Source organism: Bryocella sp. (assembly GCF_058498515.1).
On the sequence record NZ_JBMHYI010000047.1, the window covers coordinates 113912 to 229254 of the forward strand.

At 63.5% G+C, this 115343-nt stretch carries 105 protein-coding genes and 1 other RNA gene; 64 read left to right on the forward strand and 42 right to left on the reverse strand.

What is annotated here, in order from left to right; translation table 11 throughout:
• Nucleotides 1-53 precede the first annotated feature (53 nt).
• Nucleotides 54-839, forward strand: coding sequence for a DUF4097 family beta strand repeat-containing protein (locus tag AC5E6W_RS13850; protein ID WP_491752903.1), 786 nt, complete (start codon nucleotides 54-56; stop codon nucleotides 837-839).
• Between the two features lie 126 nt (nucleotides 840-965).
• Here the strand turns inward: AC5E6W_RS13850 and AC5E6W_RS13855 are convergent, their stop codons facing one another.
• From AC5E6W_RS13855 to rpmI, 3 genes are all read right to left on the reverse strand, one after another.
• Complete coding sequence (locus AC5E6W_RS13855) at nucleotides 966-1532, reverse strand: hypothetical protein (RefSeq protein ID WP_491752904.1); 567 nt, start codon at nucleotides 1530-1532, stop codon at nucleotides 966-968.
• Nucleotides 1533-2098: 566 nt separating this feature from the next.
• Nucleotides 2099-2461, reverse strand: a complete 363-nt coding sequence (rplT, locus tag AC5E6W_RS13860; protein WP_491752905.1) for a 50S ribosomal protein L20 — start codon at nucleotides 2459-2461, stop codon at nucleotides 2099-2101.
• A 230-nt stretch (nucleotides 2462-2691) separates the two neighbouring features.
• A complete protein-coding gene (gene rpmI / locus AC5E6W_RS13865) occupies nucleotides 2692-2889 on the reverse strand; it encodes a 50S ribosomal protein L35 (RefSeq protein WP_491752906.1) in 198 nt (65 codons plus the stop codon).
• Between the two features lie 249 nt (nucleotides 2890-3138).
• Here rpmI and AC5E6W_RS13870 point away from each other — a divergent pair, with 249 nt between their 5' ends.
• The 8 genes from AC5E6W_RS13870 to AC5E6W_RS13905 all read left to right on the forward strand — a co-directional run bounded on the left by AC5E6W_RS13870 (nucleotide 3139) and on the right by AC5E6W_RS13905 (nucleotide 17540).
• Nucleotides 3139-5232 (forward strand): M13 family metallopeptidase, encoded by a 2094-nt coding sequence (locus AC5E6W_RS13870; protein ID WP_491752907.1) that lies wholly within the window; start codon nucleotides 3139-3141, stop codon nucleotides 5230-5232.
• 54 nt (nucleotides 5233-5286) lie between these two features.
• Nucleotides 5287-6651 carry a hypothetical protein gene (locus AC5E6W_RS13875; RefSeq protein ID WP_491752908.1) on the forward strand — a complete coding sequence of 455 codons (1365 nt, stop codon included), beginning with the start codon at nucleotides 5287-5289 and terminating at the stop codon, nucleotides 6649-6651.
• A gap of 173 nt (nucleotides 6652-6824) precedes the next feature.
• Nucleotides 6825-9488, forward strand: coding sequence for a DNA topoisomerase (ATP-hydrolyzing) subunit B (gene gyrB / locus AC5E6W_RS13880; RefSeq protein ID WP_491752909.1), 2664 nt, complete (start codon nucleotides 6825-6827; stop codon nucleotides 9486-9488).
• Between the two features lie 346 nt (nucleotides 9489-9834).
• Entirely contained in the window at nucleotides 9835-11454 is a 1620-nt protein-coding gene (locus AC5E6W_RS13885; RefSeq protein WP_491753264.1) for a formate--tetrahydrofolate ligase, read from the forward strand.
• Between the two features lie 102 nt (nucleotides 11455-11556).
• Complete coding sequence (locus tag AC5E6W_RS13890) at nucleotides 11557-12921, forward strand: metal-dependent hydrolase family protein (RefSeq protein WP_491752910.1); 1365 nt, start codon at nucleotides 11557-11559, stop codon at nucleotides 12919-12921.
• A gap of 385 nt (nucleotides 12922-13306) precedes the next feature.
• Nucleotides 13307-13855 (forward strand): sigma-70 family RNA polymerase sigma factor, encoded by a 549-nt coding sequence (locus AC5E6W_RS13895; RefSeq protein ID WP_491752911.1) that lies wholly within the window; start codon nucleotides 13307-13309, stop codon nucleotides 13853-13855.
• 64 nt (nucleotides 13856-13919) lie between these two features.
• Nucleotides 13920-15881, forward strand: coding sequence for an amidase (locus AC5E6W_RS13900; protein ID WP_491752912.1), 1962 nt, complete (start codon nucleotides 13920-13922; stop codon nucleotides 15879-15881).
• A gap of 105 nt (nucleotides 15882-15986) precedes the next feature.
• Entirely contained in the window at nucleotides 15987-17540 is a 1554-nt protein-coding gene (locus AC5E6W_RS13905; RefSeq protein ID WP_491752913.1) for a hypothetical protein, read from the forward strand.
• Nucleotides 17541-17543: 3 nt separating this feature from the next.
• Here the strand turns inward: AC5E6W_RS13905 and AC5E6W_RS13910 are convergent, their stop codons facing one another.
• Both AC5E6W_RS13910 and AC5E6W_RS13915 read right to left on the reverse strand, forming a co-directional pair.
• A complete protein-coding gene (locus AC5E6W_RS13910) occupies nucleotides 17544-18194 on the reverse strand; it encodes a YqaA family protein (RefSeq protein ID WP_491752914.1) in 651 nt (216 codons plus the stop codon).
• A 76-nt stretch (nucleotides 18195-18270) separates the two neighbouring features.
• The gene (locus AC5E6W_RS13915) at nucleotides 18271-18828 is read right to left on the reverse strand and encodes a MogA/MoaB family molybdenum cofactor biosynthesis protein (protein WP_491752915.1); all 558 of its coding nucleotides are present in this window, start codon (nucleotides 18826-18828) and stop codon (nucleotides 18271-18273) included.
• A 217-nt stretch (nucleotides 18829-19045) separates the two neighbouring features.
• On the opposite strand from AC5E6W_RS13915, the gene AC5E6W_RS13920 reads away from it, so the two are divergent.
• From AC5E6W_RS13920 to AC5E6W_RS13935, 4 genes are all read left to right on the forward strand, one after another.
• Nucleotides 19046-20197: a TonB C-terminal domain-containing protein gene (locus AC5E6W_RS13920; protein ID WP_491752916.1), complete on the forward strand. Its 1152-nt coding sequence runs from the start codon at nucleotides 19046-19048 to the stop codon at nucleotides 20195-20197.
• 1 nt (nucleotide 20198) lies between these two features.
• The gene (locus AC5E6W_RS13925) at nucleotides 20199-20441 is read left to right on the forward strand and encodes a hypothetical protein (protein ID WP_491752917.1); all 243 of its coding nucleotides are present in this window, start codon (nucleotides 20199-20201) and stop codon (nucleotides 20439-20441) included.
• A gap of 120 nt (nucleotides 20442-20561) precedes the next feature.
• The gene (miaA, locus tag AC5E6W_RS13930) at nucleotides 20562-21551 is read left to right on the forward strand and encodes a tRNA (adenosine(37)-N6)-dimethylallyltransferase MiaA (RefSeq protein ID WP_491752918.1); all 990 of its coding nucleotides are present in this window, start codon (nucleotides 20562-20564) and stop codon (nucleotides 21549-21551) included.
• A gap of 88 nt (nucleotides 21552-21639) precedes the next feature.
• Entirely contained in the window at nucleotides 21640-22341 is a 702-nt protein-coding gene (locus tag AC5E6W_RS13935) for a hypothetical protein (RefSeq protein WP_491752919.1), read from the forward strand.
• Nucleotides 22342-22404: 63 nt separating this feature from the next.
• On the opposite strand, the gene AC5E6W_RS13940 is transcribed toward AC5E6W_RS13935, so the two are convergent.
• From AC5E6W_RS13940 to AC5E6W_RS13950, 3 genes are all read right to left on the reverse strand, one after another.
• A complete protein-coding gene (locus AC5E6W_RS13940; RefSeq protein WP_491752920.1) occupies nucleotides 22405-23616 on the reverse strand; it encodes a VWA domain-containing protein in 1212 nt (403 codons plus the stop codon).
• A 107-nt stretch (nucleotides 23617-23723) separates the two neighbouring features.
• Nucleotides 23724-24755 (reverse strand): carboxypeptidase-like regulatory domain-containing protein, encoded by a 1032-nt coding sequence (locus AC5E6W_RS13945; protein ID WP_491752921.1) that lies wholly within the window; start codon nucleotides 24753-24755, stop codon nucleotides 23724-23726.
• Nucleotides 24756-24993: 238 nt separating this feature from the next.
• Nucleotides 24994-25974, reverse strand: a complete 981-nt coding sequence (locus tag AC5E6W_RS13950) for a hypothetical protein (RefSeq protein WP_491752922.1) — start codon at nucleotides 25972-25974, stop codon at nucleotides 24994-24996.
• Between the two features lie 279 nt (nucleotides 25975-26253).
• Here AC5E6W_RS13950 and AC5E6W_RS13955 point away from each other — a divergent pair, with 279 nt between their 5' ends.
• Both AC5E6W_RS13955 and AC5E6W_RS13960 read left to right on the forward strand, forming a co-directional pair.
• Nucleotides 26254-27495, forward strand: coding sequence for a glycine C-acetyltransferase (locus AC5E6W_RS13955; RefSeq protein WP_491752923.1), 1242 nt, complete (start codon nucleotides 26254-26256; stop codon nucleotides 27493-27495).
• An 84-nt stretch (nucleotides 27496-27579) separates the two neighbouring features.
• Nucleotides 27580-28011, forward strand: coding sequence for an OsmC family protein (locus tag AC5E6W_RS13960; RefSeq protein ID WP_491752924.1), 432 nt, complete (start codon nucleotides 27580-27582; stop codon nucleotides 28009-28011).
• Between the two features lie 46 nt (nucleotides 28012-28057).
• On the opposite strand, the gene AC5E6W_RS13965 is transcribed toward AC5E6W_RS13960, so the two are convergent.
• Together AC5E6W_RS13965 and AC5E6W_RS13970 are read right to left on the reverse strand one after the other, a co-directional pair.
• Nucleotides 28058-28486 carry a type II toxin-antitoxin system VapC family toxin gene (locus AC5E6W_RS13965; RefSeq protein ID WP_491752925.1) on the reverse strand — a complete coding sequence of 143 codons (429 nt, stop codon included), beginning with the start codon at nucleotides 28484-28486 and terminating at the stop codon, nucleotides 28058-28060.
• The gene (locus AC5E6W_RS13970; protein ID WP_491752926.1) at nucleotides 28486-28755 is read right to left on the reverse strand and encodes an antitoxin; all 270 of its coding nucleotides are present in this window, start codon (nucleotides 28753-28755) and stop codon (nucleotides 28486-28488) included. The genes AC5E6W_RS13965 and AC5E6W_RS13970 overlap by 1 nt, the downstream gene beginning before the upstream one ends.
• A 146-nt stretch (nucleotides 28756-28901) precedes the next feature.
• Here AC5E6W_RS13970 and AC5E6W_RS13975 point away from each other — a divergent pair, with 146 nt between their 5' ends.
• The 7 genes from AC5E6W_RS13975 to AC5E6W_RS14005 all read left to right on the forward strand — a co-directional run bounded on the left by AC5E6W_RS13975 (nucleotide 28902) and on the right by AC5E6W_RS14005 (nucleotide 38769).
• On the forward strand, nucleotides 28902-31571 hold the full coding sequence (locus tag AC5E6W_RS13975) for a M16 family metallopeptidase (protein WP_491752927.1): 2670 nt from the start codon (nucleotides 28902-28904) through the stop codon (nucleotides 31569-31571).
• A 138-nt stretch (nucleotides 31572-31709) separates the two neighbouring features.
• Nucleotides 31710-32168: a BlaI/MecI/CopY family transcriptional regulator gene (locus tag AC5E6W_RS13980; RefSeq protein WP_491752928.1), complete on the forward strand. Its 459-nt coding sequence runs from the start codon at nucleotides 31710-31712 to the stop codon at nucleotides 32166-32168.
• Nucleotides 32165-33835, forward strand: coding sequence for a M56 family metallopeptidase (locus AC5E6W_RS13985; protein ID WP_491752929.1), 1671 nt, complete (start codon nucleotides 32165-32167; stop codon nucleotides 33833-33835). Before AC5E6W_RS13980 ends, AC5E6W_RS13985 begins: the two co-directional genes overlap by 4 nt.
• Before the next feature lie 95 nt (nucleotides 33836-33930).
• Nucleotides 33931-35556, forward strand: coding sequence for a Do family serine endopeptidase (locus AC5E6W_RS13990; protein ID WP_491752930.1), 1626 nt, complete (start codon nucleotides 33931-33933; stop codon nucleotides 35554-35556).
• 226 nt (nucleotides 35557-35782) lie between these two features.
• Nucleotides 35783-37417, forward strand: a complete 1635-nt coding sequence (locus tag AC5E6W_RS13995; protein WP_491752931.1) for a hypothetical protein — start codon at nucleotides 35783-35785, stop codon at nucleotides 37415-37417.
• A 36-nt stretch (nucleotides 37418-37453) separates the two neighbouring features.
• The gene (gene pyrH, locus AC5E6W_RS14000; RefSeq protein WP_491752932.1) at nucleotides 37454-38158 is read left to right on the forward strand and encodes a UMP kinase; all 705 of its coding nucleotides are present in this window, start codon (nucleotides 37454-37456) and stop codon (nucleotides 38156-38158) included.
• Nucleotides 38159-38367: 209 nt separating this feature from the next.
• Nucleotides 38368-38769 carry a hypothetical protein gene (locus tag AC5E6W_RS14005; protein WP_491752933.1) on the forward strand — a complete coding sequence of 134 codons (402 nt, stop codon included), beginning with the start codon at nucleotides 38368-38370 and terminating at the stop codon, nucleotides 38767-38769.
• Between the two features lie 217 nt (nucleotides 38770-38986).
• On the opposite strand, the gene AC5E6W_RS14010 is transcribed toward AC5E6W_RS14005, so the two are convergent.
• Both AC5E6W_RS14010 and AC5E6W_RS14015 read right to left on the reverse strand, forming a co-directional pair.
• A complete protein-coding gene (locus tag AC5E6W_RS14010) occupies nucleotides 38987-39814 on the reverse strand; it encodes a hypothetical protein (protein WP_491752934.1) in 828 nt (275 codons plus the stop codon).
• A gap of 313 nt (nucleotides 39815-40127) precedes the next feature.
• The gene (locus AC5E6W_RS14015; RefSeq protein WP_491752935.1) at nucleotides 40128-40595 is read right to left on the reverse strand and encodes a hypothetical protein; all 468 of its coding nucleotides are present in this window, start codon (nucleotides 40593-40595) and stop codon (nucleotides 40128-40130) included.
• 156 nt (nucleotides 40596-40751) lie between these two features.
• Here AC5E6W_RS14015 and AC5E6W_RS14020 point away from each other — a divergent pair, with 156 nt between their 5' ends.
• From AC5E6W_RS14020 to AC5E6W_RS14035, 4 genes are all read left to right on the forward strand, one after another.
• Entirely contained in the window at nucleotides 40752-41561 is an 810-nt protein-coding gene (locus tag AC5E6W_RS14020) for a DUF3050 domain-containing protein (RefSeq protein ID WP_491752936.1), read from the forward strand.
• A 591-nt stretch (nucleotides 41562-42152) separates the two neighbouring features.
• Complete coding sequence (locus AC5E6W_RS14025) at nucleotides 42153-42434, forward strand: hypothetical protein (RefSeq protein ID WP_491752937.1); 282 nt, start codon at nucleotides 42153-42155, stop codon at nucleotides 42432-42434.
• A complete protein-coding gene (locus tag AC5E6W_RS14030; protein ID WP_491752938.1) occupies nucleotides 42424-42780 on the forward strand; it encodes a hypothetical protein in 357 nt (118 codons plus the stop codon). Before AC5E6W_RS14025 ends, AC5E6W_RS14030 begins: the two co-directional genes overlap by 11 nt.
• Before the next feature lie 93 nt (nucleotides 42781-42873).
• Nucleotides 42874-43314, forward strand: a complete 441-nt coding sequence (locus tag AC5E6W_RS14035) for an ester cyclase (RefSeq protein ID WP_491752939.1) — start codon at nucleotides 42874-42876, stop codon at nucleotides 43312-43314.
• A 21-nt stretch (nucleotides 43315-43335) separates the two neighbouring features.
• Here the strand turns inward: AC5E6W_RS14035 and AC5E6W_RS14040 are convergent, their stop codons facing one another.
• Complete coding sequence (locus tag AC5E6W_RS14040) at nucleotides 43336-43794, reverse strand: NIPSNAP family protein (protein ID WP_491752940.1); 459 nt, start codon at nucleotides 43792-43794, stop codon at nucleotides 43336-43338.
• A gap of 375 nt (nucleotides 43795-44169) precedes the next feature.
• Between AC5E6W_RS14040 and AC5E6W_RS14045 the strand changes: the two genes are divergently transcribed.
• The 7 genes from AC5E6W_RS14045 (at nucleotide 44170) to gluQRS (ending at nucleotide 50040) form a co-directional block, all read left to right on the forward strand.
• On the forward strand, nucleotides 44170-44463 hold the full coding sequence (locus tag AC5E6W_RS14045; RefSeq protein ID WP_491752941.1) for a YXWGXW repeat-containing protein: 294 nt from the start codon (nucleotides 44170-44172) through the stop codon (nucleotides 44461-44463).
• Nucleotides 44464-44603: 140 nt separating this feature from the next.
• Nucleotides 44604-45191, forward strand: coding sequence for a KdsC family phosphatase (locus tag AC5E6W_RS14050; RefSeq protein ID WP_491752942.1), 588 nt, complete (start codon nucleotides 44604-44606; stop codon nucleotides 45189-45191).
• 189 nt (nucleotides 45192-45380) lie between these two features.
• Nucleotides 45381-46361, forward strand: coding sequence for an ABC transporter ATP-binding protein (locus AC5E6W_RS14055; RefSeq protein WP_491752943.1), 981 nt, complete (start codon nucleotides 45381-45383; stop codon nucleotides 46359-46361).
• A 40-nt stretch (nucleotides 46362-46401) separates the two neighbouring features.
• A complete protein-coding gene (locus tag AC5E6W_RS14060; RefSeq protein WP_491752944.1) occupies nucleotides 46402-47208 on the forward strand; it encodes an ABC transporter permease in 807 nt (268 codons plus the stop codon).
• A gap of 113 nt (nucleotides 47209-47321) precedes the next feature.
• Entirely contained in the window at nucleotides 47322-48389 is a 1068-nt protein-coding gene (locus AC5E6W_RS14065) for a sensor histidine kinase (RefSeq protein ID WP_491752945.1), read from the forward strand.
• Nucleotides 48386-49042, forward strand: coding sequence for a response regulator transcription factor (locus AC5E6W_RS14070; protein WP_491752946.1), 657 nt, complete (start codon nucleotides 48386-48388; stop codon nucleotides 49040-49042). The genes AC5E6W_RS14065 and AC5E6W_RS14070 overlap by 4 nt, the downstream gene beginning before the upstream one ends.
• Before the next feature lie 89 nt (nucleotides 49043-49131).
• On the forward strand, nucleotides 49132-50040 hold the full coding sequence (gluQRS, locus tag AC5E6W_RS14075) for a tRNA glutamyl-Q(34) synthetase GluQRS (protein WP_491752947.1): 909 nt from the start codon (nucleotides 49132-49134) through the stop codon (nucleotides 50038-50040).
• A gap of 79 nt (nucleotides 50041-50119) precedes the next feature.
• Here gluQRS and AC5E6W_RS14080 read toward each other — a convergent pair whose 3' ends face one another.
• The 3 genes from AC5E6W_RS14080 to dnaG form a co-directional block, all read right to left on the reverse strand.
• On the reverse strand, nucleotides 50120-52594 hold the full coding sequence (locus AC5E6W_RS14080) for a S9 family peptidase (RefSeq protein ID WP_491752948.1): 2475 nt from the start codon (nucleotides 52592-52594) through the stop codon (nucleotides 50120-50122).
• 71 nt (nucleotides 52595-52665) lie between these two features.
• Nucleotides 52666-54042, reverse strand: a complete 1377-nt coding sequence (locus AC5E6W_RS14085; protein WP_491752949.1) for a lipopolysaccharide biosynthesis protein — start codon at nucleotides 54040-54042, stop codon at nucleotides 52666-52668.
• A 122-nt stretch (nucleotides 54043-54164) separates the two neighbouring features.
• Nucleotides 54165-55940, reverse strand: coding sequence for a DNA primase (gene dnaG, locus AC5E6W_RS14090; protein ID WP_491752950.1), 1776 nt, complete (start codon nucleotides 55938-55940; stop codon nucleotides 54165-54167).
• A 133-nt stretch (nucleotides 55941-56073) separates the two neighbouring features.
• Here dnaG and AC5E6W_RS14095 point away from each other — a divergent pair, with 133 nt between their 5' ends.
• The 3 genes from AC5E6W_RS14095 to AC5E6W_RS14105 all read left to right on the forward strand — a co-directional run bounded on the left by AC5E6W_RS14095 (nucleotide 56074) and on the right by AC5E6W_RS14105 (nucleotide 59522).
• Entirely contained in the window at nucleotides 56074-57150 is a 1077-nt protein-coding gene (locus tag AC5E6W_RS14095; RefSeq protein WP_491752951.1) for a DUF5808 domain-containing protein, read from the forward strand.
• 269 nt (nucleotides 57151-57419) lie between these two features.
• Nucleotides 57420-58484, forward strand: a complete 1065-nt coding sequence (locus AC5E6W_RS14100) for a YXWGXW repeat-containing protein (protein ID WP_491752952.1) — start codon at nucleotides 57420-57422, stop codon at nucleotides 58482-58484.
• A 135-nt stretch (nucleotides 58485-58619) separates the two neighbouring features.
• A complete protein-coding gene (locus AC5E6W_RS14105) occupies nucleotides 58620-59522 on the forward strand; it encodes an RNA methyltransferase (RefSeq protein ID WP_491752953.1) in 903 nt (300 codons plus the stop codon).
• 154 nt (nucleotides 59523-59676) lie between these two features.
• On the opposite strand, the gene AC5E6W_RS14110 is transcribed toward AC5E6W_RS14105, so the two are convergent.
• Complete coding sequence (locus tag AC5E6W_RS14110; RefSeq protein WP_491752954.1) at nucleotides 59677-60015, reverse strand: hypothetical protein; 339 nt, start codon at nucleotides 60013-60015, stop codon at nucleotides 59677-59679.
• 267 nt (nucleotides 60016-60282) lie between these two features.
• On the opposite strand from AC5E6W_RS14110, the gene AC5E6W_RS14115 reads away from it, so the two are divergent.
• The 3 genes from AC5E6W_RS14115 (at nucleotide 60283) to AC5E6W_RS14125 (ending at nucleotide 64223) form a co-directional block, all read left to right on the forward strand.
• Nucleotides 60283-63186, forward strand: coding sequence for an ATP-dependent helicase (locus tag AC5E6W_RS14115; protein WP_491753265.1), 2904 nt, complete (start codon nucleotides 60283-60285; stop codon nucleotides 63184-63186).
• A gap of 164 nt (nucleotides 63187-63350) precedes the next feature.
• Nucleotides 63351-63503, forward strand: a complete 153-nt coding sequence (locus tag AC5E6W_RS14120) for a hypothetical protein (RefSeq protein ID WP_491752955.1) — start codon at nucleotides 63351-63353, stop codon at nucleotides 63501-63503.
• 108 nt (nucleotides 63504-63611) lie between these two features.
• On the forward strand, nucleotides 63612-64223 hold the full coding sequence (locus AC5E6W_RS14125) for a hypothetical protein (RefSeq protein WP_491752956.1): 612 nt from the start codon (nucleotides 63612-63614) through the stop codon (nucleotides 64221-64223).
• A gap of 114 nt (nucleotides 64224-64337) precedes the next feature.
• On the opposite strand, the gene AC5E6W_RS14130 is transcribed toward AC5E6W_RS14125, so the two are convergent.
• Nucleotides 64338-64604: a hypothetical protein gene (locus AC5E6W_RS14130; RefSeq protein WP_491752957.1), complete on the reverse strand. Its 267-nt coding sequence runs from the start codon at nucleotides 64602-64604 to the stop codon at nucleotides 64338-64340.
• Here AC5E6W_RS14130 and AC5E6W_RS14135 point away from each other — a divergent pair.
• Both AC5E6W_RS14135 and AC5E6W_RS14140 read left to right on the forward strand, forming a co-directional pair.
• Entirely contained in the window at nucleotides 64494-65930 is a 1437-nt protein-coding gene (locus tag AC5E6W_RS14135) for an amino acid permease (protein ID WP_491753266.1), read from the forward strand. The two genes, AC5E6W_RS14130 and AC5E6W_RS14135, sit on opposite strands and share 111 nt — an antisense overlap.
• A gap of 30 nt (nucleotides 65931-65960) precedes the next feature.
• A complete protein-coding gene (locus AC5E6W_RS14140; protein WP_491752958.1) occupies nucleotides 65961-66347 on the forward strand; it encodes a ribonuclease E inhibitor RraB in 387 nt (128 codons plus the stop codon).
• A gap of 102 nt (nucleotides 66348-66449) precedes the next feature.
• On the opposite strand, the gene AC5E6W_RS14145 is transcribed toward AC5E6W_RS14140, so the two are convergent.
• Both AC5E6W_RS14145 and AC5E6W_RS14150 read right to left on the reverse strand, forming a co-directional pair.
• Nucleotides 66450-66923 carry an RES family NAD+ phosphorylase gene (locus tag AC5E6W_RS14145; RefSeq protein ID WP_491752959.1) on the reverse strand — a complete coding sequence of 158 codons (474 nt, stop codon included), beginning with the start codon at nucleotides 66921-66923 and terminating at the stop codon, nucleotides 66450-66452.
• A gap of 16 nt (nucleotides 66924-66939) precedes the next feature.
• A complete protein-coding gene (locus AC5E6W_RS14150; RefSeq protein WP_491752960.1) occupies nucleotides 66940-67374 on the reverse strand; it encodes an Xre family toxin-antitoxin system antitoxin in 435 nt (144 codons plus the stop codon).
• 63 nt (nucleotides 67375-67437) lie between these two features.
• On the opposite strand from AC5E6W_RS14150, the gene AC5E6W_RS14155 reads away from it, so the two are divergent.
• The 7 genes from AC5E6W_RS14155 to AC5E6W_RS14185 all read left to right on the forward strand — a co-directional run bounded on the left by AC5E6W_RS14155 (nucleotide 67438) and on the right by AC5E6W_RS14185 (nucleotide 72161).
• Nucleotides 67438-68199 carry a YqjF family protein gene (locus AC5E6W_RS14155; protein WP_491752961.1) on the forward strand — a complete coding sequence of 254 codons (762 nt, stop codon included), beginning with the start codon at nucleotides 67438-67440 and terminating at the stop codon, nucleotides 68197-68199.
• A gap of 104 nt (nucleotides 68200-68303) precedes the next feature.
• On the forward strand, nucleotides 68304-68990 hold the full coding sequence (locus AC5E6W_RS14160; protein ID WP_491752962.1) for a Bax inhibitor-1/YccA family protein: 687 nt from the start codon (nucleotides 68304-68306) through the stop codon (nucleotides 68988-68990).
• Nucleotides 68991-69124: 134 nt separating this feature from the next.
• Entirely contained in the window at nucleotides 69125-69457 is a 333-nt protein-coding gene (locus tag AC5E6W_RS14165; protein WP_491752963.1) for a type II toxin-antitoxin system RelE/ParE family toxin, read from the forward strand.
• Nucleotides 69457-69780 (forward strand): helix-turn-helix domain-containing transcriptional regulator, encoded by a 324-nt coding sequence (locus AC5E6W_RS14170; RefSeq protein WP_491752964.1) that lies wholly within the window; start codon nucleotides 69457-69459, stop codon nucleotides 69778-69780. The genes AC5E6W_RS14165 and AC5E6W_RS14170 overlap by 1 nt, the downstream gene beginning before the upstream one ends.
• 43 nt (nucleotides 69781-69823) lie before the next feature.
• Complete coding sequence (gene add / locus AC5E6W_RS14175) at nucleotides 69824-70891, forward strand: adenosine deaminase (protein ID WP_491752965.1); 1068 nt, start codon at nucleotides 69824-69826, stop codon at nucleotides 70889-70891.
• Between the two features lie 30 nt (nucleotides 70892-70921).
• Nucleotides 70922-71236 carry an EthD family reductase gene (locus AC5E6W_RS14180; RefSeq protein WP_491752966.1) on the forward strand — a complete coding sequence of 105 codons (315 nt, stop codon included), beginning with the start codon at nucleotides 70922-70924 and terminating at the stop codon, nucleotides 71234-71236.
• A 106-nt stretch (nucleotides 71237-71342) separates the two neighbouring features.
• Complete coding sequence (locus AC5E6W_RS14185; RefSeq protein WP_491752967.1) at nucleotides 71343-72161, forward strand: PEGA domain-containing protein; 819 nt, start codon at nucleotides 71343-71345, stop codon at nucleotides 72159-72161.
• 173 nt (nucleotides 72162-72334) lie between these two features.
• Here AC5E6W_RS14185 and AC5E6W_RS14190 read toward each other — a convergent pair whose 3' ends face one another.
• The 8 genes from AC5E6W_RS14190 to AC5E6W_RS14225 all read right to left on the reverse strand — a co-directional run bounded on the left by AC5E6W_RS14190 (nucleotide 72335) and on the right by AC5E6W_RS14225 (nucleotide 79621).
• Nucleotides 72335-72886 (reverse strand): hypothetical protein, encoded by a 552-nt coding sequence (locus tag AC5E6W_RS14190; RefSeq protein ID WP_491752968.1) that lies wholly within the window; start codon nucleotides 72884-72886, stop codon nucleotides 72335-72337.
• Nucleotides 72887-73147: 261 nt separating this feature from the next.
• On the reverse strand, nucleotides 73148-74215 hold the full coding sequence (locus tag AC5E6W_RS14195; protein WP_491752969.1) for a VWA domain-containing protein: 1068 nt from the start codon (nucleotides 74213-74215) through the stop codon (nucleotides 73148-73150).
• A gap of 115 nt (nucleotides 74216-74330) precedes the next feature.
• Nucleotides 74331-75893 carry an RluA family pseudouridine synthase gene (locus tag AC5E6W_RS14200; RefSeq protein WP_491752970.1) on the reverse strand — a complete coding sequence of 521 codons (1563 nt, stop codon included), beginning with the start codon at nucleotides 75891-75893 and terminating at the stop codon, nucleotides 74331-74333.
• Entirely contained in the window at nucleotides 75893-76729 is an 837-nt protein-coding gene (locus AC5E6W_RS14205; protein WP_491752971.1) for a prolipoprotein diacylglyceryl transferase family protein, read from the reverse strand. Before AC5E6W_RS14205 ends, AC5E6W_RS14200 begins: the two co-directional genes overlap by 1 nt.
• Nucleotides 76730-76793: 64 nt before the next feature.
• Nucleotides 76794-76983: non-coding RNA, 6S RNA (gene ssrS, locus AC5E6W_RS14210), on the reverse strand.
• Between the two features lie 91 nt (nucleotides 76984-77074).
• On the reverse strand, nucleotides 77075-78799 hold the full coding sequence (locus AC5E6W_RS14215; RefSeq protein WP_491752972.1) for a redoxin family protein: 1725 nt from the start codon (nucleotides 78797-78799) through the stop codon (nucleotides 77075-77077).
• A gap of 85 nt (nucleotides 78800-78884) precedes the next feature.
• Nucleotides 78885-79220, reverse strand: a complete 336-nt coding sequence (locus AC5E6W_RS14220) for a cell division protein ZapA (RefSeq protein WP_491753267.1) — start codon at nucleotides 79218-79220, stop codon at nucleotides 78885-78887.
• 92 nt (nucleotides 79221-79312) lie between these two features.
• The gene (locus AC5E6W_RS14225) at nucleotides 79313-79621 is read right to left on the reverse strand and encodes a hypothetical protein (RefSeq protein WP_491752973.1); all 309 of its coding nucleotides are present in this window, start codon (nucleotides 79619-79621) and stop codon (nucleotides 79313-79315) included.
• 227 nt (nucleotides 79622-79848) lie between these two features.
• Here AC5E6W_RS14225 and AC5E6W_RS14230 point away from each other — a divergent pair, with 227 nt between their 5' ends.
• Nucleotides 79849-80448: a flavodoxin family protein gene (locus AC5E6W_RS14230; protein ID WP_491752974.1), complete on the forward strand. Its 600-nt coding sequence runs from the start codon at nucleotides 79849-79851 to the stop codon at nucleotides 80446-80448.
• Between the two features lie 244 nt (nucleotides 80449-80692).
• Here AC5E6W_RS14230 and pheT read toward each other — a convergent pair whose 3' ends face one another.
• The 3 genes from pheT to AC5E6W_RS14245 all read right to left on the reverse strand — a co-directional run bounded on the left by pheT (nucleotide 80693) and on the right by AC5E6W_RS14245 (nucleotide 85682).
• A complete protein-coding gene (gene pheT, locus AC5E6W_RS14235) occupies nucleotides 80693-82837 on the reverse strand; it encodes a phenylalanine--tRNA ligase subunit beta (protein ID WP_491752975.1) in 2145 nt (714 codons plus the stop codon).
• Nucleotides 82838-82847: 10 nt separating this feature from the next.
• Nucleotides 82848-84041: an ATP-binding protein gene (locus AC5E6W_RS14240; RefSeq protein WP_491752976.1), complete on the reverse strand. Its 1194-nt coding sequence runs from the start codon at nucleotides 84039-84041 to the stop codon at nucleotides 82848-82850.
• Between the two features lie 66 nt (nucleotides 84042-84107).
• Entirely contained in the window at nucleotides 84108-85682 is a 1575-nt protein-coding gene (locus AC5E6W_RS14245) for a M28 family metallopeptidase (RefSeq protein WP_491752977.1), read from the reverse strand.
• 278 nt (nucleotides 85683-85960) lie between these two features.
• On the opposite strand from AC5E6W_RS14245, the gene AC5E6W_RS14250 reads away from it, so the two are divergent.
• Nucleotides 85961-86533 carry a YceI family protein gene (locus AC5E6W_RS14250; RefSeq protein ID WP_491752978.1) on the forward strand — a complete coding sequence of 191 codons (573 nt, stop codon included), beginning with the start codon at nucleotides 85961-85963 and terminating at the stop codon, nucleotides 86531-86533.
• 100 nt (nucleotides 86534-86633) lie between these two features.
• On the opposite strand, the gene AC5E6W_RS14255 is transcribed toward AC5E6W_RS14250, so the two are convergent.
• The 5 genes from AC5E6W_RS14255 to AC5E6W_RS14275 form a co-directional block, all read right to left on the reverse strand.
• A complete protein-coding gene (locus tag AC5E6W_RS14255) occupies nucleotides 86634-86996 on the reverse strand; it encodes a four helix bundle protein (RefSeq protein ID WP_491752979.1) in 363 nt (120 codons plus the stop codon).
• Between the two features lie 108 nt (nucleotides 86997-87104).
• Nucleotides 87105-88205: a phenylalanine--tRNA ligase subunit alpha gene (gene pheS, locus AC5E6W_RS14260; RefSeq protein WP_491752980.1), complete on the reverse strand. Its 1101-nt coding sequence runs from the start codon at nucleotides 88203-88205 to the stop codon at nucleotides 87105-87107.
• Nucleotides 88206-88217: 12 nt separating this feature from the next.
• Entirely contained in the window at nucleotides 88218-88469 is a 252-nt protein-coding gene (locus AC5E6W_RS14265; RefSeq protein ID WP_491752981.1) for a type II toxin-antitoxin system HicB family antitoxin, read from the reverse strand.
• Nucleotides 88466-88660 carry a type II toxin-antitoxin system HicA family toxin gene (locus AC5E6W_RS14270; protein ID WP_491752982.1) on the reverse strand — a complete coding sequence of 65 codons (195 nt, stop codon included), beginning with the start codon at nucleotides 88658-88660 and terminating at the stop codon, nucleotides 88466-88468. Before AC5E6W_RS14270 ends, AC5E6W_RS14265 begins: the two co-directional genes overlap by 4 nt.
• A gap of 18 nt (nucleotides 88661-88678) precedes the next feature.
• Nucleotides 88679-90214 carry a UbiA family prenyltransferase gene (locus AC5E6W_RS14275; protein ID WP_491752983.1) on the reverse strand — a complete coding sequence of 512 codons (1536 nt, stop codon included), beginning with the start codon at nucleotides 90212-90214 and terminating at the stop codon, nucleotides 88679-88681.
• Between the two features lie 164 nt (nucleotides 90215-90378).
• Between AC5E6W_RS14275 and AC5E6W_RS14280 the strand changes: the two genes are divergently transcribed.
• The 4 genes from AC5E6W_RS14280 (at nucleotide 90379) to AC5E6W_RS14295 (ending at nucleotide 95434) form a co-directional block, all read left to right on the forward strand.
• Nucleotides 90379-90897 carry an energy transducer TonB gene (locus tag AC5E6W_RS14280; protein ID WP_491752984.1) on the forward strand — a complete coding sequence of 173 codons (519 nt, stop codon included), beginning with the start codon at nucleotides 90379-90381 and terminating at the stop codon, nucleotides 90895-90897.
• 642 nt (nucleotides 90898-91539) lie between these two features.
• Nucleotides 91540-93258 (forward strand): hypothetical protein, encoded by a 1719-nt coding sequence (locus tag AC5E6W_RS14285; protein WP_491752985.1) that lies wholly within the window; start codon nucleotides 91540-91542, stop codon nucleotides 93256-93258.
• A 147-nt stretch (nucleotides 93259-93405) separates the two neighbouring features.
• On the forward strand, nucleotides 93406-94494 hold the full coding sequence (locus tag AC5E6W_RS14290; protein WP_491752986.1) for an ACP S-malonyltransferase: 1089 nt from the start codon (nucleotides 93406-93408) through the stop codon (nucleotides 94492-94494).
• A 361-nt stretch (nucleotides 94495-94855) separates the two neighbouring features.
• Nucleotides 94856-95434, forward strand: coding sequence for a DUF4304 domain-containing protein (locus AC5E6W_RS14295; protein WP_491752987.1), 579 nt, complete (start codon nucleotides 94856-94858; stop codon nucleotides 95432-95434).
• A 37-nt stretch (nucleotides 95435-95471) separates the two neighbouring features.
• Here the strand turns inward: AC5E6W_RS14295 and AC5E6W_RS14300 are convergent, their stop codons facing one another.
• Both AC5E6W_RS14300 and AC5E6W_RS14305 read right to left on the reverse strand, forming a co-directional pair.
• Nucleotides 95472-96197: a hypothetical protein gene (locus tag AC5E6W_RS14300; protein ID WP_491752988.1), complete on the reverse strand. Its 726-nt coding sequence runs from the start codon at nucleotides 96195-96197 to the stop codon at nucleotides 95472-95474.
• Nucleotides 96198-96369: 172 nt separating this feature from the next.
• Entirely contained in the window at nucleotides 96370-97860 is a 1491-nt protein-coding gene (locus AC5E6W_RS14305) for a deoxyribodipyrimidine photo-lyase (protein ID WP_491752989.1), read from the reverse strand.
• 166 nt (nucleotides 97861-98026) lie between these two features.
• On the opposite strand from AC5E6W_RS14305, the gene AC5E6W_RS14310 reads away from it, so the two are divergent.
• From AC5E6W_RS14310 to AC5E6W_RS14345, 8 genes are all read left to right on the forward strand, one after another.
• Nucleotides 98027-98647: a GNAT family N-acetyltransferase gene (locus AC5E6W_RS14310; RefSeq protein ID WP_491752990.1), complete on the forward strand. Its 621-nt coding sequence runs from the start codon at nucleotides 98027-98029 to the stop codon at nucleotides 98645-98647.
• Between the two features lie 375 nt (nucleotides 98648-99022).
• Nucleotides 99023-100735 (forward strand): RNA polymerase sigma factor RpoD, encoded by a 1713-nt coding sequence (gene rpoD / locus AC5E6W_RS14315; protein ID WP_491752991.1) that lies wholly within the window; start codon nucleotides 99023-99025, stop codon nucleotides 100733-100735.
• Nucleotides 100736-100903: 168 nt separating this feature from the next.
• Nucleotides 100904-102208, forward strand: coding sequence for a glycosyltransferase 87 family protein (locus AC5E6W_RS14320; RefSeq protein ID WP_491752992.1), 1305 nt, complete (start codon nucleotides 100904-100906; stop codon nucleotides 102206-102208).
• Nucleotides 102205-104010: a glycosyltransferase family protein gene (locus AC5E6W_RS14325; protein WP_491752993.1), complete on the forward strand. Its 1806-nt coding sequence runs from the start codon at nucleotides 102205-102207 to the stop codon at nucleotides 104008-104010. The genes AC5E6W_RS14320 and AC5E6W_RS14325 overlap by 4 nt, the downstream gene beginning before the upstream one ends.
• 132 nt (nucleotides 104011-104142) lie before the next feature.
• Nucleotides 104143-104316 (forward strand): hypothetical protein, encoded by a 174-nt coding sequence (locus tag AC5E6W_RS14330; protein WP_491752994.1) that lies wholly within the window; start codon nucleotides 104143-104145, stop codon nucleotides 104314-104316.
• 275 nt (nucleotides 104317-104591) lie between these two features.
• On the forward strand, nucleotides 104592-105185 hold the full coding sequence (locus tag AC5E6W_RS14335; RefSeq protein WP_491752995.1) for a dTDP-4-dehydrorhamnose 3,5-epimerase family protein: 594 nt from the start codon (nucleotides 104592-104594) through the stop codon (nucleotides 105183-105185).
• A gap of 63 nt (nucleotides 105186-105248) precedes the next feature.
• Nucleotides 105249-106190, forward strand: a complete 942-nt coding sequence (locus tag AC5E6W_RS14340) for a glycosyltransferase family 2 protein (RefSeq protein WP_491752996.1) — start codon at nucleotides 105249-105251, stop codon at nucleotides 106188-106190.
• The gene (locus AC5E6W_RS14345) at nucleotides 106180-107454 is read left to right on the forward strand and encodes a glycosyltransferase family 87 protein (RefSeq protein ID WP_491752997.1); all 1275 of its coding nucleotides are present in this window, start codon (nucleotides 106180-106182) and stop codon (nucleotides 107452-107454) included. Before AC5E6W_RS14340 ends, AC5E6W_RS14345 begins: the two co-directional genes overlap by 11 nt.
• A gap of 60 nt (nucleotides 107455-107514) precedes the next feature.
• Here AC5E6W_RS14345 and AC5E6W_RS14350 read toward each other — a convergent pair whose 3' ends face one another.
• The 4 genes from AC5E6W_RS14350 to AC5E6W_RS14365 all read right to left on the reverse strand — a co-directional run bounded on the left by AC5E6W_RS14350 (nucleotide 107515) and on the right by AC5E6W_RS14365 (nucleotide 111385).
• Nucleotides 107515-108360: an SDR family oxidoreductase gene (locus tag AC5E6W_RS14350; RefSeq protein WP_491752998.1), complete on the reverse strand. Its 846-nt coding sequence runs from the start codon at nucleotides 108358-108360 to the stop codon at nucleotides 107515-107517.
• A 208-nt stretch (nucleotides 108361-108568) separates the two neighbouring features.
• Nucleotides 108569-109342 carry an SDR family NAD(P)-dependent oxidoreductase gene (locus AC5E6W_RS14355; protein ID WP_491752999.1) on the reverse strand — a complete coding sequence of 258 codons (774 nt, stop codon included), beginning with the start codon at nucleotides 109340-109342 and terminating at the stop codon, nucleotides 108569-108571.
• A 77-nt stretch (nucleotides 109343-109419) separates the two neighbouring features.
• On the reverse strand, nucleotides 109420-110244 hold the full coding sequence (locus AC5E6W_RS14360) for an SDR family oxidoreductase (RefSeq protein WP_491753000.1): 825 nt from the start codon (nucleotides 110242-110244) through the stop codon (nucleotides 109420-109422).
• Nucleotides 110245-110443: 199 nt separating this feature from the next.
• Nucleotides 110444-111385: a sugar phosphate isomerase/epimerase family protein gene (locus AC5E6W_RS14365; RefSeq protein ID WP_491753001.1), complete on the reverse strand. Its 942-nt coding sequence runs from the start codon at nucleotides 111383-111385 to the stop codon at nucleotides 110444-110446.
• A 106-nt stretch (nucleotides 111386-111491) separates the two neighbouring features.
• Here AC5E6W_RS14365 and AC5E6W_RS14370 point away from each other — a divergent pair, with 106 nt between their 5' ends.
• Together AC5E6W_RS14370 and AC5E6W_RS14375 are read left to right on the forward strand one after the other, a co-directional pair.
• Nucleotides 111492-111992, forward strand: coding sequence for a hypothetical protein (locus AC5E6W_RS14370; protein ID WP_491753002.1), 501 nt, complete (start codon nucleotides 111492-111494; stop codon nucleotides 111990-111992).
• Nucleotides 111880-115251 carry an Ig-like domain repeat protein gene (locus AC5E6W_RS14375; RefSeq protein WP_491753003.1) on the forward strand — a complete coding sequence of 1124 codons (3372 nt, stop codon included), beginning with the start codon at nucleotides 111880-111882 and terminating at the stop codon, nucleotides 115249-115251. Before AC5E6W_RS14370 ends, AC5E6W_RS14375 begins: the two co-directional genes overlap by 113 nt.
• The last annotated feature ends 92 nt before the right edge of the window (nucleotides 115252-115343 follow it).

A 115343-nucleotide genomic window follows, 5' to 3' on the forward strand; every position in this document is an offset into this window, starting at 1 on the left:
CGCCGCGCAAACTCGCGTATACCCTTCCGACGCACCACCCAGGAGATATCCGAATGCGCTCCATCCTGCTTACAGGCTTCGCTTCACTGCTCATCGTCCCCGCCGCGCTCGCCCAGTCCTTTACCACCGGCCCCTGCGAGGCCAACCACGACTGGTCGCCCCGGCCCCACGTCTGCGAGCGCAGGAGCGCCACGATCCCGCTCAAGGGCGGCCGCATCGCCGTCGACGGCAAGAACGGCGGCATCGAGGTCATCGGAGAAGACCGCAGCGACGTCGCACTGGAGGCACAGGTAAGCGCACAGGCGTTTTCGCGAGATGGCGCGGAATCGATCCTCCGCGAGGTGCGCGTCGTAACCACCGATGTCATCCACGCCGAAGGCCCGCAGAGTGAGCACGGGAACAGCTGGTCCGTGAACTACAAGCTGCGCGTGCCCCGCCACGTCGCCGCCCAGCTCGAGACCATGAACGGCGGCATCAGCCTCTCCAACCTCGACGGCGACCTGCACGCCCAGACCACCAATGGAGGCCTCTCGCTGGCCAACCTCAGTGGCGATGTGCACGCCACGACCGTGAATGGCGGTGTCCACGTAGAGCTCGCCGGCGACACCTGGCACGGCGCCGGCCTGGAGGCCCGCTCCACCAACGGCGGTGTGCATGTGACGCTTCCCTCCAACTACTCCGCGCACCTCATCGCCGGAACGGTCAACGGAGGCACGCACGTCAACCTCCCCATGACCTCGAACAACTGGCACTCCCGCAACCACATCGACGCCGACCTAGGCCACGGCGGCCCCACGCTGCGGATGGAGACGACCAACGGCGGGATTACCGTCAACTAGGGACGCGCTTGATGCGGTTCGAGTCGATAGCGTCCAGAGGGTGCGGGAGAGCGACCGCTGAGGCCCCGCACACATTCCCACCTTGCGGCGTGCCGTCGCGTCAAGGTTTTATAAGTGAAGCAAAACTTAAACCTTTGCGAGAGAGACTCGGCTCCGGGTCAGCCGAACTTCCGCTCGATAGGCCTCGGCCTTCATAACGTCGATGATCGGCTGCGGCCGATTCGCAACGCCAAGCGCACGCGCGATACTCAAAATTCGGACTGCGACCCGAAATGAAACGGAAGAGTGCGCAATGAGCCTCTTGATTGCGCGATTCATCCGATCGAGGCCCTCCACGACCTTGGCCTGGGTCGCCGGATCAAGCGCGTCGACGAGCTTCCCAATTCGGTTTCCGAACTCCGAGTTGTCAGGGGCAACGCCGATCCTTTTCAGCACCATCCCCACCATGTACGAGACGAACGAAATTCGGTGTCCGAAACGGATCAAACCGCAGTAAAGCGTCTCAAGCTCGCGATACAGGGGCGTATTGAATCCAATACTTCCTTCAGCGCCCAACTGGAAGAGCGACGACCGAATATCGAATATCTCTTCACGAAACTCATCAAGGTAGTAGGGGCGAAGTCCGTAACTCCAAACCAACCACGCGAGGAGAGTTGCTATCAAGGTCAAAAGGAAGAAGATTGGGCTCGTCATTTCTAAACATCTCCCGGAGGCGTGTCTCCTGAGTTTGTTAGACCGCTGGAACGGCGGCTGGGATCAATCATTTTTTCAAGCTGGCCAATTCTGGTCGAGGTTCGCTGAACGTGTTTCTTCCGGAGGCGCCGCTCTCCGACCGCCCAGCTTACAGACATGGCAGCGGCCCCCCAAGGAGCCAGAAATGCAAACCATTTGTTGGCGCTCAGGTCTGCCACAGCCATGAACTTGATATCGGCCCAAGTGACCCTGCCGGCGAGTTCGCGAGCTATCAGTACAGCCGCGAAGCTTACCGCACAAATAATGAGGGCCGTGAATCCCTTTGTGGCCAAGCGCTCCGAAGCCGCTAGCCGCCTCATCCGATTATTCATGATCCAACTCTTTATCGGTCGGCATCCAGCGGGATTCTGCCACATTTGTAGTGCGTTGGGAATGGAAAGATCACTACACGGCCAAAATTCGGCCACTTAGCGAAGAGTATCAGGCGGCAAACGAAAACGCGTGGCCCGAAGGCCACGCGTTTTCTCACTGTCTACTGTCTAGTTCTCTACTGTCTGTCTTCAGCCTTACTTGGCGGCCAGTGCTGCCTTGGCCTGCACGGTCAAAGCGGCGAAGCCGGCCGGGTCGTTGGCGGCGATGTCGGCGAGGATCTTGCGATCGAGGCCGTTGCCTGCCTTCTTGAGGCCGTTGATGAACGTCGAGTAGCTCATGCCGTTGATGCGGGCAGCGGCGCCGATGCGGACGATCCACAGCGAGCGGAACTGACGCTTCTTCTGCTTGCGGCCGATGTACGCGAACTTGAGGCCGCGCTCGACGGCTTCCTGAGCCGCCTGGTACAGCTTGGACTTGGTGAGGAAGTAGCCGGATGCGCGCTTCAGGATCTTGCGGCGCCGGTCGGCGCGCTTGGTACTGCGTTTTACACGAGGCATCGTGTGCTCCTTTTGCGTCGTTCGTGATTCGTACCTTGCGGTACGGCCCGGATGGAGGTAAGGGTGGCCTCTTCTCTCAGGCGTTCAATTTCGAATCTCGGTGGGTCTGGCTACTGCCATTCCCAGGGGCCTGGAACGATTTACGGCCCTTCGGCTCCCGCCTTTCGGCTATTGCACGGCTCGATTCGAAAAACTCTGCATACATCTTCTGCGGGGTGCAGCCTTACGCTCTACGCGTACGGCAGCATGCGGGCGACCTTCGGGGTATCCGCCTTCGACACAAGCACGATGCGGCCGAGCTTGCTCTTGGTCTTGGAATCCTTGGAGGTCAGAATGTGGCGCATCTTCGCCTGGCCGCGCTTGAACTTGCCGGTACCAGTCTTCTTGAAGCGCTTCGCCGCGCCCGAGTGGGTCTTCAACTTTGGCATGGTGTTTCCTGCTTAGCCGCTCCCCTTGGCAGACAGACCTTCGCAGGCACATCCACGGGGAATCAGCGATTGGACAACAGCTGTCAGTATAGCAAACCTGCGCCAATCATGAGCCCGCGTGGACCGCGAATGCTCCCCAATCCGGCAATTCCCGCCCCGAAGGCTCACTCGGGCCATGATTTTCGTCTCCGGAGATACGCCGAGAGACTGCCACCGGCCGCTGCCTCGCGGTACGATGAGGGCACTTCCATGAGAGCACTTCAAGGAGCTGCCGTGTTCCGTCTCGCTTCGTTCGTCCTGGCCATGGGCCTCGCCGTGACCGCCCTGCCGTTCTTCGCCGCCTCGTCCGCGCCAGCCCAGCAGCCCGCGCCGCAGCCCCTGACCGCGATGCCCTACTCGCCGTCTCTCGACGTGACCAGCCTCGACAAATCCGTCGACCCCTGCGTCGACTTCTACAAGTTCTCCTGCGGCGGCTGGCAGAAGAACAATCCCATCCCAGCAGACCAGGCCTCCTGGAGCGTCTACGGCAAGCTCGCCAACAACAACCAGCAGTTCCTTTGGGGGATTCTGCAGCAGGACGCCACAGCCGCTCAGCGCACGCCGGTGCAACAAAAGATCGGCGACTACTTCGCCAGCTGCATGGACACCTCCGCCATCGACGCCGCCGGCATCAAGCCCCTCGAGCCCGCGTTGCGACGCATCGACAAGCTCACCACGCGCGACGCGATCCTCACCGCGCTGCCCTATCTCGAACACGAGCTGATGGGCACCTTCTTCTTCAACTCCGGCACCGACCAGGACGCGGAGAACAGCGATGTGATCATGGTCGCCATCGGCGCCGGTGGCCTCGGCCTGCCCGACCGCGACTACTACACCAAGACCGACGAGAAGAGCGTCACCCTGCGCGCCAAGTACGTCGCCTTCCTCACCAAGCTGCTCACCTACACCGGCGAGACGGAAGCCCAGGCCAAGGCCGACGCCGACGCCACCATGCGCATCGAGACCGCGCTGGCGAAGGCCCAACTCACCCGCGTCGAGCGCCGCGATCCACACAAGATCTTCCACCGCACCTCCATGGCCGACCTCCAGAAGATGGCTCCGGAGATCGACTGGCCGGTGTACTTCCGCGTGCAGGGTCCCAAGACCGTCACCACGCTGAACGTCTCGCAGCCGGCCTTCCTGCAGGCGGTCAACACTGAGCTCAAGGATGAGTCCGTCGACGCGCTGCGCAGCTACCTGCGCGTCCACGTCATGCTCGGCGCGGCGCCCTACCTCGCGCAGCCCATCGCGCAAACCCACTTCGACTTTTTCTCCACCACGCTGCGCGGCACCCCCGCCATGCCGCCGCGCTGGAAGACATGCGTCCGCGCCGTCGATCGCAACCTCGGCGAGGCGCTTGGCCAGGAGTTCGTCGCCCGCACCTTCACGCCGCAGATGAAGGCCGACACCGACCGCATGACCCAGCAGATCGAGACCGCGATGAAGCAGGAGATCGACGGCCTCGACTGGATGACGCCCGAGACCAAGGCCCAGGCGCTGGTCAAGCTGCACGCCATCCGCAACAAGATCGGTTATCCCACGACGTGGCGCGACTACACCACGCTGGACGTGCAGAAGACCGGCTACTTCGGCAACGCGCTGCGGGCGTCGCGCTTCGAGGAAGCCCGCGAGTGGAACAAGCTGGGCAAGCCCGTCGACCGCAACGAGTGGGACATGACGCCACCCACGGTGAACGCCTACTACAACCCTCCGATGAACGACATTAACTTCCCCGCCGGGGTCCTGCAGCCGCCGCTCTATGACCCCAAGGAAGATGCCGCTCCCAACTATGGCAACACCGGCTCCACCATCGGCCACGAACTGACCCATGCCTTCGACGATGAAGGCCGCCAGTTCGATGGCAAGGGCAATCTCCGCGACTGGTGGACTCCCGCCGACGCCAAGGGCTTCGAGGACCGCATCAATTGCATCCGCGATCAATATGCGGGCTACGTGGTCGTCGACGACATCCACATCAACTCCAAGCTGACCAGCGGGGAAGATGTCGCCGACCTCGGAGGTACGCTGCTCGGCTACATGGCCTGGAAGATGCAGACTGCCACGGAAACGCTTGCAGACAAGGACGGCTTCACGCCTGACCAGCGTTACTTCGTCGGCATGGCCCAGTGGGCCTGCGAGAACGAGCGCCCCGAGAATCAGCGCGCCAACGCCCTCACCGATCCCCACTCGCCCGGCTGGGCGCGCGTCAACGGCGTCGTTGTGAACATGCCGGAGTTCCAGAAGGCCTTCGGCTGCAAGGTCGGACAGCCGATGGTCCATGTACCCGCCTGCAAGGTCTGGTAACGCACGTCGTGTTGACCGGCATCGTCCGGCTGCAAGTGTGGTGAACTACCTGTAGTGCCTTTAGAACCAACATCCGGCAGCGCTGGGAGGGGCTGGATCTCCGCCCCTCTCAGCCGCCTCACCCCGCGCGCCCGGGCGCTGGTCGTCGTCGCCGCCACGCTGGCCGGAGCGGGCTACGCCGCATGGAAGGAGCTGCACTACCGCGGGACTCTCCAGATGACCGACATCTGGGCGTACGTGGCCATCGCGAACGGTCAGACCGCGGACGTCCCGCAACCCTTCGTCTCCCGCCAGCTCGGGCCGAGGTTGGCCCACGCCATCGCGACCCTGCTCCACCGGAGCACGGTGCAAGGCTTTTACCTCCTGGCGGCCGTCTCGATCCTCATCCTCGTCGGAGTCATCTTCGCCCAGGCCTCGCGCACCCGCGCTCCCTGGTGGATGCTGGCGGCCATCGCCATGGCTCCTATGCTGCCCGACACCATGCTCGGCCTCATCCTTCCGGACCTCTTCTACGCTGCCCTGCTGGCCATCCTGCTCGTCCTGCTCGATCGCGAGTTGTGGATCGCGGCCGCGCTCTGGATGCTGCCCCTCATGCTGGCCCGTGAGAGCACGTCGCTCACCCTGCTCTGCCTGCTGATCGCCGCCTGGAAGCCGCTCCGCTGGCGGGGCCGGTTGCTCGCCATCGCCGCCGCCGCAGCGGGTTCGGCCATCGTCCATCGCCTTACGCTCGCCAGCCCCGGAAACCCGCAGCACCTTCCCCAATCGCTCTACATCCTGCTCAAGATCCCTTGGAACGCCGCGCAGAACCTCTTCGGCGTGCAGCTGTGGAACAACATCAACGACGCCTGCGGCACGCCGGTCTGGCAGCACGCGATCCATCTCGGCAGCATCCGGGCGGTGGGTTTCTGTGGCGTCAATCCCGCCGCACCCAGAGCCACCCTCCTCGCCTTGCTCACCGAGTTCGGCCTGCTGCCGCTGCTGACCGTCTTCGTCCTGTGGCGGAGCAACCCGCACCCCACCCCAGCCCCAACCCAGCCCCTGGGATTCCGCACGACGCTGCGTTTTGCCGCCGTCTACGGGACCATCTGCTTCCTCCTCGGCCCGCTGCTGGGCACGGGAATCAACCGGCTGATGGGCTACGGCTGGCCGCTGTTCTTCGTCGCCCTGCCGGTCTGGATGGGCGAATCCCCGTGGCTGCGCTCCCGGCGCGCCGTCTGGGCCGTGCCGATCTTTCTGGCGCTGCATGTGGGCCTCTCCTGGTCCTACTGGCGCGGAGGATACCTGCCCGAAATGCTGCTCGCATGGGCGGCTGCGGCGGTGGTTTTGTGGTTCTGGTCGCAGGGTGCCCAGGCGAGTTCCCAGACGGCCATTCCAGCGTCTCCCGAAATGGGTTCCGGCCAGCTCCCCCGGCAAGCGTAAACCTCAGATTTTTCGCGGGTGTTCGTGAGATTTGCAGGCTCGGATTTCACGTCACAGCGTGGTAAAATTAGCACAGGGAAAACCCTTTGCAGGCGGCCCCTCCCTGGCTCAATTCGCCGCGTCTCCGCGGACGTCTCCTGAGCCACGACAACCCGCCGCCTGCCGGAGTTCCATTGGCATCGCAAAGCTCTATTCCGGATCCCCAGGACCCGAAGGCGCCAGCTGGCGCGCCCAGCTACACCGGCGAAAACATCACCGTCCTCGAAGGCCTCGCAGCCGTCCGTCTGCGCCCCGCCATGTACATCGGCTCCACCGGTGAGCAAGGCCTGCATCACCTCGTCTACGAGGTCGTCGACAACTCGGTCGACGAAGCCCTCGCCGGCTACGCCAGCCGCATCGACGTCACCATCCACGACGACAACTCCATCACCGTCGTCGACGATGGCCGCGGCATCCCCGTGGACAACAAGACCATGCCCAACGGCGAGGTGCTGCCCGCGGTGCAGGTCGTCCTCACCGTGCTCCACGCCGGCGGCAAGTTCGACGCTTCCAACTACAAGGTCTCAGGCGGTCTCCATGGCGTCGGCGTCAGCTGCGTCAACGCGCTCTCCCAGCAGTTCGAGGTCGAGATCTGGCGCGATGGCTTCGCGTGGGAGATGGACTTCTCCAAGGGTGACCCCACCAGCGAGCTCCGCAAGATGGGAGCCTCCAAGCGCCGCGGCACCAAGGTCCACTTCCTGCCCGACAAGTCCATCTTCACGGTCACCGAGTACAGCTTCGATATCCTCTCCAACCGACTCCGCCAGCTCGCCTTCCTCAACAAGGGCATCGAGATCACGCTGACCGACGAGCGCGTGCTCGACCCCAAGTCCGGCGAGCCCAAGTCGCAGATCTACAAGTACACCGACGGCATCGCCGGCTTCATCCGCATGCTCAACAAGGGCAAGCAGGTGCTGCACGAAAAGCCCATCTACATGGAAGCCGAGATCGGCCAGCTGGTCCTCGAGATCGCGCTCCAGTACAACGACTCCTACTCGGAGACGGTCTTCAGCTTCGCCAACAACATCAACACCGTCGATGGAGGAACCCACCTCTCCGGCTTCCGTACCGCGCTCACCCGCACCATCAACGCGGTCGGCCAGGCCCAGGGCCTCTTCAAGGATCAGAAAGAGAACCTCTCGGGCGATGACGTCCGCGAAGGCCTCACCGCGGTCGTCAGCGTCAAGCTGCCGCAGCCGCAGTTCGAGGGCCAGACCAAGGGCAAGCTCAACTCCGACGTCGCCGGCCAGGTGCAGGCCTTCGTCAATGAGCGCCTGGGAGCCTTCCTCGAGCAGAATCCTCCTATCGCCCGCAAGATCATCTCCAAGGCCATCGATGCCTCGCGCGCCCGCGAAGCCGCACGCAAGGCCCGCGACCTCACCCGCCGCAAGGGTGCGCTCGATGGCGGCGGCCTTCCCGGCAAGCTTGCCGACTGCTCCGAGCGCCGTCCTGAAATGTGCGAACTCTACCTCGTCGAGGGTGAGTCGGCCGGCGGCACCGCCAAGCAGGGCCGCGACCGCAAGTTCCAGGCCATCCTCCCGCTCAAGGGCAAGATCCTCAACGTGGAAAAGGCCCGCTACGACAAGATGCTGGGCCACGAAGAAATCCGCGCCATGATCACCGCTCTCGGCTGCGGTATCGGCAAGGATGACTTTGACATCGCCAAGCTTCGCTACGGCAAGCTCATCCTGATGACCGATGCCGACGTCGACGGCTCGCACATCCGCACGCTGCTGCTTACCTTCTTCTTCCGCCACATGAAGGAGCTCATCGACCGCGGCCACGTGTACATTGCGCAGCCCCCGCTCTACTCCATCAAGAAGGGCCGCTTCCAGCAGTTCGTCAAGGACGATCGCGAGCTCGAAAAGATCATGCTGCGCAAGGCCAGCGAAGGCCTCAGCATCCGCTACGGCGATGCAGGAGCGAAGCTCACCGACAAGGACCTCACGCGATTCATGACCGAGCTGAGCGAGTACAAGACGTACTTCACCAAGCTGTCGAAGCGCCTGCGGAATGCGGACGTCGCCCGCAACTTCGTCGAGGTCTTCGCCCACAAGGGCAAGGACGCCGAACGCCGCGCCGACTTCGAATCGCCCGCCAAGCTCAAGGACCTGCGCGAACGCCTCAAGGCCATTGAGCGGCGCGACCAGTTCAAGGCCATCAGCGATGTGACCAAGGACGAGGAGCACAACCTCTACTGGCTCAGCTTCACCGACTCTCAGGGAGCCGAGCGCCGCTTTGACTGGACGCTCGCCACCACCCCCGAAGCCCGCCAGCTGCTGCACAAGCACGCCGACATGGGCGACCGCCTCGCCGGCCCGTTCCTCATCGAGTACCTGGGCAAGGACGCGAAAGCCAAGGCCGGTGCGGAAGCCGCCGCTCCGACTCAAGAGGAACTCGACGAAGCAGCCGAGAACGCCGAGCCCGAAGAGCTTGAGGGCGCAGCCGCCGAGGCCGGCGCACCGGGTGCCGTAGCCGAGGCCAAGCCTGCAGCCCGCAAGGGCCGCGAAGCCCAGGACCCCGTCGAGAAGACCAACCCCATCGACCTCTTCGACTTCGTCATCGAGCAGGGCAAGAAGGGCTATGACGTCCAGCGCTACAAGGGTCTCGGCGAAATGACCGCAACCCAGCTGTGGGACACCACCATGGATCCCACCCGCCGCACCCTGCTGCAGGTCAGGCTCGAAGACCTCGTGGAAACCGAAAAGATCTTCTCCACGCTGATGGGCGAAGACGTAGAAGCCCGCCGCAAGTTCATCGAAGAGAATGCGCTGGACGTAAAGAACCTCGACATCTAACCTGGCGACACTGGTGCCGACTGCATCCGTCGAAATAGGACGCCTCACGTCTTCATCTCCTTCCCCGAAGACGTGAGGCTCCTCTCAAGCACAGCTGGCTCGACGGGCTCCGCGATCTTCCCCACCGAGACAAAGTCATTGCGTCTCTCCGCAAATGGCGCGGTCCCTCTGGGACATCATGAATGCCGGCTAATGCTCTACGGAATCCCTGATCAGGTGGCGCGGACGGGCGGGCACGACTTCAGTAGTGCCGTGACGTCTGCAACAACAATGCGGCGGTAGCCGCTGTGGGAATGACTTGATCAGACCTTCCCGAACGAATAAGGGATCTGCATTGAAACAATTGTTGTCGATTGACGCCATCGCTTCCAAGCTTCACCTTCCCCAGTCCTTGTACGAGCGACGAAGCCCTGTAACGGCGAAGCTCAGCCTGGATCTCCTGAATGGTTTGCCAGGCAGAGATGCCAAGCCAGGGAAGTTGATTCTTGTGACTGCGACCACCCCTACCGTCTCAGGCGAGGGCAAGACTGTTACCTCGATAGGCCTCGTGCAGGGGCTGGAGCGGATTGGCAAACGCGCGATCATCACATCGCGTGAGCCCTCTCTCGGACCGGTCTTCGGCATGAAGGGCGGTGCAGCCGGAGGTGGCAGATCGCAGATCGAGCCGGCGGAGAAGATCAATCTCCATTTCCACGGCGACTTCCATGCCATTACGTCGGCGCATAACCTGCTATCCGCACTTATCGATTCTCATCTGTTCCACGGGAACGAATTGAACATCGACCCTCATGCCGTGACCTGGCCCCGCGCCATGGACATGAACGATCGGGCGCTGCGCAGAATCATCGTGAGCGTGCCCACCCCGGGACAGAAACACCGCGACGGCAGCAATCGCGAGGCGGGCTTCGTCATCACCGCGGCCTCGGAGATTATGGCGATCCTCGCGCTCGCGCATCACCGCGATGATCTGAGGCAGCGGCTTTCGAACATCGTCATCGGATCGAATCGCGACGGCCAGCCCGTGCGAGCCTCCGATCTCAAAGCTGTGGGTCCCATGATGGCGCTGCTTAATGAAGCGCTGGAGCCGAACCTTGCTCAAACCACGGACGGAACCCCCGCGCTGGTCCACTGTGGCCCGTTTGCGAACATCGCCCACGGCACCAGCTCCGTGGTCTCGCAGCGCATCGGTATGAATCTTGCCGATTACGTAGTGAACGAGACTGGCTTTGCCGCGGACCTTGGCTTTGAGAAGTTTATGGATCTGGTAATGCCTTCTTCAGGCGTCAAACCTTCCGTCGCCGTCCTCGTCACCACGGTGCAAAGCATGCGCAACCAGGGCGAAGGAGACCTCCAACGCGGCTTTCCGAATCTTGAAAAGCACATCGGGATCATTCTCGGTTTCGGCCTGCCCGTGGTGGTTGCGATCAACCGCTTTCCCAACGATTCGGACGCAGATCTCGATGCGCTGAGAGAATTTTGCGAAGCCCATGGCGCCTCGTTTGCTCTCTCTGAGGCCTTCGCCAAAGGTGGCGAGGGAGCGGAGGCGTTGGCAAGAAAAGTGGTCGAGGTGATCGCCGCCAATCCGGACCTGCAGCCGAGCACCACCTATACCTCCGCAGACTCGATTACCACCAAGATCACCAAGGTAGCGCAGCAAATCTACGGTGCAGACGGCATTGAATTCTCAGAGGCCGCCAAAGAAAACCTGGCCCGCTTTGAGCGCTGGGGCTTCGGCCATCTCCCCATCTGTATTGCCAAGACCCAGTATTCGCTCACCGACGATCCGAAGCGAATGGGCGCGCCGACCGGCTGGACCTTGCACGTCACCGATATCTCACTCTCCGCGGGTGCTGGGTTCCTCGTTGTCACCTCGGGGGCGATGATGCTCATGCCCGGCCTGCCACGCGCTTCGCGAGCTCTGGAGATCGACGTCGATTCAGCTGGAGAAGTCACAGGAATATCCTGAAGCTCAGTAGTACCGGCGACTCGGACAGGCTTTGTGCCGTCCGCCGGCGAGCGTATCCTCGGAGCAAGTCCCCACATCCTTGCTCCAGGAGTCGCATTCACGATGCTGCGTTCCGCGCTCGTTGTTCTTGCTCTTTCCTCCACCCTCGCCGTCACGGCACAGGCGCCCGCCAAACCATCGCCATCAAAGACCGTCGTCGTCCACGCGGCACACATGTTCGATGGCATCAGCGGCAAGCTCACGGGTCCCGTCACCGTGACCATCACTGACGGCCAGATCACCAGCGTCGCCGACGGTACCACTTCTGCTCCTGGTGCCACCGTCATCGACCTCGGCAGTCAGACCCTGCTGCCCGGCCTCATCGACGTACACAAGCACATGGGCGGCGGCCCGCGCCTGCCGATGAACGTCTTCCAGTCGCGCCTCACCGTCTCGCCGTTCGAGAACGCCATCGGCGCGGGCGTCATCGCGCGCAAGCTGCTCGAGGAGGGCTTCACCACGGTGCGCAACATGGGCTCCGGCGGCGGCCTCGACCTGGCGCTGAAGCATGATATCGATCGCGGCTGGATCCCCGGACCGCACATCATCGTCTCGCTCGAACCGCTCTCTGTCAGCGGCGGTCACAGCGATCCGAAGAACGGCATCGACGACACCTGGAGCAACTCCACCTGGGGTGGCAGCGTCGCTGACGGCCCCGAAGGCTTCGCGAAGATCGTGCGCGAGCATCGCCGCGAAGGCGCCGAGGTCATCAAGATCATGCCATCGGGTGGCGTGCTCTCCATTGGCGACGATCCCAAGGTCCAGACCATGACCAACGACGAGATCAAGGCCGCCATCGATACCGCACACAATCTCGGCCTCAAGGTCGCCGCGCATGCGCACGGCAAGGCTGCGATCGACAACGCCGTCCGCCTCGGCGTCGATTCCATCGAGCACGGCACCTGGGCCGATGCCGAAAGCTTCAAGCTGATGAAGGAGCACGGCACCTACCTCGTGCCCACGCTGCTCGTCGCCGACCAGGTGCACGAGACCGCGCTGCATCATCCCGAGCAGCTCAACCCCTCTGCTGCCCAGAAGGCCATCGAGGTCACGCCGCTGATGGCCGGAATGTTGCACGATGCCTACAAAGCCGGCGTCAAGGTGGCCTTTGGCACCGACACCTCCGCCGGCGCGAACGCGCATGAGTTCGCCCTGCTGGTAAAGGCCGGCATGACGCCCTCCGATGCCCTGCTGGCCTCGACGCGCAACGCCGCCGACCTACTTAGCCTCACAGGCAAAGCCGGTTGCATCAAGGCTGGCTGCTACGGAGACCTCGTCGCTGTTACCGGCAATCCCCTCGAGGACATTTCGACGATGGAGCACGTGCAGTTCGTGATGAAGGGCGGCACCGTCTACAAGCAGGACGGCAAATCCGTCGTCCAGCCCGTCGTCGGCGCCGGCGATGCCGCCGCCGACTTCGACTACTAATGGCAGCGCTCCGCGTTAGCGGCTCCGCCGTTAGCCGCAACGCGGTCAGCGAGTCAGCGACGTACTGACTCGCTAACTTGCTCACAGCAGCCCGCTGACGGCGAAGCCGCTACCGCGCAGCGCTCTCGCCGCAGGCGCTAACCGCGAAGCCTCTGCAACTGTAATGTTCCTCGCCCATCTGCGTCTTCCTTTACGACGGCCGGCCTCCAAGCCGCCGTCGCGAAGGGAGACTCACCATGATGACGAAGACCAACACCTGCTCCTGCGGTCCCACCTGTACCTGCCCCGACTGCACCTGCCCTACGGGCGCTGTGCCCGTTCTGCCATGCTGCTAACAGAGACTGCGGTCCGCCGGGGCGATGCCCTCGCGGACCGCGCATCCTCCATGGCGTCCACTACCAACACGAAACTCGCAGACCTGCTCACCCGCCGATCGCGCTTCCTCGCGTTCGTCGCGCGCCGCGTGGACGATCGCGCTCTCGCCGAAGACATCCTGCAGGCCGCCTACATGCGCGCGCTCGAGCGCACTGATACGCTGCGCGACGAAGAGTCCGCCGTTGCCTGGTTCTTCGCCGTACTGCGCAACGCGATCATCGACCACTTCCGCCGCCGCAGCACCGAGACCTCGGCGCTGGAACGATGGACACAAGAGCTCGCGCACGACTCGACGCAGAAGAACGAAACCCACGACCTCGTCTGCCACTGCATCGCTTACGTCCTGCCCTCGCTGCGCCCCGCCTACGCCGAGATCCTGCGCGAGGTCGACCTCGCCGAAGAGCCTCTGAGCGCCTATGCCGCACGCCACAACCTCACACCCGGCAACGCGGCTGTGCGCGCCCATCGCGCCCGCGCCGCCCTCAAGCGCGAGCTTGCCCGAACCTGCGGAGCCTGCGCCGAACATCGCTGCCTGAGCTGCGACTGCAAGCGCGCATAACTTGCCGCACGAATGAATGGATGAATTCTTCCGCTCCGCTTGAATCCCATGGGATGATGCCGATATGGACTCCCTCCAGAACGTGAATCAGGAAGCCACTCAACCCTCACGCCCCACTGTCTCTCGGCGTCGCGTGCTTCAGGCCGCGAGCGCCGCAGGCCTCGGCGGCACGCTCTTCCCCGGCGCTCTGCTCGGCCTGATGGCCAGCCCGAATTCTGCCGGAGCCCAGAGTCTATCCAAAGCCGACCTGCGCGACTGGCCCATGATCACACCCGAGATGATCGACGCTGCAGGCGTCATCGCCGCCATCAAAATCACCGACGAGCAGAAGCAGACGATGCTCAACGACCTCGTCGGTAAGCGCAACTCCTATCTGCGCATTCGTTCGCTCAAGCTGCCCAACAGCGTCGCTCCCATCGCGGTATCGAATCCCATTCCGGCCGGCACCACGTTGCCGCGTGCAGCAGCCGTCGGAGTCCACATCGCCGGTTCACCCGACCTCAGCGCCTACACCGGCACACTCGAAACCAACGGTATAGCCAGCGAGACCGTTGCCTTCGCCACGGTGCGCGAACTCGGCGCTCTGCTACGTGCGAAGCGCATCACCTCAACGGGCCTCACCAAGATGTACCTCGCGCGCCTGCATCGCTACGATCCCACGCTGCACTTCGTCATCACCTACACCGAGGAGCGCGCGCTCAAGCACGCCGCCGCAGCTGACGCCCGCTTCCACGCCGGCCATCCCATCGGCCCACTCGATGGCATCCCCTGGGGCGCCAAGGATCTGCTCGCCGTCGCGGGCTATCCCACCACGTGGGGAGCCGGCGGCTTCGAAGACCAACACTTCGACTACGACGCCGAAGTCGTGAAGCGGCTCGATGCAGCCGGAGCGGTACTTATCGCGAAGACGAGCCTTGGCGCGCTCGCGCAGGGCGATCTCTGGGGCGGCCGCGACACCTTCCAGCGCACCCGCAATCCCTGGAACCCGCAGCAAGGAAGCAGTGGTTCTTCGGCCGGCAGCGCCAGCTCCGTGAGCGCCGGCTGCGTGGGCTTCGCTATCGGCACAGAGACCCTCGGCTCCATCTCAAGTCCTTCTACACGCTGTGGTGTCGTCGGCCTGCGCCCCAGCTACGGCCTCGTGCCCCGCACTGGCGCCATGGCGCTCAGCTGGTCGATGGACAAGATCGGCCCCATCGCCCGCAGCGTCGAGGACACGGCCCTCATCCTCTCCGCCATCGCAGGCCCCGACGGCAAGGACCTCTCCTGTCAACCCGCAGGCTTTGGTGCGGACTTCAACCTCGATCTCCGCAAGCTCCGCGTCGGCTACCTCAAGACCTCCTTTGACGAGCCCGTCTTCAAGCCCTCAACGGAAGAAGACCTCGCCAAGCTCAAGCCCGAGGAGCGCGCCAGGCGCATCGAGTCCGAGAAGACCAACTTCGCCCGCCGCACCTACGATGCCAGGTTCGATCGCGCCGCGCTCGAGACGCTGCGCAAGATGGGCATCGACCTGAAGCCTTGCGAACTGCCCAATTTTCCCTTCGGCGCGCTCGGCACCATCCTCTCCGCCGAAGGCGCAGCCGCCTTCGACGAGCTCACCACCTCCGGCCGCGACGCTCTCCTCGCCGGCCAGAGCCCAGGCGACTGGCCCAACACCTTCCGCGAGGCACGCTTCATCCCCGCCGTCGAATACATCCAGGCGCAGCGCGCCCGCACGCTCGCCATGGCCGCCATGCACGAACTCTTCGCGCAGTACGACGTCATCGTGACCCCCTCGGGCGGGATGCAGCTCACGGCAACAAATCATTGCGGACAACCCGCCGTCATTGTGCCCAACGGCGTTCGCGGCGACGATGCTCCCGCCTTCGTCCCACCCGACACCAATGATCCCGTGCCCAATTGGGGAGGCCCCGGAACGCCGGTGTCCCTCACCTTCCTCGCGCCGCTGTACGCAGAAGGCCCAGCGCTCGCTCTCGCCGCGGCCTACGAGAAAGCCACCGGCTTCACGAAGCAGCACCCCAAGCTCTGACCCGCTTCGCCCACGGATTCATCGGCCGCCGCCGCGCAACCATCGGCCCTCCCGTGCGTCCTATCTCCGTCCGCATTGCGCGAAGTCGTTTCAGGAGTCCTCCCATTGAAGCTCTATCCCTCCGCTCTCTCCGCGCTTCTGCTCGCCACGCCTGCCTTGGCCTGCACCTCGGACTGCCCGATGATGAACCGGATGCGTGCCGGCAACTCCTGCGAGCCGACCTCCGCTGCGACAGCGCCATCCCTGGCCATGTCGACCCCTGCTAACCCTCGGATTCCTCCGATGTCCATGGTCGCCAACACCCTCATCGAGGCCCAGCAACAACATGGCTCCAGCGGCACCAGCATTGAGCCCGCCTCGACGCCCGTCTCCATGCTCATGACCTCGGGCCATGGATGGCAGTTCATGCTGCACGGCACCGCCTTCCTCGCCAACAACCAGCAGCAGGCCACCACAGTTCCGGGGCAAGCCGAGCGCGGCCGCGACGCCTTCTTCTCCACCAACTGGATTATGCCCATGGCCGAGCATCGCATCGGCCCCGGCACGCTCACGTTCCGCTCCATGCTCTCGCTCGAGCCCGGCACCGTGCACGACCGCGAGTACCCCGAGCTCTTCCAGCAAGGCGAGACTGCGTACGGCGCGCCCATCGTCGATGGCCAGCACCCGCACGATCTCTGGATGGAACTCGCCGCCATCTACGATCAGCCGCTTGGCAAACGCGGCCTCGTCGAGCTCTACGCTGCTCCCATCGGCGATCCCGCCATCGGCCCCACGGCCTATCCGCATCGCGCCTCGGCGAGCGAAGACCCGCTCGCTGCGCTCGGCCATCATCAGGAAGACTCCACGCATATCGCCTTCAACGTCATCACCGGCGGCGTCACCTATCGCTGGGCGCGTCTCGAGCTCTCCGGCTTCCACGGCGGCGAGCCTGCCGAAGACCGCTGGCACTTCGAGCCCTCCCCCAACGGCCACAACGTCGACTCCATCTCGACGCGCCTCACGGTCTCGCCCACACCCGACTGGACTGGCCAATACTCCTTCGCGCACATTTATCACCCTGAAGCCCTCTATCCCACCGAGGACCAGCAACGCCAGACCGCAAGCGTCATGTACCACCACGCCTGGAAGCGCCCTGCAGAAGGCCCTCCGACGGCCAGCACGGACATGAGCGGTATGAACATGCAGGACATGCCCGGCATGCCGATGGGTTCTGCACCGGCAAAGAAGAACGCCCTGCCTGCGATGACGATGTCCGCGGAGCCCGCCACCGACCTCGCCGTCACACTCGTCTGGGGACGCACCAAAGGCGAGCCCGCAACGTCCTCACCCGCCTCCGAGATCGCCAACAGCTATCTCGCCGAAGCCCGCCTCAAGTTCCTCACGAAGAACTATGTATGGACACGCATCGAGAACGCCGCGCGCACCAACGAGCTGGAACTGACGCCCGGAGCCCCACTCCCCGCAGGCTTCGAGGAGCAAGGCGTCGGCCATGTCGCAGCCTTCAGCTTCGGCTACGATCGCGACTTCGCCGCCGGTCCGCATCTGGTCATCGCGCCCGGGACGCAGATCAGCTTCTACCGCACACCCGACGCACTGAAATCAATCTACGGAGCCACACCCACCGGCGAGGTCTTCTTCCTGCGCCTGCGGCTGAGGTAACGCCTACTCTTCAGCCGGCAACGCAATGCCTTTGCGCCGATCGAACAGCTTGCGCACAACGTAGAAGCCCAGCCCCAGCAGGATCGCCACCGCCACGCCGATCAGCACATCCATGTGCGTATGCATCACGTGCTTCAGCGAGTGCATCAGCGTCGGCCCAAACCATATCGTCAGCAGCGAGCACACCAGGAACTGCACCAGCTTGCCCAGGAAGATCGCCAGCACGAACGGCATCGGCTTCATCTCGAAGACGCCCGCTGCAAACTCGAACAGCTTCAGTGGCGTCGGCGGGGGCAGCATCGCCGGGACCATAATCGCCAGGAACTCCTGGCTCTCGAACCGGTCGCGAATCTTCTCGTACCGCTCGCGGTTGATGCGCTTCAGCAGGAAGAACTCGCCGCCCGCGCGGCCAATGTAGAACGGCACCAGCGATCCGATCGCCGAGGCCAGCGCCGCCACCAGGCTGTAAATCAGAAAGCGCGCGTGGTTGCTCGCCACATAGCCGATCACCACGCCGTCCATCGAGACCGGGATGGGGATCAGCGCGGAGTCAATCAGGGCCAGGCCGCCGACACCCCACACCCCCAGCGGCTTCATCACCGCCAGGATGCCGAGCGAGAACTTGTGCAGGAACGCTATGGGAGTAATCTTCACCGACCTCCTATTCTAGTCGGCTGCACGGAGAACGCGTTGCGATGCCATGACATCGCGTCCACCGGCTCAATAATCTTCACTCGCCTTCGCCAGCCGCATGATGTTCCGTGTTGCCGGAAAGCAGATCCAGCGCATGCGGCAACAAAGGCAGAATCACGCCCAGCGCATGTCTCGCGCCCGCAGGACTTCCCGGCAGATTCACCACCAGCGCCGCACCAATACACCCCGCCAGGCCGCGGCTCAGCGAGGCCATCGGCGTCTCATTGGAGCCCTCACGCCGGATCAGCTCCGCCAGCCCCGGGACCAGCCGCGTACACACCGCCAGCGTGGCCTCCGGAGTGACGTCTCGCGGCGCCAGCCCCGTGCCTCCGGTGGTCAACACCAGCCCCGCCCGCGACGCCCCCGCCAGCAGCGCCTCCTGCAGCATGTGCTGGTCGTCGGGAAGCACCATCCGCTCCATCACTTCGGCACCCGCCTCGCGGAGCATCATCTCGATCGCCGGCCCGGAGACATCCTCCTGCGTGCCGGAAAAGCACCGGTCGCTGGCGGTAAGGACGATCGCCTTGCGGCCGGCGAGCGAGCCGGACGGCAGGTCAGGAGACGACGGCTGGGGTGAATCTGCGTGCAGTTCCATGCACTCAAGAGGATAGCCCCAGCTAAGGTTTCCCGCGTATCCCGTCCCTCCGCGGGATGCGACAATGGACGAAGCCGCAGGAGATTCATCGCGGCCCGCAGGCACCTGCCTGCTTGCTATTGCCGAGTTGCCGCTGCGATATCACCCAGTTGCCTGCTTCGCTATCGAAGGATTACGCAACCTTCGGTACCGTTCATCCGTCCGAACTGAAGACCCGATGCTACCCATTACGCCCCTCGATCCCGAACCGATCCAGAACGATACGACGGCGCAAAGCGTCGCCGACGCCGGACCAGACCAGACGGGGCCACAACAGGCGATCGAGCAAGGCGAGGTCCGCGCGACCGCCTCCGACCGTCCCGTTACCTTCATCCCCCACGCTCCCGACGGCTCCGTGCCCTCGCGCCCCGTCGTCATTCGCAGCGCCCGCTTCGGTGAGCTGCAGGAGCACGAGCTCGTCCACCTGCTCGACTCCATCGAGGACGAACGCGCCCGCGGCCGCTTCCGCGAATCCATCTACATCTCGCTCTTCGTCTGGGTCATCATCCTCTGGGTGCTCTTCTACGGCCCCAAGTACCTGTGGCATGCTCCGCAGCTCATCTCGCCGGTCGACGCGCTGCACGAGAAGGAGCTGACCGTCCTCAACGCTCCCAGGCTGCCACACGTCGCGCCCAAGCTCCCGCAGAAGTCCCTCGACACCAAGACCCTCGAAAAGCTGCGCGCGATGAATCCCAAGCCCGTGCCCGCCGCGCCGCGGCCCACCGAGGCCGCACCTCCGCCACCCACCACCACCCCGCTGCCCACCACAGCCCCGTCGATGCCCGCGCCCGTCACCGCGCCGCCGGTGGTCCCGCGTCAGCCCTCGCCCATCGTCGCCGAAGCCCCGACCCCGCAGCCCAGCTCGCACCCCACCTTCAACACGCCCTCCACCAGCGACTCCATGCGCAACCTCGCGGGAGACGTCGCCCGCGATCGCAACGCTCCCGGAGGAGGCTACGGCCGTCGTGGCGGCTCCAGCCCGCTCGGCATGGGCGGCCCCGAAGTGCTCTCGCCGCCGCAGCCCGGCGTCGACCTCGGCCCCTACCTCCGCAAGATCCTCGCCGACGTCCAGCGCAACTGGTATCCGCTCATCCCCGAAGAGGCCAAGCCGCCCATCTCCAAGCAGGGCGAAACCCTCATCCGCTTCACCATCAATCCCGACGGCAGCATCAGCGCCATGGCCCTCGACGGTTCCACCCACGACGATGCCATCAACAAGTCCGCCTGGGGATCGATCACCAGCGAAGGCCAGTTCCCAGCCCTGCCCAAGAACTGGAAAGGCCCACTCGAGCTGCGCTTCCACTACCTGGTGAACAAGTCGATAGAGTAACGTGCTGCGTATGGATCGCGAGCCGAGCACGCCGGCCCAGCCCAGCCTCTTTACCGAAGCCTGGGCCGAGAATACCGCCCGCAACGAGACCTCCCTCAAGTCAGAAGACCTCGCAGCCCGCGCCCTCGAACATCGCCGCATCCTGCGTGGCATGCTGCTGATCGGCTCCATCGTGCTCCTCGCCAGCCTCGCCCACGCCGGCCTCGCACGAGCCTTCTACCCCGGCTGGTGGAGGCAGTGGTGAGGAGCCAGTGCCAAGTGGCAAGTAGTAAGCCTTTAGGCGCGGTCGCCACGATCCACTGAAGCCACGAGACCGCGTAGCATCTCACTTGGCCCTTATCACTTGGCCCTTATCCCTCCCCACTTGCCAATTTCCACTAGCACTCTCGCCCCGCTTCTCGTCCTCGCCGGCCCCACCGCCAGCGGCAAGACCTCGCTCGCCCTCCATCTCGCCGAGCAGCTGAACGGCGAGATCCTCAGCTGCGACTCCGTCTCCGTCTATCGCGGCCTCGACATCGGATCCGCCAAGCCTTCGCCCGAAGAACGTGCCCGCATCCCCCATCACGGACTCGACTGGTACGCCCCCAACGAGGAAGCCACCGCCGGCGACTACGCCCGCCGCGCCCGCGCTGCACTCGCCGACATCACCTCGCGCGGCAAGCTGCCCCTCGTCGCCGGAGGCACCGGCCTCTATCTCCGCGCCCTCATCGAAGGCCTCGCCCCCGCACCGCAGCGTGACGAAGCCCTCCGCGACCACCTGCGCAACCGCGAATCCCGCCGCCCCGGCTCGCTACATAGGCTGCTCTCGCGCTTCGATGCCCGCGCCGCCGCAGCCATCCACGCCAACGACATCCCCAAAGTCATCCGCGCCCTGGAGATGACGCTGCTGGCCCGCCAGCCGCAAACCACGCAGTGGACCGCCGGTCGCGAAGCGCTCCAGGGCTACCGCATCCTCCGCCTAGGCCTCGATCCCCCACGCCCCGCCCTCTACGACCGCATCAATGTCCGCGCCGCTGCCATGTTCGACCGCGGATTAGTCGAAGAAACCGCGGCCCTCGTCACTGCCTACGGAGACAACATCCGCTCCCTCGGAGCCTTAGGCTACGCTCAGGCTCGCGCCCTCCTGCGCGGCGAAATCTCCCGAGAAGAAGCTATCGCCCAGGCCCAGCAAGGCCACCGCAACTACGCCAAACGCCAACTCACCTGGTTCCGCCGAGAACCCGAGATGCGCTGGCTGCACGGCTTTGGCGACGTACCGGAGATCCAGCAGGAGGCCCTCGAAACCGCTCGGAACGTTCTGTCAGCGACAAATTCGCCGCAGGAAGCAGCCCCGGGCGAAAGCAGCAAGGAATAGACTGGCTGCGTTCCACGAGTCTTTCGTGCCGCACCCGCTTCGTGCGCCATGGGCCTCTGGTCGCCGGATCTCCGGAAGAGAGTCTCCAATGCTTTCCTTCTCCACGATGATGTCCCGGCTCAAGCAGCAGCACGGAGAGCTCGACGCGCCTCCCGCGCAAGGCCCGTTCGCTCTCGTGATGTGGGAGAACGCCTGCTACCTGCTGCCCGACACCCGTCGTCAAGCGGTGTTCGACGCGCTGCGGCAACAAGTCGGCATGAGCGCTGCCGCAATCGACAGTGCGTCCGACACAACCTTGCTGCCCCTCGCCCAGCGAGGCGGCATGCGGCCCGAGACCCGCGTCTTCCGTTGGCGCGAAATTGCGCGCATCACGCTGCAGCAGTTCGGCGGAGACCTGGACACCATCCTAGGGTGTCCATATCCCGAAGCGAAGAAAGCCTTGAAGCAATTCCCGAACATCGGCGATCCAGGAGCCGAGAAGATTCTCCTGTTTTGCGGGATGACCTCAGGCCTACCACTCGAATCGAACGGTCTGCGAGTGCTGGTCCGGGTGGGCTGGGGACGACAGCAGAAGAACTACGCCGCCATGTATCGCGACGTGCAACAGAACATCGCAACGGTGCGCCCACGAGACGTCGCTGCGCTGCAGGAAGCGTTCCTGCTGCTGAGAGAACACGGCCGCGAGATCTGCAAGGACAAAGCCCCGCACTGCGAGCGATGCCCGCTGGCCAAAGGATGCGATCACGCCGCCCGCAAGGTCGCAGCATTCCTCTCTTCAACCCACAGCTAGGCCGCTGTGCCCCCTCTGTTCTTCTGCTGTTCTGCTATTCTGCTATTCAGCTGTTCTGCTGCCCTACTGCGGCGGCACCGGAGGAGCATTCTTCGGCAGGTCCGGCTCATCGCTCGGCGTCACTTCCGGAGCCACGTTCGGGTCGTCGATCCAGTACCCATTCCGCGCCTCCACCTTCAGGTTCGCGTGATCCGGCAGCGTCAGCTGAATCGTATGGAAGCCCGTCGTCGGGTCGCTCGGACGGAAACTCAGCACATAGCGATTGGGCACATGGTTCGCAATCGTCAGCAGCGCCCGCTGCATCGACTTCTCATTATTGAAGCTGTAGAACTCTCCGCCCGTCAGCTTCGCCACCGACTCCGGCACATTACGCCGCATGCTGTTCCCGAGTGCAATCGCCGCCATCTTCGCCAGCCGCAGCGGCGGAATCAACTGCGCGAAGCAGTCGTAGTTCTGCTGTGCGCGCGTGGGCTGCATCGCCGGCGCGATCGTATCATCGTGCGCAAAGCAGCCGTGCGCCGGCCCAGGATCGTGCGAAGAGCTGAGCGCTCCGCCATGCTTCAGTTCGGCCTTGGTCGAGCTGAACGCCACCGTGTAGATCGTCGTATTCGTATCGGCAATCGCATGCAGCGTATCCACGAGAGACGTATGGCTGCCATGGTCCAGCGTCTCCGAGAACAGCAGAATCGCCCGCCGGTACGACGTTGGCTGCTTGCGCAGCATCTCCACCGCAAAGCTCAACGCATCGTAGATCGCGGCCTTCTGATCTCCTGGCTGCAGGCTGCCTAGCGTAATGTTCACCGCGCCCAGGCTCGGCGTAAACGGCTGCTCCACCGTGGGCGCGGAGTCGAACCCCACCACCGCCACCTTGCGCGGCACAGCGCCAATCACGTTATCCAGCAGCGCCCCAAGCTCGCTGTACAGGTGCAGCTTCTCCGCGCCATCGCTGCCAGTTTCCACCACGATTACCAGCGCCAGCGGCTCGCCGCCTGTGTCTTCCTCTAGCCGCAGCTTCTGCGGGATGCCGTTGTCCGTCAGCTGGAAATCATCCTTGCCCAGCGTGAACACCACATCGCCGCCCTTGGTCTTCACCAGCGCGGGCACCACCACCAGGTTCGACCGCACGCTGATCGTCGCCGTCTGCGATCCGCCTTGCGCCGCAGCATCATCAGCCGCAGGAGGTGCAGCCGTCTGCGCCGAAGCGACGCGGCACGCGGTCATCAGAATCGCCAGGAAGATCCCGCGTACAGGAGTGAGGTAAGGGTTGGTCATCATGTGGTCCAGAACAGACTACCTGTACCTTGGACGCACAGCCCAGCCGCAGGGGCGCCGACCCAATCGCAACGAAATCCAGTCGAGAACGAAAGTACCCTTCGCTCCCGTCACGGTTGCTTGTTCTTCCGCCCCGTCGTCATGTGGTTGAACACGAACTCCTGCACCAGGTTGCTCACTCCATCCAGCCCCGCGTTCACGAGCCCATTGGTGATCGTCACCGACGCTCCATGCCGGTCGCTGGCCGGATAGTACAGGTTCGAGATCGCGCCCGCCGCCAGATCCCCGCCAATCCCCGAATAGCTCACCTGCCACTTGCCGTTGTCGCCGCGGCAGATCACCGCCGTCGATAGCGCATACAGCGCGCGCGACATCACGCTGCCCGTGCCCTTGTAGAAGTATCGGGGATCCTGTCGCAGCAGCGTCGGCAACAACGCTCCTCCGACCAGCGTCTGCACCCCAAAGTCCGCTTCGATCGCGCCAAAGCGCTTGAAGTATCCCGTTGCCCCTTGCCCATAGCCGCTCAGCGAGTTCGTCGCCTGCCCCACGCCAGCAAAGCCCGCATTGATCACATGGCTGATCGGATCGACGGTCGTCTTCCACGCCAGCTCGAACTTCTGCCGCGCCGCCAGGGGCTGCGCGTTCCAGGTGTATGAGACGAAGTAGTTCGGCAGCGTGCCCAGCAGGCGCTGATGCTCCTCTTCCTGGATCTGGATCTCCGCCATCTGCCGCTGCGAGATCGCATTCACCGAGTCCTGCGTCGAGGCCTGCAGCGCCAGGGGTGGAAGCTCATGCGCTCCGGCCTCGATCACCAGCCCGGTCAGCGATCCCTCGCCAAAACCCGCGGCCGAAGCCCGCAACGAGTACGTTCCTGGCGGCACATTCGGAAACGAGTAGCGGCCATCGCCGTTCGTCTGCTGCTCGCGAGCCGTCCCATTGGCCCCAAGCAGCCGCACCCGCGCTCCGGAGATCGCCGCGCTCTGCGAATCGGTAATCATCCCCGTCACCATCGCGAATCCCGTCGCACCTTCCGAGCCTCCGTCAGCTTCCGCGCTCGCCACAGCCACGCTCGCCTGCGCACAGGCGGGCGATCCCATACATCGCATCAACGCCACCGCGAGCAGCACAAGCACCTTGCACACACGAAACGCTCCACGATGCCACGCGCCGCTGCGGCGTGTGCGCCCGAACAATAAGCCTGGAAGGAACACTCCCTCAGCATACTGTGCGGCTGCCCATCGACCACGTGCGCCTGCTCACCGTGCGCGCGGAAAAGAAAACCCATCCCAAGGAGGGATGGGCCGGAGAAGTTACGTCGTGACTGCGGCGCAGCATGACTGCTGTCTTGGAATCAGCAAGATCGATACATCACAAACGTTTTTAGTACTGAACCACCAGGTCGTCCGCGAGGCGGAAGTGCACCACCGACTCCGCATGAATCACGATGTCGCGGTTGCCCGTCGCGCCCGCAATCAGAGTGCCTGCGCCCGCGCCAGCCGCGCCGCCGAGCGCCACGCCCAGACCACCGGTGGCCACGCCGCCGATGATCATGCCGACGCCCGTCATTCCGCCGATGAAGCCCGCCGAGCGCCGGCCCTTGCCGCGCTTCGCGTTCACATGCTCCCGCGTGTCGAGCGAGTACTCGTTGCCGTTCAGCGTCATCGTGGTCAGCCGAAGCTCCAGCACCGACGCTCCCTTGAAGTGACCGCGACGATGCGCTGCATCGATGCGCCCCGATACCGGCGTTCCACGCGGGATGATCACCTCGCCGCCGCGTGAGATGGGCTCAGCCACCTCGCCGCTGAAGCGCTGCCCCGCATACGCATGCTTCACGTTGATCGTCTGGTTGATGCGAATCGCCATTTCGGTACCAGACGGTACCGAAACATTGCCTGGCGCGGGCGTGGACGCGGGCTGCGGCTGCGTCGACGTGCCGCCATTCACCGGATAGGTCGCCACGGCAGTGTTCAGGTTGTTGTTAGCCGGCGCACCATTGGGTGCCGTTCCGCCGTTCGCCGGACCAATCAGGTCCGCCGGAGGAGGAGCCTGCACCGAGCTCACCATCGGCTGCGTCGCCGCCGGCTTCGGCGCTCCCGGAGCGGGAGGCGTCACGGTCGTCGAAACCTGCTCGGCCGCACCCGGTGTCGGCGGTGGCTGTACGGTCGTCGTCACCGTCTCGCCGCTGGAGTTCACAAACTGCACCTGCTGCGGTGTGTTCGTCGCCGCGGCCTGGCTCTTGGCCTGGTCGATCGCCTTATCGTTCGCGCTCTTGCAGCCCGATACAAAAGTCAAAGAGAAGAGGCCTACCGCTGCAATCGCGGCGGTCCGTGCAACAAAGTTCTTCGAGAGCTTGAGAATCATGGGGATCGTGCCTCCTTCACACAGCGCCCGCACCTGTGCCATCGCGTTGGCGATGGAAAGCTGGTCCCTGCGCCGCAAATTCCATGCGTGCAAAGACGAAGATGTGCGGGGGCCCGTGCTACTAAGAAAATGGATGCCGCGTCCGTCCGCTCTGCTGCCTGTACCCCCGCAGAAAATGCGCGCCACCAAAGGTTGCCTCGGATGTGGGGATCTCAGCGCGGCAAGTCCCGGAGTAGCATCGCGCCGGAGTTCCATCGCCCGGGGTACCATCGAAGTGCCATGAGCTCCGCGACCACTCTTACTCCACCCACCGCGTCGAAGCGTCCGCAACTCGCCCACCTCACCGCCGTACTCGACGATCTGCGCGCCCGCGGCACCTTCTTCCGCCTGCGTGTCCTCGACGATCAGCAGGCCCCCGTCTGCCACTACGACGGCCGCGAGGTTATCAACCTCGCCAGCAACAACTACCTCGGCCTCTGCAATCACCCTAAGCTCATCGAGGCCGCGCTCAAAGCCACGCGCACCCTCGGCATCGGCTCCGGAGCCGTCCGCACCATCGCCGGCACCATGAAGATCCACATGGAGCTCGAGGAAAAAATCGCCGCGTTCAAAGGCGTCGAGGCCTGCGTCGTCTTCCAGTCCGGCTTCACCGCCAACGCCGGTACCGTGAGCTCCATCCTCGGCAAGGAAGACTTCATCCTCTCCGACGAGCTCAACCACGCCTCCATCATCGACGGAGCCCGCCTCTCGCGAGCCAAGATCAAAGTCTTCCGCCACAAGGACGTCGCCCACGCCGAAGAGCTCCTCAAGGAGATCCAGAACGAGCCCGGCCGCAAGCTCATCATCACCGACGGCGTCTTCTCCATGGATGGCGACATCGGCCCCGTGCCCGCGCTCTGCGACCTCGCCGACAAGTACGGCGCGATCATGATGGTCGACGACGCCCACGCCTCAGGCGTCCTCGGCCAGAATGGCCGCGGGTCCGTTTCGCATTTTGGCTGCACCGATCGCGTCGATATCCAGGTCGGCACACTCTCCAAGGCCATCGGCGCTCTCGGCGGCTATGTCTGCGGCAGCCGCGACCTCATCGACTACCTCTACCACCGCGCCCGCCCGTTCCTCTTCAGCACCTCGCATCCCCCGTCGGTCGCTGCCACATGCATGGCCGCCTTCGATCTCCTCGAAGCCGAGCCCGAGCGCATCGACCGCCTCTGGTCGAACACCAGGTACTTCCAGGCCCAGCTCCGCTCCGCCGGCTTCAATATCGGAGGCATCACCACCCCCGCTACCGAGACCCCCATCACGCCCATCCTCATCGGCGACGGCCGCGCGACCATGGACTTCTCCCGCGCCCTCTTCGACCAGGGCCTCATGGCCACCGGCATCGCCTTCCCCACCGTCCCCGAAGGCAAAGGCCGGATCCGCTGCATCATGACCAGTGAACACACCCGGCCCCAGATCGACAAGGCCCTCGAGATCCTCACCGCAACCGCAAAGAAGATGAGCGTCGGCCTCGCCTAGCCGTATGCAGTCGCACCCGCAACTAACAACTAACAACTAACAACTAACAACTAACAACCGAGAAGAACGGAGCCCACCCACCAGATGGTAGCAATCGAAATGGAGTACCTCGGAGACCTGCACTGCAAAGCCACACACGGTCCCTCCGGTACGACCCTCGACACCGACGCCCCGAAAGACAACCAGGGCCGCGGTGAGTCGTTCTCTCCCACCGATCTCGTCGCCACCGCACTGGGCACGTGCATCCTCACCACCATGGGCATCCTTGCCCGCACGCTGGGCCTCGACATGTCCGGAGCGACCGCCACTGTCACCAAGGAGATGGCCAGCGTTCCCACCCGCCGCATCGCCACGCTCGCCGTCACGCTGCACCTGCCCGCAAGCATCGCTCCGGAGAATCGCATCAAGCTCGAACGCGCCGCCCACACCTGCCCGGTCCACAAGAGCATGCAATCCAACGTCGACATGCCTATCACCTTCGTCTGGGGCAACGAAGCTGCTATCGGCACGCCCTAGAACTGGCAACACGAAGCGACGAAGCAGGCCTCTCTTCCGGGCAGGCCTAGAACTTTCGCTTTCGCTCCAACCAGTTCTCTACGCGTAGTTTTGAAACACGCTTGAACTCCGCCACGTTGTCCGTGACGATCACCGCGTCCAATGCAAGGGCATGCGCGGCGATCCATAGATCGTTCCCGCCGATCATGCCCCCTCTTGACTCCAACTCCGCGCGAATGCGGCCGTACTGCCGGTCGGTCTCTGCCTCAAGCGGAAGCACCTCCAGCGCAGCAAGAATCAGTTCCACTCTCTCGGTCAGAAGAGCCGAACCCTTCTTCGCAGCGCCATACCGCAACTCTCCGGCGACAACCAGACTTGTCGCCAGCGCTTCCCTGTCCGCCGCAGGCAAGCCTGCGATCCTCTGCGCCACGCTGCCGCGAGGATTCTTGATCAGGTCCGACAGGATGTTCGTATCCAACAGATAGCGAACCGCCATCAGAGTTCCAACAGCCCCACCAGCCCCACCGGCTCCGCGGGCTTATCCTCAATCGCAGGCAGCGCGTCCGCACCCCGCAGCGGATCCCACGAAGAGAGTAACTCCGTTAGCGTCACCTTCTTCACCGGCTCCAGAATCAGCCGTCCGCTCTTTTCGCGGCGGAGAATCGCCTCATTCCCCGGCAGTTCGAACTCGCGCGGGATGCGAACCGCCTGGCTCCGGCCATTCTTAAACAACCGCACGTGGCGGCTCGATGTCGTAACTGCCATAGGTTCACGCTCCCTCGACCAGCATATGCCGCGTAATATGCCGAGGCAAGAGAGCTTTTGCTCTCACGACAGCGGCCCCTGCCCTTCACGTGTCAAACTGAAATTGCAGCCGCGCCTCCCCGCGCGCGCCCAAGGAGCAGCCTCTCTTGAGCCTTTCGCGACTCTTCTCCGCTCTTCTCGTCATCACCCTCTCTGCCCCCGTTGCTACACGCGCCTTCGCAGCGGACTCCCCCGACGTCACCCGCGCCACGCTCAAGAACGGCCTCCGCGTCGTGCTCATCCGCAACAAGCTCGCGCCCGTCGTCACGGTCGAGGCCAACTTCATGGTCGGCGGCGATGAGACTCCCGACGGCTTCCCCGGAACCGCCCACGCGCTCGAACACATGGCCTTCCGCGGCTGCACCGGCATGACCGCCGACCAGACCGCCGCCATCTATGCCCAGCTCGGCGGCGAGAACAACGCCGACACCCAGCAGAACATCACGCAGTACTATGCCACCGTCCCCGCTGCCGACCTCGACATCGCGCTCGAGGCCCAGGCCAAGTGCATGGGCGGCGTCGACAACACCGCCGCCGAGTGGGACAAGGAGCGCGGCGCCATCGAGCAAGAGGTTTCGCGCGATCTCTCCAACCCCACCTACAAATTCATCGCGCGCCTCAACGAAGACATGTTCGCCGGCACACCCTACGCGCACGATCCCCTCGGCACCCGCCCCTCGTTCGACAAGACCACCGCCGCCGATCTCCAGAAGTTCTACAAGACCTGGTACGTCCCCTCGAACGCCATCCTCGTCGTCGTCGGCGACATCGATCCCGCCGCCACGCTCGCCAAAATCAAGTCCCTCTACGAGGCCATCCCTTCGGGCTCCATCCCCGCGCACCCTGCCATCAATCTGCAGACCGTCAAGCCCGAGTCCTTCACGCTCGACTCGAATCTCCCCTACGTCCTCGGCTTCGTCAGCTATCGTTTGCCCGGCACGGACTCACCCGACTACGCCGCCGCCACCATCCTCGGCGACGTCCTCGCCAGCCAGCGCGGCGACATCTACGGCATGGTCCCCGCAGGCAAGGCCCTTGCCGCCGAGTTCGCCGTCGAAGAGACCTACCCCAAGGCTAGCGTCGCCTTCGGTCTCGTCGCGCAGCCCGCCGGTGTGGAGGCCAAGCCCGCGCTCGATGAGCTGAAGAAAATCATCGACAACTACGCGCAGAACGGCGTTCCCGCCGAGCTCGTCGACGCCGCCAAGCGCGCCGAGCTCGCCCAGGCTGAGTTCCAGCGCAACTCCATCCCCGGCCTCGCCAACGTGTGGTCGTCGGCACTCGCAGCCGAAGGCCGCAACTCGCCCGACGAAGACCTCGACGCCGTCCGCAAAGTCACCGTCGCCGACGTCAACCGCGTCGCGAAGCAGTACCTGCTCAACGCCCCCGTCATCACCGCGGTGCTGCAGCCCAAACCCACCGGCGAAGCCGTCGCGGCAAAGGGCTTTGGCGGCGCCGAAAGCCTCATCGCCGCGCCCACCAAGCCCGTCGTCCTGCCCGACTGGGCCGCCGCCAAGCTCGAGCAGCTCAAGGTCCCCAGCACCTCGCTCGACGTCTCTGACACCACCCTCGCCAACGGAATCCGCCTCATCGTCCGCACCGACCGCACCAGCCCCACCATCACCGTCGAAGGCAGCGTGAAGCACAACCCCGACCTGCAGACGCCCAAGGGCAAGGACGGCGTCGACGGCATCCTCGGTGATCTGTACAGCTACGGCACCACCTCGCTCGACCGCCTCGCCTTTCAGAAGGCCCTGGACGACATCGCCGTCAACGTCGCCGCCGGGTACCACTTCTCGCTCACCGCGCAGAAGGAGAACTTCGACCGCGGCGTCCAACTCCTCGCAGACGACGAACTCCATCCCGCCCTCCCCGCCCCCGCCTTCGCCGTCGTTCAGCAGCAGACCGCCGAATTCACCGCCGGCAACATCCAAAGCCCCGGCTATAGGTTCAGCAAGGCCATCCAGACCGCACTGCTGCCCGCGAACGACCCCCAGCTCCGCGAGGCCACACCCGCGACCATCAAGGCCGTCACCCTCGACGACGTGAAGGCTCTCCACGACACGACCCTCCGCCCTGACCTCACCACCATCGTCGTCATCGGCGACACCACCCCCGCCGAAGCCAAGGCCGTCATCGAGAAGTACTTCGGCGCCTGGAAGGCCACCGGCCCCAAGCCGGAGGTCGACCTGCCGCCCGTACCCGTCAACAAGCCCTCCGCGGCAAACATCGCGGACGCCGAGCAGGTCCAGGACACCGTCCTCCTCGCCGAGCAGGTCCAGCTCAACCGCTTCTCGCCCGACTACTACCCGCTCCAGCTCGGCACGCATGTCCTTGGCGGAGGCTTCTACGCCACCCGCCTCTACCACGACCTCCGCCAGGAGGCCGGCCTCGTCTACTCGGTCGATGTAGCGCTCAGCGCCGGCAAAACTCGCGCCGCCTACGAGGTCCAGTACGGCTGCGACCCCGACAAGGTCTCCAAGGCCCGCGCCCTCGTCGAGCGCGACCTGAAGCAGATGGGAACCGAAGCCGTCTCTGACTCCGAGCTCCACCAGGCCAAAGCCCTCCTGCTCCGCCAGATCCCACTCGGCGAATCCAGCGAAGAGGCGGTCGCCAACGGCCTCCTGAGCCGCGCCGAAATCGGCCTTCCCCTCGACGAACCCATCCGCTCCGCCAAAATCTACGCCGGCCTCACCGCCGACCAGATCAAAGCCGCCTTCGCCAAGTACGTCAACACCAACGTCCTCGTCCAGGTAGTTCGCGGGCCGCAGCCGCAATAAAGCAGCAGAACAGCGGCATAGCAGAACAACAGAATAGTTAAAACCAGACAGCAGAACAGTTTGCCGTCCGGCCGCTGTTCTGCTTGTCTGCTGTTCTGCTAACTAATTCGTTAGTTGGCGCGTCACATGGAGTGAAAGATGCCGCGCAAGCCCTCCAACACGCTGACCGAAGCCGAACTCAGGCTGATGAACGTCCTCTGGGACCGTGGCGAGTCCGCCGTCTCCGACCTCGTCTCTGCCGTGGCCGACTCTGGAGCGCTCGCCTACACCTCCGTCCTCACCACCATTCGCATCCTTGAGAAAAAGGGCTACGTCGAGCATCGGCAGGAAGGTCGAGCCTTCCTGTACTCGCCCTGCGTCGGCCGCGACGAAGCCTCCCGCAGCGAGGTCCGCCACGTCCTCTCCCGCTTCTTCGGCAATTCCCGCGAGGGCCTGCTGCTGTCCCTCCTCGGCGATGGAGACATCACCGCCGAGGAGCTCGAGCGCCTCAAAGCCGCCATCGCCGCCGCCCCCGAAGACACCGCGACGCCGCGCAGCCTTCCCACTCCCCGCACGCAGCCCACGCCGCGCAAGCCCGTGAAGGAGGTCCGCCAGTGACAGCCCTCACCGTTGCGCAACAAGCCTTTCCTCACAGCTCATGGCTGAAGACCTCATCGCTCAACAGCGTCCTGCTTCTCCCTCACACCTCGCACCTCTACAGCTTGTTAGTAGGACTGTCCGGCAGCCTGCGCCTGCCCTCGCCGCTACAAACCGCCGCACCCCTCGCCGCCAGCGCTCTCATCGCTGCCGCCTGGCAAGGAGCAATCCTCGTCGCGCTCGTAGCCCTCGCGCTGCGCCTGATCCCCCGCCTCTCCGCCACCGTCCGCTCGCTGGTCTGGACCGCCGTCCTCGCGCTCGCCGTGGTGTTGCCGCTACTGCCCTTCGCAGCGCATTCCGATACCGCGACCGTGACGACGACCCACGCGACGCTGCACCTCGCCGAAGGCTGGAGCTTCGCCCTGGCTGCCCTCTGGGTCGCGATCTCCCTCTTCAAGCTCGCGCAGCTCCTCCGCAGCGCCTTCCACCTCGCCGCGATCTCCCGCCGCGCCGTCGAAGTCGATCCCGCCGAGCTCGCAACCTTCGCTCCCCAGGTCGACGCTCTTCTCCACGATGGCTCGCGCCGACCCATTCTCTGCATCTCCGACGAGGTTGACCGCCCCAGCGTCGCCGGCTTCTTCTTCCCGCGCATCCTGCTGCCCGTCGGTCTCCTCGACCGTGTCACGCCGCTCGAGCTCGAACAAATCCTCCGCCACGAGCGCGAGCACCTGAACCGCGCCGACGACTGGGTCAACCTCGCGCAGAAGCTTGCCCTCGCGCTCTTCCCGCTCAACCCCGCGCTCCTCTTCATCGAGCGCCAGCTCGCCAACGAGCGCGAGCTCGCCTGCGACGACACGGTCCTCCGCGAAACGCACGCCGCAAAGTCGTATGCCCTCTGCCTCGCCAACCTCGCCGAGATGTCCCTGGCCCGCAAGACCGCGTTGCTCGCCCTCGCCGCCTGGCACAAGCGCAGCGAGCTCGCTCGCCGCGTCGAGCGCATCCTCCTCCCCAGCGTTGCAGCCATGCCGCGCCGCGCCGCCACCACCGCCGGCGCCCTCATCACGCTGCTCGCCGTAGGCTCCGCCGCTGCCCTAGCCCACGCTCCCGCACTCATCAGCTTCGTTCCAGCCAGCAGCCACACGCTCGCGGAAAATCCCCCGATCGACGCCAAGGAGCTTGCATTCACCCAGTCGCTCAAGCCGCGCCGCTCGTTCGACTCCACCACGCTGGCCCCGCACGCAACCCTGGTAAACGCTGACGCTCGCGCCATGCATCCCATGCACGCCAGCGCGCTCATGATGGCGCTGCCAGCGAAGTCCCAGCCTGCCTTCGCTCAGTTCGCGCAGGCGCCACGCCCCATCCGCGCGATCCATACAACGCAGACAACAGCGCGCCCGAAGAACAGCGCGCGTGAGATCTCGACCTTCGCCCCGCAGCCACAGCTGCAACCTCAGCAACCGCAACCGGTCGCCCACGCCACCCTGTTCCGCCAGGTCGTCGCCACCGACACCGACGGCAACACCAGCTGGTACATGGTCGCCACCACCTACGAAGTCAGCGATCCCAACGCTCAGCCGATCCAGCCCGCACGCCAGCCGACGCAGCGGCGCAGCGAAGCCCAACCGCCCCGCTCCGTTCCGGCGTACGCCATCGTCACGCCCAACGGCTGGCTGGTCCTCGAGATGTAACCCCAAGCTTGCAACACCCGTGCAGCCCACCGCACGGCAGACTTCAACGCACAACGTAGAACGCACAACGTACAACCCTCAAAAAGGTGCCCAACATGTCCATATCAACTAATGAATTAGTAGCTTCGCTCCGCAAGCACTTCACCAAGACCCTCGCCCCCGCCGCCATCGCCACCACCATCGCCCTCGGCGCGGTCTTCATGGTCAATCACACCAACGTCCACGCCGCTTCCATGGACACCGTATCGCCCCTCGACGACCACTCCGTCGCCGCGCTCACCGCGCTCGACAACGCCATGGAGTCCGTCGCCTCGAAGGTGACTCCCGCCGTCGTCAACATCGCGGTCACCAGCAAGGGCGATGCCGACGACGATGGCGACGATCAGCAGGGCAACAGCGCCGCGCCTCAAGGTCAGCAACAGCAGCTGCCTCCAGGCCTCGAGCAGTTCTTCGGCCAGATCCCCGGATTCGGTGGCTTCGGCGGAGGCAACGGTCGCCAGTTCCGTATGCAGCCCCAGCAGCCGCAGCTCCAGCACGGCATCGGCTCCGGCGTCATCATTACGCCGGATGGCTACATCGTCACCAACGCCCACGTCGTCAACGGCGCCACCAACGTCAAGGTCACGCTGCATGACCGCCGCATCCTGTCCGCGCGCGTTGTGGGCATCGACAAGCTCACCGACATCGCCGTCGTGAAGGTCAACGCCACAGGTCTTCCGGCGGTCGCCTGGGGTGACTCCGGCAAGCTCATGCCCGGCCAGACCGTGCTGGCCTTCGGTTCGCCCTTCGGCTACTTCCAGTTTTCAGTTACCCGGGGAATTGTGAGTGCTGTCGACCGCCAGAACCCCTACTCCAACGATGCCCGCAAGCCCGGCGGCTACATCCAGACCGACGCCGCCATCAACCCCGGCAACTCCGGCGGCCCGCTCGTCAACGCCCACGGCGAGCTCGTCGGCATCAACACCTTCATCATCTCCGAGACGGGCTCCTTCGCCGGCGCCGGCTTCGCTATCCCCTCGCAGATGGTCCGCAGCATCTCGCAGCAGATCATCACCAACGGCAAGGTCGAGCACGGTTATCTCGGCATCAGCATGAACGATGTCACGCCCGACAACGCGCGCTTCTTCCAGCTCAAGGACGCTTCCGGCGCCATCGTCGCCGAAGTCACGCCCGACTCGCCCGCAGCCAACGCCGGCCTCAAGCAGGGCGACGTCATTCGTTCGCTCAACGGACGTGAGGTGCTCAACGGTAGCGCGCTGCAGGTCGCCGTCAGCGAAGACCGTCCAGGCACCAAAATCGAGCTCGGCGTGCTGCGCAACGGTCAGACCGTCAACATCAATCTGACCGTCGGCGAGTATCACGCCAAGGGGGAAGTCCAGACCGCCGACAACAGCGACGGCCCCAGCGGTGGTAAGCAGACCGGCAAGCTCGGCCTCGCCGTAGCCAACCTCGATGGCGACACCCGCCAGCAGCTCAACGTCCCGAGCAGCGTCAAGGGCGCAGTCGTGCAGAACGTCCGTCCCGGCAGCGCCGCTGATGACGCTGGCCTCCAGCCCGGCGACATCATCCTCGAGGTCAACCGCAAGTCCACCCCTTCGGCGGATGCCTTCGTCAGCACCGTCAAGGGTTCTACGGACAATCGCGACCTCCTGCTGCTCGTCTGGTCGCACGGCAACGCCAGCTACCGCACCCTCCGCGGCGACTCCAACCAGAACGGCTAATGCCTGACACAACTCGCAACAACAGAAAGACCGCCACAGAACATCGTGGCGGTCTTTCTGTTTCCATCGACAATGCGTTCTCGCAGCGGGAATGCTTTGCCCACCGCTCCACCGTGTGTTTACCTGTTCGTGGGTACGCGGCTGGCGAAGAGCTTCTATGCAGCACGGAGCATTCGTCGTGCAGACCCACTCTTCTTCATCCAGCCACAGGTCGGAGCCACGGATCATGCAGGACGCGTCAGGCAAAGCAACAACCCGCGGCTGGCCGACCCTTGAGAGCACCGCTCTCTTCCTCATCGCTGCCGCCTACATCGTGTGGGTGCTTTCGCTGCCCGACTTCCCCACCCAGGATGGCCCCGCGCATCTCTACTACGCCAACGTCCTCTCCCATCTCCTCAGCCGAACTCCCGGCCTCTACGCCGACTTCTACTACATCCGCAATCTCTTCCCGCCCTACTCGCTGTACTACTACGCCCTCATCGGCCTCAGCCGCTTTATGCCGATGGTGCTGGCCAACAAGCTCATCCTCTGCAGTTATGTGGCGCTCTTCCTCTACGGCTTCCGCTACATGGCACGAGCCATCGGCCCATCGGCAGATGTTGTCACCCTGTTCGTGAGCCTGGAGCTGCTCAACTGGCCCCTCATGATGGGCTTCATCAACTACTGCCTTGCGACCTCGATCGCCATGTTCGCGCTGGGCCTGTGGCTCCGCTTCTCCGGCTCATCGGCCGTGCGTCGCATCGCCTTCGTTCTCCTCTCAATCGTGGTGATGTTCACCCATCCCCTCCCGCTCTTCGGCCTGCTCGCCTTCTGCGGGCTGCACCTGGTCTGGCGTCTGGGCTCCACACGCATCGCTGATGGCCGCTTTTCGTTCACCTCGGTCCTCAAGCTCGATCTCCTCTGCCTCGTCCTCGCCGGCCTGAACCTCCTCTACGTCGCCCGCTTCAGCCAGTCGCACCCGTTCACGCAGAACCCCCGCGACCCCGGCAAAGGTCTCTTCCAGATCGAACTCTCCCGCTTCGCCCGGCTCTTCTTCCTCGGCGGGCAAAGCTGGACGATCTATGCCTACTACGCTCTGATCCTGCTGACGTTGGCAGCCTGCGCCTGGTTCCTCCTCCTGCAGTTCCGCCGCGAGCGGCCCCTGGGCCGGACATCTCCCGCCCTCTTCTGGGGAGGCCTCGTCGTTCTCAGCGCCGTGATCGTGATCATCGCCCCCCGCGACATCAACGGAGGCGTCTACGTCGGCGATCGCCTCCTCTGGCCGGCATGGCTGGCCGTTCTGGGAGCCGCTGCAACCTATCGTCCTGCTTCGCCTGCCTTCCGTCCGTTCGCTGTGGCGGTGGCCATGCTCGCCACCCTCGGCCTCTTCTTCGTGGTTGACCCCATCGTGCGCCCCATCGCGCAACAGGCCGCGGCCTGGCGCGACCTGCCCTCCATGCCCGCGGACCAGGTCGCCGTCGTCCTTCAAACCCGGCTCGATCACTGGAGGCGTCCCTACCCGCACCTCGCCGCGTCTCCACTGCAGTGGGCCGGCATGAATTACCTCACCGCGCATCAGGACGTCGCCCTGAACAGCCCCTGGCTTGACCTCACTACCATCCCCCTCGGCGCGCGCCACCCCGTCCTCGGCGACGCCGACGCCAGCATCCCCAACCTGCTCTCCTACAGCCTCGACAACAACCCCGCCGTCCGCCAGGCCGTCCTCTCCCGGGTGAACTTCCTGCTCCAGGCCGACCCGCTCGCCGCCGAGACCCACAACCGCCTCGAACAACAGATCGGCGTCGGCTGGATCTGCCCGTATCACTCCGGTCCGTACACGATGTGCGTTCCCGGCGACGCCGCACCCGTCCCCAACCGCTAAGGGTGCCAAGACAGCACCTTGTACACTGGCACCAGCATGTATAAGCGCGTTCTGCTCAAGATCTCCGGGGAAGCCCTGGCCGCCGGCCGCGGCTTCGGCGTCGACGCCGTCTTCATCAACGCCATCGCCGAGGAGATCGTCGAGGTCTCCAAAAGTGGCTGCGAAGTCGCCATCGTCGTCGGTGGGGGAAACTTCTTCCGCGGCGTCGCCGAGCAGGCCCAGCACATGGACCGCGTTGCCGCCGATCACATGGGCATGCTCTCCACGGTGATCAACTCCATCGCCCTGCAGGACGCCATCGAGAAATTCGGCGCCTACTGCCGCGTCATGAGCGCCATCGCCATGCACCAGGTCGCCGAGCCCTACATCCGCCGCCGAGCCGTCCGCCACCTCGAAAAGGGCCGCATCGTCATCTTCGCCGCCGGAACCGGCAACCCCTACTTCTCCACCGACACCGCCGCCAGCCTCCGCGCCATGGAGATCGGCGCCGACGCCCTCCTCAAGGCCACCAGCGTCGACGGCATCTACACTGCCGACCCCAAAAAAGTCCCAGACGCCCAGAAGTTCGAGACCATCACGTACATGGAGATCATCAAGCTCGGCCTCCGTGTGATGGACACCACCGCCGTCTCGCTCTGCAAAGACAACAACCTGCCGATGATCATCTTCTCCATGCGCGAGAAGGGAAACATCCAGCGCGTCATCAACGGCGAAAAGCTGGGAACTCTGGTCACCGCATAACATCTGGCGACTGAATAACTGGTGTCTGGATAACTGGTAAGTCCAAACTCCCAGCTCAAAACTCAAAGCTCCGAGCTCGATCACCCCTTTCCCGAAGTCCGCACTCCTATTAGCTTCCCAGCCCCCTCATAGCTCAATCCCTCATAGCTCGTAGCTGAAAACCAACCCCACAATTCCAGCCCAAGCCATGCGATATCATCGGGCGCATAATGCCCGCCGCGATTCCCAAAGCCCTGCGCAGCGTGTTAGCCGTTCTCGCCGGCTTCGCCCTCATGATCTCCCTGGTGATCGCCTGCAATCTGCTCGCAGAGCGCGCCATGAACATCCCTGGCCATCCCACGCCCGGCTACCTTGTCGTCAGCGCCGCCTTTTCGCTGCTGGCTGCCGTCGCCGGAGGCTGGCTCGCCGCGCGCCTCAGCGGCTACAACCCCATGCACCACGCGCTCGCACTAGCCATGCTCCTGGGCCTGCTGAGCCTCGCAATGCTCATCGAGCCCTCACCAGCGCAGCCTTACGGCTACCAGCTGCTCATGGCCGCGCTACCACCGTTCGCCGCGCTTACAGGAGGCTATCTCGCCGCCCGCAGGATGAGGCACAACTCCACAGCCTGAAATCCGCACAAGTCCCGTTCGGTCAAAGCCGGGAGTTCAGCCTAGCTGTGTCGCGCTTCGTCAGGGCAACACCTCAGCCCCGCTAAGTCGCGCTTTGTCAGGGCGGGGCTTCAGCCCCGCCATAAACGGCCCCAAACACCTGGGCTTTAGCCCCTGAGGTATCAGATCGCTGATCGGGACAAGCTTTCGGTGCAGCGCTTTCCTAAGCCCTTAGACCTCAGCCCGCGTCCACAATCTCGCTCCGCTCCGCCGCCGCAATGCTCGCAAACCCCACGAACATCAGGATGTACGGCACCGCCGTCAGCAGCGACGCCAGCACCTCCAGCGTGATCCGCTTACTATCACTCGTGCTGCGCAGGATCGCGCTGCGCCCAATGAAGAATCCCATCGCCAGCGACACAAACCCCAGCAGCAGCGCCATCATCCGAGCGCTTCGCGCGCCATGCTCCGAGGGCTTCTGCTCTACCAGCAGCTTCAACGCCGCATTGGACAACACCGCCACCTGCAGCGCCACCACCAGCACGGCAATCGCCAGGTGAAACCAGATGTTCCGCAGCATCGCCGGGTTCTTCACCGACAGGTAGCGCGACAGGTACGTGTTCCCGATCGCAGCAGCCGCATACAGCGCCAGCGCCCGCAGCGCGAGCAGTGTGCCTCCGTTGCCGCGCGGCCGCAGGGTCGCCACAACCTTCTCCCACGTGTCGCGCTGCCCACCGCTCCACACCAGCCCAGCTGTCAGCAAGAAGGCCGCAACATACAGCAGGATGCGCACAAAATTCGTGATCCATCCCAGCGTCATCGCATAGACGTAAAGCTGCTGCGCCGCCTGCAGCGTCAGGCCGGAGTTCTTCACCGTGCCGCCCAGCGCCGAGTGATACTGCATCCGCGACACCGCAATCGTATGTACCAGCGCACCCTGAGCCAGGTTCAGCAGCGAGCCAGCAAAGTCCGCCACCAGCACCGGCACCCACAACAGCGGCCGCCGGAAAAACAGGTCAGAAGCCTCACGCCAATAGCGGCCCATCGATACAGGTTGCGTTGCCATCGGTCTTCCCAACTCCCGGAGCGTTTGCTCGTCAACTTGAAGAGCGACAGCCCCTCGAACTTCAGGAGCGTTCGCCCCAACCCTCATGATACCGGGCCGAAACGCTATCTCGAGAAAAGAGGGCTGAGGACAGACATTGGTCAGCAACCCATCGACCCAGCCCGGCAGGAACGGCAGTCAGAGCGCCCTCCCAAAGTGCTGGGCCGTTGAGATAGCCCTCGACCACCGGCCTTCCCGGCGCAGGACCGCGCGCAAAAAAGCGGCCCGCCCCAACAGGACGAGCCGCTCTCCCCACAACTTCTAGACTGCAACGTTAGTCCCGCGGTCGTCCGCCACCACCGCCACGAGGTGCTCCGCCGCCATGGAATCCAGGCAGCGCATGCTCGCCACCGCCCGAATGGTTCGGCTGCGCGACCACGTGACCCTGCCCATCATGGGCCTCGTTGCCCTGGAAATGGTTGAACTGCTGCGCCCCGCGGGATGGCACCGGGCCGTTGTACCCGTGATGCGGATCGAACCGGTTGTCTACGTGCCCATGGAACCCATGCGGCCCATGGAACCACGGCCCCGCGCCGATAAACACACCGCCCGCAAACCAGTCCGGGCCGTAATAGCCATAGGGTGCGCAGTCATACGGCGCATAGTCGAAATAACCATACGGGCAAATCGGCGCGCCGCCAATATCAACCCCAACCGAAACCTGCGGCTTCGCCGCAGGCGACAAAGCCAACCCGCCGATAGCTACCGCGGATAGCGCCAATACTTTCAAGGTGGTCATCATGATCGTTCTCCTGGTCTTCTTCGACTTGCTTCCCAAAAGGCCCAACACTTCGGATGGCTTCAGCTCTCCACAGGTGGCCCCGCGAGAAAATCTTCCCGTCGTCTTTCGATATGCCCCCAGCGCTAAAAGCCCGCAACCTCTTGCGATACTGAAGCTATGAGTTCCGCCGCACCCGTTCTTGCTCCGCTCGACGCTCTCGAAGCCCACATCGCCCCGCTCCGCAGGCAGCTCGCCGCGCACCCTATCTACGCCGAAGTCCGCGACGAGCGCGACCTCCGCCTCTTCCTCGAAGCCCATGTCTTCGCCGTCTGGGACTTCATGTCCCTGCTCAAATCCCTGCAGCGCGCCCTCACCTGCGTCGACGTCCCCTGGGTCCCCAGCCCTTACGCCGCCAGCCGCCGCTTCATCAACGAGATCGTCCTCGGCGAAGAGTCCGACGAGTACCAAAACCGCCCCCTCAGCCACTTCGAGATCTACCTCGAAGCCATGCACGCCCTCGACGCCGACACCGCGCCGATCGAGGCCCTGCTCGCAAAGCTGCGCGAAGCCTCGGACGCTGGCGCTGGTGTCGACGCAGCTCTCGAAGCCGGTCTCGCCGACGCTCCTGCTCCTGCGCGTGACTTCGTCCGCTCCACCTTCCGCGTCATCCGCCACGGCAACCTCGCCGCGCAGGCCGCCGCCTTTACCTTCGGCCGCGAAGACGTCATCCCCGAGATGTTCCGCGGCATGGTGCGCGAGCTCAACGACCAGCGCGACGGCCGCCTCGGCCAGTTCGTCTGGTACCTCGAGCGCCACATCGAAGTCGACGGCGACGACCATGGCCCGCTCTCCCTTCGGATGGTCGCCGATCTCTGCGGCAACGACCAGCTCCTCTGGACCGAAGCCACCATCGCGGCCGAAGAAGCCCTTACCGCCCGCCTCGCCCTCTGGGACGGTGTACTCGCCGAGGTCCGCGCAACCCGGTAGCGGCATCTAATCTTCAGTTGTTGGTGCTGCGACACAAGCACGCACGGTCTTGAGGAAGGTTGATGCCAGACGAACATCGGCAAGGTGTTTAGCATCAGCTGTTCACGGCATTTGGAACATTTCTCTGGGAGACCACCGGTTCGAGCGGAAAGACGTGGCCTATAGCGAGACGGAGATCCTATCTTGGGAGATTCTGCTCCGAAAAATATGGCAAAAAGCTTGGCGTCAGGCCGGAGTTCGTGCGATATTGGCACAACTCGACGGTTGGCCCCGGTGTTACATTGATCGGATGATGCGCCTGCATGCCTAAATCAGGGTTCCCGCAGACGCAATGAGGAAACATTGTGAAAACGTCTGGGAAGTCGACCATCGAGCGTATTGCTGAGCGTTTGTCGAACGATGCAGAGGCTCTCGCCAAGGTAAAGGCCGCAACCCGGCAGATTCGTCGGGGGGAAATCGTCGGTCTGGATGGGCTCAGGAAGGAATTCGAGTCGCACAAGCGCAAGCTTTCGAGCGGCTCGATGATTGGGCACATAAAGGCAGCCGCGCAGGAGGAGGAGCCTGCGCTTGTAGCGCCGGCATACTACCTAGATGCCTGAAAGGTCCCTGGAAAATTCAGAGCAGTTTTGCCACGACCTGGCCTCCTTCACCGTAGGAAATGAACGAGAGTTCAATGCGACCGTGGAATGTGTCCGTCGCGTCGTCGAGACACCTGGACTCGGCAATCTCTTTCTTTTCGGCTTACCTCTCTTCTCCGGCCATTCCGGCCGCCATTACTTCGTCATTTGCGGCCGATTTCTGCTTGTGTATCAATACTCGGACACGACGGTCTGGATGAAGAGCCTCTTCCTCAAAGAGGTTTATGACTACTAAGAATGCCCTCGAGTTGGTCAGTTCCCTGATCGGCGTGGTCGGTACATCGGCCAGCATGTGGGGGACGTTTCTGCTGACCCGCTTTTACCACACTTTCTCTGCGCGGGATGTGCTTCGGGTTGTCGCCCGCTGGACGGGCGCTTTCCTCCTCTTTCACTCCACGGCCGTCGCACAGGAAGCGAGGGGCATCGCGGCACTCAGTTCGATCACCGAAGAGAAGAAAGCGATCTCGCTGGTGGGCATCTACTGGGTGTTCGTGGGATTTCTGCTGCAAGGAGCCAGTTTGCTTCTGCTCACGGTGGATGTGCTGCTTGATATCTTCGCCACGGAAGCGAAACTCCACTGATTGTCGTTCGTCGTTATCTTCGTGCTCCCCGTCACAGCGGGAGCCCTCCCTGGGGCCTAGGCTGAGTGCGTTGACCGGAGATCGGAGATAGCGATGACTGACGCAAACAAGGCCCTGGCCCGCCGCTGGTATGAAGAGGTTTGGAACGCAGGCAACACGGAATCGCTCGCGGAGCTGCTGGCCCCATCCGCCGAAACGCATGGCTTCCCCCAGCCTGGGACAGCGCTCCACGGGGCCGCCGCCTTTGGCGACACGCTGCGCGAGTTTCAGCGCTCGTTCTCGGACATCAAGATCCACGTAGACGATGTCATCGCCGAGTGCGACACCGTTGCCGTACGCTGGACCGCGCACATGCGCCACACCGGCGACGGCCTCGGTCTGCGCCCCACCGGCCGCGAGGTCTCGCTGCCCGGCGCCAGCTTCCTGGTCATCAAGGATGGACGCATCACCGAAGGCTGGGAGTCGATGGACCTGACCCGGGTGCGCCAGGAACTCGAGGCCGCTTCGCAAGTACGCGAACTCACGCTGGCGTAGACCCCCGCCAGCGCGTCAGGTCTAAAGCACCGGCGAAAAGTCCGTCAGCCGGAGATGTGTGATGTCGTGCTTGCCCACCAACGCGCCATCCTTCTCTGACTCGGCCTTGATCACCAGCCACTCGGGGTCGGAGCTGAACGCCTTCCACGCCGCATCCATCGCCTCCTTGCTGGGATGACGCAGCATGTACGTCAGTACATTGCCTGCATCCGGCGCTTCAATCGAAGTCCAGAAGCCCACCGGGTGCATTCCCAGGCGCTCAAAGATCTTCACCTCATGCTTCTTGAAGCGCTCCAGCAGCGCTGGCAGCTTGCCCGGGTTGCAGTGATAGATGCGCAGCTCATAGACCGTCTCCGATGAGACGTTTGGGGCCGGTTCGCCTCGATGCGCTCCCATCAGCAGGGGAAGCGCGGCTGCCGCGCCAAGGCTCGTCAGTGCGCCGCGGCGAGTGATCGTAGGAGAGATCGTTATTTCCTTCATGTGTGTCGCCTGTTCTGGATCCGCTGCCCGGTGTCGGCAGAGTGGGATTCTCTGATGCGCACCAGTGTAGATGGAATTGCGCCCCGGCTCTAGATGGAATCGCGAGATGGCATGGAAGCGTTCGCTGTAACTCGAAACGCTTCTCATCGCCGCGTTCGTAGCCCTCGCTCGCAGTTACAACCACCGCGATTCCGTGGAAGGGTTGCCTGATTGAATTGCTTTTTCGCTGTAAAGCGAGGATTCCCTGAGGAATTTTCGCTCTCAGCGTGGCTTTTTGCCGCGGCGCTCCACAACTTCCATCCGCCTCCTGGCGTCTGAGCCAAATAACGCATCGGGCGCATGTCGCGTCCCTGCAACTCGAAGGAGTAAACGACCATGAGAAAACAGATCCTCGCCGCCGTGGGCGGCATCCTGCTGGCAACAAGCCTGGGCGCGGGAGCTCAGGTAGTGGTGCAGGTGGGACCACCCAGGCCCCTCATCGAGCACCCCGGTCCCCCGCCGCACGACGGCTGGGCCTGGCGTGCGGGATATCACCGCTGGGATGGCGGCCGCTACGTCTGGGTTCCCGGCGAGTATGTCGAACCACCTCATCCTCATGCCCATTGGGTGGATGGACACTGGGCACACCGTGGCGGAGGCTGGGTCTGGATCGAAGGCCACTGGCGCTAACCAGCGGCTTCTAAGCCTGCACACAGGCAGCAGCAGACAGGACACGGGACTGAGGCTCAATCGTCGCCGAGGCGATAGAGCCTCCACTCCGTGCCCTGTCTTCTTATCCTCTCTTCACTGCAAGCCGCTATCATCGAGCCATGACCCTCACTGCAGAAGAACGCGCCCGGCGCGTGAAGGTGCTGCTGTTCGATGTGGACGGCGTGCTCACCAACGGCGACATCACCATCATCCCCGGCCCTGACGGCAAGGGTACCGAAGTCAAAAGCTTCTCCGCGCACGATGGCATGGGCGTCTCCATCGCCAGGCTCGGCGGCCTCAAGATCGGCTTCGTCACCAAGCGCAACTCGCAGGTCGTCGCCATCCGCGCCCGCGATCTCAAGATCGACCATCTCTACCAGGGCCAGTCGCACAAGATGGAAGCGGTCACGAAGATCATCGCCGCCGAGAACGTCACGCTCGAAGAGATCGCCTACGTCGGCGACGACATCATCGACCTCCCGGTGCTGCGTAAGGTAGGCTTCGCCGTCGCCACCGCCAATGCCCGCCCCGAGGTGAAGTCCATGGCCCACTGGATCACGCCCATGCCCGGAGGACAAGGCGCAGGCCGCGATGTCATCGACTTCCTGCTCCTCTCTCGCGGCATCCTGCAACAGACCATCGAAGCCTACCTCGATCCCGAAAACGAAGCCGCCAGCAAGGCCGACATCGGCCCGGGAAATATGTAAAGGAGTGAAAAGTGGGTAGTGAACAGTCAGGGAGAATATCTACTCACTATTCACTACTCACTATTCACTAGCCTCTATGACATTCGTCACCTCACTTTGCTGACTCCCTGCACTCCATTCGTCGCCGCGATCGCGCGAAACTTCTTCCTGTAGACGTACTGCGAACTCCGCAACAGGAAGGCACTCGCGATGAACCAGGTGATGGAGATCTCCCAGCAAACGAAGTCTGCACCGCACACTGCGGCCCCCGCCGTAGCCACGCTCACCAACATCACCAAGCGCTATAGCAACGGCGTCGTGGCACTCGACGGCCTCTCGCTGGAGCTCCGCCGTGGTGAGATCGTCGCTCTGCTCGGCCCCAACGGCGCGGGCAAGTCGACCGCCGTGCGCCTGATGATGGGTCTCAGCGCGCCCACCTCCGGCGAAGTTCGCATCTTCGGTGCCGACCCGCGGCTGACCTCCACACGCCTCCGCACCGGTGTCATGCTGCAGGTAGGCCGCGCGCCCGAGATGCTCAAGGTCCGCGAGCACATCGCGATGTTCCGGAGCTATTACCCGACCCCCGCCAGCGTCGCGTTCCTGGTCCATGCCGCCGGCCTCGAAGGCCTCGAAGACCGCCTCTTCGGCCAACTCTCCGGCGGCCAGCGGCAGCGCGTCCTCTTCGCGCTCGCGCTCGCCGGCAACCCCGACCTCGTCTTCCTCGACGAGCCCACCGTCGGCCTCGACATCGAGGCCCGCCGCGCCATGTGGTCGCAGATCCGAGCCCTCCGCGATGCCGGCAAGACCGTCCTGCTCACCACGCACTACCTCGAAGAAGCCGACGCTCTCGCCGATCGCATCATCGTCATCAGCAAGGGCCGCGTGGTGCGCGAAGGCACCTCCGCCGAGATCAAGAGCGCCGGCGCTGCAGGCTCGGCTGGTGCCGGCTCGGTTGCCGCCGGTGTTGCCATCAAGATCATCCGCTGCGTCACCACGCTCAGCAGCGAACACCTGCTCCGAATGCCCGGCGTGAACAGCACCACTCTCGACGAGGGCCGCACCGTCGTCATCAGCTCCATGCCCGAGAGCACGCTGCGCGAGATGCTCGCACTCGACCAGGCCCTGCACTCGCTCGAAGTCCAGAGCCCCGCACTCGAAGACGCCTTCCTCGCCCTCACGCGCAACGACTAGGTCACAGCGCCACCCAAGCTTCCTCCCTAAGGAGAACCCCATGTCCACCGCGACGCTTCCCCTCGCTCCCGCCGAATCGACCTTCACCCGCACGCTGCGCATCTTCCTCTCGGAGACCCGCTTCTCGCTCATCGGCTCCCTGCGCACGCGCACCTTCTCGCTCTCCGCCATCGGCTTCCCCGTGATGTTCTATCTCCTCTTCGGCATCATGATGAACCGCCACGAGACCATCGACGGCACATCCATTGCTCGCTACATGCTCGCCGGCTACGCAGTCTTTGGTGTCGTCGGTTCGGCGCTCTTCGGCATTGGCGTGGGCATGGCTGCGGACCTCAGCGCCGGCTGGCTGGAGCTCAAGCGCGCCAGCCCCATGCCTCCCGCTGCGTACCTTGCGGCCAGGTGCGTCACCGCCATCTGCTTCGGAGCGATCATCCTCACCCTGCTCTCTATCCTCGGCATCGCCTTCGGCCACGTTCACCTCTCGCTGGCGGAGTACACGCACATGCTCGCGCTCGTCGCCGCGGGAGCCATCCCCTTCGCCAGCATGGGCCTCGCGCTTGCGCTCATCGTGCCCTTCAACTCCGCACCCGGCGTCACCAACCTCATGTACCTTCCTATGAGCTTCCTCGGCGGCCTCTGGATTCCGCTTACCGCCCTGCCCAAAGCCGTACAGCACATCGCTCCGCTGCTGCCGACGTACCACCTCGCGCAGCTCATGCTCGGCGTCTTCGGCGCGGCAGACCCCAAGAAGACCGTCGCCAGTCACTGGCTCGGCCTGCTCGGCTTCACGATGCTCATGTTCGGCGTCGCCTGGATCGCCTTCCGCCGCCGCGAACAGAACGCATAACGAAAGCCACACGCGCCGCCCGCCATCTGCCGGCGGCGTTACACTCGAACCCAGGAAGCCGGTCCCATACCGGCGGGGCAGAGGTTGTCATGATCGGAAGATCGCTGGTACGCATGGAACGCAGAGCCATCGCCTGGATGTGGGTCGCCTACTCGCTGTTCCTGTTCATCGAGCCCATCTTCGATCCGCGGCGCGGGCTGTGGCGCAACACGCTGGTCATCTTCGCCGTCTTCCTCGTCATCTTCGCCACCTACATCAGCGCCACCACCGAGACAGTCCGGCGCTGGATGATCCTCTGCACCTTCCTCCTTGGCCTCGTGGCCTTCCCCTTCAATGGCGGCGCAAGCTGCCTCTTCGTCTACACCGCCGGCTTCATCCCGTTCAGCTTCCCCAAGACCCGCACCATCCTCATCCTCTTCGCCACCGAGTGCTGCGCCATCCTCGGCGAGCGCTACCTGATGCACAAGGAGTGGCCCAACGCGCTCATCGGCATCCTTCTGGTGTTGATCATCGGTGGCAGCAACATCTTCGTCGCGCAGCAGAAGCGCGCGGACTGCAAGCTGCGCATGGCCCACGAAGAGATCGAAGCCCTCGCCGCACTCGCCGAACGCGAGCGCATCGCCCGCGATCTGCATGATGTCCTCGGCCACACACTCAGCGTCATCACGTTGAAGGCCGAACTCGCCGGCCGCCTCATGGAGCTCGATCCGCAGCGCGCCGCCATCGAGATCGCCGACGTCGAACGCACCGCGCGCAAGGCTCTCGCCGAGGTCCGCGAAGCCATCGGAGGCTATCGCACCCGCGGCCTCGGCACGGAAATCGAGACCGCCCGCCAGACCCTCGAAGCCGCCGGCGTTACGTTGATCGCCGAAGCCACCTCGCTCTCCGGCCTCACCGCAGCCGAAGAGACCGTGCTCGCCCTCGCACTGCGCGAGTCCGTCACCAACATCGTGCGCCACGCCAGGGCCACCACCTGCAAGCTCCGCTTCGTCACCGAGCAGGGCCGCCGCCGTCTGCACGTCGAAGACAACGGTCAGGCCGCGGACCTGCGCGAAGGCAACGGCCTGCGCGGCATGCGGGAGCGCGTCGAATCGCTCGGCGGCCGTGTCCAGCTCGAATATCGCGCCGGCACCTGCCTGCTCATCGAGCTTCCATTGCAGGCAGAAGGCATCGCATCGTGACCCCCATCGCTTCCTCGAAGAGCACGAACAAACCCGCAGCCGCAAAACTCATTCGTGTCCTGCTCGCCGAAGACCAGACCATGCTCCGCGGCGCACTCGCCGCGCTGCTCGAACTCGAGCCCGACCTCACCGTCATCGGCCAGGCCGCCAACGGCCGCGAGGCCCATCGCCTGGCCCAGCAGCTCAAGCCCGACGTCATCGTCACCGACATCGAGATGCCCGAGATGACCGGCCTCGAGTTCGCCGCCGCCGTCAAAGACAACGGCCTCGCCGCAAAAGTCGTCATCCTCACCACCTTCGCGCGGCCCGGCTATCTTCGTCGCGCGCTCGATGCAGGAGCCCGCGGCTACATGCTTAAGGAGCGCCCCGCCAGCGAACTCGCCGAAGCCATTCGCCGCGTCCATGCAGGCCTTCGCGCCGTCGATCCCGAGCTCGCCGCCGAAGCCTGGAACACCGAGGAAGATCCCCTCTCCGATCGCGAACGCCAGATCCTCCGCCGCGCCGGCGACGGCCAAACCTCCGCCGACATCGCCGCCGAGCTCCGCCTCTCCGAAGGCACAGTCCGCAACTATCTATCCGAAGCCATCGCCAAACTAGGGGCAGCCAACCGCGTCGACGCCGCCAGAATCGCCCGCGCCCGCGGCTGGCTTTAGGAGCAGCAGAACGAGCAGAACAGGAAAGTAGCAGAACAGCTGCCGCGTTCCTTACTGTTCTGCTGTTCCGCTATTCTGCTGTTCTGCTTATGTACACGGGTCGCCTAGCACCATCCCCCACGGGCCTGCTGCACCTCGGCCATGCACGCACCTTCTGGATCGCATACGAGCGTGCACGCGCATCCAACGGCCGTCTCTGGCTGCGCGATGAAGACCTCGACTTCCAGCGCGCCAGGCCCGAATACTCCGACGCAATGAAGGAAGACCTGCACTGGCTCGGCATCACCTGGCAAGGCGAGCTGCGCCAGAGCGATCGCCTCGCGCTCTATCGCGACGCCATCTTGCAGCTCGTACGCAGCGGCCACGCGTACCCCTGCACCTGCAGCCGCAAGGATCTCGCGCAAGCCATGTCCGCTCCGCACGAAGACAACGCCCCGCAACACGACCTCGACGACGAGCCTGTCTACAACGGCCGCTGCAGACCGAATGTTTGTCATCCTGAGGAGCGGTGCGACGAAGGACCCGCTTCTACTTTGGAGAAGCACCACTTCTCCCCTACCACCAACTATCGTCTCCGCGTCCCTGACGGAAAAGCCATCCATTTCCTCGACGGCCACGCCGGCCCGCAATCCTTTCTCGCAGGCTGCACACCCGACGCCGACTTCGGCGACTTCATCATCTGGCGCAAAGCCCTCACCAACAATCCGCGCGATCAAGGCCTGCCCAGCTATCAACTCTCCTGCGTCGTCGACGATGCCGCCATGGGCATCACCGAGGTCGTGCGCGGCCGCGATCTCCTCAAGTCCACGGCCCGCCAGCTCCTGCTGCAGCGCGCGCTCAGCCTCCCCACGCCCGCATACTTCCACTGCGACCTCATGCGCGACAACACCGGCATACGTCTCGCCAAGCGCCACGATGCCCTCGCCCTGCGCACCCTCCGCGAACAAGGCCACACACCAGCACAAGTGCTCGCAATGTTCAGCACTGACGCACACTAAGCACGCAGCACAAAGCAAAAGGGCACAGCCGAAGCCATGCCCTTCCCTGTTGCGCTGACGAGGACGCTGCGACAACAACCTACGGCTGCTCGTCCTCAACATCCGGCCCGAACGCGGTGCGGATCGTATCCCGGTACGGCGTCGGCGCGAAGTCCGCCGGAGGCGTGCCGCCACCCAGGTTCTGCACGAAGTAGTCCCAACGCCGCCGCATGATGTACGGTCCCATCGCTTGATAGCCATGCGGAACGTTCGGCACAATCAGCATGTCGAAGTTCTTGTTCGCCTTCATCAGCGCCTCGTCGACCAGATACGTATTGTTCGGCGGCACGTTGTCATCCATCGACCCATGCACCAGCATCAGCTTGCCCTTCAGGTTCGCTGCATAGTTCTGGTTGGCATGCGCCTCGTAGTTGCTCTTACCGTCCGGGCCAATCACCTCAAGCCCAGCCCAGCGCTCGTCCCAGTCATCTTCATAGTCGCGATTGTCATGGTTGCCGCTCTCGCTCCAGCCCACCTTGAAGAAGTCGGGATAGTGGAACATTGCCGACGCCGTCGCATTGCCGCCGCCCGAGTGCCCCCAGATCCCCACGCGATCGAGGTCGATCCACGAGTACTGCTTCGCCAGCTGCGTGAGGCCCGTTACCTGATCCGGAATCGTATCCACAGCCATGTCCTCAGGCTTCGAGGCCTTGTAGTCATGGAAGCTCTTCGAGCGATATGGATTGCCCATACCCTCGATCGACACCACCACAAACCCCAGGTCCGCCAGCGCCTGGTCATCGCCCAGCGATGCCGAGAACGCCACCGATCCATGCACCGTCACCGACCCGCCCTGCGGCCCCGGATACACCACATCCACCACCGGATACTTCTTCGCCGGATCGAAGTTCGTCGGCCGCCACGCATAGCCGTAGATTTCGGTCTTGCCGTCCGGCCCCTTCACCTTGAAGCCCATCGGCGGCTTCCATCCCGCCGCCGTCAGCGCCGAGATATCCTGCTTCGCCAGCTCCAGCACCACCTTGCCGCTCGCGTCGCGCAGCACCGTCGTCTGCGGCTGCTCCGGCGATGAGTACACGTCGACGAAGTGCGATCCATCCGCCGAAGCCGTGATTGCGTGATCGAGGTCCTCCGGCGTCAGCAACATCTGGTCCTTGCCATCCAGCGTCACGCTATACAGCTTGCGGTAGTACGGGTTCTCCGTCTTCGACTTGCCATACGCCGTGAAGTACAACCTGCGCGAAGCCGCATTCAGCGCGACGATCTCACCAACCGGCCCATCGCCATGCGTGACCTCGTGCTTCAGCTTGCCCGTCGTCAGGTCGTAGAGGTAGTACTGCGCCCAGTCGCTGCGCTCACTCGCCCACAGGAACTCATTCGATCCCCACAGCACCTTCCAGTCCGTCTTGGCCTGGTTGCCGTAGTACGTGTCCACATGCTCGTGATAGACATCGCTCACCGCACCGGAGCTCGTGTCCGCGACCTTCACCCACTCATCTTTGTGGTCGCGCGAGGTCGAGACAAACGCCAGCTTCGCATCATCCGGCGAGAAGTCCACATCGCTCCAACGGCCATCGCCATCGCAGCTCACGTCGTCGCATTCCATGCTGCGATGTTCCAGCGGAGCGATCTGCAGCTTCGTCATCGCGGCCGTGCTCACGTCGATCACCACCGGCTCGATCATCGTCACATCGGCATCGCCCACCAGCGGATAGCGCCACGCCTCCAGCTTCGGATGACGGTTCGTCACTGGCACGAGATACATGAAGCCGGTCTTGCGCTGGTCCTGGCGGAAGGTCGCAATCTTCTTGGAGTCCGCGGACCACGTCAGGATCGCCTGGTCCGAGTGTTGCCAGCCGGCGTTGTCGGTCGCGTAGCCGTAGTCCTCGATGCCATCTGTCGTCAACGGCCGCTCTTCGCCGTTGGTCAGGTCGCGCACCCACACGTTGTGCTCGCGAAGGAACGCTGCCAGCCGCCCATCGGGCGAGAGATTGATCGGCTCCGCGCCACGCCGTCCACGCCGCGCCGGCGCAGGATTCGTCGGCTGCTTCTGTGCCTGCGCCTGCGAGTCCTGCCCCCGCACGTGCGCCACCGGAGGCACCTCTTCCGTGCACTTCGTCGCCGCGGCATCGCAATGGAAGCTGCCTTCGCCCGTCGTCACCAGGAAGCCGCTCGCCTCAGGCCGGAAAGTCGTCACGTTCAGTCTCGCCGCCGTCACCGGCTGCTTCGTCGCATCACTGATCGCCTTCGCTACCGCGCCGCCATCGAATGCCGGAGCCTTCGTGCCCTTGGCCGGATCCGCCAGCATGTACACCACGCCCGCGCTCTGCACCTCGCGATAGAACACCCGGCCATCCGCCAGGAACTCCGCACGCGTGACTGTATGCGTCACCAGAGGCCGCGTGTTGTAGTTCATCCAGCGCTCAGCCTGCTTATAGTCATCGGCCGTATACACGCGTTGAGCCAACGCGGAAGCCGGGCAGGCGGCAAGGAGAGACACAGCAACCAGCAGCGCACGACGGCGCGCCATGGGGCGAAGAGAATCGTTCAGCATCATCAGAGAAGCACTCCGGGTTCTACACAACATTATGCCCGCCGCCGGAGCCATGATGGCCACAGCAGACGCGATTAAGCACGCCGCAGACGCCGCAACAGCGCCGACGGCCGCGCACTCTCCGGCCAGTGCAACACCGCACGCAGAAAGCCAGGCCAGGTGTCATGCGAGATCTTCAGCGAAGCCGGCAGCACATACACATCCATCACCAGCTCCGCCACCATCAGTGAAGCCGCCGCGCCGTACAGCCCAAAAAACTTCGCGCTGAAATACGTCACCAGCACCGTGCACCCCGTCGCAATGCTGTACACCGTCGCCAGCCGCTCATGCATGTTGATCGCCGAAACCAGTGTCGCGCTCGTCGACCACAGCGAGTACAACACCACCACCACCAGCAGCAGGCTGATCAGCTTCATGTCCGCGGGCACTTTGCCCATCGTCCAGTGATGCAGAAACGGCGGCCCCAGCGCGGCCACCACAACCATCACCGCCAGCGAGAGGAACAGCGCAATCTGGCACGCCCTCCGATGCAGCGTGCGCACCAGCTCCCAGTTGCCCGCTCCAAACGCGATCGAGAGCTCCGGCCACACGGTGTTCTTCACCATCTCCACGGCCTGCAGCGCCAGCCGTGAGACCGTGCGCGCCGTCGAGAACACCGCCACCGCGTTCGAACCCATCGCATAGTTCACCGCCATCTGCGAGCCCTGCAGGTTCATCGACTGCCCCAGCGGAAAGCCCATGAACGCGATCGAGGGCCGCGTCAGCCGCTTGAGCTCCCCAAACGATGCGCGGCTCCATCCATAGCTGATCCACGGAATGTCCCGCTTCACCAGGACCATCAACACCACGGTGATGGTGATATTCGCCAGCGCGAACACCATCGCCGTCGTGCGCGGTCCATACCCCATCGCAATCGGAACCATCTGGATCGCAAACGCGACAATGGTGAACATGCTCTTCAGGAAGTTCCCATAGCTGTATCGCGCGATACAGCGATAGCTCGCCTGCAGCAGCGTCTCCAGCTGGTTGAAAAGCATGGAAAGCCCCAGCCAGAACAACGCCCAGCTTGTGTCGTGCTCACTAATGCCATCTAGATTCAGCAGGCGGGCCATCGGCAGCAGCCACAAGGCAGTGCAAAACACCACGCCGATGCAGCCCATGATGAGCGAGATGAGCCACCAGCAGCTCTGGAACACGCCCAGCGCAGCTTCCTGCTCGTCGCGCGCCATCAGCATCGTCATCTCGTTGCCAGCCACCGCCCCAAATCCAATGTTCGAGAAGCTGAGATACGACGGCAGCCCGGTGAGAATTGCCCAAACGCCAAACATCGTCTGGCCCCAGTAATGAAACATTACCGGAACCTGCACCAACTGGATCAACGTACCCGAAGCCTTGCTGACGATGTTCGTCGCAAGCCCGACCAGCAGCCGCTTGCGTACGTGCTCATCCACGACGGGACTCCGGATATGGCCTCACGCACGACCCCCTCCGCAGTGCGCAATGAGTTGAGATCATGCCAGGTAAAACGCCTGCAGGTTGCGGAACGGCCATACGGTCGATTCTACCGGGCCGCTTACCGCTTCCGTTCGCGATCCAGCCGCATCTTCTCCTGCGCCAGCCGCATCAGCTCTTCCTCGTCGCCACGCCGCTGCGCCTCCGACATCTGGATGCGAATCTCGCGCAGTCGGCGATCGAGATAGTCCTCATGCAGCCGCTCCAGCGCATGCTGCACCCGCTCGGCGCTCAGTTCCTCGCCCGTCTCCGACGCCGTCAGCAGCGCACTCGCCAGCAGCGCCCGCGTGCTTTGGTCTGGCGCGGCCTCCAACGGATTGTCCGGCACCGGCGCATTGGCCAGCACCTCAATCACCGGCGCCGACGCCAGGTCCGCGTACCACTCCGGATACGCTCCCAACCGCTCCGCCGCCAGCTGCCGCGCCGAGTCCGCCTCCGGCAGCACCAGCGCATTGAGCAGGATCCGCTCGACCTCCGTCACCGCCCGAGGTTCCGCGGCCTTCACGCTCTCCATGCGATGCTGCGCCGCATTCTTCAACTCCTGCCGCACCAGCGAGCTCTCGATGCCCAGCTTCTGCGCCGCGTTCTCCGCAAACTCCGCACGAGCAATCGCGTTGGGAATGCGCCGGATGTGCGGCAGCAGGAAGTTCAGCGCCTTCACCTTGGCTTCGGCCGTGCGCGTGCCGAACTGCGTCCGCGCGCGCTCGACAAGATAGTCCGCATAGCGCATCGCCCCGCGCACCTGCTCGGTGTAGGCGGCGATCCCGTTCTCCAGGATGAACCGGTCAGGATCGAGCCCTCCCGCCAGCGTCACCACGCGCACCTCGAAGTCCTCTTCGACGAGCACCGTAAGCGTCTTCTCCGCGGCATTCTGCCCTGCATTATCCGGATCGAAGTTCAACACCACGCGCTTGGTGAAGCGTGAGAGCAGCCGCACCTGGTGCTCCGTGAACGCCGTACCGCTGGTCGCAATCACGTTCTCGATCCCGCTGGTGAAGACGCGGATGCAATCCATCTGCCCCTCGACGATCAACACAAACTCCAGGCTGCGGATCGCCGCCTTCGCCTTGTCGAGATTGAAGAGCACGTTGCCCTTCGTATACAGCAGGGTCTCCGGCGAGTTCAGATACTTCGGCCCCGCCTTGGGGTCCACATCCTGCGAGTCCAGCGCGCGCGCCGTGAACGCAATCGTCTTGCCCTGCTCATTCGCAATCGGAAACGTGATGCGCTTGCGGAACTTCGCATACATCGGCCCCGGACTGCCGTCGGCCTGCTCCTTGGAGCTGAACAACCCGCTCTGCCGCAGCGCGTCCTCACTGAAGAACTTGCCCAGCCGGTCGCGCATGTCGTTGAAGCTCTCCGGCGCATAACCGATGCGGAACTTCTGGATCGTCTCCGGCGTCACGCCACGGCCCGTCAGGTACTCGCGCGCCCGCGCCGCCTCAGGCGAGCTCAAACTCTGCTGGAAGTACTGCGTCGCCGCCTCGTGCACATCGATCAGCTGCTTGCGGATTCCCGCCTCCGCAGCCTCCTGCGGCGAATTGAACGTCCGCGCCGGCACCGCGATGCCCATCTTCGCCGCCACCGCGCGCACCGCCTCGGGAAAGCTCACCGAGTCCATCTTCATCACGAAGTTGTAGACGTCCCCATGCTCATGGCAGCCGAAGCAGTAGTAGCTCGCCGTGCCCACATAGACATAGAACGAGCCCGACTTCTCCTTGTGGAACGGACACAGCCCCGACCAGTTCGCCCCACTCCGGCGCAGCCGCACATACTCGCCCACAATGCGGACGATGTCGGCCTGTCGCTTCAGTTCATCTGAAAAGTTGTCGCCCATCGCGTCTCCTTCCAGTGTAGTGGTGTCGCCGCAGGCACTTGTCCCGCACCCGCCGCCTGCACAAAACTTGGGGTATGACCCTTGCACAAAGCTCGCGCCGCAGGCCGCGCCCCTCCACGCGCCCGAGCTCCCGATGACACCGAACGAAGTCCTCGCCATCGTCGCCGGCCCGGTCGCCGTGGCCGGCGCCGTGCTTCCCTGGTTCGGCCACGCGCACACTGGCGTCCTCTTTGGCGTCAGCGTGCCGAAAAACTTCGAGTCCTCGAAGGAAGCCGACCGCTCCATCGCGCGCTATCGCCGCGACTGCATCCTGTGGGCGCTCTTCCTGCTCGCCCTCGACTACGCCTGCATCCACTTCACCGGCGACACACTCTGGCTCATGCTCGCGCTCAGCGCCATCGGCCTTCCGCTCGAGCTGCTCGGCTGCTTCTACCTCTGGCATCGCGAGCACGTGCGCATCGCCCAGCTCCGCGGCAAGCTGGCCGAACTCGCCGCCGCCGAAGGCCTCGAGATCATCTCCGGTAGTAAGGACGACCTGCCCACACCCGATCGCCCCATCACCCCGCTGCTCTTCGCGAGCGCGGCGTTCCTCCCGCTCATCGCCGTCGCTCTCTACCTCGAATCCCACTTCAACTCCCTCCCCGAAACCTTCCCCCAGCACTGGAACGCCGCCGGCGTCGCCAACGGCTGGGGCGAGCGAACACCCGCCACCGTCTTCCTTCCGCCCATCCTCGGCAGCGCCGTGGTGCTGATCGTCGTGGCTTCCACTGTCCTCGTCGGCCTCGCGCCCGGCTCCGGCGCACGCCATCGCATGCGCATGCTCTCGCCCATGGCTGCGCTGGCGTGGATGCTCTCGCTCGTCTTCGCCATCGCCAGCCTGCTGCCGGTGCTGGGCAGCTTCTCCATCCTTCATCTCGGCCTGCTGATCGCCACCATGACCGTGCTCAGCCTCGCGATGGTGCTCTGGCTACTCGTCCGCACGGCGCCCGGCCTGCCCGGAGCAAAGCCACTCCACAGCTCCACCAGCGAGAACCACTGGCACGCCGGAATCTTCTACGCCAACCCCAAGGATCCCTCGTTGCTCGTTGCCAAGCGCTTCGGCTGGGGATGGACCTTGAACTTCGCCAAGCCCACCGCGTGGATCTTCCTGTTGCTGCTCCTGGTACTTTCGACGACCATCTTCTGGCTGCCACGGCTTGTCGCACATTAGCCTGCACAGGGCCGCTCCGACATCGTTTTCCGAACGAGGTTGCCCGCGCGCGGGATATCTTCAGTCTCCCGCACTCGATTCTTCGGATAGTGACTCTGCCTCCGAGATAAATCGTCAAATGCCGTCCCACTTTTCTATGCCGCGGGCCAACCTCGCGCAGCAACAAGCATCGCAAGGTTGTGTTCCAACAAACGCGCGCCCGAACGGCCAGCGTACGGGCCCTGGCTTCGACCACCAGTGAACTGGTCAGCTGCGCCAAGGAGAACGAAATGATTACCCTCAAGTTGATTCGCAATGCGGTGCTGGCTTCAGCCACCGCTGTAGGCATGGCAGCCATGCCGCTAGCGCAGGCCCATGCGGAAGCACCGGTGTTCGTAGGCATCTCGGTCGGCATCGCGCCCCCTGCGCTTCCCGTCTACTCCCAGCCGCCGCTGCCCGGCCCTGGCTATCTCTGGGTGCCCGGCTATTGGGCCTGGGGTGATGCCGGCTACTACTGGGTGCCCGGCTACTGGTCAGAGCCACCGCAGGAAGGCCTGCTCTGGACCCCGGCCTGGTGGGGCTGGGAGAACGGCGCCTACCTCTGGCACGGCGGCTACTGGGGACCGCACGTCGGCTTCTATGGCGGCATCAACTACGGCTTCGGCTATGGCGGTATCGGCTTCGCCGGCGGCGAATGGCGTGGACACTCGTTCTTCTATAACTCGGCCGTCGTCAACGTTGGAGGCGCGCGCATCGGCAACGTCTACGTCGACCGCAACGTCGTAGTGCACAACACCATCGTGAACAGCAATCACGTGGCATTCAATGGCGGCAACGGAGGCATCAACCGTCAGCCCGCGCCCTTCGAGCGCCAGGCCATGAACGAGCATCACGTCGAGCCCACCTCGCAGCAGGCACAGCACCAGCAGTTCGCCGCACAGGACCGCTCGCAGCTGGCGGCCGTCAACCACGGACGTCCCGCAACCGTAGCCGCAGCCCGGCCCGAAGCCTACCGCGCCACTGCGCAGCAGCACGTACAAAGCGCGCCCATCTCCGCGCAGGATCGCCAGGCCGGCCAGCACTACACGCCCGGCGCGACAACTGGGGCAGCACCCAACGAGCGCGGCCCCGGTCAGCAGCCTGGTGCGACCACTCGGCAGGGCTTCAACCCCAATGGCAATCCCGGCGGCAACACCAACCAGGGCCGTCCTGCGAACACGCCTCAGCCGCAGCAGCAGCGCCCTGCTCCACAGCCGCAACAGCAGCGCCAGCAGCAGCAACCGCACCCTGCACCGCAGGCGCAGCATGCCCCTGCACCCCATCCGACGGAGCACAGCAACGAGCATCCCCGCTGACGTACAACGCAATGCAGCACACAACTGGCAACGGCCGGCGATCACTCGCCGGTCGTTCCTCTTAACGCTGATACCTCACGGCTCGCACCACCATCGCGCGAAGCAACCCATCCGCGCCGCCACCTACAATCGTGGATGATGCTTAGCTCTCTCGAACGCGCTCACTTCACCGTCATCCTGGTGGGCGCGCGCAACCCCGGCAATATCGGCGCCGCCGCCCGCGCCATGCACGATCTCGGCTTCACCGACCTGCGCGTCGTCAACGGCTTCGCTCCGCCATTCGAAGCCGCCCAGCTCGCAGCGGAGCAAGCCGCCGCGGAAGCCTTTCCTGCCGACGACCCCGCCGACGCAAAGTCCGCCGTGCACTCCGCCAACGTACTGCGCAACGCACGCCGCTACGACACGCTCGAGCCCGCGCTCGAAGGCTGCACCCTCGTCGTAGGGACAACAGCCATCGGCGAGCGTGACATGAAGCGCAAGGTGCTTCCACTCAAAGAGGCCGCTCCGCAGATGATCGAAGCCCTGCAAGGCCTCGCCGCGGAAGCGAAGTCCAGTGGCGAACCCACACCCAAACGCGTAGCTCTCCTCTTCGGCTCCGAGAAGACCGGCCTCACCAAGCAGCAGCTCAGTCGCTGCTCCCTGCTGACCACCATCCCCATGTTCGCCCCCGTAGACGAGCAAGGCCAGATGCTGCGGCATCTCTCCATGAACCTTGGTCAGTCCGTCGCCGTGTGCCTCTACGAGCTCACACGCGAGGGCTTCGAGGGCTCACGAGAGATGCCCTTCGTCCACTACGCTGCCGCGACCTTCGACGATCGCGAGCGTATGACCAGGCTGCTCGACAGCGTCATGCAGGCCACGGACTACACTCGCCGCTACCCACACAACAGCTCCATCGCAGAAGTGCGCGTGCTTGCCTCTCAGCTTGCCACCGACCACAACCGCGCCGTGACCTGGATGGGAGTCCTGCGCCAGGTGCTGCGTCAGCTCAAGGCCGCGCAGCCCGATGCCGCTGCAACCATCCGCGAAGAAGACTAGCCGCACGCAGAAAAACACCCCGGCGCGATGCTCTTGCCCGCATCGCGCCGCTGTTTGCGCAAGTTGTTCCGATGGAGTGTTACCGCAAGCCCTGCAGCATTACGCCGCCTTCAACTTTGTGCTGATGTTGCTTCAGCTTCGTGCCTCTGCTTCGTTACCGGAGAACGATGTTCGTATCCGAGATCGCGCTCGATGCCACCACGATCACCGAACCCGCAGCGTAGTGCTCGGTCGTGTTCGCCGCAAGGATCTTCTCTCCATCGGCAACCTTAACGTCGGTGGACTTGCCCGGCTCAATGCTCATCGTGTTGCCGCTGACCGAAACCTGCACGGTTTCCTTGGTCTCATTGCGCAGCGTGAACTTCACCATCTTGGTCTTGGAGAAGATCGCGTGTACCGGCACATGGAACGCCGCCGGCTGCGCATACACAGCTTCGCTACCGATCAACGAAGCTACCATCACCATGGTTCCCACAACGATACGACGATTCATACATCCTCTTTTCCTGCTGCTTTGTTACTGCCTGGTTAGTTCTGTTGACGCCCGATTGAGTTTGCTTCGCGCCTCCCGCCATGGTTCGGAAAGCTCGTTGCAATGACTCCTACGCGAGAGACGTACGAGTGGTTCCATGGTTCGTTCCTGTTCACACAACATTTTTTTGCGTGACCTCCGAAGCCGCGGAACGTCAGAGATTCATCGCAGATTCATCCACCGGGCCTGGGCGACTAAAATGGAGGTGTGGCCGACCTTCTCGCCAACATGAATCCGCAGCAGCGCGAAGGCATCGTATCTGTCGATGGCCCCGTGCTTCTGCTCGCCGGTGCAGGCTCGGGCAAGACGCGCGTCATCACGCATCGCATCGCCTACCTGATCCAGGAACGCGGCGTGAACCCCGACTCCATCCTCGCGGTCACCTTTACCAACAAGGCCGCGAAGGAGATGCAGGAGCGCGTCGAAAAAATCATCGGGCACTCGACTCTCGCCAAGCCCACGCTTGCCACCTTCCATAGCTTCTGCGTGCGCGTGCTGCGCCGCGACATCGAAGCCCTCCGTGTGGGCAACGTCGGTCTCACCCGCAACTTCGCCATCTACGACGAGAACGATCAACAGGCCGTCGTGAAGATGGCGCTCAAGAGAATCGGTATCGACGACAAGTCGCTCAAGCCTCGCGTCGTCCTTGGTCGAATCTCCTGGGCCAAGAACCACATGATCGACCCGCAGGAGTACTTCCTCGCGTCTTCCAATCCCCAGGAAGAAAAGATCGCGCACATCTTCGAGATCTATCGCAAGGAGCTCGCCAAGAACAACGCGCTCGACTTCGACGATCTGCTCCTCGAAACTGTGCGCCTGCTCAAGAGCTCAGCCGAAGTCCGCGACCGTTACAACCGCAAATACCGCTACCTCCTCATCGACGAGTACCAGGACACCAACCGCCCGCAGTATGAGCTCATGAAGCTCCTCGGCAAGCATGGCAACGTCTGCGTCGTCGGCGATGAAGACCAGTCCATCTACAGCTGGCGCGGCGCGGACATCAAGAACATCCTCGACTTCGAGAAGGACTTTCCCGAAGCAAAGACCATTCGCCTCGAGCAGAACTACCGTTCGACGCAAGTCATTCTCGAAGGCGCCAGCGCGGTCGTCGCACAGAACACGCAGCGCAAGGGCAAGAACCTCTTCACCACCCGCGAGGGTGGCTCGCTCATCGGCTTCTATGAAGCTCCCGATGGCGAGAACGAAGCGCTCTTCATCGCCGACCGCATCGCGAAATACTTCCGCGACGTCACAGCAGGAACCGAGAATCCCTCCGAGACGCCGCGCTGCGCCGTGCTCTATCGCACCAACTCGCAGTCGCGACTCGTGGAAGAAGCGCTGCGCCGCTACCAGATCAAATACCACATGGTCGGAGGCTTCAGCTTCTACGAGCGCGCCGAGGTCAAGGACCTCCTCTGCTACCTCAAGCTGGTGCAGAACCCGCACGACTCCATCGCCTTCCAGCGCGTCGTCAACTCGCCGCCGCGCGGCATCGGCAAAACCACGATGGACACGCTGGAACGCATCGCGCTGACCTCAGGCAAGAGCACCTGGGACGCCATCAAGGTCGCCAACGCCGACAAGCTCCTGCCCGCCCGCGCCCTCACCGCACTCATCAATTTCAAGCGCCTCATCGACGATGCGCGCGCCATGATGGGCCCCGACTTCCTCGGTGCCCTGACCGCCAGCGCGGAGAGTGAAGGATCGAGTGAAGACTTGTCAGCTTCGAGCTTGGAGCTTAACTCTCAGCTCGAAGCTCCGAGCTCAGAACTCGATCCCACTTCTCTCGACGACGCCTCCACAAACTTCGACTTCGGCTTCGAAGCTCCCGACGGCCCTCCACCGCCAAGCGTCACCGCCAACGATGCCGGTTCCGACTTCGATACCAGCTTCAACTTCGGCTTCGACTTCGGCCCCAGCGAAGAGATCTCCACCATCGCGCCCGAAAATGCCGGGATAGAAATCGCCGCGGCAGACGCCTCGACCTCCTTCAATCCCTTCGCCCCGAAGAAGCTCTCCCCCAAGGAAGAAGCCGATGAGCGCGCGAAGAACAAAGCGAAGATCGCAGCCATCGTTGCGGCTCAAGGCGGAGCACACGAGGAAGCGAATGAGGCCGACGCCCGAGCCTTCCGCGCACCCGGCGACCCAGCCACCCTGCCCGAGCTCATCAAGTTCCTCAACGACCGCTCCGGCTACATCCGCGCGCTCGAAGACGAAGCCACACCCGAAGCCTTCTCCCGCATCGAGAACCTGAAGGAACTGGCCAACGCCGCACAGGACGCGACGTCGCGCGGCGAAACGCTCGCCGAGTTCCTCGATCATGCAGCCCTCGTCTCCGACGCCGACAGCTACTCCGCAGAGGCCCGCGTCACGCTCATGACTCTCCACGCCGCCAAGGGCCTCGAGTTCCCGCTCGTCTTCCTCTGCGGCATGGAAGAAGGCCTCTTTCCGCACTCCCGCACCCTGCAGGACCCCACGCAGATGGAAGAAGAACGTCGCCTCTGCTACGTCGGCATGACCCGCGCCATGGACACGTTGCTCATCACCCGCGCGCGCTACCGCCGCCGCTACGGCAATGACATGCCGGAGAGTTCCATGCCCTCGCGCTTCCTCGAGGAGATTCCCTCCCGCCTCGTCGAAGACCTCTCGCCCAAGGCCTACGGCTTTGCTCACGGCGATGCCTACGCCACGCCCTACCCCCAGCGCGGCGGCCGCAAGGGCAGTGGCGACGACTACTCCAACGACTCCGGCTACAGCTACGAAGACGAGAGCCAGGAACCCGGCGCCCGTCCCGCTGCAGGCTACGTCTCGCAACGCTTCGGAGCCTCGCGGCCATCCGGCGGAGGTGACCGCACGTCGCAATTCTTCAGCAAGGGAGGCTCAGGTTCCGGCGCGTCGTCCGGCTTCAAACCCGGCGGTTCGCGCTTCCCAGGCCACCCCAAACTCGACATCCCAGCCCCCACCGGAAAGACCGGAATGGGCAAAGGAGCCCGCGTCCGCCACCCCAAATACGGCGAAGGCATCATCTTTGCCCGAGAAGGCGACGGGGACGACGCGAAGATTACAGTACAATTCAATAGTCACGGTGTGAAAAAGCTGGTCGAGAAGTTCGCCCAGCTTGAGCGCCTGTAGCCTTCCCCCTCAAGCCGGTGCACGGACGGTAGGGCACGGCTTCAGCCGTGCCACCAGGGCCGGGCGACGATCCGGCTTCAGCCGCTGAGGGACGATTCCGCTGAGGGATACTTCTCTGTACGGCACAATTTCAGACAATTTTAGACAGAGAGAAGACTTCCATCATGCCCAACACCAAGACCCTTGAGAAGACCGAGCGCAAAGCCGCCAAGCGCAAGGCCCGCGCAGCCGCTCCCGCACTTACCGAGCGCGATTACCCGCGCGGCAGCAAGAAGCAGAAGGTCAAGAAGCTGGTCCGCGGCCAATCGAAGCGCTAAACCGCCGATCATATCGGGAATAACCAGGAGCGGAGCCCAATGGGCTCCGCTCTTGCTTTTCTTGTTGCCTGTTCCCGAGCACCTTCGTCGTCGTTGTATCCTCTGCGCATGAAGGCCCAATGGCCCGCCATCTTCGTGCTGTCGTTGGCGTCTGCGCTGCGAGCGCAGAGCGTGAATCTCCACCACGTGGACATGACCGTCCGCGCCGAGCAGAAACTTAGCGGTCTGCGCAAATTCGAGCCGGTGAGGCAGAGTGCCCTCCGCCGCCTGATGGCGACCGACCCGGACGTGAAGATCGCAGACGCCAACACAGGTCCCTACGACGACCCCATCGTCTTCACGGTAGCCTCCCTGCGCCTCGGCTCGCCCTCTGTCGTAGCCGTGAAGGCCGACGGAGACCAGTTGCACGCCTGCTGCTGGATCGTCGATCTCTCCGGCCGCCCCCGCATCCTCGGCAACCTCGGCGGCGGCCACACCTGGGGCGAGTGGGTTCAGCCCCCTGTCCACCACGGCCTGCACGATTTCGCCGAGGCCCACGAGCTCAGCGCCGACGGGTTCGTGCTCAGCTACCTCCGCTTCGATGGGCGCAGGTACCGGATCATCGCCCACGACGAAGTCAAGCGCTGCGACACGAGCGACCAGACGATCCACTGCTTCAGCGACGGCTTTCGCCTCCGCGAGGACGAGCAGGCGTCGTTCACGCCAGTCCGCCCACAATAAGCCTGGGACCCACCGCCCACGGCCGCACGCTACTCTCGCTCGCGGGAGATCTGGTGGAGCTGAAACACGAGCACTAGCTGCGCCGCCCGAGGCCGTACAATCGTTGCAATTCCGCTAAATTTCCCGCAACGGAGACCTCCAGCCCTGTCTCGCCAGATCTTTGCCACCAAGTCGATCGACAAGCTCATCAGCGATAGCGAGATCCCCGAGACCGCGCTCACCAAGTCGCTCGGCCCCGTCTCCCTGACGGCGCTCGGCATCGGCGCAGTCATCGGTTCCGGCATCTTCACCGTCATCGGAACAGCCATCGGCGGAACCCAGACCACCACCAGCAAACTCTCCGAAGCCCCCATCCTCGACATCGTCCTCGGCGCGCTGCATCACGACCTCGCGCACCTCGGCGGACGCCCCGGAGCCGGCCCCGCGCTCGCGCTCTCGATGATCCTCGTCGCCATCGTCTGTTGTTTCACCGGACTCTGTTACGCCGAGCTCGCCAGCATGATCCCCATCGCCGGCTCCGCCTACACCTACACCTACGCCACCCTCGGCGAGCTCATCGCCTGGATCATCGGCTGGGACCTCATCCTCGAGTACGCCTTCTCCAACATGAGCGTCAGCGTTGGCTTCGCCGCGCACGTCGTCGACCTCCTAGATTGGCTCGGCATCCACCTCTCGCCCAAGTGGCTCTCGCCCGCCTATCTCCCCCTCGGCCTACAGGACCTCGCCGGCAACGACATCTACAAGCAGGGCTGGCACTTCGGCTTCAATATCCCGGCCTTCCTCATCGTCATCCTGCTAACCATGGTCCTCGTCCGCGGCATCCGCGAGTCCGCCCGCACCAACAACATCATGGTGCTCATCAAGCTGGTCGCGATCCTCGCCTTCGTCATCGTCGGCCTGCACTGGATCCACCCCACCAACTACACGCCCTTCTCGCCCAACGGCTGGTCCGGCGTGCTGGCCGGCGGCTCCATCATCTTCTTCACCTACATCGGCTTCGACTCCGTCTCGACCGCCAGCGAAGAGTGCCGTGACGCGCAGAAAACCGTCCCCACCGGCATCATCGCGACGCTCATCATCTGCACCATCCTCTACGTCGCCGTCGCGCTCGTGCTCACCGGCATCGTGCCCTGGAAGTCCGTCATCGGCGACGCCGCACCCGTCGTCAACGCCCTCAAGCGCCTCACGATCCAGACGCACTCCACCACGCTGCACTACACGCGCCTCGTGGTGCTCCTCGGCGCCATCATCGGCATGGTCTCGTCGATCCTCGTCTTCCAGCTCGGCCAGGCCCGCGTCTGGTTCGCGATGTCCCGCGATAAGCTGCTGCCCGACGTCTTCTCCCAGGTCCACCCCAGGTACCGCACGCCAGCCTTCGCCACCTGGGTCGCCGGCATCCTGGTCGCCATCCCCGCAGGCCTCTTCGACGTAGGAACCCTCGCCGAGCTCTCCAACATCGGCACCCTCTTCGCCTTCGTCCTCGTGAGCATCGGCGTGCTGGTGCTGCGCAAGCGCCAGCCCGAACGCCACCGCGGCTTCCGCGTCCCCTGGGGCCCGGTCTTCCCGGTGCTCAGCGTGATCTTCTGCGTGCTCCTGATGGCCGGCCTCCCCGCCAGAACCTGGGAACGCTTCTTCATCTGGCTCGTCATCGGCCTGTTCGTCTACGTCTTCTACTCAAGAAAGCGCAGCGAGTTCTACAAGGGGTAGCGCCAACGCGAGAGGTCGCGAATGTCACTGTTGAAGAAGCTAGTTGCGCCATGGAAACGTAAGGGCTACCAGCAGATTGGCACGTACGACTCCTCGAAACCCCACGCGGGCGATCTCGCGGTACTCGCTCAGATCGAGGCTCACGGCTCGGACCTGACGCGCGAGCGGCATATCGTTCACTATCTCTACTTCTCCACTGCAGACGGGCGCGATCACGCTTCCGCGGCGCTCGAGATCGAGGGTTACACCGCGCGCCCCGGGGTCGTCGCCTCCGAGTACGAGCATCCCTACCTGCTCACCGCCGAGCGCACTGGCCTCGTCAACGAGGCCGAGATCACACGCGAGCGAGAACTCTTCACCTCCATCGCAGAAGCCAACGCCGGCAGCTACGACGGCTGGGAAGCAGCATTAGATTAGCTCTTGCTTAGATCAGCACGAACGGCAGGTCACGGCTTCAACCGTGACAATATGCCGCGCTTGAAGGTGGGCTTCAGCCCCTGAGGGACGTCTTCTCGCCACTTACCGCCGCAACATCCGATCATCAAACCGAAACGCCTTCGGCTTCCCCACCTTGATCTTCTTCGCGTCCGGATGCAGCGGATTCACCAGCACGTTCCACTCTCCATCGATCACCACCGACGGCACCGCCAGGAGCAGCGACCGTCCCGAGCGCATCCACTCCTCGCCAACTGGCCGTGTATGCGCGCCATTTGGCTCCCACCAGTTCACCGGGAGCTTCTTGCGCAGCCACTCTGCCTCCTGCGCCAGCTGCGCTTCATCTCCCGGAACGTCCGCAGCGATAGACACAAGATCCGGAGGCGCCACGCTGGGATCAAGATGCACGAACGTCTCCAGCGCCGCCATCGCCAGCGAGTGCGCCGTGTAGACCACCGGTACGCCCACCGGATTCCAGCGCGCGGCATACAGCCGCGAGCCCTCCCCGCTGAACGCCGTCGCAGCAAACGGCCTTCGTGTGATGCGCCAGAGCTGCATTAGAGCGACACCGGCATCAGCTAAAGAGCCCGTAATCAATACGCCCAAGAATCGTCTCGACTTCGTTCCGTCCGCCATCCGTGTCCAGCAAATCCAGCGGACGTTCCCCGCCCAGCGCAAGATTCGGCCGCTGCAACCATCGCGAAGCCTTATCCGCCTCACCGAAGGTGTCCATGGCGTGCGCCAGCACCCGAGCCAACCTCATGATGCGGTCGCTCTCCTCAAGGGTGAGCTTCGTCTTGCTCGCCAGCCGCCGGCTCAGCGTCCGCTCGCTGATGCCCACAATCTTCGCCAGCGCTTTCCGATCAATGCCCAGCTTCTCCGCCAGCTTCGGCAGTGTCGCCACGGGCAGCCCCTCACGCGTCACCACGCGCAGGTCCGTCTCCGTCTTCATGGTGCGCTTGAGCGTCTTCCGCCCGCCCAGCACCGTCGCAATGGCCGCCACTGTCATACGCCAATTGTCCGCCTGCATCCGCCATTTGGCAATCGCGGAAGAGCGTATCGTCAAATCAGCATGTCCGTCTTCCTCACCGCCGAGTGGCGCAAGCTGATGATGGTGCAGTACGCCATCGACCCCGGCATCCTCGCGTCCTATCTCCCTCGCGGCGTCGAGCTCGATCTCTACCGCGATAGCGCGAAGCCGGCAGAGCCCGCCAAGTGCTTCGTCTCCCTCGTCGGCTTCCTCTTCGACCGCGTCCGCGTCAAGGGCATCGCCTTCCCCTTTCACACCCGCTTTCCTGAGGTCAACCTCCGCTTCTACGTAAAGCGCACAGACCCATCCGGCGAGGTCCATCGCGGCGTCGTCTTCGTCAACGAGTTCGTCCCCACCCGCAACCTCGCCGTCGCCCTCCTCGCCAAACAGCTCTACGAAGAGCCCTACCGCGCCCTGCCGATGCGCTACAGCATCAAGCCCACCGCCGAGACGCTGGACATCAACTATGACTGGCAGACCGGCGGCCGTTGGCACTCGATGGGCGCCGCAGCGGATGCAACCTCACACCCCATCGCCCCCGCCAGCGTCGAGGAGTTCATCACCGAGCACTACTGGGGCTACACCAAACGCTCGACTCGCAACCCCGCCGGCCGCACCTCCGCCTACCCGGTTGAGCATCCTCGCTGGCAGGTCTACCCCATCCGCTCCTGGAAGCTGGACCTCAACTACGCTGCCATGTATGGCCCCCGCTGGGACTTCCTCACCTCTGCCGCCGCTGACAACGTGCTCCTCGCCGAAGGCTCCGCCGTAAAGATCTACACCGGAAGCGACCTCACGTTCTAAGGTGCCCCACGCACAACCTGAGCCTCCCGCACTCATATTCCCGCGACTTCCACTCCGTTCCCGCGTCCAATACAGTGAGGTTTGAGAGGAATTGAGGTAGCACCATGCAAACCATCGACGCCCGCCAGGGCATTCAAGTTCTCGACACCCGCTCGCCGGCCAGCTTGCTCTCTAAGGTTCTCTGGATCACGACCGCTGGGTTCGTCTTCACCGCCTTCGGCACCTACATCGCCCCGCCGTCGCTCGGCATCGGCATCATGGCTATCTTCCTGATCAACATGGCCATGATCTTCGCCATCAGCTACGCCGCCCGCCGCTCGAACGCCCTCGCGCTCACGCTCTTCTACGCCTTCACCACCCTCATGGGCGTCCAGATCAGCCCCATCATCAACGCCTACTTGCACACGCCCAACGGGCCCACCATCGTCTTCAACGCCGCCGCCACCACCGCGCTCGGCATGGGCATCATGGCCGTCGTCGCGCAGTTCGCGCGCTTCAATTACATGAAGGTCGGCCGCATCGCCTTCTTCGCGCTCATCGGCCTGGTGCTCGTCGGCCTCCTCGGGATGTTCGTGCACTTCGTCTCGCCCGGCCTCTACGCTTGGGCGACGCTCGGCATCTTCAGTGTCCTTCTGCTGGTGGACTTCATGCGTCTCCGCGACCGCGGCCAGGACTTCGGCCCCGTCCAGATGGCGCTCTCCATCTACCTCGACGCGCTCAACATCTTCATCGCCCTGCTGCAGATCTTCGGCGGTGGCTCGCGCGATCGCCGCAGCGGTGGCTGGAGCTAACCACCGCACAACATCGCTGATTCACGAGAGGTCGGGTTCGCCCGGCCTTTCCCTTTTCCCAAATCGGATTCCGCACAGCAGAACCGCTCGGGACGACCTCCAGAGGTGGTAACCTTTGTGTTACCGTCGTTCCCGTGCTGACGATAGCGGAGTACGTCGACGAACTGGGCCGAAGCCGTTTCCGGCGCTGGGTGAATGAGATGGAGGAATCCACTCGTGCCCGGATCCTCATTGGGATCGGCCGGCTGGAGAATGAAAATCTTTCAGGCGTGAAGAGCGTAGGAGCTGGCGTATCCGAGCTGCGGCTCAACTTCGGTGCTGGATTTCGTGTGTACTTCGGGCGCGACGGAGCAAAGCTCGTCCTGCTGCTCGGCGGTGGTACCAAGGCAAGTCAGCCCAGCGACATCGACCACGCCAAATCCGCCTGGAAGGCCTATAAGCGCCGCAAAGCGGCGGGAGAACTCTGATGCCATTGACTCGCGACTATCGTGAAACCATCTACGAAAACCTCCAGCGCTCCAGCCTGTTCCGGCGCGAGTACCTTTCCGGCGCACTCAACGGGATGATCGATGGTGACTTCGAGATTGGAAGAACCGCCCTCCGAAACTATGTCAATGGCACGCTCGGATTCACCCAACTGGGAGAGCTCATGCAGCGCTCCCCCAAGAGCCTCATGCGCATGCTCAGCCCCAAGGGCAATCCCCAGGCGCGCAACCTCTTCGACATGATCGTCGTGCTGCAGCGCCACGAGGGTGTGAAGCTGGAGCTGCGCGCCCGCAGGGCCGCGTGAGGCAACGCTGCGTCGCAGCCCCCGCGCGCATACACTAGACAACGTGGCTCGTCGCACCCCTACCCAAGGACAACTCGTCGATCAACTCGATCCCGTGGAGTGGCTCAAGGGCCTTCCCAAGGCCGAGCTCCACCTGCATCTCGAAGGTTCCATTACCCCCGAGACGCTGGTCGAGCTCTCGCGCCAGAATGACCCCGTGCCCCTCACGGTTGATCAGGCCCGCGGCTGCTACTCCTACACAGACTTCCCCAGCTTCCTGATGAGCTTCAAGGCCGTCACCGAGCGCCTGCACAAGCCCGCCGACTACGAGACCATCACCTACAACATGCTGCGCGACCTCTCCACCCAGGGCGCGCGCCACGCCGAGGCCTACATCTCCATCGGCATCCTCCACTGGCAGGATCGCCTCGATGTCGATCAGGTCGTCGAGGCCATGGAGCGCGGTCGCGAGCGCGGCGAAAAGGACTTCGGCGTCTCGCTGCTCTGGATCATCGATGCCGTCCGTCACTTCGGCCTCGAGGCCTGCGCCCGCGCCTTCGACAAGGCCGAGGAGCTCCACAAGGCGCTACCCTCCGTCGTCGGCATCGGCATCGGTGGCGACGAAGCCCGCGGCCCCGCCCAGGACTTCCGCGAGATCTACGCCAAGGCCAGGGAAGCCGGCCTGCACCTCACCTGCCACGCCGGCGAGTCCTGCGGCCCGCAAAGCATCTGGGCAGCGATCAACATCGGCGCCGAGCGCATCGGCCATGCCCTCACCGCCGCCGACGATCCCGACCTCATCGAGGTCCTCGCCCAACGCCAGATCCCGCTCGAGCTCAACGTCACCTCGAACCTCAAGACCGGCTGCTGCCCTCCGCTGCAGGATCGCCCCGACGTCCCCGACCATCCCGTCCGCCGCTACTTCGAAGACGGCCTCATGGTCACCCTCAACTCCGACGACCCACCGTTCTTCGGCTCCAACCTGCTCGAGGAATACGTGCTCGTCCACAAAGAGTTCGAGTTCTCCCTCGACCAGATGCGCGAGCTAGCCGCCAACTCCATCGAAGCCAGCTTCCTCAAGCCCGACCGCAAACTAGCCCTGCTGGCTGAAATTGAACACTACGGCTGGTAGCTAGGGGCAAGCTCCGCCGCGAGGAGGCCCATGGTCCGACTGCTCATCCTCTACGAACTTCCTGTCGATGAAGCTGCCTTCCTGCAGCATTTTCATGAGGTGCGGCTACCGCTGGTCAAGACCGTCCCCGGGATAAGGCGGCATTTCTTCAGCCGTAACCTCATCCTCATCCGTGGCAGCGTTCCGCCGTTCCTCGTCGAGGCACTCGACTGGGATGACATGGATGCCTTCGGCGCCGCAACGCAAAGCCCGCAGGGCCTCGCCGCAGCCCAGGACATCACCGACCACCTCGAGCCTCTCAGCCCCGGCATGCGCAGCATGTTCTATGAGGTCATCGACGACTAAGGGCTCTGCGCGCGCTGTAGGCGGGGACGACTTTCTCCTTGCGGCGAGATATCGGCCACGTCTACTCTGGTGCAACTCAATCCACCCCACGCGCAGAGGCCGTTCCGTGAAGTCCGTTGCCTTGTTGCTGTCCGCACTCCTTGTCATCAGTCCGCTCACCGCACAGCAACCTCAGGCATCCTCGCCTCCGGCTTCCAGCGCGACGCCTCTGCCCAACACCCTCCTTGACGGAACGCCCATCAAGCTCCGGCTTGCCGAGAATCTGAGTTCAGAGAGCAATAAGACCGGTGATGAAGTCCCCTTCGAGGTCACCCAAGAAGTCGATGTGATGGGGGTCCCCGTGGTTCCGAAGGGAGCTACCGCGCTCGGCTCGGTCACCAATGCTGAGCCAAAGCGGCGCATGGGGCGCGGAGGCAAGCTGGACGTCGGACTGACCAGCGTGCGCTTGATCGATGGCGAGAAGGCCCAGATCAGCGCCACCAAAGACACCAAGGGCGGCGGCCACGTGGGCGTGATGACCGGCGCGATGGTCGCAACCGCGGTCGTGTTCTTTCCCGCGGCGCCACTGTTCCTCTTCATGCACGGCAAGAGTGTTGAGATTCCCAAGGGTACCGAGATCACGGCCTACATCCAGGGCGACATGCACCTGGACATGGCCAAGATGGTCCCTCCAGGAAGCGCCCCTGTTTCCGCCGCCGCGCCCGCGCAGGCCAGTCTCACCATCGAGTCCAGCATAACTGGAGCAGACATCGAGGTAGATGGCAGCTTCGTCGGCAGCACGCCCTCGACGATTACCGTCAATCCTGGCCAGCACACCATCGTCGTGAAGAAGAAGGGCTATGGCGACTGGACACGCACCATGAACGTCTCCGGTAGCTCCATCCACCTGAACGCGGATCTCGAAAGTAGCGGAACAGCAAAGTAATGAAGTAGCGGAGCAGCCGTTCGGAAGCAGCGGAGCAGTCATTCAGGCGACAACGTCTAAGGTGACCACACATCGTCGGCTCACCAACGTTGTTGCTGTTCCGCTATTGAGCTATTCGCTATTCCGCTCGACTCTGTTCTGCTGTTCTGCTGTTCTGCTCCTCTGCTGTTCTGCTATCTTTCCGGCGGTGCCGGCACCATCAGCGCCCCCGAGTCGATCTTCGGAATCCCGAAGTGCCCACTCAGGTGCAGCAGGTCCAGCGGCTTCAGCACTCCGCTCACCTCGACCACCGTCATCTGCTTCGGCGCGCGGATCAGCACCGTCACCCCATCGACGTTCACCCCGCTGAAGTGCAGCCAGAGGTCCGTCAGCGGCTTGGTTGGCGCCGCCGACTGCTTCGCCGGGGCGTTCTGGTCGACTAGGTGCGTCCACCCCGCCATGTTGTACGCATGCATCAGCGCATGCACGTTCTCCGGGATATAAAACGCCGGCTCGTGGAAGCGATACGTCTGGAAGGTGATGCTGTTCAGCCCCGCCACCGGGCCGGCCAGCCCGTGGCCATTGTCGAACGCCTGCGCCGCCGACTGGATCATGTCGCGATCGAACGTGATCGCCGTATGCGAGGCGTGCTCGCTAGTAATCCCCTCCAGCGCCTCCATCGCGCCCGGAGGCTGCGGAATCTGAGCCTTCGCCGCCACGCCCAGACAAAGAACGATCCCCGCCACCGCCAGCCCCGCTGTCCTACGCCCAAAACACACACCAATCCCCATCGCGCCATCACCTCGCACACAGAGATAGACCGGTACGCACCGAAAAAAGTTGTGGCTCCCAGTCCTGCCCGCAGCGATGCCATCGAAAGATCGTTACGCGCATCTGGCATCTGGAATCTGGCTAACTCGAATTGACTCACCGCTTACCCCTCGCCCAAAGCAAAAGGGCCCAGGAGAAACCCCTGAACCCTAATCCCTGAACCCTGGCCCCTCGCTTTACTCGTCCTTCGGCGCAAAGTACCCCTTCTTCGCCCGCACGCTGTAGCGAGGGTCCAGCGCCTGCAGGTAAATCGTCCGGAACGATCCATCGCGTTTGAAGTTCGACGGCGTGTACTGCAGCAGGTACTGGCTGCGCAGCTCCTCTTCCACGTTGTGGAACCCCACCGCAACCTCTTCCATTCGCGTGGGATAGAACGCCTGCCCGCCGGTCGCATCCGCAATCTGCTGCAGCACGTCGTCGCCCTTATCCTTGCTCGGGCCAACGTTGGTGCTGATCGTGAACACGATCGTCTCCGCGCGCTGACACATCTTGATCGCGTCCGACTCGAGCGCGCGCGAGTAATCGTCATCGCCATCCGAGACCAGCACGATCGCCCTGCGCACGGCAAAATCCTGCTTCAGCGTCAGCATCTCATCCCGGCAGGTCTTGTATAGCGAGTCGAACAGCGCCGTGCCGCCGCCCGGCCGCAGCTTGCGGATGCCCGTATCCAGCAGATCCACGCGGTTTGTAAAGCCCTGCGAGACATCCGTCTGCACGTCGAAGCCCTCCACGAACGCGCGGTCCGCCGGGTGCAGCGTCTGCAGCAAAAAGTCCGTCGCCGCCTGCTGCTCGAACTGGAACCGCTGCCGAATCGAGCTCGACGTATCCAGCATCACGCCCACGCGCAGCGGCAGATTCGTCTGCTGCACAAAGTGGATGACGTGCTGCGGGGGACGGCCATCATCCAGCAAACCGAAGTTCTGCTGCTGCAGACCCGTAACGAAGTGCCCCTTGTGGTCGGTCACCGTGAAGACGAGATCGACCTCGTTGACGCCGACCTTGATCGTCTGGATGTTCGGATCGTTTGGCGGTGGCTCGTCGGGAGAGCCTGTTGGGGCCGCTGGCGCGCTCTGGGGAGTCTGCTGCTGCGCCGGAGGGGTCGGAGAAGCCTGCGAGGCCGGAGCCTGCGCCGCTGCTGATACCACGCACGCCAACGCGAGCGCTCCCGCGCCCGCCATCCTGGCCGCCGGCCGAGTCACAACACTCGCCCAGCGAGCCGTCACATCCATGTTCATATCCGTCATCGTATCAACTTGTCCCTTGGTCCCCACAAAGTGTCATTTCGACCGGAGCAGGACGGCTTCATCGTCCTGCGCAGTGGAGAAACCTGCTTGTAAACGCCCGGAAGCTCGCAGCCCCTTACTTCCCGCCCCGCAGCCGCTCCATCGTCTGCTCCAGCTCTGCCGGCAGCGGCGCCTCCAGCGTCAGCTCCTTACCCGTCCGAGGATGCCGGAAGATCAGCTCCGCCGCGTGCAGGAAGTTTCGCGCAAGCGAGAAGGACTCGTCCAGTTCAGGGATCACTTTCGTTTCGACGCGCGCCGCAGCCTTGGGAGAGCCAGCCGTGCCGGCACTTTTGGTTCCCGGCTTTGCTCCGCGAGTCTTCTTCACCGCCGTCGGCACAATCAGCGCCGCCGCGCCATACAGCGTGTCGCCCACCACCGGGTGTCCCACCGACTGCATGTGCACGCGGATCTGGTGCGTACGTCCCGTCTCGATCCGCACCTCCACCAGAGTGAACTTGCCGTACGGGCCCTCGAAGCGCTCCAGCACCGTCCAGTGCGACACCGCGCTGCGCATCCCCGCTCCCACCCGTTTCGTCGTCATGCGTGTGCGCCGGATGTTGTCGCGCCCGATGGGCAGAACCACCGTGCCCTCATCGTCCTTCACCCAGCCCTGCACCAGCGCCAGGTACATCTTGCTCACCTGCCGCGCCGCAAACATCTCCGAGAGCTTCCGGTGCGCCACATCGTTCTTCGCGACAACAATCAGCCCGCTCGTCAGCTTATCCAGCCGGTGGACAATGCCCGGCCGCAGCGCTGCAATCTCGGGTGCAGCATGAACCTTCGGCTCCGGCGCCTCAACCTCGTCGTCCGAATCCCCGTCGTTTGAATCTTCGCTGTCCGCGTCCTCATCCTCCAGCTCGCCCGAGCCATGGCTCAGTTCCTCGCCAAACCGATGCAGCAGCGCATTCACCAGCGTCCCCGTATTGTGCTCCGGCGATCCCGAGCCCGCATGCACCATCATCCCCGCCGGCTTGTCGATCACCGCCAGGTCCTGATCCTCGTACACCACCTCGAGAGGAATATCCTCGGCCACCGCCCGCAGCGGCGCACGCTCCGGTTCGCCCGTAATCTCGATCTTCTCTCCGCCGTGCAGCTTGAGACTGGCCTTCTCGGCCTTGCCATCCACCGTCAGCAGCCCCGCACCGATGATCTGCTGCACGCGCCCGCGGCTCACATCCGGCAGCGCCTGCGCCAGGTACGCATCCAGCCGCATGCCATTGGCCGCAGCCTCCGCGACGAGGCTCCGCGTCTCGCCCTCGATCTTCAGCTTCGCCTTCGCAATCGTCCGCTCGACGACCGGCTTGTCCTGCAGCGCCTTCTGCTCCGCATACGGGTTCGCATAGCGCGGAGGATCGTACGTCTCCGCCGCCACCTTCGACCCTGATGCTCCGCGCGTCGTAATCCAGTCGTTCTTCGCAATGCGCTCTTCAATCGTCGGCTCGTAGTCAAACATGTCGACTGTGTCGATCAGCTCGGCCTCCGCTGCGGTCTTCTGTTCCGGCTCCAGGTCCAGGAACTCAGCCGCGCGTTTCGCCTTCTCTTCAGCGGCGCGCTCTTCCGCCAGCGTCCGCTGCTTGCGATACTCCGCACGCACCGACTGGCGTCGCTTGCCCTTGGGCAGCATATTCTTCGACGGCATCAGCGCGTCTCCTTCATCTCTTCAAATTTCATCGCTGCGGATCCGCTCTGCTCCCGCGGCACTTCAGTCCGGGGCCACAGCAACATCCATCCACCAATAGCCGTGCACAAAATCGCCACATACTGCGCCGGGTCCAGCCATGCCGAGCCCTGGCTCTCCACCGGCTGCCGCAGCATGTCCAGCAGAAACTCCGCCACGCCACCCAGCACCAGCACCCAAGCCGCGGCTTCACCTGCGCGTCCGCGCTGCATCAACACCCGCAGCGACCACCCACCGATCGCAAGCCACAGCACCAGCGCGTAAATCTCCACCGGATGCACCCGCCCCAGGACATGATCCCCCGGCGTCACCACACCCCACGGCAGCTTGGTCGGCATGCCCGCATCCGTGCCTTCGATAAAGTGCGCCAGCGCCAGCACCGCTGCCAGCGCACAAGCGCACGGAGCCCACGCATCCATCACATTCAGCACCCGCAGCTTCTTCCAGCGCAGCCACACATACGCCGTCAAGCCTGCCCATACCATCGCCAGCGGAGTGAGCGAAGGCAGCAGGATCACAGTCATCGGATAGGTTGCAAAGGTATGCGGCGACGCAGCGATCAGGAGCAACCGCGAAGCCACAAAGGCCGCAACCACCACCGTCATGCCCGCATCCCAAAGCTGTCCCGGAGTCACGCTCACAAAGCGCGCCGTGTACTGGCTCAGCAGCAGCGCCGCAATGACCCCCACCGCCGCGAGCACACCAAACACCGGCACCCGCATCGAACCGACGCGCAGTATCCCCGGTATCTCAGCCAGCAACGCCGCCAGCGCAGCCAAAATTGGAGCGTTCCCCATGCACTCTCAAGGATACGCGCCCAGCCTCTTGGGCAGTTTCGCTGTTCAGCTGCCTTAAAGTGAAGACCGACCCACGGGGCCGTACCGCGAAGCGCCGGTGAACCCGTCCTTAGACGTTTGGGGATCAGCCGTGGCTCTTTAGGCTTTCCGAACTGGCGGACATAGCACACCGAGCCATATATACGAGCCGAACCCCGGTTCAATGAATGTTGGTTCAACCAGCGTAGATCGCGATACCTGCTTTGCAGGCCGGTCTCTGGTTTGGATGCTAACGGGACTCCGATGTTCGCGCAACTTGACAGCCGTGGTAGTCACCCCCGGCCGATCCGCACTCCCCTTTTGGCCCTATTCGTTGCCGCTTCCCGACGAAGCCGACGAAGCCGTCGCCGTCGCAGGACGCGTCTCCCGCGCCTTCTTCAACATCTTCTTCAGTTTGCCATAGATGTCCGCATCCGCACCCACCATCTCCGTCTGCAGCACGCCATCGCTGTCAATGGTAAAGAAGTGCGGAATCGCAGTCACGCCATACGCCGTCTGCAGCGCGTGGTTGCCATCGCGGTACTGCGTCCAGGTCATCTGGTTTTTGTCCACAAACGCCCGCCACGCCGCCTCGTCCGAGTCTGAGCTGATGCTGATCACCACCAACGGCTCGCCCGCAAAATCATGCGCGACCTTACGAATCACCGGCAGCGTCTCGCGGCACGGCCCGCACCACGTTGCCCAGAAGTCCAGCAGCACCACCTTGCCGTTCATCTCGTCCAGCTGCAGCTCGCGGCCATCCGAGCTGATCAGCCGGAACGGCGGAGCCATCGGCAGCGCCGCCCTGTGCGGCTCGTCGACGAAGTGCTCGGCACGCGCCAGCAACGCATCTGACGCCGGAGCAGCATCCACGTAGCGCTGAAAGATCTGCCGAGCCTGCTCATCGTGCCCCTGCATCGCCTCCACGCGTCCCGCGGTCCACAGGATCGTAAGGTTCTTCGGGCCGGCCGACAGCGCAGCCTGGATCTCGGTCTCCGCCACTTGCAGCTCCGCGGGCTTTGGCTTCCCGTTGTTCGATTGCAGCAGCGCTTGAGCCCTCTCGTATTGCGCGAACGCCTTGTCTCCAGGTTTGTCGGCGACCTTCTCCATCTGTGCGGCAGTCTCCTCGCCGTCCTTCCACGCACCCAGCTTCATCTGCAGACGAATCGTCTCGCGCAGGCAGCGAATGCACTCGCCGCGCGAGAGCTTCACCGTCCGCTTCCAGCGGTCCAGCTGCTCCTGCACCGAGATACCTCGGTCGCGGGTCTCCTGCATCGCCTTCTCGAACTTCGGGTCGGAGTCGTACCAGGCTGCCGGCTCTTTCTGGCTGACAACCGCGGGCGGCGGCGGCGCCTTCCGGTTTTCGGCGGCCATCTCCGCCGGAGGCTGAAACAGCGCCGCATCGGGCTCGCTCAGGCTGACCTTCTGAAAACGGAACGTCGTTCTCCCATATCCCTCGCGATCGATCTGCGTCACCATCGCGAGCTGCAGCTTCGGCGCGTACCAGGACTCGACCGTCTCCCGGCTGCCCGCCTCGCCGCGGACGCTGCGGCTATGCCGCGTCGGAACCCCCTCCACCATCGGCGCATCGGCAGGCAGGTCGGCGTCCGGCACCGCGCGCCTCGGCGACTTCGGCTCCGGCATCGCGCTGGTCATATACGTACCGTCGCCAACGATCCAGCGATAGTGCGTATGCGTGACGAAGTCCAGGATGTCGATCGTCGTCGGCTTACCCGGATAGTGGATCTCCGAACGTGTCCGCCCGCTGCTATCGCGGAAGAACTTCTCTTCCGCATGCAGCGGCACGACCTCCGTGTCTTTGGCTGGGTCCGCCGCCGGATCCGCAGTCGGCTCCAAGTCCAGCGTCCGCACTGCCGACATCGGTGCGCCCTCCACCGGCCAGCCATACTGCAGCAAAAGCATCGGTGCCCGGGGACGCTCAGAGCCCTGCGCCAGCGAAGCTGCTGCTCCCGCACACAGCAACACGCAGCCTGCCAGCATGGCGGCCGCGCACTTCAACAGAAACACTCTGAGGAAGGAATTGTCTGACATAGATCTCCGCGAAATCAGTGCCTCGATCATCCTTCATCGGGCCGCGCGGAGCAAGAGGTCGTGCCAGCGATTTTTTGACGACTTTCTAGCCTGCCTTGCGGTCGTCCAGCACCGCGTCCAGCATGCCGGCCAGGCTCCCCACCTTGGACCGAGCGCTCTGCGCCTGGCTCGCACTGCTGGCCACGCTGCCCGCCAGCTGCTCATACCGTGCCCGCAAGGTCGTCAGCTCATCCGCAATGTTCAACGCCGCCAGCACCGCCACGCGCAGCGAATCCACCGTCGCTCCGTGTGAGGTAACGGCGCGCATCTTGCCGTCCACCATCGCGGCGAGCTTCTCAATGTAAATCGGGTCCGGCCCTTTGAGCTGATAAATCTGGTCGTAGATCTCGACCACCACCGCGCCGGCCTCCAGCGCCGCCAGCTCGGCGCGCGATTGTTCCGCTGCGCTCTTTTGTTGCGTGTCTCCCAACTACCCTGCTCCTTCTCGTTACGTCCAACTGTCCCGTTGGATGCCTACAACAGCTCGTCCATCTGCGCCAGCATCGCTTCCACGCGCTGCCGAACACCCTCGCGCTCCCGCTTCAACGCATCCAGCTCGCCGGCCGTCTCATGGCTCGACGCAAGCTTCTCCTTCAGCTCCCCTACCTCTGCCATCGCCGAGGCATGCGCGGTCACCAGCTCCGCGTAGTCGCTCTCCAGCTGATGGGTTCTGGCCTCCGCCGCGGCGCGCAGCTCGCGCTCCTTTTTGATGAGCTCGACCGTCTGCAGCACCTTCTGCTCCAGCGCCTGAAACTCATCCACGCTGATCGTCGCTGCCGCCATCGTCCTGCCTCCGTACACACAAAGTCACCCCGAGTATAGCGACCTCACCCGTGGATTCCGCGCTGCGTTGCCCCTCGGGAACCTACCTGAGTTCCTCCGCGCAGAAACTCCCGCCGCAACGGGCACACGGTACAGTAGTGCCAGGATTTTCCGCGCTCCACATCACCACCATAACCGGCCTCGCGCGTCCTACCCCGCACAGGCAAGAAGGACCACATAGGACCCGCATGGCGCGCATCGCAATCGTCTATCACAGTGGCGCCGGCCACACCCGCAAGCTCGCCGAAGCCGTGGAGCGCGGCGTTCTCGCCGCCGGCGGCCGCGCCGTGCTCCTGCCCGTCGAAGCCCTCAGCGAACCCAACGCCTCCGCGGAATCCAAGTGGGCCCTGCTCGATGCCGCCGACGCCATCATCTTCGGCGCTCCCACCTACATGGGAGGCGTCTCCGCACAATTCAAAGCCTTCCTTGATGCCACCTCGCAGCGCTGGGTCCGCCACGCCTGGAAAGATAAGTTCGCCGCCGCCTTCACCAACTCCGGCAATCTCTCCGGCGACAAGCTCAACACCCTGCAGACCCTCATGCTCACCGCCATGCAGCACGGCATGATCTGGATCGGCCTCGGCCTCCATCCCCCCGCATCCGACAACGCCAACGGCCCCGGCGCGGACGAGATCAACCGCCTCGGCAGCTTCCTCGGCGCCATGGCCCAGTCCAGCGTGATGCTCGTCGCCGAACTCGCCCCACCCGCCGGCGACCTCCGCACCGCCGAACTCCTCGGCGAACGTGTAGCCACCCTCACCGCAAAATTCTTAGGCGAAACCAGGTAGCCCTCGTTGGAGTCGCGAGAAGCAATGGAGGAATGGAGAGTTTCGGGAGTTTCGCTTTTCTTGTTGTCATTCGCAGGGAATCTGCTTCTCATTCAAGACCGGCACAACACTGTGAGGAAAGCACGAACGGGTAACCCGGGCCAACTCAGCGAAGAACGACTAGGCAGACACAACAGCAAGTCCTTCGCTATTCCGCTACTAAGCTATTTCGCTGTTCTGCTATTCAGCTACTCTGCTCGCGCAGCTAGCTGCGCTGTACGCCGCCCACACCCGTAAGCGCCGCAACAATCTGCGCGCTCCACCCACCCAACTCATCCTCAGTCAGCGTGCGCTCCTTCGACTGAAGCACCACCCTCACCAGCATCGAGTAACTCCCCTGCGCAATCGCTCCGCCCGGCTTCGACGGCACGAACACCTCCAGCGGCGCCACGCTCTGCAGCTCGGCGATATCGAGCCCACGCACCGCACTCTCAACTGCAAGCCACTGCACGCTGGCCGGGAACACAAACGAGAAGTCCCGCTCCACCGCCTGGAACTTCGAGAGCTCCTTCGCAATCACCGAGTACAACGGCCGAGCATACAGCGCCGTAGCATTCACCTCGCCGACCACGACGATCTGCCGCAGCTTGCGCTTCTCCGACTCCGCAGCGCTCAGCTCACCAAACACCGCAACCTGCTCGCCGTCGAGCAGCACCCGAGCTCCGCGTCCCGCCGCAATCCACGCAGGCAGCCCGTCCGCGACGAAGCTCACAACTCCCACAAACTTCGCAACCAGCACCTCGAGCGCACCCTTCACCTCGAAGAACAACGCATCGCTCTCGACATACAGCGCCGTCGCACGAGCTCCACCCGTCGCGCCAATCGATATCGTCGCGCGCTCATGCACTTCCTTCGCCGATCCCGTAAACGCCGTGCCCATCTCATACAACCGCACTGCACTCACGCCGCGATTGAGATTGTTCGCCAGCATCTCCACCATGTTCGGCACAAGCGACGGCCGCAGCATCCCAGCCTCTTCACTCAGCGGATTGCCCAGCTTCACCGCACCGAGCGCCGTACCATCAGAATTCCCAAACGCCTCCGCACTCGCCGCCGAAACAAACGAGCTCGAGATCGCCTCGCTATACCCCAGCGCCCGCAACGTCTCGCGCAGCACGCGCTCCTGCTCCGCATGAGGCAGCCGCACCACACCACCTGCAAACGTCGGCAATGTGTTGGCAAACCTGTTGTAGCCATACACCCGCGCCACCTCTTCGATCAGGTCGATCTCGCGCTCGAGGTCCAGCCGCCAGCTCGGCAGCGTCACGCCATACTCGCCCGCCCGCGCGCCCGTCGCCTCCATGCCGCAACCCAACGCCGTCAGGTACTGCTCGACAATGGCCTCGTTGAGCCCCGACGTCTCGCCACCCTCGGCCAGCTGCGCATCTTCCAGTGTCGTGCCCAGGTGCCGCTGCACCTCGCTCACCCGCAGCACCACCGCCGCGCGTCCCGCGGTCTTCGCCTGCAGCTCCGGCACGATCACATCAGTCATCGGCCCGACAACTTTGCCGCCCGCCTGCTCCATCACCATCCGCGTCACGAGAGCATTCGCAATCGGCGCCGCATTGAAGTCCGCACCCCGCTCAAACCGATGACTCGCGTCCGTATGCAGTCCATGCCGCTTCGAACTCGCGCGCACCGCGCCCGGATCGAACCACGCGGCTTCCACGAGGATGTTCTTCGTCTCCTCGGTCACGCGCGAATCCCATCCGCCCATCACGCCCGCAAGCCCATGTGCCTGCTTCTCATCAGCGACAACGAGATCATCCGCCGTCAGCGTCTTCTCGCTGCCGTCCAGCAGCTGCAGCTTTTCGCCTTGCTTGGCGCGCCGCACCACAATCGAACCCGACAGCTTGTCCAGATCGAACACGTGAGTCGGCTGACCCATCGCCATCCAGCCAAAGTTCGTCACATCGACTGGCCCGCTGATCGGCTTCTGCCCCAGCGCCGCAAAGTACTCCGCGATGAGCCCACTCGCAGGCTTGACCGTAACGCCCCGAATCACCCGCGCCGTAAACCGCCCACAAAGATCCCGAGCCTCAATCCGCACCGGATACGCGTCACCTTCCACGACCGGGTGCCCCATATCTCGAAGAGATGTGGACAGGCCATGCACCTCCGCCAGACTCTTCAACGGCACGTCATAGATCGCCGCCGCCTCCCGCGCCACCCCATAGTGGTTCATCGCGTCGACGCGGTTGGTGGTGATGTCCATCTCAAAACGCGAGCCACCAGGCGCATCGAACACGCCCTCTACGGCAATGCCGCGCAGCGTTAGGTCTTCGGCGAGCTGACGATCGTCAACAGGAATCTCCACATACGTGCGGAGCCAGGAGGTCAGGATGTCCATAGGTCGTCTGTTACTCGTTACGCCAGTCTTCGCCTGGCATGATTCGTTTCATAAATTCGTCGAAAAGAGGAACCGTAAAGGCGGTGTCTCCATGTGCGGGACTCCAAATCATGCCCTTTGCAATGATGCGCTCCCGCAGCGGCCCAATCGCACTGACTTTTTTCCCCAGGATCGTTGCGATGTCACCGGACCGATGCGGCCCGGGCCCCAACTCCGCCATGGCCCGCAGGTACTTCCGCTCCCCGGGGGTAAGCCGGTCTAGGCGCACGCGAAAGAAGCTGTGATCCAGGGCCGCAATCGCCGACTCCGACGCCATGTCGACGTCGTTCCGGGTAATGGGAGAAGCCGCCGCGACGTTCCAAGAGTGCTTCCCCCACTCTTGCAGGAAGTACGGATACCCCTGGGTCTGACGCAAGATCTCGGTCAACGCCTCATCCGTGTACGTAATGCCTTCCACTGCGGCGGGCTTCGCGATGGCCTCTCTCGCATCTGCCTCCGACAGCGGTCCTACAGGAGGGAAATCGAACATTCGCTCAGCATAGGACTTTGCATGTCCCGCGAGCGCACGGAGCTGCGGGAGGCCCGCGCCAACCAGACCGACTGGCAACTGCCGCTGAGCGCAGCGATGGAGCGCCGCAATCAATGCAGCGAACTGGTCCTCCTCCAGATACTGCACCTCGTCCAGAAAGCTCACCACGGCTGTATTCGCAGCCTTCGCAGCCTCCCCAACGCGTTCCATGAGAGCGCTCAGGTCAACTTCAAGGTTCCCACTATCAGCCTCGCCTGGAGTTGGCTCGGTGTCGTACGTCAGCTCTATGTCGTTGTACTTAAGCTTCAGTCCCCTCACGAAGCCAGCCAGCGCACTCAGACCGCGGAAGGCAACGTCCTTTGCCGACTCCGTGCGGGAAAGCTTGAGCAAGGCAGAGCGCAGTTGAGGGGCAAGTAGCGCGGGCAGCGATCGGTTTTCAGGCGTTTCCGCACGGACCGTCAGAATCCCGCTGTCCTCTGCCTCAATCCGCAGGCGCTCCAGCAGAACTGTCTTGCCGACGCCGCGAAGGCCGACCATCAGTGTGTTCTTAGCCGAGCGTCCAGCGCGGATGCGCGCGATGGAAATCCCCACCTCTTCACGTAACGTATTCCGCCCCACCAGTTCCGGCGGAGGGGATCCTGCTCCAGGCGAATACGGATTGTGAATGCGATCCATACCTGCCTGAATATAACAAAGTTATCAAAATTACTGTGGTGGGATAATTTTTATAAATTTGTCAATTTAGTGCCCCTGCCGTGTCACTAGCAGAGGCCGCGGCCCATCCGCCACCGTATCCACCAGCTTGTAGAAGAACGTATCGAACTTCGTCGCTGCATCGAAGTCCATCGGCTGCGTCAGATCATCCTGAGGCCGGTGATACCTCACCTGGTACCACTCGCGGTAGCGCTTCTCCGCATCCGTGCCCGCGTCATACCCAAAGATGAACCCGATCGCCGGCACGCCCTTGTTCAGGAACGGAAAGTTGTCCGCCCGCCGAATCAGCCCACGCTCCGGCTCCATGTCATCACGAATCTCAATGTGCATAGGCCCAGCGACCGCCCTTGCGGTCGCGCCTAAAGAAGTCCTGTCCACACCCGGCGCCGTAAGGATGTGCAGCGGAAACAGCGGCCTCAGCTGATCGAGATTGATGTCCGCCACGATCTTCGAAAAATCAATCGTTGGGTGCGCCACAAAGTAGTTCGACCCCAGCAGCCCCTTCTCCTCGCCCATAAACGCGCACACCAGCACGCTGCGCTTCGGCTTCGGCAGCCGCCCCGCCTTCACGTCATCCGCATACTGGATTACCAGCGCCACGTACGCCGCATCGTCCAGCGTGCCGTTGTACAGGTTGTCGCCCTTCACCGGCTGCCCGTAGCCATAGCCGTCGAGATGCGCCGCAATCACCAGCACCTCATCCTTCAGCGCCGGATCGGAACCCTCCAGCAACCCAATCACATTCGGCGAAGCAACCTCCTTCTTCACCGTCTCCAGATGAGCGCTAAACGTCCGCCCCGTCAGGTCGAAGTTAGTAAGGGGCTCCTTTGCCCCTCCACGTTTCAAGACCGCCGCAGCATCCTGCCCCGAGCCTGAAAGCAGCTTCGTGAACGCCTCGGCGCTCAGCGTGAAGCTTACGAACGGCTTGCCTCCACGGCCTTCGCGCGGAGCTGCACCAGGCTCATGAATCGTCACCGACCGCGCATACGCAAACGGCCACCGCGGCGGCTCGATCGAGAAGTAAGGATCATCCACATTGACGATCGCCACACCACCCGCGCCCTGCACATTGCGAGCCCGCTCCGCTCCACTCGGCAGCCCTTCACGCTTCGTCCCGAAGCAGACGACAACCTTCCCCGCAACATCCGCACCCACCGCATCCTTGCCGCAGTAGCCGCGAAAGACGAGATCGCCCGTCGTGTCCACAGGCGTCGCATCATTCACCGCTGCAGTGATGTCTTCAAGAAACCGCAGTCGAAATGTATTCGAGCTCTTCTCGCCCTCGTGCACCACAATCCAAGCCGTCTTCGGGTCGATCTCCACCTGGTGCAGCGGCACGTTCTGCAGATAGCCGCCGTTCTCCCCCGCAGGCTTCAGCCCCGCCGCCTCGAACCGCTTCACCACGTACTCCGCCGCGCGCAGGTATGCCTCCGAGCCCGTATCGCGGCCCTCCATCCCATCGTTCGAGAGCGCCTCGGTGGTATGCCACCACGCCTTCGTATCCGCATCATGAATCGCAGCGTCGCGCGGATGCTCCTGCGCATACGACGAAGAAGCCGCGGCCAGCAGCACGCCGCAGAGAAGTCCAGAGAAGGTTCGCATGATGCGTCTGATCTTATCTCGACGTGCCCACAACTGCTCACTTCCTCGCAGCTCATCCCCTCATCGCTCGACGCTCAACAGACGCCGCCAGTTCCCCCCACGTAACCGCTTCCCGCCAAGTAACCGTTTCGATATCGAAATTCTTCGCTTCCTTCTCGACGCCCACGCATCTCTACCCGTACAGTGAAGACTCGCGTGCTCACCCGCCACTCGTACCGGCCGATTCATCGCAGTTTTCGATTCAGAAGCTATCTCTCGCATTGAGGATGAAACACCCCATGAAGACTTCGCTCATCGCCCTCGGCGCGGCCCTGCTCGCCGCCCCCGCCTTCGCCCAGACCAACACCTGGAACATCGACCCCAACCACTCCCAGGCCGGCTTCACCATCCGCCATCTCGGCATCTCCAATGTGCACGGAACCATCTCCAAGGTTGCCGGCACCGTGATCTGGGATCCCGCCGACCCCAGCAAGGACTCCGTCGTCGCTGACCTCGACGCCACCACCGTCGACACCACCGTCACCGCCCGCGACACCCATCTCAAGTCGCCCGACTTCTTCAACGTCGCGCAGTACCCCACCATCCACTTCCAGTCGACCAAGGTCTGGAAGTCCGGCAACGGCTTCAAGGTCGAAGGCAACCTCACTCTCGCCGGCGTGACCAAGCCCGTCACCCTCGACGTCGACGGCCCCGCACCAGCGCAGAAGGGTCAGCGCGGCGGCTTCGCCACAGGCCTCTCCGCCACCACCGTCATCAAGCGCACCGACTTCAACTTCGGCCCCAAGTTCGCTCCCCCCATGCTCGGCGAGGAAGTCAAAGTCACCCTCGACGTCGAACTGGGACAGAAGTAAGCAGTAGCAAGTTAGCGGCTCTGCCGTTAGCGAGTCAGCGAGTTCGCGTAGGAAGCGCGGCTAGCTGGCTCGCTAGTTTTTGCGAGTGCATCGAAGAGAGTCACGCACCGGGCGCATCATCTCTGTCGATTTTGGCTGACAGTTGTTGCGCGACTGCACGAAGCAAGCCGTTCAGTATCCTCGCGACCTCTTCGCATTCGTTCAAGACCGCACGGGCTTTGACCTCCGGAATGTAGCCGAAGTCCAGCGCGAGTTGTAACTGCGTTTCGACCTCGTAGAGCGAGCCCCGCGCTTGGGCCAGAAAGACCCGGAACAATCGATCCGAGAGCCTGCCGTGTCCTTCAGCAATGTTCGAAGGCACCGACACTGCGGCGCGCCGGACTTGAGACCAAAGATCTCGTCCTTCGGGAATCCGGCTGTTGCGGCGTACACCGACCTCGCAAGCGTCATCGAGCGCTGCCACACAAGAAGATCTCTATAGTGCCGGGTTCTCAAATCTCCGCTCCCCATTGCACAAGTTCGATTGTTGCAACGCTAACTCGCTAACCAGCTAACTCGCCAACTCGCTGCCCTACGCGAACTGTTCCAGAAATCGAGTATCCCCCGAAAACAACAACCCAATCTCGCTGACCCCATACTTCATCATCGTGATCCGGTCCACGCCCATGCCAAACGCAAAGCCCGAGACCTTCGCGGGATCGTACTTCGGCTCCAGCCCCATCTCGATGCGCCGCGCATCCACGGCCTTGAACACGTTCGGGTCCACCATGCCGCAGCCCAGCAGCTCAATCCATCCCGAGTGCTTGCACTTCCTGCATCCCTTGCCGCCACAGAACGGGCAGCTGATCTGCACATCCGCGCTGGGCTCCGTGAACGGAAAGAACGACGGAAAGAACCTCGTCTTCACGCTCGACCCAAACAGCGACTTCATCGCATGATCCAGCGTGCCCTTCAGATCGCTGAACGTGATGTTGGTATCCACACACAGCCCTTCGACCTGGTGGAACATCGGCGAGTGCGTCGCGTCCTGCGCCTCATTGCGATGCACCTTGCCCGGAATCACAATCCGCAGCGGAGGATCCTGCGCCAGCATCGTCCGAATCTGCACCGGAGACGTATGCGTCCGCATCAGCAGCCGCTCGCGCAGCGGCTTCGACTCCTGGTCGGCGAGCACCAGCGTGTCCTGCGTATCGCGCGCCGGATGGTTCGGAGGAAAGTTCAGGCTCTCGAAGTTCAGGAAGTCGTTCTCAACCTCAGGCCCAATGCCCACCGAGTACCCCATGCGCTCGAAGACCGACACCAGCTCGTTCATCGTCTTCGTCAGCGGATGCTCCGCCCCCGGCTTGTGCGCACTGCCAGGCAACGAGATATCCAGCGAGCGGACCTCGACCTTTACAGCGGCCGCCGCGCTTTCATCAACAAGCGCCTCGACTTGCTGCTTCAGCTCATTGAAGCGCTGCCCGATGAGCTTCTTCGCTTCCACGGGCGCAGCCTTCAGCCACGCATCGCTGATCGCCTTCAGCCGGCCCTGCTTGCGGCCAAGCCAATCCAGTCGAAACTGCTCGCGATCGAGGTTCGGGGTCGCAGCCTCGCGCTCAGCATCGGCACGCACTGCGGAGAACGCTACGTCCAGCGACGCTTCGGAGAAATCTGTAAGTTGCGGGATATCCAATTGCTATCTTCCTTACGCGGACTTAGCCAGACGTTGCGGCCACGTCTCAACGATGTCAGTCTTCACGCTGCCAACGCGGGTCGTCGGTACCGGGATCGGGTCGCCGTCCTCCAGGAGCGCCTCAAGGTGGAATTCGATCCCTTCGCGGATGAGCTGCTCGACCTCTTCGAACGTCTCGCCCGCAGCGCCGAGCCCAGGCAGATCAGGCGCATAAGCACCCCATCCTGTCTCGCCCTTTTCGTAGATGACAACGTACTCTCTCATGGCTTCCATCCCGCTTGTTTCTGAATGAAATTGTAGATACTTGGAGGAACATCAGCTGACGACTTGCCTGCCAGCGTTACTTTGCCCGGCCTCGTCGGATGGACGAACTGCCGATGGCTTCCCTTTTGGTCTTTCAACCGCCAGCCTTCTTCTTCAAGTCTCTTCTGAACATCTCTGAACTTCGGCGGCACCCCAACAATTTTACGCCCCTACACCGCGAACCAAACCACCGCCATCATCACCACGCCCAGCGCCAGACTGCGCTTATCCGTGATCGCCCACACCACCGGATCGTCATGCATCTGCCCGCGGCTCGCCAGCATCCACACCTGGCTCAGCCACAGCAGCAGCACCGGAATCACCAGCCACAGCAGGTACGCATGCTTGTACAGCAGCATCGTCGAACTGTCGCGAATGTACAGCGTCAAAATCAACACCGCCGCATACGACGCGCCTGTGCCCAGCGCCCGCACCTGCTCCAGGTCCGCCACGTGATACCCACGCCCGCTGGTCGACAACCCGCCCCGCTCGCGCGTCAGCTCCAGCTCCGCAAACCGCTTCACAAACGCCAGCGACAGGAAGAAGAACACGCTGAACCCCGCCAGCCACGTCGATACCGGAACATTCGTCGCCGCCGAGCCCGCCAGGATCCGCAGCGTGTACAGCCCACTCAGCGTGAACACATCCAGCAGCAGCTTGCGCTTGAGGAAGAACGAGTAGATCAGCGTGCTCGCCGTATACAGCGCCAGCCAGCCCAGGAACGCATGCGGCAGCCGCAGCGTGTAGCCAGGATCGATCGCATGGATCAGCGGCAGCAGCAGCGCCGCGATCGTCACCGCGATCGCCATCAGCACCACCACAGCACCCACGCCTTCGATCGCCGAAAGATCCCCCGCCGCAAATGGCCGCCGCCGCTTGCGAGGATGCTTGCGGTCCGCCTCGATATCCAGCAGGTCGTTCACGATATAAGTCGCCGACGCACACAGCCCGAAGCTCACGAACGCGAACACCGCGCCCACCAGCGCTCCCAGCCGCCAGTCGTGCGCCAGCATCATCGGCACAAAGATCAGCGTGTTCTTCGCCCACTGGTGCAACCGAATCGCCCGCAGCCACGCCTTCAGCGGCATCGCCCGGTCATCGAATCGCGCCACCGGAATCGTGCCCGCGGCCTTCAGCCGTGTACTCAGCGCGCGGTCCGGGTTCGCCACCATCGGCGATTCGCACGCCGCCAGCAGCGTCGCATCCGGCTTCGCATTCCCGATGTAGCAGAACCGCTCACCGAACTGCTCCCGAAACGCCGCCAGCTTATTCCCGCCCGCCAGGTTCACCGTGCCATCGGTAGCCAGCACCCCGGTAAAGATTCCCAGGTACTCCGCCACCCGTTCGGCGAAGACCCTGTCGCTCGCCGTCGCAAGGTAGATCGCCCGGCCCCGCCCATGCTGCACCCGCAGCCATTCCAGCAGCGGACGGTTCCACGGCAGGTGCTCCACCTCCAGCGTCACATGCTCCGCCACATGCCGCTTGAACCGCGGCTTGCCCTGCGCAATCCATCCCGGGATCTGCACCAGCGCCTGCGGATGCTGCCGCACCATCGCCAGCACCGAATCCACCAGCGTGTCCGACTTCACCAGCGTGCCGTCCAGGTCCACGCAGATCGCCGTACCCGCAGCCACCTCGATCACCGAAATGCCATGGCCGTCAGCCGTCGCGACGATGGGCTCAAACTGTGTCTCCGACGCTGCCATCCCGCTCCCTTCGAGCGCCTAAGCTCCTGCCAACTTCTTCGCCCGCACCATTCCACCACGCATCGTGCCCCGCAAGACGACGTACCGGTTGAACGTCCGGGCAACTGGAGCGATACCCCATTCTACCGGCGTGCCCCACTCCGTTCTGCGCTACACTCCGTCGCATGAGGACACTCGGTGTTGCCCTTGGGCTGGCTCTGCTGGGGTTGGATGCGGGATACGCCCACAGCCAGCAACCCATCGCTCCCTGCGGCCTCGCCTCCGTCACGCCCGGCGTCGAACTCGTCTATCTTCCCATCGCCAAGGCCGCTCACGTCCAGGGAACAGTCATCCTCATGACCCGCTTCAACACCGACGGCAGCGTGGACGCGACTCGCACACTCTCCGGCCCGGCCATGCTCGAGAAGGCAGCAGTGTCGTTTGTGAACAGCTGGCATATGAATGCCTACGGGGGACCGAGAGAATGTCCGATCGTCATCAAGTTCGACGCAGACGTCTGGGAGCCAACCTGCGATTACGAGCACTTACACCACGAGGTTGTATGGGTTGACCCGCAACACGTCACGGCTCGGGACCAATTCGTCATGATCTGCGATCCCGGTGCGACGATTACGCCTACCTGCCGGCACTTTCTCTTCTTCCGCTGGTGCCCGAAGCCGCAGGCCGATGGGTCTCGGGGATGATTGTCTCGCTCCAAGTCACCCCTCCTCGTCCCCCTCCCCCAACTGTCCCATTTCGCTCCCACCCACGCCCTCGCCCCACCACCTTTGCGGAGTTCCCACGACGGAAGGACAGCTCCACACTTCTTCCATCGCGAGCTGCATCAACCCATGCCCTCGCGCCGAGAAAACATTGTCCCGCAGGTGATGGGCGTTTTCGCCAAGGAAAACGCTGCTAAGCCACCCTCGGGATGCTGGGTAACAGGAGAAAGGCTCGAGGTCCCCTATGCACCATGCGCTGCTGATCCTCGGCGTCACGCTCTCCACCGCGCTCACTGCGGCGCTGGTCTCCGTGCGCCCGAATCCCTCCTCGAACTCTGAGCATCGTAAGTAGGCCTGTAAAGGCCCTTCTGCACTGACGACAGGCGGCCGGCTCCCCCCGGCCGCCTTCGCCTTTTCAGGACGAATCCAGACGCGGTTCCCGCCGTAAAACTTCCCCCCGCAACCCGCGTCTAATCCCAGCAGCCAGCCGTGGGCAGGTTTCCGTGTGCCCGCTCGCAGCTACCCTCCCTCCGCGATTCCGCCGAATCCCGTACCATCGCCGGGGAGAACTCTCCATCTGCTGGCAGGCCACTCTACCCGCCTGCTGGCAAGCTTTTTGACCTTATGACCCGCCGCCTCTTCAGCCCCCGCTTCGCCCGCATCCCCCGCGTCGCCGCGGCCCTCGCTCTGGCCGGAGCGGCCACAGCCTCCAGCGCCCAGATGCACAAGGTCGAAGCCCCCGAAAAAACCACCCGCGCCATCGGCGTCTACGAGTGGACCGGCGAGCTCGGCAAGCCCTCCGCCATGCGCCTCATCCCTATCTCCCTCTTCATCAACGGCCACTTCGAGGACGCCGGAGCCTACCTCGCCCGGCCCGTCCCCTGGGTCCTCGATACCGGCAACGAGTTCTTCATCGAGAAGGCCGGCCAGCATGAAGGCACCCTCGACCTCGAGTTCGCGCGCAACTACTTCACCATGCGAGCCATGGCCGACGACAATCCCATGGGCTCCTGGTATGGCTACGGCAAGTTCCTCCTGCCCGCCGCCGAGCCCAAACCCAAGCCCCTCAAGCCGTCCCGCGTCGCGCCCACCATCGAGGGCTCGGACGACGACTCCCGTCCCCACATGTCCCATCGCACGCCCCCCAGCGTGCCCAGCAATAGCCCCAAGGACAGCCCCGGCACGGACTCCACACCCGCGACTGATCCCGACAAACCCACCCTGGGCCGCCGCACTCCCGCCGCCACCTCCGGCAGCGACTCGACCACCGCCTCCAACAGCTCCGACACCTACGATCCCGACCGTCCCACCCTCCGCCACAAGGACGACGACGGCAAAAAGAAGAAGAACAACAAGCCCCAGGGCTATGTCAGCGGTCCCTCTGACTCGCTCAACGACGATCCCGACCGCCCCAAGCTCCACCACTCCAGCGCTGAGGCCGAGGCCGGCCCCACTCCCCTCACCGGAATGCCCGCGCAGCTCCACCAGGCCGTCGCTATCTCCGACCCCGTCACCCACCCGGCCCACGTCTTCACCCGCGCCTGGGACTCAGAAACCGAGCGCACCGAAACCCTCACCGCCCTCCAGGCCCAGGCCCGCACCCGCATCACCGCCTACCTCGCCGCCAACAAACTCAGCCCCGGCATTCCCGGAGCCCACCTCGCGTCTACGTCAACGGAAACAGGCAGCGGGAAACCCTCGACGGCGACCAATGCCGCAGCTGGCTCCGCAAGCAGCGATTCAAGCTACGACCCCAACTACCACCCCGTCCTCCGCACCAAGGCCTCTGCAGACGTCGCAGCGGCCGCCGCAAAGAAATCCACCACCACCCCGGCAGCAGCCACGACCGCCAAGGCAACGACACCAGCAACGACAACCGCCAAACTTACGACCCAGACAGCCCCGAAGCCTGCCGCCCACCTCACCCCGGCCCAAGCCGCAGCCGCCCGTCGCGCAGCCGCCCGCAAAAAAGCTCTCGCCGGCCCTCCCCAGCTCGCTCTCACCGACGAACAGCTCTCCGGCTACGAACTCTCTTTCGGCGGCCTTCCCACCTTCGTCTACACGGCACAGGTCCCCACCGCCGAAGGCCCCACCGTCTACGTCACCCTCGTCGCCCAGAAGCTCCCCTCCGGCGAGTTCCAGGTGGCCCTCGCCTCCGTCACCGACGCCCAGCACCTCAACCGCGTCCCCTGGATGCGCGCCATCGACGTCGTCGACCCCGACAACGAGCACCGCGCCAGCCTCCTCATGGAGCTCCGCGCCCAGAACTCCCGCCAGTTCGCCCTCTACCGCCTCACCGGCCCCCAGGCCGAACAAATCTTCGTTACCGGCGTCATCGAGTAGTCCAAGAACCAAACTGGCATCTGGCCATCTGGAATCTGGCAACTCGCAGCTCAAAACCCGCAGCTCGAAACTCGTTCGGCATTCGCTCGCTGTTCCGCTGTTCTGCTTCTCTGCTGTTCTGCTCGCTTCTAAGTACACTGAACAGCGATGGCTACCCCCACCGCTCCCCGCATCGCGCTTCTCTTTCCCGGCCAGGGCTCCCAGACCGTCGGCATGGGCAAGGCCTTCTACGACGCCTCACCCGCCGCCCGCGCTGTCTTCGAGGAAGCCGACGACGCCCTCGGATTCTCGCTCTCCAGGCTCATCTTTGAAGGCCCCGAAGACCAGCTCAAGCTCACCGAGCACACCCAGCCCGCCATCCTCACCATGTCGATCGCGGCTTATCGCATGCTTGAGCCGGAACTGAAGTCCCGCGGCCTCGAAGTCGCCTTCGCCGCCGGCCACTCCCTCGGCGAGTACTCCGCCAACGTCGCCGCCGGAACCTTCTCCTTCGCCGACGCCGTCCGCACCGTCCGCTCCCGCGGCCAGTTCATGCAGCAGGCCGTCCCCGCAGGCCTCGGAGCCATGGCCGCCATCCTCGGCCTCGACGCCAATCGCATCAACGATCTCTGCTCCCAGGTCTCCGACGAGCTGACCTCGGCCCCGCCCGTCACCGGCCCCATCGCGCAGTCCGCCTCCGTGGTCGATGCCATCGCCGACCCCGCCAACCCCGCCGAATCGCCCTCCCAGGCCGCCGCGCAGGTCTCCGCCATCGTCGCGCCCGCCAACCTCAACTCGCCCGACCAGACCGTCATCTCCGGCGCCAAAGAAGCCGTCGAGCGCGCCGCCGCGCTCTGCAAGGAAGCCGGCGCCAAGCGCACCGTCATGCTGCCGGTCTCCGCGCCCTTCCACTGCAAGCTCATGCAGCCCGCGCAGGATCAGCTCGCCTCCACGCTCGAGTCCATCGCCTTCCACGACCCCACGTTCCCCGTCGCCGCCAACATCGACGCCCGCCTGCTCGTCCGCGGCATGGAGATCCGCGACGCCCTCATCCGCCAGGTCACCGGCGCCGTTCGCTGGGTCGAGTGCATCCAGCTCCTCGCCGCCTCCGGCGCGACGCACTACATCGAAGTAGGCCCCGGCAAAGTCCTCACCGGCCTCAACCGCCAGATCGACCGTGCCCTAGCCACCACCAACGTAGAAGACCCCGCCAGCCTCGAAAAGACCCTCGCTGCCTTCACTCCCACCGAAGCCTAGCCCCGAATCCGGCTCCCACTACCGCGGGTGCCCCGGGTCCGGACTCTCGGACCCGGGCTGATCGCCCTTCACAGATCGAGGACCACCCACCAACCGGGTGCCCCACATCTCGACTTTGAGATGTGGGTTTGCAGGATCCCCAAGGCCCACCACGTTGATCAGCCTGGGTCCCCTAAGGGACCCAGGCTGATCAACGACAACGCACGCAAAGCCTTCAAATGCAATCGCGCAAGTCCGGGTCATTGGCATTTCGCCGCATAAGCGTGACACTGATTTCACATCGGTCAAATCAGCGGAGCCTACGGTGCCAAAGGAATCTGAAAAACTCTTCCAACGTCTCCTTCGGGAGCTCCGGCCTCTCTTGAAGGCCAACGGATTTCGCGCTTCCAGCCCAAACTTCATTCTCGAATCGGACGAGTGCTGGGTCATCGTCAACTTCCAGAAGAGCCGCTGGTCCACTCCCGATGAGACAACGTTCTACATCAACGTCGCAGCTGCCTCGAAACGCTGGTCGGGCCTCGACTCTCGACCATTGGAGAAGACCCCAGCGTTCTATGGCTGCGACTGGCGATGGCGAGTAGAGTTCTTCGCTCCAAAGGAGCAGCGCACAATTCAGCAGTGGACCCTTCGCGACGAAGGAAGCTATCAGAACACCCTCTCCTATCTCATCCCCCTCTTTACAGAACACGTTCTGCCCGCGACGAAAACAATGACGACCGAAGCCGGCTTGCTACTGCACTCTAGTGAAGTCGAATATCCGCAACTCAAGACTCGAACAGTGATCTACGCTTCCACAGCGAGGCTCGAGGATCTGAGGGAAGCAGTGAGTACGTTGATCGAGAAGTTTGGCACCGGCGCAGTAGCTGACGCTACGCGGGCGCATCTCAGCCTCCTTCATGAGAACTTCCCTGACGAGATGCGAGCTGTCGAGCACGCATAGCCGGGTGCCCACCTCTCATCAGATCCTCCGACCTCTGTTACTTCGTCTGCTCCAACGTCATCGCAAACGTCGGTGGCGGCGTCTCCTCGAACGCCGTCACCACCATCCGCGACTGGAACCACGGATACGCCGGGCTCGGCCCCAGCGTCTGGTAGTTGGCGTTGAAGTACGCCTCCACCTCCTGCCCCTCGGGCACAGGGCTCGGAGCGTGATCCAGCACCACGTGGAAGATCGGCATCATGCGCGGCACCACTGCAGCATCGGCCTCGCGCCAGTACGCCATCGCGATCCGGTCCGCGCCATACTCCGTCGCATACGGCTTCGCGTCCTGGTGACGGCACGCCTGCCACCAGTGCCCCATCTCATGCACGAAGATCCACCGATGCGATGCGCGATCGAACAACTCCTGCACATCGGCATCCGTGGCATTCGGCCCGGCCAGCATCTTGAAGAACGCCTTCTCCCGCGGCTGTAACAGCGTCCACTCCGACGTACTCAGCGTGTTGCTGGCCTGGTTGTAGTTGCCCCAGGATGGAATATCCATCACCACGATCTTCGGTGGCGCAATGTCGCACGAGAACCCCGCCGCCTTCACCCGCGCCACAAACTCATCCCGCTGTGCGACAGCCTTCGTCCGCGTCGCCGCAACGGCCTCGGTCTCCGGCGTCGCCACAGACGCAACCTGCTGCGCGGAGCCCGCAAGCGCAACCAGTAGCGCCACAGCTCCCAGAACGACTGGCCCATAACCCCAACGACGGCTCAAACCTAACGACAAGAATCCCCGGCAAAAATTCATCACTGCGCTCTCCCTGTTACGGAAACCTGCGCTCAAGGCGACCAGCGCGATGCCTCATCTTTCCATACAAACGACCAGTCGGGTACCCCACATCTCGATTTTGAGATGTGGGTTTGCAGGATATCCCGCAGCCTCTTCTTCAGAACAGACTCGGTGACCCATTCCACCGCCGCACATACGCCCCCGAGTCAAACTTCTTCCCCGTACTCGCTCCACTCATATACCGCCGCTTGCCAAACACCGGCCGCTCTCCCCACGCGCGGTCGAACTTGCCCAGCACCGCCCACGCCACACCCGCATATCCATTGGGGTCGCGCCCATCGAGAAAATATTTATCGTTGAGGTGAATCGCCACCTTCATTGCGATCGCCGCATTCGGCGTCCATTCCACGATCTTCTTCGCCCAGTACATCCGCATGTAGTTATGCATCCAGCCGTAGTCCACCATCTGCCGCTGCGCCGCATTCCATAACTCATCGTGCGTGCGTCCGGCCTCCAGCTCCTTCAGCGAGTACAACCGCTCGCGCTCGTCACGATCGTGCTTCGCAATCGTCTCCCGCGCCCAGTTGTCCGCGCACTTCGGCGAGTCATACTCCGGCTGGTAGCGCACGAAGTTCACCGCCAGCTCCCGCCACGCGACGATCTCGTTGAGATAACTCTCCCGTGCAGCCTTTAGCTGTATCTTGCGCGCACCCTCCGCCTTCGCTACCGCCTCATCAATCGCCAGCAGAATCGTCACTGGCCCAATGTTCCCGAAGTGCAGATACGGGCTCATCTTGCTCGTGCCATCCGTCTCCGGCTTATTGCGCTCGCGGTCATACCCGTCCAGCATCTTGGCGACAAACAGCTTCAGCCGTATCACCGCTGCAGTGTGCCCGCCCTTCCACGCTTCAACAGGTGCCACGCTGCGATCGAAGTCCGTCCACCCCCGCGTAATGTCCAGCTTGGGATCGTCCGTCAGCAATCCACGCGACCGCTTCCACGCAACCTCCGCGTGCGGATTCCCATAAGGCGCCAGAAACTCCGGCAGCGCCCGATACAACCTCGGTCGCGCCACGCCCGCGGAAAACTGCGCCTTCTCCAGCAGCTTCGACGGCACGACCACATCCGCATCCATCGTCCAGAAAGGAACCTTCAGTTTTGCCGCGACCTGCTTCCGCCACTGCTCCGGAGCCCGCATCGGGTTCTCATCCCCGATCACCATCGCCGCATCCACATCCGCAAAGAACCGCAGGTGATCCTCATCCGGAGGCCGCCGCATCACGAAGCCCACCCCCCGAGCCTCGCAGTCCGCCTCCACATCCCGCAGGCCTTCATTCATAAACGCGTAGTGCCGCAGATTCGCATGCGGAAAGTTGCTGATGCACGCGAAGTACACCACGCACGGCAGCCTCAGCGCATTGGCCACATCCACGGCCTTATCCAGCGCATGGTTGTCCCGCCCCCGCTGCGCCCGCTGCATCCAGTACACAACGCACTTGCCATCCGGCACCCCGCCCCGCCGCACTATCACCCGAGCATCGTTCGCCAGCGCCTTCAGCGCCTCAGGAACCTGCGGATCCTCCGCCAGCTCCTCGCCCAGCCGCGCATACAGCGCATCCTGCCGCTGCACCTCGGTCAGATCCTTCACCCTCACAGCTCAAAACCCGCAACTCGCAGCTCGATCACGCTTTCTCCTACGCTCAGCTTGCAGACTATCCCTGCGTCCTGAGCCCTGACCCCGCGCCCTCAACTCCAGTACCATCGCAGGCAGCGAGTCCTTGCCCCACGTTGACCGCATGAAAGATCCAATCCCCATGTCCACAAACTCCTGCGCCCCTGCTCCCAGCCTCCCCACCTCCGAGCCAGCCGTCGAGCCCATCACCCTCCGCCTCGCCACGCCCGCCGACGCCCCCGCGCTCGCCCTCGTCAGCGCCGCCACCTTCCTCGAGGCCTTCACCTGGATGCTCCCCGGCGCGGACATCGTCGCGCACTGCGCCAACAACCTCACCCCCCAGGCCTACGCCCACTACCTCGCGCAGCCCGAAACCCGCATCACCCTCGCCACCGCCGGCCTCGATGTCCCCGTCGGCTATGCCATGCTGGCCGCACCCGATCTCCCCACCGTCCAGACCAGTCCTCAAGACATCGAGCTCAAGCGCATCTATCTCTTCTCCCGCTTCCGTTCGAAGACCACCCCCGTCACCAACCCTCCTGTCGGCTCGCCCGCGGACGTCCGTCCCGGCCAGGCCCTCATGGACGCCGCCGTCGCCGAAGCCCGCGCCCTCGGCAAGGCCCGCCTGCTGCTCGGCACCCACGAAGGCAACGAGCGTGCCATCGCCTTCTACCGCCGCAACGGCTTCTCCGACGCCGGCCGCCGCACCTTCCAGGTCGGCTCCCAGCAGTGCTGCGACCTCGTTCTGGCCAAAGCCCTCTAACTATCGTCGAGTGCTCCCGGTTCAGCGTTTGTCCACTGATCGATGGCCCGGCTCAGTGTCGGGAAAAGCGGCATACCTCCCCGGAGTGCCTAAGGCTGTGCACCCTGCATCTTTCTGCTTGGTTTCACGTCTAACTGAGTGGTAGACTGTGTTTCGCTGGAGTATTGCGCCTCCGAGTTGCCGAAGCCTTCCCTGTCCGGTCTTTTCCGGGTCCACATGTTGCTTCCGCCTGCGCCCGCGGCCTAGACCGCACCTTCGCTGCCAGCGTTCCGTAGCATCACAGGGATTTCCACGCGCTCCCGTTTCGTCGCGTCGCGATCCCGCGAATGTTTTGCCCTGTGCCCGGGTGCGCACGGGGCCTGAGGAGTGCCTCACGTGGCTGAAGAGTTAGACAATTATCAAGAAGACGTAGACCGGATCATCGAGACCGGCAAAGAGAAGGGCTACCTTACCTACGGCGAGGTCAACGACCTGCTCCCTGGCGACATCACGTCCCCCGATGAGCTCGATGACCTGATGACCACCATCAATACCCAGGGCATCGATGTCCTCGCCGAAGGCCGTAACGGTCGCGGTGGCGCTGACAGCGAAGACGCCGAGGCAGGCGAGGACTCCGACGACGTCGAACTCGACCTCTCGCCCGGACAGCTCGAGAAGACCAACGACCCCGTCCGCATGTACCTCCGCGAGATGGGAACCGTTCCCCTGCTCACCCGCGAGGGCGAAGTAGAGATCGCCAAGCGCATCGAGCGCGGCCAGCTCCGCGTCATGAAGGCCGTCTCCCGCTCGCCCATCGTCATCCGCGAGATCGTGGGCCTCGGCGAAGATCTCAAGCGCGGCGTCCGCAACATCAAGGAAGTCGTCACCTTCGACGAGGAAGAGCTCACCGAAGAGATCCTGCAGGCCCGCGTCAAGGCCACCGTCGCCAAGATCGACGAGCTGGTCAAGCACCAGAAGAAGACCGCCGAGAACGAAGCCAAGGCTGCCGACCCCCAGGGCAAGGACGCCAAGGCGAAGCAGAAGTTCGCTCGCAAGCATCGCTGGCTCATGGGCCGCGAAATGGTCTTCGTCTCCCGCATCGTCCGCGAGCTGAAGTACACCAACGGCGAGAAGAAGCGCCTCCTCGACAAGGTCAACAAGACCGTCGACTCCATGCGCACGCTGGAACGCCAGATCCGCTCGCTCGAGGTCAAGTTCGAGACCTCGCGCTCTGAGGAGCTGAAGAAGGAATACAAGCGCCAGCAGAAGAACTGCCGCACCGATCTCGAGCGCGTCGAGGCCGACGCCGGCATCTCCCTCGAAGACCTCAAGCGTACCCAGCGCGAGATCATCCAGGGCGACATGGACGCCGAGAAGGCCAAGCGCGAGCTCATCGAAGCCAACCTTCGCCTCGTCGTCTCCATCGCGAAGAAGTACACCAACCGCGGACTGCAGTTCCTCGACCTCATCCAGGAAGGCAACATCGGCCTGATGAAGGCCGTCGACAAGTTCGAGTACCGCCGCGGCTACAAGTTCTCGACCTACGCCACCTGGTGGATCCGTCAGGCCATCACCCGCGCCATCGCGGACCAGGCCCGTACGATCCGCATCCCGGTGCACATGATCGAGACCATCAACAAGCTCATCCGCACCTCGCGTCAGCTGGTGCAGGAACTCGGTCGCGAAGCCTCCTCCGAAGAGATCGCCAAGCGCATGGACATCCCCGTCGCGAAGGTCCGCAAGGTCCTCAAGATCGCGCAGGAGCCCATCTCGCTTGAGACTCCCATCGGTGAAGAGGAAGACTCGCACCTCGGTGACTTCATCGAAGACCGCATGGCCGTCAGCCCATCCGACGCCGTGATCTCGGTCAACCTGAAGGAGTACACGAGCCAGGTCCTCCGCACCCTGACCCCGCGCGAAGAGCGGGTCATCAAGATGCGCTTCGGCCTCGAAGACGGCTCCGAACACACCCTCGAAGAGGTCGGCCAGTCCTTCCAGGTCACCCGCGAGCGTATCCGCCAGATCGAAGCCAAGGCTCTCCGCAAGCTCCGCCACCCCAGCCGCAGCCGTAAGCTGCGCGCCTTCGTGGACGGCGTCAAGGAAATGTAACTCGCTTCGTCTCGAAGTGACAGCAAAGCCGCCTGCGGGCGGCTTTGCTGTTTGTACCCCGCACACTCGGCTACCCGAGTGCCGATTCTGTTACCTCCGTTGAGTCCATGTAACGGCTTGGTACTCCACGCTGACGTATGCTCAAGTCCTGTCAGGAGAATCAGGCAAGTGCCGACTCTGGATCATCCCCCGGGCGAAGAGCGTTTGCCCAAATCGTTCCTCGCGTTTCTGATCGCTAGTTTCTCCTTCTCTCTGGCGTCCATCCTGCGCGTGATGTTGTACTCGGCTCGTCTCCACGATCAAAGTTCATTGGTCCTGCTTTGGCCAGCGCCACCCGCGTTCGACTTCTACGACTATCTCCTTCGCTTCCGCTTTCTACACCAGCCTTACTTCTTCAGCGCCCCTGGCTACCCCTGGTACTACCCTGCGCCAGGGGTCTTCGCCTATCAGGCGTTTTATGCCTTTGGCCCCACCCCAAAACTCTGGTTCCGCGGCTTCGCTGTATTCGCTCTCGCCATCATCGTGTTGTGTGTTGGGGCGGCACATTACCTCAAAGAATCCCTTGCTTCCCATGGCCTGTCCTCGCTCACCGCGAGCCGCTTCTGCTTCGCAGCGCTGATCACCTCCTGGCCCATCTATTTCTCACTCCAGCGCGGCAACATGGAGTCCGTCCTCTGGTTCCTCTTTGCCGCGGCAATCTGGGCCATCTGGCGTGACCACTGGATGACCGGCGCCGTTCTGCTTGGCATCGCTGCATCCTTCAAGATCTATCCCGTCCTTTGCTTTGCCTTGTATCTTCGGCCCCTCCGCTGGAAGCAGCTCCTCGCCGGGCTCCTCGCGATGGCCGCAACCACGCTCCTCGCCCTGCGTTACATCGAGCCAGACATCCTGCATGCCTTCCATCACGTAACCACCGGCATCCGGCAATGGACGCTGGATTACTCAACCTTCATCGACACCAACACCCTCAACTACGACCACTCTCTCTTTCAGCTCGTCAAGCTCGCGGACATCCCCTTCCACCACGACATCACCCCACTTCTACACACGTACGTCATCATCACTGCGATCGTCATGTCGTTTGCTTTCCTCGCGCGTGTGCTCTGGCTGCCTCGCGTGAATCAACTCCTGTTTCTCTGCACAGCCTGCGTGCTTCTTCCGCCCACATCGTTCGATTACACCTTGCAGAATCTCTATATCCCCTGGGCTGCCATCCTCGTTCTTATCCTCAGAAAACGCCTCAATACCGCCTGGACCATGGTTCTCATGATTCTGTTTGCCGTAGAGATGGCGCCCATGACCTTTCTCTCGCACGGGATCGTCTCCATCAACGGCCCGGTCAAAGGTGTCGCCCTGCTGGCCATGCTCGGGATCGCAGCCCTCGTCCCACTCGACCACTCACATCGTCCTGGCGCGGAAACTTCGCCCTTCCGTTGGAGACGTCAATCCACAGAACAGGAAGCCCTCTCGTGAGCGTGTCAAGTGCCGGCAATCTGCCCGCCGACTCCCGGCCCAGCCTCCCGCTTTCGATCGTCGCAACGCCGCTGCTCACCCTCGCGGTAGCGACAGCGATGGACTACGTTCCCCGCGCTGCCCCATTCTTCGTGGCCGGCGACACCTCGCCGGGCATGCGAGGCATCGCCCTCCAGTGGTTCGCACATCAGCTTCGCTACGACGTTCTCATCTTCGGCCTCACCGTCATCGCTTTTGCTGCCTGGCCACTGATCCTCCGTCTCCGCACTGAACTGCGTGCAAGCTGGCGCTCTGGCTTTGACACCTCTGCTCTCGCCGCCGCCTGCCTCTTCTTCACCGCCTTCATCGTGTTCTTCGGCCGCCGGCAGTTCGGAGGCTACGACCACAGTATCCTCGTCGACATGGGCTGGCGCGAATACCTCGGCCAGCATCCCTACACCGGCTTCCCGGCCACCACGCCACCCCTCTTCAACCTCGGCATGGCCTGCGCCTACCGCCTCTTCGGCGTTCGCTGGGATGCCAACCTCCACGCCACGGCCCTGTTCACCTGTATCACCTTCCTCTGGCTCTACAGCCTGCTGCGCCGGTTCCCGCTGAGTCGCCCCGTGGCGTACCTCACCGCTTTCGCGGTCCAATCCGCTGCCACCTTGACCCTCTGCTTCTGGTGGTATAACAACACCACGCTGGTGCTGGCCGCCGTCTTCTATGCCAACTGTCTCGTGCTCTTGCATCGGCCCGCGAGCCGCCCCGAACATGAAACCCGCTGGGCCGAGTGGTCGTTCCCTCTCGCCTTCGCGCTCCTCGCGCTCACCAAACCCAACATCGCCGGCATCGTCCTTCTTTCCGGCACGCTGATCCTCTTGGTCGCCTCGCCCCGGCGCGGCCGTCTCCTGATCTTGGCCAGCATCGGGGCCGCGTTGGCTGTGCTTCTCCTGCTCGCCGGTCATGTCTCCATCCCGCACATGCTGAGCTCGTACCGCGCCATCTCCAGGGAGCGTGGACTCTTCAGCGACTTCGGCCTCGCACCTCGTCTTCCGCTCGAGCGCCTCATCATCGCTTACTGGTTCTTCCTGCTTTCGCTCCCCATCCTCGGCCTGGTCCTGACCTTGCGCACGCAACTCCGCGACCGCCGCCTGCCCATGTTGCTGCTCCTGCTCATCGGCCCGCTCGTAGCCTTCTACGGCCTGCGCACCAACGGCGAGTTCCAGGACGTCGAATGCACCTGCCTCCTCCTCGCCGGCGTCGTCGCAGTCGCCGGGCTCGGGACAGCCCCGCCCCAATCCAGGCGCTTCTACTTCGCACTCATGATCGCCATGATTGGCTCAGACCTCTACCTCGGCGCCGAGCGACTGCGCGTCTTCACCATCGGTCCCCTACGGTTCTTCGAGTGGAACAACGCCACCCACACCGTCATGTCCGGATACTTCCGTGGTCTGCACACCGGCCCCATCTTCACCGCGGATGAAGCAGAGATCGCGCAGGCACTCAAAGACCAGCCCGGCACCGTCTACTTCGGGCCGCGCCTCGAGTTCAACTACGCTTCGTTCGGAATCGCCCCACCCGCGGACTTACCCATCTGGTGGGAGCCGGGAACGGCCTTCGCCAGCTCCGAGCAGCAGCACGTCATCGCACTCTGGCAGCACCACCAGTTCGCTACGCTCATCTTTCTCCACGGCGATTACATGTACTACCCGAAGGCCTTCACCGATCGGATTTTAGACGGCTACGCTCGCGATGCCCGCTATCCAGATCTCGATGTCTGGAGGCTGAAAGCGCTTGATAGCCCGACGCACCAGCAGTAGCCTTACAGCACGCTGCGCCCTCCGCAATCGGGCTCTGACGTCTCGCCCCAGAGAACGAGCCCTGCCGCTACACTGCCAACGCAGTGTCGGTCGCCGTTGGCTCCGCCAAATCGCCCTTCGATCTCTCCGACGGTGCATACCGGTCCCCTGCGCTCCGCAGGAGTCACGCAGGTCTACCACGCCCGCAAGATGCCCGGCATCTTCCTGCGTCACGTCCGAGCCATCTTCCGCATCGACCGTCAGACCCGAGAGCTCGGCCTGCGGATGCCCGCGATGGAAGGTTCCTCCGCCAACACCCAGCCCTAACCGTAGGAGCTGCGCGCCCGAGATCCAGGGTCCCCGCCGAGCGCACTTGCTCCACGGGGCGCAGATCCAGGTCCCCCCGGCAAAGCGCCTGCGCTGTCCGGAGTGCCCGTTCCATCGCAGCTGCAGCGTCGGCTCGCATGCGGCAAGACGATCCGCTCGCAGCTCGCGGCCTCACTCCCAGGAAGGCTGCACGACCTTCTAGGCCAATTGGGACAGTGAGCACCCTGCGCCTTTCAAGGTGCGGGTTTCCTTTTGCGCAATGTATCCTGTGCCAGATGTTGCCAGCAGCGATTCCACGCGCCCGTTCGCTCCAATTCGCAGAAACAAAGCTGCGCGGCTGTCTCGCCGTACAGTTCCCTTTGTTCGAAGACACCCGTGGGGCCCTCATGAAGACGATGCAGCGCTCCGTGTTTGAACGCGCCGGTCTCCAGGCCGACTTCCGCGAGGTCTTCTATACGGACTCCGTCAAAGGCGTGCTCCGCGGTATGCACTTCCAGGTCCCGCCCGCTGATCATGCCAAGTTGGTCTATTGCATCAGCGGCGCCATCTGCGACGTTGCCCTCGATCTGCGCGTAGGTTCACCCACCTACGGCCAGTACGAGGTCTACGAGCTTACCGCCGAAGCCAACAATGCGGTGTATCTGCCCTCCGGCATTGCGCATGGCTTTCTGGTCCGAAGCCCGCGTGCCGGCGTGCTCTATCACGTCACGACCGAGCATGACCCCGAACACGACCAGGGCATTCTCTGGAACTCGTTTGGCGCACCCTGGCCGACAGACAATCCCACGCTCTCCGCGCGCGATGCGGGGCATGTTCCGTTCGCAGCCTTTCGCAGCCCCTTCGTCTACAACAGTCCAACGGCATCCTAGTGATAGTGCCGTCTCAGTCTCTGCGGCATGAGATCGATCATCCATCCGGAGCAAGATTTGTCCATGACGAAACCTCTCGTTTCGATTGTCATCCCCGTTTACAACGAGGAAGACAACGTGCTCCCCGCCTACCAGGCGCTACATCCTCTCCTCGCGTCGTATGAGAGCGAATATGACTTCGAGATCGTCTTCACCGATAACCACTCGACCGACAAAACCCCCGATCTCCTCCGCGCGATTGCCATGGGAGATCCTCGTGTGAAAGCCTTCCGCCTCTCACGGAACTTCGGCTATCAGAAATCGATTCTCACAGCCTATCTCCGCTGCTCCGGAGACGCCGCCATTCAGCTCGATGTCGATCTGCAGGATCCTCCCGAGATGATCGCGGTCTTTCTCAAGGAGTGGCGTGCCGGCGCCGACGTTGTCTATGGCATCCGCAAATCGCGGCTGGAAGCCAGGCGCTGGCAGTACGCTCGCCGCATCTTTTATTGGCTCGTCGACAAACTTTCCGAGGACCCTATCCCGCATAATGCCGGCGACTTCCGGCTCATCAGTCGGCGGGTCATCGAGCAGCTTCGCGTCATCGAAGACAACCAGCCATACCTTCGCGGAACCATTGCCAGCATGGGATTCAGACAGGTCGGCATCGACTACGCCCGGCGTGCACGCCAGATCGGCAAGACCAAATTCAGCTTCTACGATAACGTGATGCTCGCCCTCGATGGGCTCATCAATCAGTCGATCGTCCCTCTGAGGCTCGCCATTTATCTCGGCCTGTTCGTAGCCGTCGGCACTCTTGTCGCCATCGCAGGCTATCTCGTCGCCTACTTCACCACCGGGTTCCGCGCTCCAGCCGGTTTTACCACCATCACGGTACTTATTCTCGGATCGTTAGGCATCAACGCGATGCTCCTCGGCGTCATCGGCGAATATCTGGGCCGGATGTACCTTCAGATGAAGCGCAAGCCGATCTCCATCGTCGAGGAAGAGTTGCATGCCGGATAGCCGCTCCACCTGGCTTCAGAAGATTCAGTCTGCCTGGCTTGAGTTACCAGTCTCCCTGCGCGCGTTCGTCCTGCTCGACGCCGCCCTGTGGACCGTGAATCTCCTCTGCATCGCTATCTGCAGGCGGCTCCACTACGGTCTCCCCTACAACAACTTCCTGCTGGACGAACACTTCGGCGACCTCCTCGCTCTGCGGCCGCGCTTTTCCGAGATCCACACCATGGCGTTCTTCACCGACCGCCGCTCCTATCCCTTCATGTATCCGGCGCCCGTCGCCCTGCTTTATTCCTTCTTCTTCCTCTTCGGCGACCACGCGCTGGCGGTGTATTTGACCCTCGGCCTCGGGGCAGCAGCCTTCGCCACCTATCTGCTTTTCCGTGCCCTCCACCGCCGTGGCCTGTCTTCGCTCAGCGCCTTCATGCTCTCGGCCTTCCTCCTCATGAGCTCCTACCCGCTCATGTTCACCCTCAAGCAGGCCAACCAGGAACTCATCATCTGGATCTTCATGATGAGCGGCCTCTACGCGATCTTTCATCGCCGCGATAACCTCGCCGGCGCATGCTTCGGCGTCGCCATCGCCGCGAAGATCTTTCCATTTATCTATCTCGGCCTATTCCTGGCGCGCAGACGCATCCAGCCGATCCTCATCGCCGCATGCACCGCGGTAGTCGTTACGCTCGCTTCCCTGTTCCTGATCTATCCGAATCTCGTCGTCGCTTGGCGTCTCAACAACAAGGGGCTCGCTCAGTTTCGTCCGCTCGTGATCCTGCGCAATTACCCCCAGCGCACCTTCGATCACTCCCTCTTCGGCCTGATCAAAGCGGCACTCCACCCGCTGCCTCCCACGCAGACGCTGACGCACATCCTCACGGCCTATCTGGCCATGATGGCTGTCCTCGGTCTCATCCTGTACGTGGTCCGCATCCGGAAACTGCCGCTCATCAACCAGGTGCTCGCGCTCACCATCGCGTCGATCTGGTTTACGCCAACCTCGTTCGACTACACGCTGCTGCACCTCTATGTGCCGTGGGCCCTGCTCGCCTTCTTCGCCCTTCAGCACCGCGAGCATCCTCCCCGTTCACTGCTCTGGGCGATGCTGGCAATGGCCGTCCTCATGTCGCCGCAAAGCGAGATCATCCACCATGGCATGGGCTTTGGCGGCCAGTGCAAAGCGCTGATCCTGGGCGCGCTTCTCGCGCTTTCGCTGATCACGCGCTTCCGCATGCCCGAAGACCCCGCCTCTACAACGCCCGGCGCCGCCTGAAGCCGCCAGGACGCACGCATCCCGTCACGGCTCGCTCGCAAAGATAGACTTGCTCTCCGTCTACAACACGCTCCGTCCGCCATCCACAATCAGGTTCTGCCCCGTCATGTAACTGCTCGCATCCGAGCACAAAAACAGAATCGCGCCCTGGTACTCATCCTTCTTCGCCATCCGCGCCATCGGGATCAGCTGGTGCAGCTTCGCTGTGAACTCGTCGGGCTGGCCATTGAACACGCCGCCCGGCGAAATCGCATTCACCCGCACACCCTGCGCCACCCAGTAGGTCGCGAGATACCGCGTCAGCCCCAGCAGCGCCGTCTTCACCACCGAGTACGTCACCGGCTTCACCGGCTGCTCATGCTCCGGCAAACCCTCCTGCCGATACAGCCTCTGATCCGGCGCAATCACCGCCAGGTCCGACGCCACATTCAGGATCACGCCGCTGCCGGCCTTCGCCATCTGCTGCCCAAAGATCCGCGCGCAAAGAAACGCCCCCGTCAGCCCCACCGCAATGTCGTCGTTCCACGTCTTCTGCGGAAAATTCTCCAGCCGCGACCACGGCTTGCCCGGCTTCTGATCTTCCACCTTGGGATTGTTCGCCGCATTGTTGATCAGGATGTCGATGCGCCCGAACTCCGCGAGGATCGCCTTCTCCGCTTCCTCGATCGAGTGCTCGCTGGTAATGTCCACCGCCAGCCCCAGGCACTTCGGCCCATGCGCCGCCTCCAGCTGATCCGCCCGCAGTGAAGGGTTCGCCGCCGCCAGATCCAGCAGCACCACGTTCGCCCCAGCCTCCGCCAGGATCGCCCCATGGTGATACCCCAACAGCCCCGCACCGCCCGTCACAATGGCAACGCGCCCAGTCAGATCGAAGAGTTGTTCCACACGTCCCTGCTTACCGCTCATGCAAGCAGTATCTCAAACTGCAACTGCCCGGTGTGCCCCACCACAACCCCTCAAACCTCCAGCCTGCGCAGCGGGCGTCCTCATACCTCATCGCTCTACAGAAAATGCTCTTTCTCGTTCCCGGGCGTCCCCAATGAGATATGGGTTCGCAGGATCTACCAGAACCACTACGATTCCGGAATCGCACAACGTACAACGTACAACTGCCCTACACCACCCGCGTCTGCCCGCCATCCATCACGTAACAACTCCCCGTCGCAAACCCCGCCTGCTCCGAGCACAGATACACCGCCAGCGAAGCTATCTCCTCCGGCGTCCCAAACCTCTGCTGCGGAACCTGCGTCTTCAGCATCTCCTCAACACCCTCGCGATTCGCCGCGATCCGCTTCTCCCAGTTCCCTCCCGGAAACAAAATATTCCCCGGAGCAATCGTGTTCACGCGCACCTTATCCTCCGCCACCAGCCGAGAAAGATTCTTCGCATAGTTATTCAGCGCGCCCTTGGCGGCTGAGTAAGGCAGCGGCGCCGCCGTAGCCTCGACGCCCGTAATCGACGAGATAAACAAAATGCTCCCACCACGCTCCTTCAAGTGCGGAATCGCCGCCTGCGCCAGCCGCACACTCGCGAAGAAGTTCGCCTCAAACAGCCGCGCCCACTCCTCGTCCGCCTGATCCCATCCCGGCTTGCCCGCGCCGGTACCCAGGTTCGCGATCAAGTGATCGATGCGACCAAAGTGCTCCAGCACCCGCGTCATCGCCGCCGCAATCACGTTCGCATCCGCAAGGTCGCCCACGATCGGCAGAATGCGCTCGAAGTTCGAAGCATTCGCCAGCTCGCGCACCGTCCGCTCCAGCGCCGACTCATCCCGTCCCGTCAGCACCACCGAAGCGCCTTCATCCAGCAACGCCACGGCAATCGCCCGCCCAATGCCCCGCGACGACCCCGCAACAAACGCAACCTGCCCATCCAATCCAAGATTCATCGCCAGTCCACCACCGTACTGTCTTTTGTTCTTAGTTCTTAGCTAGAAGCGAGAAGCTAAGAGCTAGCAGCTATCCCTCAAACCGAAGTCCATCCACCATCCACCAGCAAATTCTGCCCCGTCACATACGTGCTCGCATCGCTCGCGAGAAACACCAGCGCCCCGCATAACTCAATCGGCCGGCCAATCCTGCCTAGCACCGTATAACCCTTCAGCTTCTGTACAAACGGCGAATCTTCCTGCACCGCATTCTGCCCCGTGCCCACATCCTCCGTGTTAGAAAATGGTCCCGGCGAGATACAGTTCGCGCGCACACCGCTATGTCCCCAGAAGCTCGCTGTATAGCGAGTAAACGCCAGCAGCGCCGCCTTCGACGCCGAATATCCCGGTGGGTTCAGCGACTCCGTCCCCTCATACAGCTGCGGCCGAGGAGCCACCGTCGCATACATCGTCGCAATGTTCACAATCGACCCGCGCCCTTGCGCCTTCATCTTCGCGCCCAGAGTCTGCGTCGTCTGCACCGCCCAGTACACGCCGCCCTGCAGGTTCCTCTGCCACTGGTCAAACGTCGAATTCTCCAGCGACCCCTCCGGCACATTGAACCCCGTAGCCGAACCCAGTTCATGCGCGTTGTTGATCAACACATCGATCGTCTTCTCGCGAGCCGCAATCTCGCCACACAGCGCAGCCAGAGCCTCGCGGTCATACATATCGATCTGCTCCACCGCGATCTTGTCTTCGCCAAACTCCTCAGCCCACTTCGCCGCTTCGCTCTTCAGCCGCTCGCTGCGCCCCAGCGCGACCACACGCGCCCCATTCGCCAGCAGCGCCAACGCAAACGTCCGCCCCAGGAAGCCAGAAGCTCCCGTCAGCACCGCCGTCTTGCCTTCCAGCGAGAACAACTTCCCCCGCTCCAACTCCTCACGCGTCAACGCCACCCCACACCCCGATTCGTTTTTCCTCAAACCTCAATCGCTTAAAGCTCGCAGCTCGACAAGACCCATCTCCCAGCACTCCACCTGGCCCATCAACACCGAACCTCGCACCTCAAACCCTGAACTCCTCACCCCTCTACAGCTAAACCGAACCCGCACGTACCCATTACTCGAGATACTCCCGCACGAACGCTATTTGTGTCTTCAAAAACTCCACCTCATCGCCCGGGACGCCGCGAGCCACCTGCAGCGTAAATCCACCGCGATACCCAATCGACTTCACCGCCCGAAACACATCCTCAAAGTCCGCCGACCCCATCCCCAGTGGCCGCGTCTCAATCCCGCCCTCCGGCTTGCGATAGCGATCCTTGATATGCACCGACCCCACGCGCTCGCCATAGGCCGCAAACTCTTCGCTCGCCACAAACCCCAGCCCCGACGAGTTTCCCGAGTCCCAGTTCACCTTCAGCATCGGATGCGGAATCCGCGTGAGGAAGTCCGCAAACTCCTCCGGCCCAAAGTCCGCCTCGAGATGCAGTTCCACACCATAACGCTCCGCCACCGGCAGCGCCCGCTCCAACACGCCGACGACCTGCCGCTTCTCGTCCTCATTCGCCATGCGCGACTGATCGACAAATGGCAGCACCATCTTCACCGCGCCAATCCGCTTCGCTATCGGAATCAGCTCGTGCAGGTGCGCCTCGCGCTCCTCGCGCTCACCGTCCGTACACCGGATCAGTGGAAAATCCATGAACCAATCCCCACAGAGCGCCGGCGTCGCAATCCCTGTCTCCGCCTTCAGCAGATCCATCTCCACCAGGCCCGTCTCGGAGAAGATCGGGTTCGCTCCCGCCGCATAGGCCGCCGCATCCGCCGCATCGGTAAACCACCGCTTGTCACTAGGGTCCGCCGCCGCCCCATACGCATCGTGGATCCACTCGATATACGCCAGCCCCGCCGCCCGCGCCCGCGCAAACTCCTCACGCCACGCCAGCCGCGGAAACGACTGAAACCGCCCATCCTCCGGCGGAGCCAACCGCCCCTGCATCACCCCAATCGCGTGCTCGCGCACCACGCTCCGCTCATCCGTCCCGACCCCGTGATTCATGAGCCCAAGAATACAACCGCCCTCACACGGACCGACTGTCACACCCCGCACCGGCCTTTCACGATATCCTGCGCACAACCGAATCCCAGAGCACCCCAAGGCCCCGATGCTTCCCCAGCTTCGCCTCACGCCGCGCCGCGCAATCCGCCACGCCGTCTCCCTCTGCCTCACCGCGCTGCTCGCGCTCGCCGCGTCCGCCCAGACCACCCGCAACGTAGGCCAGGGCCAGACCTACACCACCATCCAAAGCGCCATCGACGCCTCCATCAACGGAGACACCGTCCTCGTTTCCCCCGGCACCTACTACGAGAACATCGACTTCAAAGGCAAAGCCATCACCGTCACCAGCACCCCCGCACCCGCGGGAGGCGCCGCCAATACGATCCTCGACGGTAGCAACAGCGGTCCGGTCGCGTACCTCGGCTCGTCCCTGCCGAACGCTCCTGCACAACTTCTGGGCTTCACCGTCCAACACGGGGTTCCTGTGCTCACGTTTGGCACCTACCCCCGCTGTTTACAACTATGGTGGCGCCGTCGTCCTTCTTGGATATGCGACCGTCGCCCAGAACACGATTCAGAACAATGCAAGCTGCGGAGTCGACATTGAGGTCTCAGGTGTCAGCATTGTCGGCAATCACATTCTGAACAACACCCCAACCAACACCGCCGGTGGCGACTGCCGCGTCAATGCCTTCGGCGTGTTTGTGAATGAGACTGTCGCCGTTGGCTACGAAAATCCCCCGCCCGTCATTCTCATCAGCGGCAACCTCATCGAGAACAACGCATACGCCGGCATCTCGTTCAACCAGGTGGGTGGCGACGAGACCATTCTGATCGAAGGCAACACGATCCGCGGCAACGGACTCGGCAGCGCACTTTTCAACGAAGGCGGAATCAACCTTGAAACCTTTAACACCGTGACGGTTCGGAACAACCTCGTCTACGGCAACGGAGGCACGGGGCTTACCCTTTGGCTCGGCCAGTACTACCTTTACAACAACACGTTCTTCAACAATTCCCTCACCGTAACCAGCTACCAATATCCTTCCAGCTCCGGCACCGAGCTTTGGGGCGGCAGCGAAGGTTTCGTTCAGGCAGAGAACAACATTTTCGTCGGGAACAATTCCGCCACGCCGACAGTCGGCTGTGGCCCATTTCCGCCATCCCTGAACAGTGTCGGTTCGGGAATTCTCGCGCTCCCCAACGTCTTCGATCACAACCTCATCTACAACACCGTCACGCACACAGGCAGCATCGGTTGCGACCAGAACTCCACCTCCTACGGCAATCTGTTCACCGACCCGATTTTTCGCAATGCAGCGACAAACGACCTTCACCTGCAAACAGGTTCGCCGGCCATCGACTCCGGAAACAACAGCGTTACGACCCCGCAGGAAACAGACCTCGAAGGTCAGCCTCGCGTGCAGGACGCCACTGGAGTGGGTTATCCCATCGTCGACATGGGGGCCTACGAGGCGTCGGGACTTGTCGACACGCCCGTCACCGCCACCGTGCTTACTCTTTCGCAAACCATCGTCTCCGCAGGCACGCAACCCCAGGGTTCGGTCCACGTCGGCGCTGGAACAGCGAATGCCCCCGGCTCGGTATCCCTGCAGGAAGACGGAACGACAGTCGGTTCCGCCACACTGGACCCCAGCGGCAACGCCGTCATTATCCTGCCACCGCAGACTCCAGGACTTCACGCCCTCGTGGCCATTTACGCGGGCGCTCCGGGATTCTCGCCCGGCGAATCCATCAAGACATGGCTCGGCGTCAACAACTACCCGACCACTCTCACGCTCAGCGCGCCGACGCCGGTCATCCTCAATCAGCAGGTAACGATTTCCGTCTCGATCACCTCGCCAGATAATGCGAAGCTTTCGCCCGTCACCGTCACCGACTCCACGACGGGCCAGCAGTTGGCCTCGCTCACGCCCGACGCCTCCGGCCACGCAACGTTCAGCACCAGTTTTTCAACCCTCGGATTTCATTCGCTGATCGCCAATTACAACGGTGACGCCACCCACAGCGGCGCCACGGCAAGTGCGACCGTGAGCGTCGTCTCCGGCATCGCCACTACCACCACCCTAACCTCCAGCCTCAACCCCTCCACCTACGCCCAGCCCGTCACCTTCACCGCAACGGTTACGGCCCAGACCGGGACCTCCATCCCCTCAGGCGCCATCCTCTTCTCCGACGGCCACACCACCCTCGCCACCATTCCCCTCGACGCCTCCGGCATCGCCACCTTCCCCACCAGCGCCCTCACCGCCAACGACCTCGGCACCAGCGCCTACCACCAGATCGCCGCCGTCTTCGTGCCCGCCGCAGGCTTCGCCACCTCCAGTGCCAGCCTCAATCAGGTCGTCAACGGCCTGCCCAGCGTCGCCGCACTCACCGTCACGCCTGGCTCCGGCACCCCCTCCACCAGCTTCACCCTCACCGCAGCCGTCAGCTCCGGAACGACCTCCACCACCACCGTTCCCACTGGGCGCGTCCTCTTCTACACCAGCACCCAAACCGGCGTCTCCGGCAACCTTCTCGGCTATGCCGACCTCACCAACGGCGTCGCCACCTTCACCTCCAAAGGCTTCCTCGGCGGCACCGACTACATCCTCGCCGTCTACATGGGCGACACCATCTACGCCCAGGCCAACTCCAACTACGTCACCCTCACCGTCACCACTCCCACCACCACCACCACCGCCGCCGTCTCGCCCGAACCCTCCACCTACGGCCAGCCCGTCGTCTTCAGCACCCACGTCACCGGAACCAACGGCCCCACCGGCGTCGCTCCCACCGGCCAGGTCGAGTTCGACTATTGCCACGGAGCCACCTACCGCGTCACGCTCGATGCCTCCGGCAATGCCAGCTACATCTCCCCCGTCGGCGCCGGTATAGCCGAGCCCGCCGGTTCCTGTCCCTTCACCGCAAAGTACCTCGGCGACGCCAACTTCCCCTCCAGCACCTCCACCATCGTCCCCTACATCGTCCTTCCCTCCGGCTCCGCGACCACCCTCACCACCTCCGCCGCCAACGCCTACATCGGACAGCCCGTCACCCTCACCGCTGCCATCGCCGGAACCCCCGCACCCGTACTCGGCCCCGGCGGCATCATCCTCCCGCCCGCGACCATGCAGCCAACCGGCACCGTTGCGTTCACCATCCACAGCGCAACCCTCGGCTCTGCAACCGTCACCAACGGCGTCGCCACGCTCGTCACCACGGCGCTCCCCGTAGGCTCCAGCACCGTCGTCGCCACCTATGCCGGTGACTCCGACCTCACCGGCTCGATCTCCGGCCCCATCACCGAGATCGTCACCAAGCCCGACTTCACCCTCACCGCACCCCAACCCGCCATCACCATCCAGAGCCGCCACAAGAGCTCGATGCCCCTGAACTTCACCTCGCTCACCGGTTTCAACGGCCCTATCACCGTCAGCTGCGTCCTACCCTTGCCCACGTGGCTCACCTGCGAGCCCCCCACCGTCTCGCTCCCACTCAACGGCACCGCCACCGGCACCCTCACACTCGACACTGACGGCGTCCCCAACTGGTACGGCGACCTCCGCTCTCCCTCCAACACAACCACCGGTCATGGCCTGGCCACGCACAGCACCCTCGCGCTCACCCTGCTGCCTTTGCTGGGCCTCGCCTCGTCGAGAAAACGCCGCCGCCAACAGTGGCTCGCGATCGCCCTCCTCGCCGTCGCGACCCTCACGCTCTCCTCCTGCGCCAACACCCTTCCGCAACACACCGCCGCCGGAACCTACACCATCCAGCTCCAGGCCACCGGAACCTCCACCAACGTCACTGTCCCCACCACGCACGCCGTCTCCATCACCCTCAACGTCACGCCTGAGTAGCCGACCCCCGGCAACCCGCAATCAGCGACATGCATCGCCCCCTTCGCTCCCGCGCCGGGGTGCGTCCCGCCGTGCGCGCACGAGCAACCTGC

Coding starts and splice junctions, on each gene's coding strand:
- AC5E6W_RS13850 (WP_491752903.1), top strand. CDS start 54: ATGCGCTCCATCCTGCTTACAGGCTTCGCTTCACTGCTCATCGTCCCC.
- AC5E6W_RS13855 (WP_491752904.1), bottom strand. CDS start 1,532: ATGACGAGCCCAATCTTCTTCCTTTTGACCTTGATAGCAACTCTCCTC.
- rplT (WP_491752905.1), bottom strand. CDS start 2,461: ATGCCTCGTGTAAAACGCAGTACCAAGCGCGCCGACCGGCGCCGCAAG.
- rpmI (WP_491752906.1), bottom strand. CDS start 2,889: ATGCCAAAGTTGAAGACCCACTCGGGCGCGGCGAAGCGCTTCAAGAAG.
- AC5E6W_RS13870 (WP_491752907.1), top strand. CDS start 3,139: ATGAGAGCACTTCAAGGAGCTGCCGTGTTCCGTCTCGCTTCGTTCGTC.
- AC5E6W_RS13890 (WP_491752910.1), top strand. CDS start 11,557: ATGCTGCGTTCCGCGCTCGTTGTTCTTGCTCTTTCCTCCACCCTCGCC.
- AC5E6W_RS13895 (WP_491752911.1), top strand. CDS start 13,307: ATGGCGTCCACTACCAACACGAAACTCGCAGACCTGCTCACCCGCCGA.
- AC5E6W_RS13900 (WP_491752912.1), top strand. CDS start 13,920: ATGGACTCCCTCCAGAACGTGAATCAGGAAGCCACTCAACCCTCACGC.
- AC5E6W_RS13915 (WP_491752915.1), bottom strand. CDS start 18,828: ATGGAACTGCACGCAGATTCACCCCAGCCGTCGTCTCCTGACCTGCCG.
- AC5E6W_RS13920 (WP_491752916.1), top strand. CDS start 19,046: ATGCTACCCATTACGCCCCTCGATCCCGAACCGATCCAGAACGATACG.
- AC5E6W_RS13935 (WP_491752919.1), top strand. CDS start 21,640: ATGCTTTCCTTCTCCACGATGATGTCCCGGCTCAAGCAGCAGCACGGA.
- AC5E6W_RS13940 (WP_491752920.1), bottom strand. CDS start 23,616: ATGATGACCAACCCTTACCTCACTCCTGTACGCGGGATCTTCCTGGCG.
- AC5E6W_RS13950 (WP_491752922.1), bottom strand. CDS start 25,974: ATGATTCTCAAGCTCTCGAAGAACTTTGTTGCACGGACCGCCGCGATT.
- AC5E6W_RS13955 (WP_491752923.1), top strand. CDS start 26,254: ATGAGCTCCGCGACCACTCTTACTCCACCCACCGCGTCGAAGCGTCCG.
- AC5E6W_RS13960 (WP_491752924.1), top strand. CDS start 27,580: ATGGTAGCAATCGAAATGGAGTACCTCGGAGACCTGCACTGCAAAGCC.
- AC5E6W_RS13965 (WP_491752925.1), bottom strand. CDS start 28,486: ATGGCGGTTCGCTATCTGTTGGATACGAACATCCTGTCGGACCTGATC.
- AC5E6W_RS13970 (WP_491752926.1), bottom strand. CDS start 28,755: ATGGCAGTTACGACATCGAGCCGCCACGTGCGGTTGTTTAAGAATGGC.
- AC5E6W_RS13980 (WP_491752928.1), top strand. CDS start 31,710: ATGCCGCGCAAGCCCTCCAACACGCTGACCGAAGCCGAACTCAGGCTG.
- AC5E6W_RS13990 (WP_491752930.1), top strand. CDS start 33,931: ATGTCCATATCAACTAATGAATTAGTAGCTTCGCTCCGCAAGCACTTC.
- AC5E6W_RS13995 (WP_491752931.1), top strand. CDS start 35,783: ATGCAGGACGCGTCAGGCAAAGCAACAACCCGCGGCTGGCCGACCCTT.
- pyrH (WP_491752932.1), top strand. CDS start 37,454: ATGTATAAGCGCGTTCTGCTCAAGATCTCCGGGGAAGCCCTGGCCGCC.
- AC5E6W_RS14005 (WP_491752933.1), top strand. CDS start 38,368: ATGCCCGCCGCGATTCCCAAAGCCCTGCGCAGCGTGTTAGCCGTTCTC.
- AC5E6W_RS14010 (WP_491752934.1), bottom strand. CDS start 39,814: ATGGCAACGCAACCTGTATCGATGGGCCGCTATTGGCGTGAGGCTTCT.
- AC5E6W_RS14015 (WP_491752935.1), bottom strand. CDS start 40,595: ATGATGACCACCTTGAAAGTATTGGCGCTATCCGCGGTAGCTATCGGC.
- AC5E6W_RS14020 (WP_491752936.1), top strand. CDS start 40,752: ATGAGTTCCGCCGCACCCGTTCTTGCTCCGCTCGACGCTCTCGAAGCC.
- AC5E6W_RS14025 (WP_491752937.1), top strand. CDS start 42,153: ATGCCTGAAAGGTCCCTGGAAAATTCAGAGCAGTTTTGCCACGACCTG.
- AC5E6W_RS14030 (WP_491752938.1), top strand. CDS start 42,424: ATGACTACTAAGAATGCCCTCGAGTTGGTCAGTTCCCTGATCGGCGTG.
- AC5E6W_RS14035 (WP_491752939.1), top strand. CDS start 42,874: ATGACTGACGCAAACAAGGCCCTGGCCCGCCGCTGGTATGAAGAGGTT.
- AC5E6W_RS14040 (WP_491752940.1), bottom strand. CDS start 43,794: ATGAAGGAAATAACGATCTCTCCTACGATCACTCGCCGCGGCGCACTG.
- AC5E6W_RS14045 (WP_491752941.1), top strand. CDS start 44,170: ATGAGAAAACAGATCCTCGCCGCCGTGGGCGGCATCCTGCTGGCAACA.
- AC5E6W_RS14050 (WP_491752942.1), top strand. CDS start 44,604: ATGACCCTCACTGCAGAAGAACGCGCCCGGCGCGTGAAGGTGCTGCTG.
- AC5E6W_RS14055 (WP_491752943.1), top strand. CDS start 45,381: ATGAACCAGGTGATGGAGATCTCCCAGCAAACGAAGTCTGCACCGCAC.
- AC5E6W_RS14060 (WP_491752944.1), top strand. CDS start 46,402: ATGTCCACCGCGACGCTTCCCCTCGCTCCCGCCGAATCGACCTTCACC.
- AC5E6W_RS14065 (WP_491752945.1), top strand. CDS start 47,322: ATGGAACGCAGAGCCATCGCCTGGATGTGGGTCGCCTACTCGCTGTTC.
- gluQRS (WP_491752947.1), top strand. CDS start 49,132: ATGTACACGGGTCGCCTAGCACCATCCCCCACGGGCCTGCTGCACCTC.
- AC5E6W_RS14080 (WP_491752948.1), bottom strand. CDS start 52,594: ATGATGCTGAACGATTCTCTTCGCCCCATGGCGCGCCGTCGTGCGCTG.
- dnaG (WP_491752950.1), bottom strand. CDS start 55,940: ATGGGCGACAACTTTTCAGATGAACTGAAGCGACAGGCCGACATCGTC.
- AC5E6W_RS14095 (WP_491752951.1), top strand. CDS start 56,074: ATGACACCGAACGAAGTCCTCGCCATCGTCGCCGGCCCGGTCGCCGTG.
- AC5E6W_RS14100 (WP_491752952.1), top strand. CDS start 57,420: ATGATTACCCTCAAGTTGATTCGCAATGCGGTGCTGGCTTCAGCCACC.
- AC5E6W_RS14105 (WP_491752953.1), top strand. CDS start 58,620: ATGATGCTTAGCTCTCTCGAACGCGCTCACTTCACCGTCATCCTGGTG.
- AC5E6W_RS14110 (WP_491752954.1), bottom strand. CDS start 60,015: ATGAATCGTCGTATCGTTGTGGGAACCATGGTGATGGTAGCTTCGTTG.
- AC5E6W_RS14115 (WP_491753265.1), top strand. CDS start 60,283: ATGAATCCGCAGCAGCGCGAAGGCATCGTATCTGTCGATGGCCCCGTG.
- AC5E6W_RS14120 (WP_491752955.1), top strand. CDS start 63,351: ATGCCCAACACCAAGACCCTTGAGAAGACCGAGCGCAAAGCCGCCAAG.
- AC5E6W_RS14125 (WP_491752956.1), top strand. CDS start 63,612: ATGAAGGCCCAATGGCCCGCCATCTTCGTGCTGTCGTTGGCGTCTGCG.
- AC5E6W_RS14130 (WP_491752957.1), bottom strand. CDS start 64,604: ATGCAGCGCGCCGAGGACGATGTCGAGGATGGGGGCTTCGGAGAGTTT.
- AC5E6W_RS14145 (WP_491752959.1), bottom strand. CDS start 66,923: ATGCAGCTCTGGCGCATCACACGAAGGCCGTTTGCTGCGACGGCGTTC.
- AC5E6W_RS14150 (WP_491752960.1), bottom strand. CDS start 67,374: ATGACAGTGGCGGCCATTGCGACGGTGCTGGGCGGGCGGAAGACGCTC.
- AC5E6W_RS14155 (WP_491752961.1), top strand. CDS start 67,438: ATGTCCGTCTTCCTCACCGCCGAGTGGCGCAAGCTGATGATGGTGCAG.
- AC5E6W_RS14160 (WP_491752962.1), top strand. CDS start 68,304: ATGCAAACCATCGACGCCCGCCAGGGCATTCAAGTTCTCGACACCCGC.
- AC5E6W_RS14170 (WP_491752964.1), top strand. CDS start 69,457: ATGCCATTGACTCGCGACTATCGTGAAACCATCTACGAAAACCTCCAG.
- AC5E6W_RS14180 (WP_491752966.1), top strand. CDS start 70,922: ATGGTCCGACTGCTCATCCTCTACGAACTTCCTGTCGATGAAGCTGCC.
- AC5E6W_RS14195 (WP_491752969.1), bottom strand. CDS start 74,215: ATGACGGATATGAACATGGATGTGACGGCTCGCTGGGCGAGTGTTGTG.
- AC5E6W_RS14200 (WP_491752970.1), bottom strand. CDS start 75,893: ATGCCGTCGAAGAATATGCTGCCCAAGGGCAAGCGACGCCAGTCGGTG.
- AC5E6W_RS14205 (WP_491752971.1), bottom strand. CDS start 76,729: ATGGGGAACGCTCCAATTTTGGCTGCGCTGGCGGCGTTGCTGGCTGAG.
- AC5E6W_RS14215 (WP_491752972.1), bottom strand. CDS start 78,799: ATGTCAGACAATTCCTTCCTCAGAGTGTTTCTGTTGAAGTGCGCGGCC.
- AC5E6W_RS14225 (WP_491752973.1), bottom strand. CDS start 79,621: ATGGCGGCAGCGACGATCAGCGTGGATGAGTTTCAGGCGCTGGAGCAG.
- AC5E6W_RS14230 (WP_491752974.1), top strand. CDS start 79,849: ATGGCGCGCATCGCAATCGTCTATCACAGTGGCGCCGGCCACACCCGC.
- pheT (WP_491752975.1), bottom strand. CDS start 82,837: ATGGACATCCTGACCTCCTGGCTCCGCACGTATGTGGAGATTCCTGTT.
- AC5E6W_RS14240 (WP_491752976.1), bottom strand. CDS start 84,041: ATGGATCGCATTCACAATCCGTATTCGCCTGGAGCAGGATCCCCTCCG.
- AC5E6W_RS14245 (WP_491752977.1), bottom strand. CDS start 85,682: ATGCGAACCTTCTCTGGACTTCTCTGCGGCGTGCTGCTGGCCGCGGCT.
- AC5E6W_RS14250 (WP_491752978.1), top strand. CDS start 85,961: ATGAAGACTTCGCTCATCGCCCTCGGCGCGGCCCTGCTCGCCGCCCCC.
- AC5E6W_RS14265 (WP_491752981.1), bottom strand. CDS start 88,469: ATGAGAGAGTACGTTGTCATCTACGAAAAGGGCGAGACAGGATGGGGT.
- AC5E6W_RS14275 (WP_491752983.1), bottom strand. CDS start 90,214: ATGGCAGCGTCGGAGACACAGTTTGAGCCCATCGTCGCGACGGCTGAC.
- AC5E6W_RS14280 (WP_491752984.1), top strand. CDS start 90,379: ATGAGGACACTCGGTGTTGCCCTTGGGCTGGCTCTGCTGGGGTTGGAT.
- AC5E6W_RS14285 (WP_491752985.1), top strand. CDS start 91,540: ATGACCCGCCGCCTCTTCAGCCCCCGCTTCGCCCGCATCCCCCGCGTC.
- AC5E6W_RS14290 (WP_491752986.1), top strand. CDS start 93,406: ATGGCTACCCCCACCGCTCCCCGCATCGCGCTTCTCTTTCCCGGCCAG.
- AC5E6W_RS14310 (WP_491752990.1), top strand. CDS start 98,027: ATGTCCACAAACTCCTGCGCCCCTGCTCCCAGCCTCCCCACCTCCGAG.
- AC5E6W_RS14335 (WP_491752995.1), top strand. CDS start 104,592: ATGTTGCCAGCAGCGATTCCACGCGCCCGTTCGCTCCAATTCGCAGAA.
- AC5E6W_RS14340 (WP_491752996.1), top strand. CDS start 105,249: ATGACGAAACCTCTCGTTTCGATTGTCATCCCCGTTTACAACGAGGAA.
- AC5E6W_RS14345 (WP_491752997.1), top strand. CDS start 106,180: ATGCCGGATAGCCGCTCCACCTGGCTTCAGAAGATTCAGTCTGCCTGG.
- AC5E6W_RS14350 (WP_491752998.1), bottom strand. CDS start 108,360: ATGAGCGGTAAGCAGGGACGTGTGGAACAACTCTTCGATCTGACTGGG.
- AC5E6W_RS14355 (WP_491752999.1), bottom strand. CDS start 109,342: ATGAATCTTGGATTGGATGGGCAGGTTGCGTTTGTTGCGGGGTCGTCG.
- AC5E6W_RS14365 (WP_491753001.1), bottom strand. CDS start 111,385: ATGAATCACGGGGTCGGGACGGATGAGCGGAGCGTGGTGCGCGAGCAC.
- AC5E6W_RS14370 (WP_491753002.1), top strand. CDS start 111,492: ATGCTTCCCCAGCTTCGCCTCACGCCGCGCCGCGCAATCCGCCACGCC.